Raw genomic sequence first — 115343 nt, forward strand, 5'->3', positions numbered from 1 at the left:
GGAGGCCCGTCACCGCACCCAACAGCCCCGCGCAGCGGACCGGCCCGCCGCAGGCGAAACGGCGGGGGCACCGCGCAAGCGGGCAACAAACGGCGAGCAACAACCACGGCGGGAAAGCCAAAAACGCGGGCCAAAGCCCAGCGCAGCGTCACGCATCGCGCCGCCGAAGCAACACAAACCCACAAACCAACGCAACCCCCGTCCAAGCGATCATGATGCCGAGCCCGCCCCACGGCCCGTACGGCACCTGGTCGTTGGCCCGCGGTACCACCTGCATGATCTTCGAGCCGGCCTGGTCCGGCAGATAGCGGCCGATCTTCCGGGTCGCCGAGACGTTTCCGAGAATGTTCGAGATCAGGAAGAAGAACGGCATCAGGATGCCCAGCGAGAGCATCGGGCTGCGCAGCATCGTGGCCACCGCCATCGAGAACAGCGCGATCAGCGTCATATAGAGCCCGCCGCCGATCACCGCGCGCAGCACGCCCGGATCGCCGAGGTGCGCCCGGAGGTCACCGAGCACCGCCTGCCCCGCGAAGAACGTCACGAAGCTGGTGGCGAGGCCGACGACGAAGACCAGCGCGGTGGCCACCAGCAGTTTGCAGAACAGAAAGGTGCTGCGCTGCGGTACGGCGGCAAGGGAAGCGCGGATCATGCCGGTGCTGTACTCGTTCGAGACCACCAGCACCCCGAAGACGATCATCGCCAGCTGGCCCAGCCCCATCCCGGCGAAGCTGATGTTGGTGGCGTCGAACGCCAGCCGGTCGCGGGCCGGCATCGAGCTGAAGTCGTTGTTGGCCAGGGTGCAGATCAGCACGCCCAGGCCGATGGTGACGACCACGGCGATGCCCAGCGTCCACACCGTGGACCGCACCGACCTGATCTTGGTCCACTCCGACCGAATGACCTGCCCGAGCGCCGCCATCCGTCAGCTCCTCTTCTTCTGCCAGTCCGCGCCCCAGCCGGTCGGCTGCGGCTCACCCGGCCGGGCCTCGGCCGGCTGCGGTTCTCCCGGCGGCCGGGCCCCGGCCTGCGCCGGTACCGGGTCGCCGTCGTGCGCGTGATACTCCACCGACTCCGCGGTCAGCCGCATGAACGCCTCTTCCAGGGACGCCTGCTGCGGACTGAGCTCGTGCAGCACCAGCTGGTGCCGGGCGGCCAGTTCGCCCAGCCGGTCGGCGGGCACTCCGTCGATCTCCAGCGACCCGTTGCCGACGGCCACCGCGTCGATGCCCTCGTCGTGCAGCAGGTCCAGCAGCTTCTCCCGCTGGGGGGACCGCATCCGGACGTACGAGCGGGAGTTCTGGTGAATGAAGTCCTTCATCGAGGTGTCCGCCATCAGCCGGCCCTGCCCGATCACGATCAGATGCTCGGCGGTCAGCGCCATTTCGCTCATCAGATGCGAGGAGACGAAGACGGTGCGGCCCTGGGCGGCGAGGTTCTTCATCAGATTGCGGATCCAGTGGATGCCTTCGGGGTCGAGTCCGTTGACCGGCTCGTCGAAGAGCAGCACCTGGGGGTCGCCGAGCAGCGCCGCGGCGATACCGAGCCGCTGGCTCATGCCGAGCGAGAAGCCCTTCGAGCGCTTCTTGGCGACCGTGCTCAGCCCGACGGTGTCCAGCACCTCGGCGACCCGGCCGCGGGGGATGCCGTTGCTCTGTGCCAGACACAGCAGATGGTTGGCGGCGCTGCGGCCGCCGTGCACCGCCTTCGCCTCCAGCAGCGCGCCGATGTAGGTGAGCGGATCCTTCAGCTGCCGGTAGTGCTTGCCGTCGATCCGGACCGTCCCCGATGTCGGGTTGTCCAGGTCCAGCATCATCCGCATGGTCGTCGACTTGCCGGCGCCGTTCGGGCCGAGGAAGCCGGTGACCATCCCGGGCCGCACCGTGAACGTGAGGTCGTCCACGGCGACCTTGTCGCCGTAATGCTTGGTCAGCCCCTCGAGCTCGATCATGTACGGCACGCTAGGCGTCCCCGGGGGCCGCTGCCACCGGGGCGGGGCCGCCCGGTGGACCCCCGTACGCACGACGCCCCCGCACCACCACGGAGGCGGTACGGGGGCGTGCGACAGCCGGCCGAAAGCGAACCTGCGACAGGTCAGCGGCTCTGCTGGGCGGGGACGCCGCGGGAGACGGTCTCGTCCTCGCCGGGGGCGCCTGCCGCGGCCACGGCGGCACCGGTCAGCGTCGCCAGCATCTCGCGGACGTTGGTCAGCTGCGCGTTGATGGAGTCGCGGCGGTTCGTCAGCGCCGCCAGCTCGCGCTCGGATTCGCTGCGGATCCGGTCCGCCTTGGCGTTGGCGTCCGCCACGATGTCCTCGGCCTGGCGCTGCGCGGTCTCCACCGTCTGACGGGCCCGGCGCTCGGCGTCCGTACGCAGCTTCTCGGCCTCCAGGCGGAGCTGCTCGGCGCGGTGCTCGATCTCCGCGAGCCGCTTCTCGGCCTTGGCCTGACGCGAGGCCAGGTCGCGCTCGGACTGCTCACGGCGCTTGGCGAGGTTGGTCTCGAAGTCCGCGGCGGCCTGCGCGGCCTTGGCGCGGGTCTCCTCGAAGAGGGAGTCCGCTTCCTCCCGCTTGGACTGCGCGTCCTTCTGCGCCTCGGCGCGCAGGGTGGCCGCCTCACCCTTGGCCTTCTCGACGATCCGGGCGCCCTCGTCCTCGGCCTTCGCCTTGCGCTCCGAGGCGAACGACTCGGCGTCGTTACGGACCTGCTGGGCGGCCGACTCGGCCAGCTCACGGTGCTGCTCGGCGGCCCGGCGGGCCTCCTCGCGCAGATCCTTCGCCTCCTCCTCGGCGAGCCGGAGGATCTTCTCCACGCGCGCGCCGAGGCCCGCGTAGGACGGTTCGGCGTCATTGACCTGCGCCTGGGCGTTCTGCGTTTCGAGGTGCAGCTCCTCGATCCGCTTTTCCAGCGACGTGATGCGGGCCAGCGCGCTGTCGCGGTCGGCGACGAGCTTCGTAATGCGGTCATCCACCTGACCGCGGTCGTACCCACGCCGCACGAGCTCGAAGCCGAAGGGGGAGGAAGTGTCGCTCATGGGGTTCCTGTCGAAGAGACCGGTGAGGTGATAAGGAGAATCCTAGGGGCCACAACGGCGTGTCATCGAGTCATTGCCGGTTTGATCTGGAGAATGACCCCTCATTTGAGTGGCTACCCTTCAGACTGCTTGCCACTCGAACGAGTTGCACCCGCTCCTGCGGCTGCCTTCACACCGCCCCCCTTGCCGTCCCCGCCCCCGCCGGGTGCCTCGAACGATTCCAGCGCTTCCAGAACGTCCTGAACGCGGGAGATTTCGGCGTTGATGTCCTCCCGGCGGCGCACCAGCACCTCCAGCTCCCGCTTGCCCTCGTCCACGATCCGGGTGGCCTCCGCCTCGGCCTCGCTGCGCATCCGCTCCGCGTCGCGCACCGCCGTGGCCTTCTTGTTCTCGGCCTCCTTGATCAGGCCCTCGGCCTTCTTCACCGCCGAGATCCGGACCTTGCTCGCCTCGCTGTTCGCGTCCGCCACCATCCGGTCGGCCTTCTCCTCGGCCTCGACCTGCTGGGCGGTGGCCTGCGCGATGAGCTTGTCGACCCGCTCGCCGGCGTTCTTCATCGTCTCCGCCGACTCCCGGCGGGCCCGCTCGTGCAGCTCCTCGACCTCGGACTCGATCCGCTGGCGCAGCTCCTCGGCGCGGTCCCGGATGCCGGTGGCGTCCCGGCGGGCCTCCTCCAGCATCGTGTTCGCGTCCGTACGGGCCTTCTCCACCCGCGCATTGCCGTCCGAGGTCGCCTCCGCGACCAGCCGGTCGGCCTCCTTGCGGGCCGCCCCGACCATGGTGTCGGCCTGCTCCTCGGCGGCGGTGGCCGCGCTGAGCGCCTCCTCCTGGGCCTTGGTGACGAGCTGGTCCGCCTGCTCGGCCGCGTCCGCGCGGCGCTTGGCGGCGTCCTTGCGCGCCTCGTCGAGCAGCCGGTCCGTCTCCTGCTGGGCCTTTGTCCGGGTCTGCTCGGCGGCCGCCTCGGCGTCCTCCTTGAGCTTCGCGGACTCGTTACGGGTGCGGTTGGCGTGCTCCTGCGCGGCGGTGACCGTCTCGGCCGCCTCCGCCCGCAGCCGGTCCGCCTCCGCGGTGGCTGTCGCGAGCATCCGGTCCGCCTGCTCCCGGGCGTCGGCCCGGGTACGGTCCGCGTCCCGCTCGGCGTCCGCGGTCGTCTCCGCCGCCTCCGTACGCAGCCGCTCGGCCTCGGTCGCGGCCTCCGACATCAGCTCGTCGGCCTGCTCCGCGGCGTCCGAACGCGTCTTGTTGGCCGCCTTGCGCGCCTCGTCGCCGGTGTGGTCCGCGTCCCGGCGGGCCTCCTCCAGCACCTCGGCCGCCTCGGCCCGCAGCCGCTCCGCCTTCTCGGTCGCCTCCGCCACCAGACGGTGCGCCTGCTGCTCGCCCTCGGCCCGCAGCTGATCGGCGGCCTGCTGGGCCTCCTGGACCGTACGGTCCGCGTCGTCCTGCGCCGAAGACGTCAGCTCGGTGGCCTCGGTGACAATCCGTTCGGCCTCCGTGCGCGCCTCGGTGATCAGCCGGTCCGCCTGCTCCGCGGCGTCCGAGCGCATCCGGTTCGCGTCGTCCCGCGCCTCCGCACGGGCCCGCGCCGCGTCCTGCTCGCCGGCCGCCAGCGCGTCCGAGGCGTCGGTACGCAGCTGCTGCGCCTTCGCCGTGGCGTCCGCCACCAGCTTCTGGGCCTGGGCGGTCGCCTCCGACACCAGCCGGTCGGCCTGCTCGGCGGCCTCGGTCCGCGCCGTGTTGGCGTCCCGGCGTGCCTCGTCCAGCACTCCGGCCGCCTCGGCGCGCAGCCCGTCGGCCTCCTCGATGGCCTCGGAAACCGCCCGCTCCGCGAGGGACTTCGCGGCCTCCGTCGCCTCCTGCGCCTCCGCACGGGCCCGCGCCGCGTCCTCCGAGGCGCGCTCCCGCTCCTCGTAGGCGTCCTTACGGATCCGGTCCGCCTCGTCCTGCGCCTCGGACCTGGTGCGCTCCGCGGCGTGCTCGGCCGCCGAACGCAGCCCGGAGATCTCCTCACCGGCCTGCTCGTGCAGCCCCGCGACCGAGTCCCGCACCTGCTGCGCGGTCTGCTCGGCCGCGGCCACCAGCTCGCCCGAGCGCCGGTCCGCCTCCTCGACCAGCCGCTGGGCCTCCTCCTGCGCCTCGCCCACCCGCGTACGGGCCGACGCCAGCAGCTCCTCGCTCTGCTCGCGCGCCGCGGTGCGCTCCTGGTGGGCCTCCTCGCGGGCCCCGCTCAGCAGCTGCTCGGCCTCCCGGCGCCGCCGCGCGGCCTCCTCCTGGGCCGCGGCCAGCGCCTGCGCCGCCTCCGCGCCCGTACGCTCGGCGGCCGTCGCCGCCTCGGCACGGACCCGGTCCGCGGTCTCCTGGGCCTCCGTCTTGAGCCGCTCCGCCTCGGCCGACGCCTCGGTGCGCAGCCGTGCCGCCACCGACTCGGCCTCGGAGCGGGCCGACGAGGCATCCGAAGCGGCCTCGTCGCGCAGCCGCTCGGCCTCCTCCTCGGCCTGCTGCGTCAGCGTCCGGCGCCGCTCGGCCGACTCCGCCTTGAGTCGGGCCGCCTCCTCCTGTGTCTCCCGGCGCAGCCGCTCCGCCTCCGCGCGGGCGTCGCGCAGCGACCGCTCGGCGGCGGTGATCTTCTCCTCCGCCTCGCGGTGCAGCCGGTCCAGCTCGTCCTGCGCCTCGGCGCGCCGCTCCTCGGCGGCCTGCTCGGCCTCCTCGCGCAGCCGGGCGGCGGACGCCTCCGCCTCGGTGGTCACCATCTCCGCGGCCTGGGCGCCCTCGGTGAGCAGCTCCTCGGCCTCCGAACGGGACCGCTCCAGCGCCTCCTCGGCCTGCCGGCGCAGCGCCGAGGCCCGCTCGATGGCCTCCGTCCGCACCCGCTCGCTCTCCGCGACGGCTCCCGAACGGGTCTCCTCGGCGTCGGACTTGGCCTTCGCCAGCAGCTCCTCGGCGGTCCCGGCCGCCTCCTCGATCTGCCCGACCGCCTCCCGGCGGGCCTCGCCCCGGATCCGCTCGCCCTCGGCGACCGCGTCCGCGCGCAGCTGCTCGGCCTCCCCGCGCAGCCGCCGTGCCTCCTCCTGGAGTTCGACGGTCTTGGCGCGGTACTCCTTGGTGTCGTCCTTGGCCGCGCCCTTGAGCTGCGCCACGGTGTCGTGGGCCTCTTCGCGCAGCCGGTCCGCCTCGGACTCGGCCTCCTTGCGCAGCCGTTCGGCCTCCTCGGCGGCGGCCTTGGTGGTGGCCTTGGCGTCCTCCGACGCCTTGGTCAGCACCTCCTCGGCGCTGCGCGCGGCCTTCGCCAGCTGCGCCGCGGCGTCCTCCGACGCCTGCGACCGGGCGGACTCCTGCGCCTCGGCGACCAGTCGCTCGGCCTCCGCGCGGGCGTCCGACCGCAGTTGCTCGGCCTCGGCCTTGAGCGCCTCGGCCTCCTTGGTGGCCTCACCGACCAGCCGGGCGATCTCCGCCTTGGCCGTACGGGTGCGCTGCTCGTTGTCCGACTCGGCGGCCGTCAGCCGCTTGGTGGCGCTCTGCTGCGCCTCGTCGACCAGCTTCTCCGCCTCGGCGCGGGCCTCGCGCAGCGCCTTGTCCGCCTCCTGGACACGGGCCTCGGCGGTACGGGTCAGCTCCGCGGCCTGTCGGCGGGCCTCCTCCGACTCGGTGCCGACGCTGGTCCGCAGCTGCTCGGCCTGGTCGGTGGCCTCCTGGGCCTGGCTGGAGGCGGCGTTCAGCAGCCGCTCGGCGTCCGTACGCGCCCGGCGCAGGATGCCTTCCGCTTCGGTGCGGGCCTCCGCGGCCTCGCTGCCGAGCCGCTCCCGGGCCTGTTCGGCCAGCCGCTGGGCCTCGGTCCGCGCGGCGGCCAGCGCCTGCTCGGCCTCCCGGCGGGACTCCTCCATGAGCCGACGGGCCTGCGACTCGGTGCGGGCCCGCAGTTGTTCGGCCCAGGCGACGTTCTCGTTGACATGCGATTCGACGGTCTGCCGGCGCTCGTTGAGCTCCTCGTCGAGCCGCTGCCGGCGGGTGACCGCCTCGGCGTGCAGCTCGGCCTCCAGCCGGGACTGCCGTTCGGCCTGCTCCTGGAGCAGCCGCTGGGTCTGTGCCCGTGCCTCGCGCAGCTCACGCTCGGCATCGGTACGCAGCTGGTCCGCCTGGATCTGCGCGTTGCGCAGCAGCTGTTCGGCCTGATGACTGACGTTGTCGTAGGCAGGGCGGGTCGCGAGGTTGCGGCGCGCCTCATGGAGCTTGGCGCGCAGCACCTCGACCTGATAGCCGAGGTCGTCGGCGTGCTGAACGGCCTTGTCCCGCTCCGTCTTCAGCCGCTCCATCTCGGCCTCGAACTGCGAGAGGTGGTCGTCAGCCTCGTAGCGGTCGTTGCCCCGCACTGCGCGGTCCCATCCGTCCCCTGGTCATGGTGGCGGCCTTCTCCGGTCCTGCGGCGCTCGTCCCGTACACGTCACGTCGTACCGGACTCGCGCCCATCGGAGCTGACCCTTCCGAAGAAATGGTGTCAGATCATCGGCAGGGTATGGACCGAGCCCCACTCCCTTACCCCGGCCGAAGCTGCACTCTACCGGCCGGGGAAGGTGAAGGTCAGTGGTCCGTCGAGGTGGTGGGCGCCGCGGTGACGAGTTCGGTGAGCACTCCATGACAATCCTTGGGGTGCAGGAAGGTGATCCGGGAGCCCATCGAGCCGGTCCTGGGCTCGTCGTAGAGCACCCGGACACCCTTGCCCCGGATGGCCTCGGAGTCGCCGTCGACATCCGCGGTGCCGAAGGCGATGTGGTGCACCCCCTCGCCGTTCTTGGCAAGCCACTTGCCCACCGCGGAGTCCTCGCGGGTGGGCTCCAGGAGCTGCAAATACGAGGCTCCGCCATCCGACGTTTCATTGATCTTGAGCATGGCTTCCCGGACCCCCTGCTCCTCGTTGACCTCGGTGTGGAACACCTCGAAGCCATACGTGGCACGGTAGAACTCGACAGTCTTGTCGAGGTCGAAACAGGCGATCCCGATGTGGTCGATTCGCGTCAGCATGGCTCCAGTGCACCGCCCGCACGGCTGGTTACGCAACGTGCGCGCGATCACACCCGCTTGCCGGTGACCCGGCGCGTACCGCTCAGTACATTGACGGGAACCCTCGTTAACTTCCCTGCAAAGGAAGGCCGCACCGCATGTCTGCAACGAACGGCACGAACGGCAGCACCTCAGTGATCGTGGCGGGAGCGCGCACCCCCATGGGCCGGCTCCTGGGATCGCTGCGGACCTTCTCCGGCGCCGACCTGGGCGCCGTCGCCATCAAGGCGGCACTCGACCGGGCGGGCATCGGCGGCGACCAGGTGCAGTACGTGATCATGGGCCAGGTGCTCCAGGCCGGGGCAGGGCAGATCCCGGCACGTCAGGCCGCCGTCAAGGCCGGAATCCCCATGAACGTCCCCGCGCTGACCGTCAACAAGGTCTGCCTCTCCGGCCTCGACGCCATCGCGCTGGCGGACCAGCTCATCCGCGCCGGCGAGTTCGATGTGATCGTCGCCGGTGGCCAGGAGTCCATGACCAACGCCCCGCACCTGCTCCCGAAGTCCCGCGAGGGCTTCAAGTACGGCGCGGTCGAGATGCTCGACGCGATGGCGCACGACGGCCTCACGGACGCCTACGAAGGCATCGCGATGGGCGAGTCGACCGAGAAGCACAACACCCGTCTGGGTATCGCCCGACCGGAGCAGGACGAGATCGCCGCGCGCTCCCACCAGCGGGCCGCCGCCGCCCAGAAGAACGGGCTCTTCGAGGCCGAGATCACCCCCGTGGAGATCCCGCAGCGCAAGGGCGACCCGGTCCTGTTCAGCCAGGACGAGGGCATCCGCGGCGAGACCACCACGGAGTCGCTCGGCAAGCTCCGCCCGGCCTTCGCCAAGGACGGCACGATCACCGCCGGCACCTCCTCGCAGATCTCCGACGGCGCCGCCGCGGTCGTCGTGATGAGCAAGGCCAAGGCCCAGGAGCTCGGCCTGGAATGGATCGCGGAGATCGGCGCGCACGGCAATGTCGCGGGCCCGGACAACTCGCTCCAGTCCCAGCCCTCCAACGCCATCAACCACGCCCTGAAGAAGGACGGCCTGGCCGTCGGTGATCTTGACCTGATCGAGATCAACGAGGCGTTCGCGGCCGTCGCCGTGCAGTCCATGAAGGACCTCGGAGTGTCCCCGGAAAAGGTGAATGTCAATGGCGGCGCCATTGCGCTGGGTCACCCGATCGGGATGTCCGGCGCCCGGATCGTGCTGCATCTCGCGCTGGAGCTGCGCCGGCGGGGCGGTGGCGTGGGTGCCGCCGCGCTGTGCGGTGGCGGCGGCCAGGGCGACGCGCTGATCATCCGCGTACCGGGTAAGTAAGCGAGAGCCCGTACGCCGGGTGCGTACGGGCTCGCCGATTCGCGTCACGAGCGAGCCGAAGGAGCCGAGCGGCGATGGTGGACGTCCCCCAGCTGGTGGAACAGGCACGGCAGGGCCGGCCGAGGGCCGTGGCACGGCTGATCTCCCTCGTGGAGGGGGCGTCGCCGGAACTGCGCGAGGTGATGGCGGCGCTGGCACCGCTCACCGGCAACGCGTATGTGGTCGGGCTGACCGGATCGCCCGGCGTGGGCAAGTCCACCACCACCTCCGCGCTGGTGACGGCCTATCGCAAGACCGGCAAACGGGTCGGCGTGCTCGCCGTCGACCCGTCCTCGCCGTTCTCCGGCGGCGCGCTGCTCGGTGACCGGGTCCGGATGAGCGAACACGCCTCCGATCCCGGCGTCTACATCCGCTCCATGGCCACCCGCGGTCATCTGGGCGGCCTGGCCTGGGCCGCGCCCCAGGCCATCCGCGTCCTGGACGCGGCGGGCTGCGACGTGGTCCTCGTCGAGACGGTCGGCGTCGGCCAGTCCGAGGTGGAGATCGCCTCCCAGGCCGATACGAGCGTGGTGCTGCTCGCACCCGGCATGGGCGACGGCATCCAGGCGGCCAAGGCCGGAATCCTGGAGATCGGCGATGTCTACGTCGTCAACAAGGCCGACCGGGACGGGGCCGATGCGACCGCCCGCGAGCTCAACCACATGCTCGGGCTCGGGGAATCCCGTACGCCGGGTGACTGGCGGCCGCCGATCGTCAAGACCGTTGCGGCGCGGGCCGAGGGTGTCGATGAGGTCGTCGAGGCGCTGGAGAAGCACCGGGCCTGGATGGAGGAGCGCGGTGTCCTCGCCCAGCGGCGCCGGTCCCGTGCGGCGCACGAGGTCGAGACGATCGCGGTCACGGCGCTGCGTGAGCGGATCGGGGATCTGCGGGGGGATCGGCGGCTCGATGCGTTGGCTGAGCGCATCGTTGCGGGGGAGATGGATCCGTATCGGGCGGCCGATGAGTTGGTTGATGGTGTGACTAACGGGGGCTGAGGGTTTCCGGCGTTCGGCGGGGTGTGGGTTGGCTGCGGGTGCGGTTGTGGCTGGGCGCGCAGTTCCCCGCGCCCCTGGTTTGTCGCCGTGCGTTGTTTGGTGCGGGGCCGTTGTGGCTGGCGCCGTTGCGGCGTTCGTGGGTGCCGCGGGGGTCGGAGGGGACGCACCGGGACCCGTCCTCGGCGCGGGCCACGCGGCTACGAGCGATTGAGCGCCCCGGTGTTTGCTCCGGTCCTGCGGGCGGGCCCCGGTACATCCCCTCCGACCGTCCCCCGTTGCCGACTGCCGGCCGGTGACACCGCGCCTCACGGCCCAGCTCGGCCCGCGCCCAAGCTGCGGGGCGTGGCCGGACCAGGTGCCTGCCAAGGGGTGCTGCTGCCTTGCCGTAACGGTGATTGGTACGGCGGGTCAGTCGCGTACGGACGGTGGTCGGAGGGGATGTCCGGTGCCCCGCCCGCAGGACTGGAGCGGACGCCGGGGTGCCTTACCTCTGGGACCCGCGTCGCCCGCGCCGAGGACGGGGTACCGGGCGTCCCCTCCGACCCGCCACCCACAAGCAACAGGCGAACGACGCCCAGCCACCGGCAACCCGCAAGGCCCCGCCCACGGCGAGGTGAGCGGGGCCTGGTGAGGGGCGGACGGTCAGTCGTCCGCGCCGTCGTTGTCGTCGTCGGCCTGCGCCGGAACGGCGCTCAGCTTGGCGGACTGCGGGTCGACCACCAGCTTGTGCTCCTTGCCGTCCTTGGCGAGCGTCTCGACCTCCCAGACCGCCTTGCCGCGGTCGTCGTCCAGGTCGACGGAGGTCACGGTGCCGTGCGGGGCGGCGGTACGGGCGGCCGACGCGGCGTCGGTGTGGGCGTTCCGGAGGGCGGCGCGCTCGTCGGCGTCGTCGTCATCGTCGTGGTCGATGCGCTGGTTCAGCACCCGCGCGTTGCCGGCGTCGAGGGTGACCTCGTGCCACTTGCCGTCCTTGCCCAGCACGTCCGCCTCCCAGACCAGGCCGGCCCGGTCCACGTCCAGGTCGAGGCCGGAGACGGTGCCGGGGACGGCCTTCAGGGCGGCGGCCGCGGCGTCCGGCGCGCTGACCTTGGCGGCGCGGGCCTCGCGGCGGTCCTTCTGGCCGTTGGCGTCGTCGTCCTGCATACGGATGCTGGAGCTGCCGTCCTGCACGTGGGCGGTGCCGGAGCCGGCGGGCGCCGTGTCGTGGGCGGCCGAGACCGGGGCGCCGGACCGGGCGCTGCCGGATCCGTCGGCGCTGACCGCGACGGCGGTGACCGTGCCGCCGGCGACGAGGGCGGCCGCGGCGGCGGTGGCGATGATCAGATGGCGCTTCATGTGTTTTCTCCCCTTGCGATCGGCTGTGCCAACACACTGGCCGAACCAAGCTGAAGGGGACCTGAAGGCACCTGAAGGGGGCTTCAGGAAGGGGATGGCATGGTGAGCGCATGCACCCGCCCGTCACGCAGTTCCGCCCGCCCGGCCCCGCCGCACACCGTCCGTACCGGCTCCTGATCGTGGAGGACGAGAAGCGGCTGGCCCTGTCACTGGCCAAGGGGCTGATGGCCGAGGGCTATGCGGTCGATGTGGTGCACGACGGTCTGGCGGGGCTCCACCAGGCGAGCGAGGAGAGCTACGACCTGGTCGTGCTCGACATCATGCTGCCGGGGATGAACGGCTACCGCGTGTGCGGGGCGCTGCGGGCGGCCGGTCACGAGGTGCCGATTCTGATGCTGACTGCCAAGGACGGTGAGTACGACGAGGCCGAGGGGCTGGACACCGGAGCCGACGACTATCTGACCAAGCCGTTCTCGTATGTGGTGCTGGTGGCACGGGTGAAGGCGCTGTTGCGGCGGCGCGGCCGGAGCGCGCCGCCGGTGCTGCGGGTGGGGTCGCTGGCCATCGACCAGGGGGCCCGGCGGGTCGAGCGGGACGGCGCCGAGGTGGCGCTGACGACGAAGGAGTTCGCCGTGCTGGAGCAGCTGGCGGTGCGGGCGGGCGAGGTGGTCTCGAAGGCGGAGATCTTGGAGCACGTCTGGGACTTCGCCTATGAGGGCGATGTCAACATCATCGAGGTGTACGTGAGCGCCTTGCGGCGCAAGCTCGGCGCCGGTCACATCGTGACGGTGCGGGGCGCGGGATACCGGCTGGTGGCCGGTGGGTAGCGTGCTGGGCTCGGTACGGGCCAGGGCGGCGGCCGGGGCGACCGTGGTGGTGGCCCTGGCGCTGATCGCGGCGGGTACGGCGGTGCTGCTGGTGCTGCGCGGCAATCTCCAGAACCAGGCGGGGCTGGAGGCGCAGGTCGCGGCGCGTGAGGTGGCCGCGAAGATCGCGACGGGGACGGCGTACGGCAAGCTGGATCTGCCGGACGGCGATGAGCATCCGGTGGTGGTGGTCGCCGATGACGGGCGGGTGCGGGCGGTCGGTGAGGACGTGCGGACCGTCGACGGGAAGCGGGTGGGCCCCGCGCAGGGTGCGGGGAGCGTCGTCCCGCCGCCGGCGGAGGAGGACGAGGACGGTGAGGACGACGACCGTGCGCTGAAGCCGGGTGAGGTCGATGACGACGTCGCGTACCGGGACGGGACCGCGGATGTCGACGGGACGGTGGCCGACTACCGGTTCGCGGTGGTCGAGGCCAAGGACACCCGAGGTGAGCAGGCGACGGTGTGGGCCGGGTCGGCGCTGGCGCCGGAGCGGGACGCCGTCGGGTCGGTGCGGGACGCCATGCTGCTGGGGCTGCCGCTGCTGCTCGTGGTGGTGGCGGGGGTGACCTGGCTGGTGACCCGGCGGGCGCTGCGGCCGGTGGAGGGGATTCGCGGGGAGATGGCGGCGATCACGGCGAGTACGGATCTGAGCCGGCGGGTGCCGGTGCCGTCGTCGAAGGACGAGATCGGCCGGCTGGCCCGGACGACCAACGAGACGCTGGCGGCGCTGGAGTCGGCCGTGGAGCGCCAGCGGCGGTTCGTCGCGGATGCCTCGCACGAGCTGCGCAGTCCGATCGCGAGCCTGCGGACGCAGCTGGAAGTGGGGGTGGCCCACCCGGAGTTGCTGGATGTGCCGGGCGCGGTGGAGGACACCGTACGGCTCCAGCGGCTGGCGGCGGATCTGCTGCTGCTGGCCCGGCTGGACGCGGGGGAGCGGCCGGGTGAGGCGCGGGTGGATCTGGCGGCGATGGTGCGTGAGGAGAGTTCGCAGCGGGTCGCGGACCGGGTGCCGGTGCGGACCGGGGAGCTGGCGAGCGTGGAAGTGGCGGGATCCCGTGGCCAGTTGGGCCGGGTGCTGGGGAATCTGCTGGACAACGCGCAGCGGCATGCCGTCGCGTCCGTGCGGGTGGCCGTGGTGCGCGAGGGGGAGTGGGCGGTGCTGCGGGTCGAGGACGACGGGCCCGGGGTGCCGGAGAGCGAGCGGGAGCGGATCTTCGAGCGGTTCGTCCGGCTCGATGACGCCCGGGCCCGGGACGACGGCGGGGCCGGGCTGGGGCTGGCCATCGCGCGGGATGTCGCGGTGCGGCACGGGGGTTCGCTGGCCGTGCGCACGGGCTCGGTGTTCGAGCTGCGGCTGCCGGTGGCCTGAAGGCCGGTGTGGCCCCGGAGGCGTCGTGGCCCCGGCGGCGAGGCCCCGGCCCGGTCAGGGGGCCGAGGCCGGCCGGTCAGAGGCCGCCGCGCTCCTTGCGGAGGTGTTCGGCCACCGGAGTGAGCGAGCTGCGCAGCGCCTGGAGGTCCTCGGAGGTGAAGAGGTCGATGAAGTGCTTGCGGACCGAGGCGACATGGTGCGGGGCGACCCGGCGCATGGTGTCCCAGCCTTCGTCCGTGAGGACGGCGTAGAGGCCACGGCGGTCCGACTCGCAACTCTCCCGGCGCACCAGACCGGCGTTCTCCATCCGGGTGATCTGGTGGGAGAGACGGCTCTTGGACTGGAGGGTGCTGGCTGCCAGGTCGCTCATCCGCAGGCGCCGTTCCTCGGCCTCGGAGAGGTTGACCAGGATCTCGTAGTCGTTGTTCGTCAGGCCGAACGGTTGCAGATCCCGCTCGAGTTGGTGCATCAGCAGCCTGCTGACATCGAGGTGGGTGCGCCAGGCACACTGCTCCTGGTCGGTCAGCCAGGGGGTGTCGCTGTCGGTCGTCATGGAGTGAATTCTACCCGTAAAAGTTGAATATCGAATTAATCTGCCGGGGGTGGCGCCTCGCCCGGCCGGGAGCCGGTTGTTGGTCAGACGTTCGAGGTCACCGTCCGCAGAGTACCGCTCACAGCCCGAAGCGGCGCTGGAGGCTCCCGAGGTTGCCGGGGAGCTGGGGCAGTTGTGAGCCACTTTGTGGGACGTGTCCGCCCCCGCCCGGAACGCCCGCTTCGGTGGGAACCGCGCCGGTCTCCCGCTCCGGCATCAGCTGCTCCGTCGACTGGAGCAGGACCGTGCCGGCCCCGACGAACTCGAATTGGTGCTCCTCTCCGGACGCCCCGCCGATACCGGTGTGCGCCCGCAGTCCGCCCAGGAATCCTCGCAGGTACTGATGGTCGTAGTGGTGGCACGGGGAGGGGCAGTCCGCCCAGCCGACGAGCGCCTGCGGGTCCACCCGGATCGGCGGCTCCATGAAGACCACCGGGCCGTTGGACGCGGCCACGAACTTGCCCGTGCCGATGAGGGTGAGAAAGCCCGGGATGATCGACTGCTTCAGCGACAGAGATGGCTGAAATGCGAGCAAGTTGCCCGAGCGAATCGTCAGGTTGCCGTCGTCCAGGTCGAAGGAGTTCACATCGAAGGCACGGTCCGCGAGCAGCATCTTTCCCCGGCCCTCGGCGACGACCCAGTCCGCGGCGTGCAGTGGCGAATGAAAACTTCCGGCGACCAGGCGGTCCAGGCGGCCGTGTCCGATGCCCTGGAAGTCGATCTGCCCGTAGTAGGCGATCATCTTCCCCTTCTGGAGGAACCACTGGCCGTCCAGCTCGACGCTGAAGGCATACGCATGGACGTTGTCGTCGGCGGGGAGCGAATGGACATCGTGAACGACGGGACCGGTCACAGCTTTTCCTCCGACGCCTGTACGTAGACGGTGCCCTGGCCTGACAGCTCCAGCTGGAAGGCCTCGCCCGAGCCGCGGCCGACCATGTCGCGCCAGCCGAGCGCCGTGGACAGTTTGTTGCGGACGTCGCCGCGGTGGGCGACATAGGCCTGCGGGTCGACATGGACCGGGCGCTGGGGCGTGATCGGGAGTTCGATCACCCCGCCGTGCGCCATCACCGCGGCCGAGCCGACGCCCTGGAGGGTCGTGGTGAACAGGCCCTGGCCGGTGACCTGGCCGCGCACCATGCCCATCACCCCGCCCTGCGCGCCCATGAACATCGTGCCCTGCTGGAGCGCGCCGTCGAAGGCCAGCAGCCGGTCGGCCTCGACGTAGAGCGTCTCGCCGGTCAGGTCGACGACATGGACGTGATGGCCGCCGTGGCCGAACATCACGGTGCCGGTGCCTTCCACGGTCATCAGGGGGGTGGCTTCACCGGCGATCCGGCGGCCGATCATCGAGCCGATACCGCCCTGGCCGCCCTGGAGGTTCGGGGTGAAGGAGACCTCGCCGCGGTAGGCGAGCATCGCGCCGCGCTGGCTGAACATCTTCTGGCCCGGACCGATCCTGGCCTCCACCATGCGGGAGTTGAGCGCCGTGAACGGCATCAGACCTCACCGCCCACGGTGTTGCGCTCGCTGGGCTGGACGTACACCAGGCCCTCGCCCTCGAAGCGGATCTGGAAGGCCTCGCCGGAGCCCTCGCCGATGAAGGTGCGGAAGTTCACCCCGGACTGGAGGTGCTGTTTGAGGTCGCCGGTGTGGGCGACATAGGCGCCCGGGTCGACCTGGAGGGGGTACTGCTTGGTGACCCGCAGCACCACCGCGGGGCCGTGGGAGGTGATCGCCGCCTGGCCGCTGCCCTCGACGGTGGTGGTGAACAGGCCGTTGCCCTGGGAGGCGCCGCGCAGGCCGGTGAAGGTCGTGCCCGTACGGAGTGCGGCGTCCGTGCACAGCAGATTGCCGGCCTCCACGAACAGCTTCTCGCCCTGCAACTGCACCAGGTTGATCTCGCTCGCGCGGTCGGCGAAGTAGCAGGTGCCGTGGCCCTTCACCTCCATCACGGCCATCTGCTCACCCGTGAGCCGCCGGGTGACCATGCCGCGCAGGCCCTCGCCGCCGCCGGACATCTTCTTGAACGCCATCTGGCCGTCGTACGCGACCATCGCACCGTTTTTCGCCTTGACGGCGTCGCCGGTCATGTCGACGGCGAGCACCTTGCTCCCCTGGAGCCGAAACTGAGCCACGGATCAGACCGTAGTCGGCCGGGGCCGCGCGGGGCAGGTCCTTTGTCCCTGATATCGCCCTGAATCTCGTGCCGTGTGCCGGTCCGCCGGCCCTTGCCGCCCCCGGGCGCGGTGCTCGCCGGGGCGGCTGTAACAATGGGGCGAAGTTTGTGAACGCTTGCACAAGCCCACCCGTCGCCCGACCTCCACCCCCCGAAGACGGCGCTGCGCGCCGACTGCCCACCCGTCGCCCGACCTCCACCCCCCGAAGACGGCGCTGCGCGCCGACTGCCCACCCGTCGCCCGACCTCCACCCCCCGAAGACGGCGCTGCGCGCCGACTGCCCATCTGCCACCCGAACGAGGTTCCCGTGGACATCAAGACCGCCGCCGCCCTGCACCGACTGCGCCTGGCCTCCATTCCCGAGGCCATCTCCTTCCCGGCGCTGCTGATCTTCGGCACCGGCTTCCGTCTGGCCTTCGACTACGACTCGCTGGTGATGCCGCTCGGCATGATCCACGGCCTGCTCTTCATCACCTACGTGGTGCTGCTGCTGGACGTGTGGAACCGCACCAAGTGGCCGGTCAAGCGCGTCGCCTTCTTCTTCGTGCTGGCGATCCTGCCGTTCGGCGGCCTCTTCGGGGACCGGATCCTCAAGCGCGAGGAGGAGGCCGGAGTGATCGCGGCCCGGGCCCGTAAGGAAGGGGTCGTGAACGCATGATCGTCGCCTTCTCCGTCAGCCCGCTGGGCGTCGGCGAGGACGTCGGTGAGTATGTCGCCGACGCGGTCCGGGTCGTCCGGGAGTCCGGGCTGCCGAACCGTACGGACGCCATGTTCACCTCCATCGAGGGGGAATGGGACGAGGTCATGGACGTCGTCAAGCGCGCGGTCGCGGCCGTCGAGGCGCGCGCCGGGCGGGTCTCGCTGGTGCTGAAGGCGGACATCCGGCACGGCGTCACCGACGGACTGACCTCGAAGGTCGAGACCGTGGAGCGGTATCTCGGCGACGGCGGCGCTCCCCGGACCTGAGCGGTCCCGGACGCGCCCCGGCGGCGGGGCGTCAGCCGCCCGCCGCCAGGGTGATCCCCAGGGGGGTGCGCTCGTAGCGCACCTGATGTCCGTGCCGGCGCGAGACCAGCAGACCGGCGTCGCGCAGCACGGACAGATGCCCCGAGACGGACGACGGCGCCAGGCCGAGGCGGTGGGCCAGCGCCGTCGTGGTCGACGGGGTGTCGAGCGCGGCCAGTACGGCGGCGCGGTTCGCCCCCAGCAGCCGGGCCAGCGCCGGACCCGTCTCCGGTTCGGTCCACAGCCCGCCGATCCCGCGCGCCGGGTAGATCACGGTGGGCTGCCAGGGCGGATCGAACCCGCTGACCACGTCCGGCCACACGAAGACGCTGGGCAGCAGCAGCACCCCGCGGCCGTCCAGATCCTGCATCAGGGCGAGGTCGGCGCGGGTACGGACCGTCAGGGTGTCGCCCGACCAGGACAGCCGCGGATGCAGATCGGCGAACAGCCGCTGGAGCCCGCCGCCCGCCAACTGCCGTGACCGGTAGGCGATCTCGGCCTCCAGCAGCGCCCGCAGCCGCGGCCAGTCCGGTGCGATCAGGGCCCGCCAGGCCCGTTCGGTGACATCGGCCAGCTCCTGGACGGCCCGGACCGGATCGGCCAGCGCCGCCCGGCCGCGCGCCGACTCCGCGGCCGCCGGGATGCTCGCCAGCGACTTGGCCATCTCGGCACGGGCCAGCGCCGGGTCGGTGGCGCGCAGCCGCGCCAGCTCGTCCTCGAAGCCGGCCACCGGGGTGTCCGGCGGGCGGCCCAGGAAGTCGGGCGTGTAGCCCGGGGGGACCGACGGCATGAAGAGCCACAGCGGCGTCAGGTCCAGCCCGGCCAGCGTCTCGCGCATCCGGCGCAGCCATGGCGTGTGATAGCCGTGCCGGTCGGCGCGGCGCAGGGTCCGTACGGCCTCATGGGTCTCGCACAGCGGGGAGATGGCGAACCGGATGCGGAGCAGGTCATCGGCGCCGAAATGCAGGTTCACCGGCACGGCCGCACGCTCCCCCCGACACCAGGATTCGGCTGGAGCCGAAAGAATACGGGGCGGCACCGGGCTCCGGCATGCTGCGGACATGCCCTCGCCTTCCGGGCCCGCGCCGTCGGGCCGCCTTCCCGCCTGCCCTGATGAGGGCGCCGCCGACGCCGTGCCGCCCACGGCTGCGGCCCGCCCGGACGGCTATCGCGCCGTCTTCGCCGTCCCCGAGTTCCGGTACGTCTTCGCCGCGCATCTGCTGTCCTCGCTCGGCGTCGTCGTCTGCGAGATCGCGCTGTCCGTCCTCGTCTTCCGGCTCACTGCGTCGCCGCTGCTCAGCGCCCTGACCCTCGCGCTGGGGCTGCTGCCGTACGTGGTCGGCGGGACGCTGCTGTCGGCCGTCGCCGACCGGTATCCGGCCCGGCGGGTGCTGGTCGGCTGCGATCTGCTGTGCGCGCTGGCGGCGGCGGGGATGGTGGCGCCGGGCACCCCGGTCGGGGTGCTGCTGGTGCTGCGCTGTGTGCTCGCGGCCGTCGCGCCGGTCTTCGCCGGGACCCGGGCCGCGACCCTGGGGGAGATCCTGGGCGAGGGGGAGCTGTTCGTCCTGGGGCGCTCGGTGATCCGCATCGTGAACCAGAGCGCACAGCTCGCCGGGTTCGCCGCGGGGGGCCTGCTGCTGACCGTGGTGTCCCCGGCGGCGGTGCTCGCGCTCACCGCCGGTGCGTTCCTCGGGTCGGCGCTGCTGCTGCGGCTGGGGACCCTGGCGCGTCCGGCGCGGGACGGGGCCCGGGGCGCGGCGCGCGGGGCGCTGCTGGCGGCCTCGCTGGGCGGGGCCCGGCGGCTGCTGGCCGACCGCCGGGTGCGGGCGCTGCTGCTGCTGGCGTGGCTGCCGCCGGCGCTCGTCGTGATCCCCGAGGCGCTGCTGGTCCCCTACGCCGGCCTGCTCGGCACCGGCCCGGCCGGTATGGGACTGCTGATGTGCAGCATGCCCATCGGTGCGGTGCTCGCCGAGAGCCTGGTGGGCACGTTCCTCGGGCCGCGGGCCCGCACCCGGCTGACCTTCCCCATGGGCGTTTTCGCGGTGCTGCCCTCGCTCGGTTTCGCCGCCCGGCCCTCGCTCGGCTGGGCGGTGCTGCTGCTCGCGCTGACCGGCACCGGGATCACCTACAACTTCGGGGTCGACCGCTGGTTCGTCGCCGCGGTCCCCGACGCGCTGCTGGGACAGGCGATGACGGTGATGCAGGCGGGGCGGATGACGGTGATGGGCCTGGCGATGGGACTGGCCGGGGCCGCCGCGGAGTACGCGCCGCTGCGGGTCGTGATGCCGGCCGCGGGGGTGCTGGGGGCGGTCTGCGTACTGGCGGTGATCTTCGAGGTGCGGCGTACGGCGCCGGGGCCGGACGCGACGTTTGCCGGGCCGGACGGGACGTCCCACGGGCCGGACCACGCGTTCCCCGGGCCGGACCGATCGTCCCCCGGCCCGGTGCGCGGACCGGCCGGACCGGTGGCCCGGACCGAAAACTGAGACGCGGCTGACCACCATGTGGCCGCCCGGTAGGGTCGGACGCGTGCCGAAGCCGCTCAGCCTTGCTTTCGATCCCATCGCGCGCGCCGATGAACTGTGGCAACAGCGATGGGGCGCTGTGCCCTCGATGGCCGCGATCACCTCGATCATGCGCGCCCATCAGATCCTGCTGGCCGAGGTGGACGCGGTGGTCAAACCGTACGGGCTGACCTTCGCCCGTTATGAGGCGCTGGTGCTGCTGACCTTCTCCAAGGCCGGCGAGCTGCCGATGTCGAAGATCGGCGAGCGGCTGATGGTGCACCCCACCTCGGTGACCAACACCGTCGACCGGCTGGTGAAGTCCGGGCTCGTCGCCAAGCGGCCGAATCCGAACGACGGGCGGGGCACGCTCGCCACCATCACGGAGAAGGGCCGCGAGGTGTGTGACGCGGCGACCCGCGACCTGATGGCGATGGACTTCGGGCTCGGGGCCTATGACGCCGAGGAGTGCGCGGAGATCTTCGCGCTGCTGCGGCCGCTGCGGGTGGCGGCGGCGGACTTCAAGGACGAATAGGACCGGCGTCCGGAGGGGGGCGGCGAAGATCGCCCCGGAACGGCTGGATACCCTCGGGGCATGAAGCGAAGCGTCCTGACCCGCTACCGGGCGATGGCCTACGTCACCGCGGTGATGCTGCTGGTGCTCTGTACCTGCATGGTTTTCAAGTACGGCTTCGGGATGGGCAAGGACCTCACCCTCGTCGTCTCCCAGATCCACGGCGTGCTCTACATCATCTACCTGGTCTTCGCCTTCGACCTGGGCTCCAAGGCCAAGTGGAAGTTCGGCAAGCTGCTGTGGGTGCTGATCTCGGGCACCATCCCCACCGCGGCGTTCTTCGTGGAGCGCCAGGTGGTGCGGGAGGTCGAGCCGCTGATCGCCGGTGACGCTCCGGAGCCGGTGAAGGCCTGACGGCCGCCCGGCCGCCCCTGGAAATCCCTGCGGAACGCGCCTGTCCCTCTGAGGGGCGGGCGCCTTTGCGTTCCCCACGCCCTTACGGAGAGTGGGCATCGCCACGCACAGGGCGACTCATGAGCCCCTCCCGTCGACAACTACTAGGACGTCCTAGTAAATTCAGGGGTATGGACGCTGACGCGATCGATGAGGGCCGCCGCCGCTGGCAGGCCCGGTACGACTCCGCCCGTAAGCGGGATGCGGACTTCAGCACGCTTTCGGGTGACCCTGTCGAGCCGGCGTACGGGCCCCGGCCCGGCGACTCGGTCGAGGGGTTCGAGCGGATCGGGTGGCCGGGCGAGTTCCCCTTCACGCGAGGGCTGTATCCGACCGGCTACCGGGGGCGGACGTGGACGATCCGCCAGTTCGCGGGCTTCGGCAACGCCGAGCAGACCAACGAGCGCTACAAGATGATCCTCAAGGCGGGCGGCGGCGGCCTCTCCGTCGCCTTCGACATGCCGACGCTCATGGGCCGCGACTCCGACGACCCGCGCTCGCTGGGCGAGGTCGGGCACTGCGGCGTCGCCATCGACTCGGCCGCCGACATGGAGGTGCTGTTCCGGGACATCCCGCTCGGTGATGTCACGACCTCCATGACGATCAGCGGTCCCGCCGTGCCGGTCTTCTGCATGTATCTGGTGGCCGCCGAGCGGCAGGGCATCGACCCGGGTGTCCTGAACGGCACGCTCCAGACGGACATCTTCAAGGAGTACATCGCGCAGAAGGAGTGGCTCTTCCAGCCGGAGCCCCATCTGCGGCTGATCGGCGACCTGATGGAGCACTGCGCCCGCGGCATCCCCGCGTACAAGCCGCTCTCGGTCTCCGGCTACCACATCCGCGAGGCGGGCGCGACGGCCGCGCAGGAGCTGGCGTACACCCTCGCCGACGGCTTCGGCTATGTGGAACTGGGCCTCTCCCGCGGGCTGGACGTCAACACCTTCGCCCCCGGCCTGTCCTTCTTCTTCGATGCGCATCTGGACTTCTTCGAGGAGATCGCCAAGTTCCGCGCCGCGCGCCGTATCTGGGCACGCTGGATGCGCGATGTGTACGGCGCCACGAGCGAGAAGGCGCAGTGGCTGCGCTTCCACACCCAGACCGCCGGTGTCTCGCTGACCGCCCAGCAGCCGTACAACAACGTCGTCCGCACCGCCGTCGAGGCCCTGGCGGCCGTGCTCGGCGGCACGAACTCGCTGCACACCAACGCCCTGGACGAGACCCTGGCGCTGCCCAGTGAGCAGGCCGCGGAGATCGCGCTGCGCACCCAGCAGGTGCTGATGGAGGAGACCGGCGTCGCCAATGTCGCGGACCCGCTGGGCGGTTCGTGGTTCATCGAGTCGCTCACCGACCGGATCGAGGCGGACGCCGAGAAGATCTTCGACCAGATCAAGGAGCGCGGCCGGCGCGCGGTGCCGAACGGTGCGCACCCGATCGGCCCGATGACCTCCGGCATCCTGCGCGGCATCGAGGACGGCTGGTTCACCGGCGAGATCGCCGAGTCCGCCTTCCAGTACCAGCAGGCGCTGGAGAAGGGCGACAAGAAGGTCGTCGGCGTCAACTGCCACCACGGCTCGGTCACCGGCGACCTGGAGATCCTGCGGGTCAGCCACGAGGTCGAGCGGGAGCAGGTGCGGGTGCTCGCGGACCGCAAGGCGGCGCGGGACGATGCCACGGTGCGGGCCGCGATCAAGACGATGCTGGACGCCGCACGGGCCGGCAGCAACATGATCGAGCCGATGCTGGAGGCCGTACGGGCCGAGGCGACGCTCGGCGAGATCTGCGGCGCGCTGCGCGACGAGTGGGGCATCTACACCGAGCCCGCCGGGTTCTGACGCCCGGCCGGTGCGCGGACGGAGCGGGGCGGCGGGTGACTCACCTGCCGCCCCGCCCTCATACCCAGGCCCCGGCGCCGCACCGGTCGCACCCCGGCCCGCCGCCCGCCGGCCGCGCTACGGCAGCGGAAACCGCAGCCGGAAGAGCGCCCCGCCCCCCGGTGCCTGCTCGGCGCTGAGCTCGGCCCCGTGGGCGCGGGCGATCTGCCGGGCCATCGCCAGGCCCAGCCCGGAGCCGGGCAGGGCGCGGGCCGCCTTCGCACGGTAGAAGCGGTCGAAGACATGGGGCAGATCGCCGGCCCCGATGCCGGGGCCGTGGTCGCGGACGGTCAGCTCCAGCGCGCCCGGCACCCCGGAGAGCGCGGTCTCGACCGGGCCGCCCGGCGGGGAGAACTTCGCGGCGTTGTCGAGCAGATTGGACAGCAGCCGGGCCAGCCGGGCCGGCACTCCGGGGACCGTGGTGTCCGCCGCGGCCGGGTCGAGGGCGGCGGTGAAGGTGAGCTCCGGCCAGTGCTCGCGGGCCGCGCCCACGGCGTGCTCCAGGAGGGCGGCCGGGCGTACCTGCTCGACCAGCGGCTGGGGTTCCTCGTCACGGGCGAGCTCGATCAGATCGTTGACGAGCGTGGTGACCTCGCGCAGCTGGCGGCCCAGGGCGGCCGCGGCACGGTCGCGCTGGGCGTCGGTCAACCGGTCGGCGCGGGCCAGGAGTTCGGCGTTGGTGCGGAGCGCGGTCAGCGGGGTGCGCAGCTCGTGGGAGGCGTCGGCGACCAGTCGGCGCTGGGCGGTGACGGACTGCTCCAGTTCGCCGAGCATGGTGTTGAAGCTGGTGGCGAGCCGGGTGATCTCGTCCTCCCGGGCGGGCGGCCCCGCGGGGAGTGCGATGCGGTGGCGGGCGTCGCGGGTGGCGGCGATGCGCTCCGCGGTGGCGGTGAGCCGGGCGACCGGGGCCAGGCCCGTACGGGACACCCAGTAGCCCAGTGCGGCGGCCAGCAGGACGCCGGCGCCGCCGACCGTGGCCAGTGCCCAGGCGGCCTGTTCCACGCCCCGGTCGACGGTGTCGGAGCGCTGGGCGACCTGGACCGCCTCGTCCTTGTCTCCCATGCGGGTGGTGAGCATCAGGACCGGCCGGCCGGCCACTTCCCGCTTCTCGTAGAACGCCGCGCGCCGGCCCTCGGCGACCTGCCGGGTGGCGTCGGAGACACGCAGCACATACGGCTCGCGCGGGTCCTTCGCGGGGTCGGACGGCACGATCTGGACGCAGGACGAGGCCGGGTACCGGCAGAGGGTGTCACTGGGCGTCGGGCCCCAGTCGTGGCGGTCCCGGATCATCTGGGTGGCCGTCTGCGTCAGGGTCAGCTTCAGCTGACGGGTCATCTGGTAGTCGATGATGGTGAAGGCCGCGGCGCAGACACCGACCGCCACCAGCGCCACCGCGGCGGAGGCCGCCAGGGCCAGCCGGGCGCGCAGCGGACGGCGCCGCCGCCACCGGGCCCCCAGCCCGCGGGTGCCGGTCATGTGCCCTCCGCGGTGCCCAGGCGGTAGCCGATCCCGTGCACGGTGTGGACGAGCCGCGGCTCGCCGCCCGCCTCCAGCTTGCGGCGCAGATAACCGATGTACACGGCCAGCGAGTTGGAGTCGGGTCCGAAGTCGCGGCCCCAGACGCGCTCCAGGATCACCTCGCGCGGCAGCACCTGCCCGGGGTGCAGCAGCAGCAGTTCCAGCAGCGCCCATTCGGTGCGGCTGAACTCCAGGGGGCGGCCCGCCCGGTGGCCGGAGCGGGTCACGGGGTCGACGACCAGATCGCCGAAGGTGAGCCGGCTGTCCTCCACCGCCGTGGTGGACGCCCGGCGCAGCAGCGCCCGGATACGGGCCACCAGCTCGTCCAGCGCGAACGGTTTGACGAGGTAGTCGTCGGCGCCGGCGTCCAGCCCGTCGACCCGTTCGCTGACCGAGTCCAGCGCGGTCAGCACGAGGATCGGGGTGCGGTCGTCCAGGGCGCGCAGCCGGCGGCAGACGGCCAGACCGTCCAGCACGGGCATCAGCACGTCCAGGACGAGGGCGTCCGGCTGCCAGGCGGCGACCTCGGAGAGGGCGGCCAGGCCGTCGGCGGCGCCGCGTACCGCATAGCCCTCCACGGCGAGGCCGTCCTCGACGGCGGCACGTACCTCGGGTTCGTCGTCGACGACGAGGATCTTGGGGGCGGGGGTGTTCCCGGGCGTGGGCGGCATGGACACAGGCTGCCAAACACCTCTCTTAGAAGCTTCTTAGGGCACGTCGCGAGCGTGGCGGCCATGCGCACACCACTCTCTGTCGTGATCGGTGCGGGCGGCACCGGCGGCCATATCTATCCCGGACTCGCGCTCGCCGACGCACTCCGCCGGGCCGTGCCCGAGGCGGTGATCTCCTTCGTCGGGACCGAACGCGGACTGGAGACGCGGCTGATCCCGCAGGCCGGATACCGGCTGCACACCGTTGACATGATCCCCTTCGATCCCGCACTCGGCGCCCGACGCTATCTGCTGCCGGCCGCGCTGCTGCGCTCGGGCGGCCAGTGCCGGAGCATCCTCAAGGAACAGCACGCCCAGGTCGCGGTCGGTATGGGCGGCTATCCGAGCGCCCCGGTGATCGTCGGGGCGCGGCTGGCCGGGCTGCCGAGTGTGATCCATGAGTCCAACGCGGTGCCCGGCCGGGCCAATAAGTTCGCGGCCCGGCTCACCCCGCATCTGGCCCTCGCCTTCGACCGCAGCCGGGAGCATCTGGCCGGCGGCGCGCGGGCCGAGACGGTGGGGATGCCGCTGGTCGGCCCGCTGGCCGACCTGGACCGCGGGCGGCTGCGGCCCGCCGCCCGCCGGGAGTTCGGCGTTCCGGACGGCGCGCGGCTGCTGCTGGTCAACGGCGGCAGCCTGGGCGCCGCCCGTCTTACCGAGGCGGCGGTGGGGCTGGCCGGCCGCTACCGGTCGCGCAGCGATCTCCGGCTGCTGATCAAGACCGGGCCGGCGGCCCTGGAGGAGACCCGGGCGCTGCTGGCGGCCAACGGCGGGGCGGCGGTCGCCGAGGCCGTGCCGTACCTCGACCGGATGGATCTGGCCTATGCCGCCGCCGATCTCGTGGTGTGCCGGGCCGGTTCGGCGACCGTGGCGGAGCTGGCCACGATCGGGATGCCGGCCGTCCTCGTCCCGTATCCGTATGCGCCGGGCGACCACCAGACCCATAACGCGCGGGTGCTCTCCGACGCCGGGGCGGCGCTGCTGCTGTCCGACGCGGAGACCTCGGCCGAGCGGCTGGACGCACTGGTCACCCCGCTTCTCGACGATCCCGGCCGGCTCGCCGCGATGGGCGCGGCGGCCGACCCCGGCACCCATGCGCGCGCCGCCGATCTGCTGGCCGCCAAGGTGCTGGCGCTGGCCGGCCGCCCGTACCCCGCACACCCCACGATGAAGGAGTCAGCATGAGCAGCAACACGCAGCAGTGGACGGGCCGCAGGGTCCTGGTCACCGGGGCCGAGGGGTTCATCGGCTCGACCCTGGTCGACCTGCTGGTGGAGGCCGGCGCCGAGGTGCGGGCGTTCGTCCATTACAAGCCGTACGCAGAAAAGGGAAATCTGGCGCACTGTTTCGTGCCGGGCGGCCCGGTCGAGATGATCTCCGGCGATGTCCGGGACGCGGGCCGGGTGATGGACGCGGTCGAGGGCTGCGACACGGTCTTCCATCTGGCCGCGCTGATCGGGATTCCGTACAGCTATGACGCGCCGGGCGCCTATGTGCAGACGAATGTGGTGGGTACCGAGAACGTGGCGGAGGCCTGCCGGCGCCATGCGGTGCGCCGGCTGGTGCACACCTCCACCAGCGAGGTCTACGGGACGGCGCTGACCGCGCCGATCAGCGAGGACCACCCGCTCCAGCCGCAGTCGCCGTACTCCGCCTCGAAGATCGGCGCGGACATGATGGCGCTGTCGCACCGGCACGCCTTCGAGCTGCCGGTGACCGTCGTGCGGCCGTTCAACACCTACGGGCCGCGGCAGTCGGCGCGGGCCGTGATCCCCACGATCCTGGCCCAACTCCACGCCGGCGCCCGGCAGATCAAGCTCGGCTCGCTCACCCCGACCCGCGACTTCACCTATGTCACGGACACCGCGGCCGGCTTCATGGCGCTGGCCGACTGCGACCGGGCGCTGGGCGAGGTCGTCAACCTCGGCACCGGCCGGGAGATTTCGATCGGCGCGCTCGCCGAGGCACTGATAGCGGCGTCCGGCCGGGAGGCCGAGGTGGTGGTGGACGCCGCGCGGCTGCGGCCGGCCGGCAGCGAGGTCGAGCGGCTGCTGTCGGACAACTCCCGGGCGCGCGAGTGGGCTTCGTGGCGGCCGGAGGTCTCGCTGGAGCAGGGCCTGAAGTGGACGTCGGAGTGGGTGGCGGAGCACCTGCACCTCTTCGCGGCGGACCGCTACCAGGTCTGACCGGCGACCGGGGCCGGGTGTTCGCCGCCGCACCGCGGCGGGGCGCCCGGCCTCAGCCGTGGTCGCCCAGGCCGCCCAGACCGGTCAGGAAGAGGGCGGTGAAGTCCCGCCCCCACGCGGCGTCCACCGGCTCGCCGCTGACCAGGGTGCGGTGCACGATCGCCCCGGCGATCACATCGAAGATCAGGTCCATGTTGCGGGTGGCCGCCCGTTCGCCCTCCTCACCCGGGGTGTCCGCAGGCAGCTCGCCACGGGTCTGGGCGCGCGAGCGGCCGAGCAGCACCAGCCGCTTCTGGCGGTCGACGATCGCCGAGCGGATCCGCTCGCGCAGCGCCTCGTCGGTGGTGGACTCGGCGACCACGGCCATCAGCGCCGTCTTGGTCTCCGGCCGGGCCAGCAGGGCGCCGAACTGGAGCACCACCCCCTCGATGTCGGAGCGCAAAGAGCCCCGGTCGGGGAGTTCGAGCTCGTCGAAGAGGACCGCCACGGCGTCCACGACGAGCTCGTTCTTGTTGGCCCAGCGGCGGTAGAGCGTCGTCTTGGCCACGCCCGCGCGGGCCGCGACATCGCTCATGGTGAGCCGCCCCCAGCCCAGGTCCACGAGCGCGGCCCGGGTCGCGCAGAGGATCGCCCGGTCGGTCTCGGCGCTGCGGGGGCGGCCCGTGCGGCCCTTCCGGGGGCTGGCGGAGTCGTGCATGCGGGCGACCATACCGGCCGGTCCGGGGCCGGACGGCGGCTCCCGTGAGGGAGATCACTCGGCGCGGGGCCGGAAGTGGTGGTTGCGCAGGGGTGGCGAGGAGTTACGCTACGGGTCGTAGCGTAAGAGCGATAACCACTGGCCGTGGGTGGGGACCCATGGCCGCGCACGACGGTCCTCCTCGGGGCCGCAGAACGGTCCTCCTCGGGACCGGACGGGCAGTGCTCCCGGGCGTACACCGGCATTCCGGCGGGGTGTGCGCACGGGCCGCGGTGCCCGGCGGAACGGCCCGGCCGCGCCGCCGGAACCGCCTTCCGCACCGCCGACCGCAGTACCGGCCGGATCGACGACCGCACCGCTTTCCGGATCGCTTTTCGGAACGGGCCGCCCAGGGGGGAGGATGGACCCATGCAGCCACGCAATATGTCCATGAGTGGAGTCGTCGACCTCGCAGCGGTGAAGGCGGCCGGGGAAGCGAAGCAGAAGGCGGAGCAGGCACGCGCCGAGGCCGCCCGTACGGGCCGGGCGCCCACGAGCGGTGCCCGCCTGGTGTTCGACGTCGACGAGGCGGGGTTCCAGCAGGACGTCCTGCAACGCTCCACCGAGGTCCCGGTCGTCATCGACTTCTGGGCCGAGTGGTGCGAGCCGTGCAAGCAGCTCGGTCCGCTGCTGGAGCGCCTCGCGGGGGAGTATGCCGGCAAGTTCGTGCTGGCCAAGATCGACGTCGATGCCAACCAGATGCTGTTCCAGCAGTTCGGGGTGCAGGGCATCCCGGCGGTCTTCGCGGTGGTGGCGGGCCAGCCGATCCCGCTGTTCCAGGGCGCGGCCCCCGAGTCGCAGATCCGTGAGGTGCTCGACCAGCTGGTGCAGGCCGCCGAGCAGCAGTTCGGCATCGTGGGCGCGCCGGTCGACCCGCAGGCCGCGGGTGAGCAGCCGGAGGCCGAGGCACCGGCGCCGGCCGGTCCCTATGACGCCCTGCTGGAGGCCGCGAACCAGGCGCTGGACTCCGGCGACCTGGGCGGTGCCATCCAGGCGTACAAGAACGTGCTCTCCGACGACCCGGCCAACCCGGAGGCCAAGCTCGGTCTGGCGCAGGCCGAACTCCTCCACCGGGTGCAGGACCTGGACCCCCAGGCGGTGCGCAAGGAGGCCGCGGAGAACCCGGCCGACGTGCCGGCGCAGATCCGTGCCGCGGACCTCGACCTGGTCGGCGGGCATGTCGAGGATGCCTTCGGGCGGCTGATCGACGCGGTGAAGCGGACCGCGGGCGACGACCGGGAGGCCGCGCGGGTGCGGCTGCTGGAGCTCTTCGAGGTCATCGGCGCGGAAGATCCGCGGGTGACAACGGCCCGTACGGCACTGGCCCGGGTGCTGTTCTGATCCGCTGTCTGCGGAGTCGCCCTCTTCTGACCAGTACGGCCTCCGCGAGTTGACCAAACAAACGGAGCAGCGGCCACGTTTTACCAAAACTTGGTAAACGTGGCCGCTGTTACTTCAAGTAAGTCTCAGCGACCCTCTTGCGGCGCTGTGTCCGTAATTGCCTCATGTCCTCTTGCTGTTAACAGCGACAGTGTGTGTCCAGTTGATCTCGCCGTGTGCAGGCGTGTTTATCGGGCCGTTACCCGCAAGTAACGAGCCCCTTGTGCGGCGGCCGTGAATGGACCACGATCGGCCACGCTCGGTCCATTCCCGCAGCCCGGCATCCGGTCGGTGTCGCGGGGTACTTGGGTCCCCACCGAGTGGTCGGCGGCAGTGGCGCCGACCGTGGACAGGGGGGTCTCTGCCCCACCCGGCAGGGCCTGTCCAGAGGTTGCGCGAGAGCGTGGCCAGTGGTTGTCGCTCGGGGGTGATCGCCGGTATTCGGAACACGATGTGCCTCCGAGGACAGGCGCTCTTCTTCCCGAGGACGTAGCACTTCTCCCATCCCAGGTACCGCTCCCAACTCGGGCGGCCGGTACCGGAGATGTACGTCCGAGAAGGAGGAAAGTCATGGAGTCCCTGGCTCGTGGCGGGACCAGATGGAAGCGGTTCGCCGTCGTCATGGTGCCGAGCGTCGCGGCGACCGCCGCGATCGGCGTCGCCCTCTCGCAGGGTGCGCTCGCGGCATCGTTCAGTGTTTCCGGTCAGCAGTTCAAGGTCGCTACCGACCGGCTGGACGGCACCGGATTTGTTCAGTACGGAGCCATTGACGCCCAGAAGGGCGGCAAGCAGGTCCCGGTGGCGGTCTCGGGGTTCTCGAGCGCCAAGATCAAGAACCTGTGCCAGTCGGTGGTCGTCCCGGTCCCGGTCTTCGGCGATGTGTCGATGAAGCTGTCGGCCGGTGGCGGTGACACGCCCGTCGAGGCGAAGAACCTCTACATCGACCTCGACCAGCTGTCCGCGGACGCGACCTTCAACAACATCGACATCGGTGTTGCTGCGGGCTCGACGACCAAGGGCCCGGGTATGCACAAGGGCGACAAGGCCGACCCCGGCTCGTTCGCCCAGCAGGCCGACTCGGCCACGCTGACCCACGTCAAGCAGACGGCCTGGGCCACGACGGCCGGCACGTTCAAGCTCAGCGGCCTCAAGATGAGCGTCGCCAAGGGCAAGAGCGAGTGCTACTGACGCACTGAGCGTGCGGGCGCGGGGGGAGCTGTACGGCGGACGCCGTTCCCCGTGCCCGTACGTGGGTAGCGCTCAGAAGGACACTCAGCACAGAACCACCGATTTGCCAGTCCCGAGGAGCTGTACGACATGAGCGCCGAAACGCGACCACGGCTGATCGAGTCCATCGGCCGGAAGCGGACTTCGTTCCGGGAGTGGCGCGGACACCGCCCGTTCTGGGGCGGCATGCTGACTCTGCTGGCCGGCATCCCGATCATGTACATCCCTTACGCGAATCTCACGATCGGTTCCCTGACCGTCCGCATGGCGACCACCGCCGGCGCCGGCTCGCTGATCATCGGCGTACTGCTGGTCGTGCTCGGTCTGACCATGTGGTTCCAGCCCGCCTCGCGTGTCTTCGCAGGTGTGGCGGCGATTCTGCTGTCCCTGGTCTCCCTGGTCGTCTCGAACTTCGGCGCCTTCCTGATCGGCTTCCTTCTGGGGCTGATCGGCGGTGCGCTCGGTGTCTCCTGGGCTCCGGGCAAGGCCACTCAGGGCGGGGACGACTCCGAGGAGCCGGGCCGCACCACGGTCGCCGGACCGGTGCTCGCCACGCACCCGGCGCCTGCCGCCGGTCCGGGGTCGGGCAATGGACTGGACGACCTGTCAGGAATGAGCCCGACCAACGGAGAGAACGGGAGGCGCCGTGCCGGGTGACGAGCTGCCGGAGGAGAGCGCAGCCACCGGGGCGAGAACGGGGCCGAGACATGCGGCGCCGAGGAAGCCGCTGCTGACTCGGCTCCATGTGCCCGCAGGTAAGGCGATAGCCATCGCCGCCATGCCGTCCGCCGTACTCATGGGGATGGGGCTGACGCCCCAGATGGCGATAGCCAAGCCTGCGCCCAAGAGCCCCTTCAAGGACGGCCCGTGCGTCACTGCTCCGGACAAGGTGGAGCAGAAGGACGGCACGTCCAAGGACGGCGCGAAGGACACCAAGGACGACACCAAGCCGTCCGCGGAGCCCTCCGCCTCGCCCTCCCCCTCGGCCGGCAAGGACACGGACAAGACGCCCGCGCCCGAGCCGTCCGGCTCCGCGAAGACCGACGAGCCCTCGGGCTCCGCGACCCCGTCGCCGTCGGCCTCCGAGGAGGAGAAGGACGACGGAGGTGTGCTGGGCGGCATCGGCGATGCGCTCGGCGGTCTCCTGGGCGGGGACGACAAGGACGAGGAGCCGGCCGCCTCGGCGAGCCCCTCCGCGTCCGAGTCGGCATCCCCGAGCCCCTCGCCGTCCGCGTCGGACGCCGGATCGGCCGCTGACAAGGTCACCAAGCCGGTCACGGACACCGTCGACGGCCTCAAGGACGGCGCCGACAAGGCCGGTGACGCCGTCAAGAACGGGTCGAAGACGGTCAACGACACCGTCCACGGCGCCGTCGGCGCGGCGGACAACGCCCTGCCCGGCGGCGGTGTCGACGGCAAGGACGCCGACGGCAAGAAGGCGTTCCCCTGCGTCGTCGAGAACAAGCAGAAGGGCGAGGACGAGCAGACGCCCGTCACCCTGCCCGACGACCCCTGGCACCTGGAGTCCAGCGCGCTCACCCTGCGCGGTCTGAACTACGAGGGCGTCGTCAACGTCAAGACTCAGAACGGCCACACCAAGCAGGCCCTGAAGTTCACCGCCGACAGCGTCGACATCGGTGATCTGCATCAGACCGTCGACGACCGGGCGTCCGGCAAGAAGTACCACGTACAGGCGTCCCAGGGGTCCACGTCCACGATCCGTGGCGGCAAGGTGACGATGTACACCGAGCGGCTCCAGGGCAACCTCTTCGGGTTGATCCCGATCGTCTTCGACCCCGAGCACCCGCCGCCGCTCAATGTCCCGTTCGCCTACTTCACCAAGGTGAAGATCGAGCAGGCGGGCCAGTTCGGCGGCAACCTCCACGTCCCGGGTCTGCACCAGTTCATGTCCGGCTGAGCACGCCCCGGGCCACCGACCCGTTCGGGAGCCGCACAGAAAACGGCGGTGGGCCGCCCCCTCCCCCAGGGGGCGGCCCACCGCCGTTTCGTGCGCCGGTGCGTCAGACCTGCTCGCCGCCGAGGTGGTGCACCCGGACCATGTTGGTGGTGCCGGGGACGCCGGGGGGCGAACCGGCGGTGATCAGCATGGTGTCGCCCTTGCTGTAGCGCTTGAGCTTGAGCAGCTCGGCGTCCACCAGGTCGACCATGGCGTCGGTGTTGTCGACGTGCGGCACGACGAAGGCGTCGACGCCCCAGCTCAGCGTGAGCTGGTTGCGGGTGGACGCCTCGGTGGTGAAGGCCAGGATCGGCTGGGCCGCGCGGTAGCGGGAGAGCCGGCGGGCGGTGTCACCGGACTTGGTGAAGGCGATCAGCGCCTTGCCGTCCAGGAAGTCCGCCATCTCGCAGGCCGCGCGGGCTACCGAACCGCCCTGTGTACGCGGCTTCTTGCCGGGCACCAGCGGCTGGAGGCCCTTGGAGAGCAGCTCCTCCTCGGCCGCCTCGACGATCTTCGACATCGTCTTGACGGTCTCGATCGGGTACTGGCCCACCGAGGACTCGGCGGAGAGCATGACCGCGTCGGCGCCGTCGAGGATGGCGTTGGCGACATCGGACGCCTCGGCGCGAGTCGGGCGGGAGTTGGTGATCATCGACTCCATCATCTGGGTCGCCACGATCACCGGCTTGGCGTTCCTGCGGCACAGCTCCACCAGGCGCTTCTGCACCATCGGGACCTTCTCCAGCGGGTACTCCACCGCCAGGTCACCACGGGCGACCATGACGGCGTCGAAGGCCATCACGACCTCCTGCATGTTGGCGACCGCCTGCGGCTTCTCCACCTTGGCGATGACCGGGACCCGGCGGCCCACCTCGTCCATGACGCGGTGTACGTCCTGGACGTCCTTGGCGTCCCGTACGAAGGACAGCGCGACCATGTCGCAGCCCATCCGCAGGGCGAACTTGAGGTCCTCGATGTCCTTCTCGGACAGCGCGGGGACGTTCACCGCGGCGCCGGGCAGGTTGATGCCCTTGTGGTCGGAGATGACCCCGCCCTCGATGACGATGGTCCGCACCCGCGGGCCGTCGACCTCGACGACCTGGAGCGCGACATTGCCGTCGTTGATCAGGACCGGGTCGCCCTTGGAGACGTCGCCGGGCAGGCCCTTGTAGGTCGTCCCGCAGATGGTCCGGTCACCGGGGACGTCCTCGGTGGTGATGACGAACTCGTCGCCCCGCACCAGCTCCACGGGGCCGTCGGCGAAGGTCTCCAGGCGGATCTTGGGTCCCTGGAGGTCGGCCAGGACGCCCACGGCGCGGCCGGTCTCCTCGGAGGCCTTGCGGAGGCGGTGGTACCGCTCCTCGTGCTCCGGCTGGGTCCCGTGGCTCATGTTGAAACGGGCCACGTTCATGCCGGCCTCGATCAGCGTCTTCAGCTGGTCGTAGGAGTCGACGGCGGGGCCCAGGGTGCAGACGATTTTGGAACGGCGCATGGGCAGAATCCTATCGGTTTGTTTAGCTGCGGAATATTTCGGTAGGTGGAAACACCGAGTCCTAGGCGCTGACCAGGGCGTATGTCTGCTGGGCGATCTCCAGTTCCTCATCGGTCGGGACGACGGCGGCCGCGACCCGGGCGTGCTCGGGGGAGATCAGCCGGGGCTCGCCGGACCGTACGGCGTTGAGATCGTCGTCCACGGCCAGGCCCATCTCCTCCAGGCCGGCGAGGGCGGCCGCGCGCACCGGGGCGGCGTTCTCCCCGACGCCCGCGGTGAACGCCACCGCGTCGACCCGGCCGAGCACCGCGGTGTAGGCCCCGATGTACTTCTTCAGCCGGTGGATGTAGATGTCGAAGGCCAGCGCGGCGCGCTCGTCGCCCTCGTCGATCCGCCGCCGGATCTCCCGCATGTCGTTGTCACCGCACAGCCCGACCAGCCCGCTCTTCTTGTTGAGCAGCACATCGACGTCGTCCTCGGACATCCCCGCGACCCGCTTGAGGTGGAAGGTCACCGCGGGGTCGATGTCACCGGAGCGGGTGCCCATGACCAGGCCCTCCAGCGGGGTCAGGCCCATGGACGTGTCCACGCACCGCCCGCCCTGGACGGCCGAGGCGGAGGCGCCGTTGCCCAGGTGGAGCACGATGACATTGACCTCGGAGGGGTCCTTGCCCAGCAGCTCGGCGGTCTTGCGGGAGACATAGGCGTGCGAGGTGCCGTGGAAGCCGTAGCGGCGGATGCGGTGGGCGTCGGCGGTCGCCACGTCGATGGCGTAGCGGGCCGCGTACTCCGGCATCGTGGTGTGGAACGCGGTGTCGAAGACCGCCACCTGCGGCAGGTCGGGGCGCAGCGCCTGGGCGGTGCGGATGCCGGTGATGTTCGCCGGGTTGTGCAGCGGGGCGACCGGCACCAGCCGCTCGATCTCCTGGAGCACCGCGTCGTCGATCACGGTCGGGGCGGTGAACTTCAGCCCGCCGTGCACCACCCGGTGCCCGATCGCGGCCAGCTGCGGGGAGTCGAGACCGAGACCGTCGGCGGACAGCTCCGCGGCGACGGCCTTCAGCGCGGCCTCGTGGTCGGCTATCGGGCCCTCGGTCTCCCGCTTGTCACCCCCGGTCGCCAGCGGGGTGTGGGCCAGGCGCGAGGTCTCCTCGCCGATCCGCTCGACCAGTCCGACGGCGAGACGGGTGCCCGCGGCGGGGCCGCCGCCGGCGTCCGGGGCCATGTCGAGCAGCTGGTACTTCACCGAAGAGGAGCCGGAGTTGAGGACGAGGACGCGGGTGGCGGTGGCAGTCATGTAGCGCTTTCCGTGGGAGGGGAGACGGGTGGGGCCCGGGGTCAGCCGGTGTGGGCGGCGCCGGGCTGGGCGCCCTGGGCCTGGATGGCGGTGATGGCCACGGTGTTGACGATGTCCTGCACCAGGGCGCCGCGCGAGAGGTCGTTGACCGGTTTGCGCAGCCCCTGGAGGACCGGGCCGACGGCGACCGCACCGGCCGAGCGCTGCACGGCCTTGTAGGTGTTGTTGCCGGTGTTCAGGTCCGGGAAGATCAGCACGGTGGCCTTGCCCGCGACATCGGACTCCGGGAGCTTGGTCTGCGCGACCGCCGAGTCCACCGCCGCGTCGTACTGGATCGGGCCCTCGACCAGCAGATCGGGCCGCAGCTCGCGGACGATCTCGGTGGCCTTGCGGACCTTGTCGACGTCCGCGCCGGAGCCGGAGGTACCGGTGGAGTACGACAGCATCGCGATCCGCGGCTCGACACCGAACTGGGCGGCGGTGGTGGCCGACTGGATGGCGATGTCCGCCAGCTGCTCGGCGTCCGGGTCCGGGTTGACCGCGCAGTCGCCGTAGACCAGCACCCGGTCGGCCAGGCACATGAAGAAGACCGACGAGACGATCTGGGCGTTCGGCCGGGTCTTGATGATCTCGAAGGCGGGCCGGATGGTGGCGGCGGTGGAGTGCACCGCGCCGGAGACCATGCCGTCCGCCAGCCCTTCCTGGACCATCAGCGTGCCGAAGTAGGAGACGTCCGCGACCACGTCGTAGGCCAGCTCGACGCTGACGCCCTTGTGGGCGCGCAGCTGGGCGTAGCGCTCGGCGAACCGCTCGCGCAGCTCGGAGGTCTGCGGGTCGATGATCTGGGCGCCGGCCAGGTCGATGGCCAGGTCGGCGGCGCGCTTGCGGATCGCCTCCTCCTCGCCCAGCAGCGTCAGATCGCAGACATCGCGGCGCAGCAGCACATCGGCGGCGCGCAGCACCCGCTCCTCGCCGCCCTCGGGGAGGACGACCCGGCGGCGGCCGGACCGGGAGCGCTCGATCAGCTCGTGCTCGAACATCATCGGGGTGACCCGGCCGGAGCGGGCGACGGAGATCCGGTTCGTCAGCTCCACGGTGTCCACATGCCGCTCGAAGAGGCCGAGCGCGGTCTCCGCCTTGCGCGGGGAGGCGGCGTTGAGCTTGCCCTCGATCGCGAACAGTTCGCCCGCGGTGGGGAAGGAGCCGCCCGGTACGGAGACGACCGGGGTGCCGGGCGCGAGCCGGCCGGCCAGCGCCATGATGTCCGGGCCGGGCCGCTCGTCGAGGGTGAGCAGCACGCCCGCGATCGGCGGGGCACCGGCGCTGTGCGCGGCGAGCGAGCCGATGACCAGGTCGGCCCGGTCCCCGGGGGTGACCACCAGACAGCCGGGGGTGAGCGCCTTGAGGAAGGTCGGCAGCATGGCGCCGCCGAAGACGAAGTCCCGGGCGTCCCGGGCCAGCCCCGAGTCGTCGCCGAGCAGCACCTCGGCGCCGAGGGTGTGCACGATCTGGCCGACGGTCGGCGCGGAGAGCGAGCCGTCCTCGGGGAGCGCGTAGCACGGCACCGGGAGCCGGGCGGAGAGCCGGTCGACGACGGCCTCGCGGTGCGCCGGGTCCACCCGGTTGACGACCATGGCGACGACATCGCAGCCCAGCGAGTGGTACGCCTGATAGGCGTTGCGGGCCTCGGCGCGGACGGACTCCGCCTCCTGGCCCTGGCCGCCGACGACGGCGAGCACCGCGGCGCCGAATTCATTGGCGAGCCGGGCGTTGAGGGCCAGCTCGGCCGGCAGGCTGGTGTCCGCGTAGTCCGAGCCGAGGACCAGGACGTACTCATAGTCCCTGGCCACGGCGTGAAAGCGGTCGACGAGCCGGGAAACCAGCTCGTCGGTGCCACGCTCGGCCTGGAGGGTGGCGGCCTCGTCGTAGGTGAGGCCGTATACCGTTTCGGCGGCCTGGGTGAGCCGGTAGCGGGCCCGCAGCAGATCGAAGAGCCGGTCGGGTCCGTCGTTGTGCATCAGCGGGCGGAAGACTCCGACCCGGTCGACATGGCGGGTGAGGAGCTCCATGACTCCCAGCTCGATGACCTGGCGGCCGTCGCCGCGGTCGATCCCGGTCACGTACACGCTGCGCGTCACGCGTGCTCTCCGATCCATTCCGTTGGTAGCAAGGTCAAAATCAGCCGTTATTGTGGGCTTGCCCCTCTTGACAATACCTGCGGCAGTGGATAAGCCGCTCTCCCAGTTTCCCTTGTGGAGCCGGTGCGGGGACAGTAGGGGTGAGGTCTGTGTGCGGGGAGGGCCGGGCTGCCCGTGAAACAATCGGACCGGCTCACACGAACCAACAGCGAGCACAGGAGACACAGCACGATGCGTATCGGAGTCCTCACCGCAGGCGGCGACTGCCCTGGTCTGAACGCTGTGATCCGATCTGTTGTCCACCGTGCCCTCACCGGACACGGTGACGAGGTCATAGGTTTTGAGGACGGCTTCAAGGGGCTGCTCGAAGGCCGCTACCGCAAGCTCGACCTGGAGGCGGTCAGCGGCATCCTGGCCCGCGGTGGCACCATCCTCGGCTCGTCCCGGCTGGAGCGCAACCGGCTCCGTGAGGCCTGTGAGAAGTCCAAGGACATGTCCAAGGACTACGGCATCGATGTCCTGATCCCGATCGGCGGCGAGGGCACCCTCACGGCCGCGCGGATGCTGGCGGACGCCGGCATGCCGGTCGTCGGTGTCCCCAAGACCATCGACAACGACATCTCCTCCACCGACCGCACCTTCGGCTTCGACACCGCCGTCGGCGTCGCGACGGAGGCCATCGACCGCCTCAAGACCACCGCGGAGTCGCACCAGCGGGTCATGGTCGTCGAGGTGATGGGACGGCACGCGGGCTGGATCGCGCTGGAGTCCGGGATGGCCGGCGGCGCCCACGGCATCTGTCTGCCCGAGCGCCCCTTCGACGTCGACGACCTGGTCACGATGGTCGAGGAGCGGTTCGCCCGGGGCAAGAAGTTCGCGGTCGTCTGTGTCGCGGAGGGGGCGCACCCCGCCGAGGAGACCATGGACTACAAGAAGGGCGCGATCGACCAGTTCGGGCACGAGCGGTTCTCCGGTATCGGCAACCACCTGGCCACCGAACTGGAGAAGCGCCTCGGCAAGGAAGCCCGGCCGGTCATTCTCGGCCATGTGCAGCGCGGCGGTACCCCCACCGCGTACGACCGGGTACTCGCCACCCGCTTCGGCTGGCACGCCGTCGAGGCCGCCCACCGCGGCGACTTCGGCAAGATGACCGCGCTGCGCGGCACCGACATCACGATGGTGCCGCTGCACGAGGCGGTCACCGAGCTCAAGAGGGTGCCCGAGTGGCGGATGGACGAGGCCGAGTCGGTCTTCTGAGCCCCGCTGCTCGCCGGACATACCAACGGCGGCGCGCCTGACCTCGGTTGAGGGCAGGCGCGCCGCTTTTGTGGGGGGTGGCGGTCAAGCGGTCACTGTGCGCCGATGGCTTCCAGCATGTTCAGCCGGGCCGCCCGGCGGGCCGGCCACAGCGCGGCCAGCACGCCCACGACCAGCGCGATCAGCAGGAACAGCGCCAGCCGGCCCCAGGGCAGCAGCAGTTCGTACGTCGGGAGCCCCTGGCTGACCAGGTTGCCGGCGGCCCAGGAGAGGAAGACGCCCACGCCGATCCCCAGCACCGCGCCGAACAGCGAGATGACCACCGACTCCAGCCGGACCATCTCCTTGATACCGGCGCGGGCCAGTCCGATCGCCCGCAGCATCCCGATCTCGCGGGTCCGCTCGAAGACCGACATCGCAAGGGTGTTGACGACGCCGACCACCGCGATGATGACGGCCATGCCCAGCAGCCCGTACACGATGTAGAGCAGGGTCTCGATCTTTCCGGCGTTCTCCTTGCGCAGGTCGGCGTGGTCCTGGACCTTCAGCAGCGGGCTCTCGCCGAGGGTGTGCCGGATCTGCTTCTCCAGCTCCTCGCTCGCCCCGCCCCGGGCCTTCACCAGCAGCTTGTCGTTCTTCACCTGCGTCATGTGCGGGTCCACCAGAGAGGTGGAGCCGAAAGCACTGGTGAGCTCCTGGTTGTCCTCGTAGATACCGGTGATCTTCAGCTTCGCCGTCTTCTTGTCGTCGAACCTCGCGTCCACCGTCTGGCCGGTGTGCCAGCCCCTCTCCTTGGCCGCGGTCCGGGAGATCGCGATCTCGTCGGCTCCGCGGGCCGGCGCACCGCTCGTGAAGTCCAGCTGGAGGACCTTGCCGACCGCCGCGAGGTCGGTGCCGGTGAGGTCCGTATAGCGCCCATCGGCCTGGAAGCCGACGCTGCGCAGCGGGGCCATCGCCTCGACGCCCGGGAGGTCCGCCACCTTCTTCGACGGTCCGGCGTCCAGGTCGGTGAAGTTGGTGTTCTGGACCTTGTAGTCGGCCTTCAGCCCGTTGGCCGTCATCTTGTCCATGGCCTCCTGTGCCGAGTTCCCGACGACCGTCATGCCGGTGATCAGGGTGAGGCCGATCATCAGCGCCGAAGCGGTCGCCGCCGTACGGCGCGGGTTGCGCAGCGCGTTCTGCTTGGCCAGCTTGCCGCCGATGCCGAAGAGCCGGGTGGTCACCACGCCCGCCAGTGAGACCAGGGGCCGCGACAGCAGCGGCGCGAGGATGATGACGCCGGTCAGTGTCAGCATCGAGCCCGCCATCGCGATCGGCAGGTCATCGGAGGACTTCAGCGTGGAGACGTAGAACATGACCGCGACACCGAGGCCGGTGATGATCGCGCCGAGCACATTGCGGATCACCAGGCTGCGCAGGGCCGGCGGCGCCTCGACGGTGCTGAGCGCCTCGACCGGGGCGATCTTCGCGGCCTTGCGGGACGGCAGCCAGGCGGCCAGCACGGTCACCACGACACCCACCGCGAGCGAGGAGAGCACCGCGGTCGGGCTGACGATGACCGGCCCGTCCGGGAAGCCCGCGCCATTGGCGTTGAGCACCGCTCGCAGGCTCACCGCGATCCCGGCGCCCAGCGCGAAGCCGACGACCGAGGAGATCAGGCCCAGCAGCCCCGCCTCGGCCAGCACCGAGCGGACGACCTGCCGGCGCGAGGCACCGACCGCGCGCAGCAGCGCGATCTCGCGGCTGCGCTGGGAGATCAGCATGGTGAAGGTGTTGGCGATGATGAACACCCCGACGAACAGGGCGATCCCGGCGAACACCAGCAGGGTCGAGCTCAGCGCCTTGTTCTGCTCGGCGACCCGCCGGGCCTGCTCGGCGGCGAGCTCGTCACCGCTGGTCGCCGCGGCGCGCTCCTTGGGCAGGACCTTGAGGACCTTCGCGGTCAGGGCCTGCTGATCGGTGCCGGGCTCGGCGGCCACCACCAGCTCGTCGAACTGCCCGGGGTGCAGGTAGAGCTTCTGCGCGGTGGCGGTGTCGAAGAGTGCGAGGCTGCCGCCCGCGGTCACCTGCGGGTCGTCGGTGGAGACGATGCCGACCAGCTTCTTCGTCAGCACCGGACCGTCGGTGGCGAACCGCACGGTGTCGCCCAGCTTGTGCCCGGCCGCCTTCGCGGTCGCCTCGTCCAGCGCGATCTCGTTGGCGGCGGCCGGTCCGCGGCCCTTCAGCAGCGGGTAGCGGGGGTCGTGACCGTCCTTGTCCGGCTGGAAGTTGGTGCCGATGTTCTGCCAGTCGTTGCCGATCGGCATGCCGTCCGGGCCGGCGAGGGTCGCCTGCCCGTTGACATTGCGCCGTAGAGACTGCACGCCGGGCAGCGCGCGGACCTTGTCCGCCAGCTTGCCGTCGAGGGCGGTGGTGCGCTTGCCGTCCTTGTCGGTGAGGGGGGCGTCCGGGTCGGGGAGGGCCTGGACGGAGACGGCCACCCCCGCGAGGTTCTTGGTGGAGGCCCTCTTGAGGGCCTCGCCGACGGTGTCGCTGAAGATCAGGGTGCCGGCGACGAAGGCGACGCCGAGCAGGACCGCGAGCGCGGTCATCATCAATCGGGCTTTGTGCGCAAGCACGTTGCGCAGGGCAGTTCGCAGCATGGTGGTGGTGTCAGTCCTGGTCCGGTGCGGGAGAGGGAGGGTGGCGGTGCCGGGTGGTGTCCGGCGTCAGCTCGTACGGCCCTTGGCGTCGAAGAGCCGCATCCGGTCCAGGACGGCGTCCGCGGTCGGCTCGTGGAGCTCCTCGACGATCCGGCCGTCCGCGAGGAAGACCACCCGGTCCGCGTAGCCCGCGGCGACCGGGTCATGAGTGACCATCACCACCGTCTGGCCCATGGCCCGCACCGACTCCCGCAGGAAGCCCAGCACTTCGGCGCCGGAGCGGGAGTCGAGGTTGCCGGTCGGCTCGTCCGCGAAGATGATCTCCGGCTGGGCGGCCAGCGCCCGGGCGACCGCGACCCGCTGCTGCTGGCCGCCGGAGAGCTGGGCCGGCCGGTGGGACAGGCGCCCGGACAGGCCGACCGTCTCGACCACCCTGCTGACCCACTCCCGGTCCGGCTTGCGGCCCGCGATGTCCATCGGCAGCGTGATGTTCTCCAGCGCGGACAGCGTCGGCAGCAGATTGAACGCCTGGAAGATGAAGCCGATCTTGTCCCGGCGCAGCCGCGTCAGCTGCTTGTCGTTCAGCGACCCCAGCTCCACGTCGCCGATCCGGGCCGAGCCGGACGAGATGGTGTCCAGTCCGGCCATGCAGTGCATCAGCGTCGACTTGCCGGAGCCGGAGGGGCCCATGATGGCGGTGAACCGGGCCTTGCCGAACTCGACCGAGACGGAGTCCAGCGCGACCACACGGGTCTCGCCCTGGCCATAGACCTTGTTCAGGTCCGTGGCGCGGGCGGCGACGGCGGCGTGGGGGGAGGTGGAGGAACCGGGGAAGCCCGGGATGGCAGCCGCGTGGGACACGGGGACTCCTGGAGAAGGAACGGAAGTTTTCGACGTTCCTATTCTTCGAGCGCAGGTCAGCGCGGTCTTCACCCGCAGGGACCGAAAGCCGGACCGGCCGGAAGTGCCATCACCGGCCCCGGCGTCATTCTCTGGACGGATGCCCGTCCGCCCCGCGGCCGACGGGCAGGGTCAGGGTTGCCGCCCGCGCTCAGCGTTCCCGGCCACCGGCCCGGGCCCAGAATTCCGCCACGATGTCATCGAGAAAGGCGCGCCCCGCCCGGCCGGACTCCTCGGGGCTGCCCCCGTCGCCCCAGTGGAGCGTGGCGGCCATGGTCGTCTGATACTCGTCGTGCAGGTTCTGCAGTACGTCCTGGAGCTGCTGTTTCGGCAGCTGCACGAGCTTGCCGACCGGCCGGACATAGGCCTGCCAGCGGGTGGTGGCGGCGCTGGTCAGCAGCTCGGCCAGCTTCCCGTCCCGGCCGGTGAAGCGGAGCAGTGCGGGCAGCGGCAGCCGCAGCACCTCGGCGAGCGCCGCGGACTGCCGGTCGTTGCCGCGCCAGACCCCGCCGGCCTCCAGCCGCTCGTACGCGCCTGGGTCCATGCCGATACGCAGCGCGAGGTCCACCGGGGCGAGGCCGAGCGCCAGCCGGTATTCGCGCAGGGTGCCCGGCGCGCCGAGCAGCTCGCCCGGTGCGCACCACAGGGCACCGGCCAGCGCGGTCAGTTCGGCCTCCGTGGGGGAGTCCTCCGCCCGTTCCCAGGACGCCACCGTTTCGGGCGTGATCCGCATACCGAAGGCGGCCGCTATGCCATAGGCGACATGCGCGGGGGTCATGCCGAGGGCCTCACGGAGGCGGCGGGCGGCCGCGGCGTCGAAAGGGGGACGGTCGGTCTCCCCGGCGTGCGTGTTCACCGGCACACGGTAAGTGACGGGGTCCGGCCGCACCTATCGTGCGGATGCCCAAGCCGGAAAGTCGTAGGAAGCTCCTAACCGGCCGGTTTCCCGTTCCGGCCTCGGGAGTCTTCCCGTGCACCGGCGCCTCAGCCCTTCACGGCACCGCCGAGCGCGAAGCCGCCGCCGAGCCGTCCGGAGATCAGGATGTACAGCACGACGACCGGTGTCGAGTACAGGATCGAGAAGGCCGCCAGTTCGCCGAAGGCAATGGCGCCGTAGTTGCCGAAGAACGTGAAAATGCTGACCGAGGCGGGCAGTTGCTCGGGGGAGAGCAGCAGCATGAAGGGGACGAAGAAATTCCCCCACATCATGATGAAGGTGTAGATCGCCACGACGGCGACGCCGGGGCCCATCAGCGGCAGGATCACCCGCAGCAGGGTCTGCGGCCAGGAGGCCCCGTCCGTCCACGCCGCCTCCTCCAGGACCTTCGGCACCCCGTCCATGAAGTTCTTCATCAGCCAGATGGCGAACGGGAGTTGGGCGGCGGCCAGGAACAGCGCGGTGCCGTACCGGGTGTCGATCAGATCGACCTGCACGAACAGCCCGTAGACCGGGACCATCACCGCGGTGACCGGCAGACAGGTGGAGAACAGGACGGTGAGCAGGTACGGGCGGGCGAGACGGGAGCGGAAGCGGGACAGCGGATAGGCGGCAAGCGCCGCGCAGACCACCGTCAGCAGAGTCGCGCCGCCGCAGATCAGCAGGCTGTTGAGCATCGGGGTGAAGGTGATCTCGTCGGTCAGCACCGCCGAGAAGTTGTGCAGCGTCGGGGCCGCGGGCAGCCGCACCCGCAGCGTCGCCTCCGCGTCCAGCGACGCCGGCACCAGCCAGACCAGCGGCACCGCGAACGCCACCGCGACGGCCAGCAGCCCGGCGTCGGCGGCCAGCCGGTGGCGGCGCCCCCTGCCCGGAGCATGCCGGAGAGCCCGGGGGAGGTGACGGCGGGGGAGCGGCACAATCAGACCTCCTCGCGCAGCAGCCGCAGATAGACGACCGAGAACAGCGCCCCCACCAGCAGCAACAGCAGTGCCACCGCGGTGCCGTAGCCGATCAGGGACTTCAGGAACGCCTGGTCGTACATGAACACCGGCAGCGTCTGGCTGCGGTTGCCCGGACCGCCCCGGGTCATCGCCCAGGTCAGCCCGAAGACGGAGAGCGTCTGAAGGGTGTTGAGCATCAGATTGGTGCCGATGGAGCGGCGGATCATCGGGAGCGTGATGTGCCACAGCCGCCGCAGCCCGTCGGCCCCGTCGACCTCTGCGGACTCGCTGACCTCCTGGGGGATCCCGGCCAGCGCCGCGGAGTAGATCAGCATCGAGAAGGCCGTACCGCGCCAGACGTTGGCGAACGACACGGCCACGATGGGCAGCGTGAACAGCCAGTTCTGGGCGGGTAGGTGGAGCCAGTCCAGCAGGGCGTTGAGGGTGCCGCGGCGCTCGAAGAAGGTGTAGAGCAAAAAGCCCGCGACGATCTCCGGGAGCACCCAGGCGGTGATCACCATCGCGCCGGTCAGGGCCCGTACGGGCCGTGAGGCGCGGCGCATCAGACCGGCCAGTGCCAGCCCCAGGGTGTTCTGCCCGACGAGCGAGGAGAGCACGGTGAACACCAGGGTCAGCGCGACGGCGTTGCGGAAGGCCGGATCGCCCACGGCCCGGCGGAAGTTGGCCAGTCCGACGAAGGACGCCGACTCCTGGCCGGTCAGCTGGGTGTCGGTGAAGGCGATGAGGACGCAGTAGCCGATCGGGCCGACGAGGAAGAGCAGCAGCAGGACGGTGGCCGGGACGAGCGGGGACCAGCGCAGCAGCCGGGTCCGCGGGCCGCCGGCCGGCGGGGCACCGGGCCGCCGGGCGCGGGCCGCGGCCCGGGCGACGGCGCCGGTCACGGCTTGGCGACGGTGCGGCCGCCGACCAGGGACTTCAGCGTGGTGTCATAGTCCGCGGCCGCCTTGTCCGGCGAGGCGTCATCGGCGGTGACCGCCTCCATCGCCTCGCCGATCGCCGCGGCCACCCTGGGGTACTCGGGCAGCGCGGGCCGGTACCGGCTGACCCCGACCAGACCGGTGAAGAAGCCGATGCCGGGCGCCGACGTCCGGTAGCGGGGATCGGCCGCGACGTCCTTGCGCACCGCGATCTGGGCGCCGCGGACGCACCACTCCAGGGCGTTCGGCCTCGACTGGAAGGTCTCGATCAACTTCCAGGCCAGAGCGGGCTGCTGGGCCTTCCGCGGCACCGACCACGTCCAGCCGCCGGCCAGGCTGACCTTGCCGGGCGGCGCGCCGTGCTGGGTGGGGAACGGGGTCTGCCCGAGCGTGCTGGACCACTCGGGCCAGGGGTTGCCGCCGCCCGTCTTCTGCCACTGCTGGCCCAGCCAGGAGCCGTCGAGATCGATCGCGAGCTTCTCCTCGGGCAGCAGCTCGGCGGCCACATTGGTCTGGATGTTGGGGCTGAGCGCATCGGAGACCTCGGGCCCGAGGTGCTCCTTGTAGACCGTGTCGAGGAAGGTCAGGCTGTCCCGGAAGCCCCGGGTGCCGGTCACCCACTTCTTCGCGCCCGGGTCGTAGAGCTGGTGCTCGCCGGTGCCGTAGAGCAGCATCTCGAAGCCCTGCATCACGGCGGCCTCGCCGGCGCCCTTGCCGGTGAAGACGTTCAGCGGGATGACGCCGGGGACCCTGCGCTTGATCGTCCGGGCCGCGTCCAGCACCTCGTCCCAGGTCCGGGGCCGCCAGTCGGCGGGCAGTCCGGCCTTCTTGAAGATCTTCTTGTTGAACCACAGCCCGCGGGTGTCCGTACCGTCCGGAACGCCGTAGGTCCGGCCGTCCTGCCCCCTGGCCGCGGCCTTCGCGGCCGGCTCGAACTGCCGCCAGTCGTCCCAGGTGCGCAGATGGCTGTCCAGCGGCCGTAACAGCCCCGCGGTGATATCGGAGTTGACCAGGAAGGTGTCCTCGTAGACCACATCCGGTGCGGTCCGCGGGGAGCGCATCATCTGCTGGATCTTGGTGTAGTAGTCGTTCTCGGACGCCTGGATCGGGATCAGCCGGACCTTCTTGCCGGGGTGGTCCTTCTCGAACTGCCGTGCCACCAGCCGGACATAGTCATCCCGGACGGTGACCTTGCTGTTGGTGTCCTTGATGAAGGCGACCTTGACGGTGTCGGTGTCGCTGCCGGACCCGCCGCCGCAGGCGGTGAGCGTGCCGGCGGCCACGACGGTGGCGGCGAGAAACCTCAGCGGGGCGGTGGGGCGCACGGCACGACCTCCAACTAACCACGGTGTCCTGCCCGCTGAAAGTAAGTCACCGGTCACAGTGGGTCAATGGCCCGACCAGCGATAGCGCAATTCGGGGCGGCCCACCTGGCCGTACTGCGGGGCGCGGGCGGCCCGGCCGCTCTCCACGAGATGTTCGAGATAACGGCGGGCGGTGATCCGCGAGATGCCCACGTCGGCGGCCGCCTCGGTCGCCGTCAGCCCGCTTCCGGCGGCCCGCAGCACCGTGGTCACCGCCTGGAGGGTGGCCGCCGTCAGCCCCTTGGGCAGCGCGGCCGGACGCGGTGCGCGCAGCGCGCCGATCGCCCGGTCCACCTCGTCCTGCCCGCTGGCCTCGCCGGTGGCGGCCCGGAACTCCGCATAGCGGGTGAGCCGGTCGCGCAGGGTGGCGAAGGTGAACGGCTTGAGGACGTACTGCACCACGCCCAGCGAGACGCCCTCGCGCACCATCGTCAGATCCCGGGCGGAGGTGACCGCGATGATGTCGGCGGTGTGCCCGGCCGCGCGCAGCGTCCGCACCAGCTGGAGCCCGTGGCCGTCGGGCAGGTTGAGGTCGAGCAGCAGCAGATCGACGGCGTGCTGTTCGAGGTGGCGGCGGGCGTCGGCGCCGGAGTGCACGGTGCCGGAGACGGTGAAGCCCGGCACCCGCCCGACGTACAGGGCATGGGCGTCGGCCGCGACCGGATCGTCCTCGACGACGAGGACCCGGATGTCGGAGGGGGTCACCGCATCCATCCTCTCGCCGCCGGGCGGTCCGCGCAGGGCGGCTGCCCGCTCATCTCGCGGCCCCCGCCCGCAGCGGCAGCCGTACGGTGAACCGCGCGCCGCCCTCCGCCGCCCGGTCCAGCGTGACGGTGCCGCCGTTGCGCCGGACCGCCTGCTGGACCAGGGCCAGGCCCAGCCCGCGGCCCCGGGCGGGGGTCGCCGGACCCGTCTTGGTGCTCCAGCCCCGGCGGAAGATCTCCTCGGCGGCCTCCGCGGCCACCCCCGGCCCGGTGTCCGCCACCCGCAGCAGCAGCTCGCCCCCGGCCGCCCGTGCGGTGACCCGCACCCGGGGCGGCTCGGTGGCGGTGTGCTCCTGGGTCGGCGCGGCGGCGTCGATGGCGTTGTCCAGGAGGTTGCCCAGCACGGTGACCAGATCGCGGGCCGGCAGACCGGGCGGCAGCAGCCCGTCGTCGATCCGGCTGTCGGGCGTCAGCGTCAGTTCCACCCCGCGCTCGTTGGCCTGGGCCGCCTTGCCGAGCAGCAGCGCCGCGAGCACCGGCTCGGCGACCGCGCCGACGACCTGATCGGTCAGCGCCTGCGCCAGTTCCAGCTCCGCGGTGGCGAACTCCACGGCCTCCTCGGCCCGCCCCAGTTCGATCAGCGAGACCACGGCGTGCAGCCGGTTGGCGGCCTCATGGGCCTGCGAGCGCAGCGCCTCGGTGAACCCGCGTACCGAGTCCAACTCCCCGGAGAGCGCCTGGAGTTCGGTGTGATCGCGCAGGGTCACGACACTGCCCCGCCGTTCCCCGCCGGAGACCGGCGAGGAGTTGACGACCAGCACCCGCTCACGGGTCAGCTGAAGCTCGTCGACCCGTGGGCCGGGCTCCAGCAGCGCCTCGGTCAGCGGCTCCGGCAGCCCCAGCTCGGTGACCCGGCGGCCCACCGCGTCCTCGGACAGCCCCAGCAGCTCCCGCCCGCCGTCGTTGATCAGGGCGACCCTGCGCTGCCCGTCGAGCATCAGCAGCCCCTCGCGTACGGCGTGCAGCGCGGCCTGGTGGTAGTCGTGCATCCGGCTGAGCTCCCCGGCGTTCATCCCGTGGGTGTGCCGCCGCAGCCGGGCGTTGATCACATACGTCCCCAGGCCGCCGAGCGCCAGCGCCGCGGCGGCCACGCCCACCAGCGCCAGCACCTGGTCGCGCAGCTGCGCGCTGATCGTCTCGATGGTGATCCCGGAACTGACCAGCGCCGTGATCCGGCCGCCGCGCTGCGGGTCCCGGACCGGTGCGACGACCCGTACGGACGGCCCGAGCACCCCCAGGTGCGTCTCGGGGAAGATCTCGCCGCGCAGCGCCGGGCCGATGTGCCCGAAGTACTTCTTGCCGATCGCGGACGGCTCGGGGTGCGTCCAGCGGATCCCCTGCGGCGACATGACCACCACGAAGTCCACCCCGGCGTCCCGCCGCAGCCGTTCGCTGTACGGCTGGAGCGTGGCCGTCGGGTCCTTGGTACGGGCCGCCGCCACGACCGCCGGGGAGTCGGCGACGGCGGTGGCCGCCGCGGTCGCCTGCCGCCGCGCGGTCTCCTCCGCCTGCCGCCCGGCGCTGACGTACGCGAAGAGCGCGCAGCCCATGACGACCACCGCCACCAGCACCACCTGCATGGCGAACAGCTGCCCGGCGAGGCTGCGCGGGCCGCGCAGCCGTCGGGAAGGGCGGGGTCGGGGGAGTCGCATGCAGAACAGTCTGCACGGTGACCGCGGAACCGTCTGCACGGTCACTTTTACGTGAACGAAATGTACGTAAGGGTGACGGGCGCCACAGCGCCGTGCATAGTCACCGGAACTTGTGGTGTGACAGAGCCGCAGATCAGCAGAGCCGTAGACCGAGGAGGCAGCCGTGGCTGCACAGACCCCGCCGCGTGGGGGCACCACCGAGGAGACCGGGCCCGTGAAGCGGGACCGGACCCATTTCCTCTACATCGCCGTGATCGGGGCGGTGCTGCTCGGCATCGTCGTGGGCTTCGCCGCGCCCGGTGTCGCCGTCCAGCTCAAGCCGCTCGGCACCGGCTTCGTGAACCTGATCAAGATGATGATCTCGCCCGTCATCTTCTGCACCATCGTGCTGGGGGTCGGCTCGGTGCGGAAGGCCGCCAAGGTCGGCGCGGTCGGCGGCCTGGCCCTCGGCTACTTCATGGTGATGTCCACCGTCGCGCTCGCCATCGGCCTGGTCGTCGGCAATCTGCTGGACCCCGGCTCCGGCCTCCATCTGACCGAGACCGTCAAGCACGCCGGGCACGCCCAGACCGAGGGCGGCGGCGAGTCGCTGCCCGAGTTCCTGCTCGGCATGATCCCCACCACGCTGGTCTCCGCCTTCACCCAGGGCGAGGTGCTCCAGACGCTGCTGGTGGCGCTGCTGGTCGGCTTCGGCCTCCAGTCGCTGGGCTCGGCGGGCGAGCCGGTGCTGCGCGGTGTCGGGCACCTCCAGAAGCTGGTCTTCCGGGTCCTGGCCATGATCATGTGGGCGGCGCCGGTGGGTGCCTTCGGCGCCATCGCGGCGGTGGTCGGCGAGACCGGCCTGGACGCGCTGAAGTCCCTCGCCGTCATCATGGTCGGCTTCTACCTCACCTGTCTGCTGTTCGTGATCGTGGTGCTCGGCACGCTGCTCCGGCTGGTCGCCGGCATCAACATCTTCCGGCTGCTGAAGTACCTCGGCCGGGAATTCCTGCTGATCCTGTCCACCTCCTCCTCGGAGTCGGCGCTGCCCCGGCTGATCGCGAAGATGGAGCACCTGGGCGTCAGCAAGCCGGTGGTCGGCATCACCGTCCCCACCGGCTACAGCTTCAACCTCGACGGCACCGCCATCTACCTGACGATGTCCTCGCTGTTCGTGGCCGAGGCGATGGGCAAGCCGCTCCCGCTCGGCCAGCAGATCTCGCTGCTGGTGTTCATGGTCATCGCGTCGAAGGGAGCGGCCGGGGTCACCGGCGCCGGACTGGCGACGCTGGCCGGCGGTCTCCAGTCGCACCGCCCCGAACTGGTCGACGGCGTCGGCCTGATCGTCGGCATCGACCGCTTCATGAGCGAGGCACGCGCCCTGACCAACTTCGCCGGCAACGCGGTCGCCACCGTGCTGATCGGCACCTGGACCAAGGAGATCGACAAGGGCCGGGTGACCGAAGTGCTCGCCGGACAGGTGCCGTTCGACGAGAAGACGCTGGTCGACGACGCGCCCGCGCAGCCGGCCGGCGCGGCGGTCGTCGCGCCGCGGGACGGCGGCGCGGAGAAGGCGTCCGCCAAGGTCTGACCCCGGGCCTCAAAGAGGGGAGAAGGGGCGGGTGCCGGACGGCGGTTTCTAGCGGTCGTCGCAACACGTGGTCGGTTTGATCAGGCCGCGAGCAGTTTATGCAGGCGCTCGGCTGGGGTTTCCCAGTCGAGCGTTTTGCGTGGCCGGCTGTTGAGTTCGGCGGCGACGGCGGCCAGGTGCTCTGGGGCGTGGGCCCTGAGATCGGTGCCTTTGGGGAAGTACTGCCGCAGCAGGCCGTTGGTGTTCTGGTTTGCGCCAGGCGCGTCCCTGGCGGAGGGCTTTGGTCAGCTCACGGCGAAGCTCACCGCGGCCCTGGACGTAGAGGGCCTGGTAGACCGTCTCGTGGACCACGTGCATCTCCGGCCGCTGGGGAAACTGGTTCCGTAGAGCCTGGCAGATCTGCTCCGGACTCCACTTTCGGCCGAGGTGGTCCTGGATGAAGTCCCGCAGCTCGGAGTTCTGGCCGATCTTGCCGGGCTTGGGGCGCGGTCGGCGGGCGTCCGCGCGGGCCTGAGCTGCATGCGGGCGGTAAGCCCCGCTGCCGGGGTGGCAGTTGCGCTTGATCTCCCGGCTGATGTGGACGGGCTGCGGCCCAGCTCGGCAGCGATCGTCCGCAGGGCCGCCTTCTCCCGCAGCCGGTCGGCGATGTGGATGCGATCAGCCTCGCGCAGGTACCGCGACGGACCGGAAGGCTCTGCTGCCGCGCGAAGCGGCAGCAGAGCCTTCCTCTGCGACCCGGTGGGTCTGCGCCCATTACGCCACTTCTGGCCGGTCCGCTCATCGATCCCGACGATCCGGCACGCCTCTCGGTTGCTGAAGCCCTGCTGCATGAGCCGGGAGTATGCCTCCCGCTCCCGGGTCAGCTTCCGAGGGCCCTGTGGCGCCCGGTCCTTACGGACCTCGAAGTCCATTGCATCCCCTGAACTGGGGTGTTGCAACGACTCCTAGAACCCAAGGACACACGGCACCCGCCCCTTCGGCGCGCCTGCCGCCCGCGCTCTCGCCATGACTCTCGACTACCGCTCCGACCTGCACCTTTACTCCTCGCGGAGGGATTGTCAGTGCCCCCTGACACCATGCAAGTGACAGGGAAACGCGGTCGGCCGGCGCCGGCCGCGCGGGGGGACGAACAAGGAGGAACGGGCCATAGCGACGTGGGGGACGGATCTGTTCGGCGGGGGAGTAGAAGCAGCACAAGCAGGGTCCGACAACCATCAGCCGTGAGGGATCAGGACGGCCTCAGCCAGAGGGTGGCCAGTGGGGGAAGCACCAGGGCGAGGGAGGCGGCGCGGCCGTTCCAGGGGGTCGGTTCGGCCGTGAGGACGCCGGGGTTGCCGACGCCGCTGCCGCCGTAGCGCGGGTCATCGGTGTTGAGGACCTCGCGCCAGGCGGGGAGACGGTCGGGGACACCGAGCCGGTAGGTCCGGCGGACGACGGGGGAGAAGTTGGTGACCGAGATCAGCGGGGAGTTGTCGGCGGCGAAGCGCAGGAAGGGGAAGACATTGTCCTCGCTCGCCTCGCCGTCGATCCAGGAGAAGCCGGCCGGGTCGGTGTCGCGCTCCCACAGCGCGGGCGTGGCGGCGTAATGACGGTTCAGCTCGCGCACGAGATCGCGGACGCCCCGGTGGTCCGGCTCCGCCTCGTACGAGGAATCGAGCAGCCACCAGTCCGGTCCATGACTCTCCGCCCACTCCGCGCCCTGAGCGAACTCCTGCCCCATGAAGAGGAGTTGCTTACCGGGGTGGGCCCACATGAAGCCGAGATAGGCCCGGTGGCCGGCGCGCTGCTGCCACCAGTCACCGGGCATCTTCGACACCAGCGCGCGCTTGCCGTGCACCACCTCGTCATGGGAGATCGGCAGCACATAGTTCTCGGAGTAGGCGTAGATCATGGAGAAGGTCATCTCGCCGTGGTGGTACTTCCGGTGCACCGGATCCTTGGAGACATAGCCGAGGGAGTCATGCATCCAGCCCATGTTCCACTTCAGGCCGAAGCCCAGCCCGCCGAAGCCGCCGGGCCCGGCATGATGCGTGGCGCGGGTGACGCCGTCCCAGGCCGTGGACTCCTCGGCGATGGTGACGACGCCGGGGCAGCGGCGGTAGACCGTCGCGTTCATCTCCTGGAGGAAGGCGACCGCATCGAGGTTCTCCCGGCCGCCGTGCACGTTCGGTGTCCAGCCGCCGTCCTCGCGGGAGTAGTCGAGGTAGAGCATCGAGGCGACGGCGTCCACCCGGAGGCCGTCGATATGGAACTCCTCGCACCAGTAGACGGCGTTGGCGACCAGGAAGTTACGGACCTCGGTACGGCCGTAGTCGAACTCCAGGGTGCCCCAGTCCGGGTGCGCGGCCCGGGCCGGATCCTGCGGCTCGTAGAGCGGGCGGCCGTCGAACTCCGCCAGCGCCCAGTCATCGCGCGGGAAGTGCGCCGGCACCCAGTCCATCAGCACCCCGATGCCGGCCCGGTGCAGCGCGTCGATCAGGAACCGGAAGTCGTCCGGGGTGCCCATCCTCGCGGTGGGCGCGTAGAAACCGGTCACCTGATAGCCCCAGGAGCCACCGAAGGGATGCTCGGAGACCGGCATGAACTCGACGTGGGTGAAGCCCAGGTCCTTGACGTAGCCGGGGAGCTGCCCGGCCAACTGACGATAGGTCAGGCCGGGGCGCCAGGAGGGGAGATGCACCTCGTAGACGGAGAACGGGGCCTCGTGCACCGGGCGCCTGCCGCGCCGGGCCATCCAGTCGGCGTCGTTCCAGTGGTAGTGCGAGGCCTCCACGATCGAGGCGGTGGCCGGCGGACACTCGGTCCGGCGGGCCATCGGGTCGGCCCGCACCGTCCTGGAGCCGTCCGGCCGGGTGATCTCGAACTTGTACAGCTCGCCCTCGCCGAGGCCCGGGAGGAAGAGCTCCCAGACACCGGACGAGCCCAGCGAGCGCATCGGGAAGCCGGTGCCGTCCCAGTAGTTGAAGTCGCCGACGACCCGGACGCCCTGGGCGTTGGGGGCCCAGACCGTGCAGCGGGTGCCGGTCACGCCCTGGTGCGCCATGATCCGCGCGCCGAGCGCCTGCCACAGCTGCTCGTGCCGGCCCTCACCGAACAGATGCAGATCCAGCTCGCCGAGCGCGGGCAGAAAGCGATAGGGGTCCTGCACGGTCACGGTGTGGTCGCCGTAGTCGACCAGCAGCTCGTAGTCCGGGACGGTGCGCAGCGGTAGCACCCCGGCGAACAGCCCGTCCCCCTCGGACGGCAGATCGGCCCGCAGCCCCTTCGCCAGGACGGTGACGCCCTTCGCATACGGCCGCAGGACCCGCAGCAGCAGCCCGCCGCGTACGGGATGGGCGCCGAGCAGCCCGTGCGGATCGTGATGCGCACCGCCCAGCAGCCGGCCGCGGTCCTCATCGGACAGCGGTGCGGCGGCCCGCACCCCGTGGCTGCCCTGCGGCCGCTCCGTCCGTGGCGGGCCCGCGGCCCCGCCGGTCCGGTGGGGCGCCGCGGCCGGGCCCCGGACGCCGGACGGCCGGGCCGCGAAGGTGGGACCGGCGGTGTTCCCGCCGGTCGTCGCGGCGCCGGTGGCTGGTGACGGAGAGCCGGAGGGGAATCCGGCTGAGTGGGTGGCGGGGTACGGGCGGGCGGTCACGAGAGGGCCTCCTCGGGGTGGGGCAGCGGTCGGGTCTCGGGGGCGGACGGGCGGGGGTCCGGCGGTTCGGGTGCGGCCTCTCACCCCCGGCCGTCGGGCCCGGCGGCCCGGGACGGGCCGGTCCCGTCCATCCCCACGGCCCGCTCCCCGCCCGCCGCCAGGCGCCGGACGGCGGCCATCGGGACGGCCAGCCAGTCGGGCCGGTGCCGGGCCTCGTAGAGCACTTCGTAGACGGCCTTGTCGGTCTCATAGGCGCGCATCAGTTCGGGTGCGGAGCGCGGATCGAGCCCGCCGGCCTCGGCATATCCGAGGCAGAAAGCGTCCCGGGTGCGCCGCGCCCACTCCAGCGACCAGGGGTCGCCGCCCGCCGGTCCGCTGCGCGCGGCATAGTCGAACGAGCGCAGCATCGCCGCGACATCACGCACCGCGGGCTGCGGCCGGCGCCGCTCGGCGAGCGGGCGGGCCGGTTCGCCCTCGAAGTCGATCAGCGACCAGCGGCCCTCGTCGGCGGAGCGCAGCGTCTGGCCCAGGTGCAGATCGCCGTGGATGCGCTGGGCGGCCCAGCTGCGGCCGTCGTGGCCGATCGCGGCCAGCGCGTCGAAGGCGGTACGCAGCCGGGCCCGGTAGGGCTGGAGCACGGGCACGGCGCGGGCGGTGGCCGTCAGCCGCTCGGTCATCTGGGCGGCGATCACCTCCAGCTGCGGGCGGCGCAGTTCGGTGGTCGGCAGCGTCTCGGCGAGCGCGGTGTGCACCTCGGCGGTGGCATGGCCGAGCGCCCGCGCCGAGCCGGTGAAGTCGGCGCGTACGGCCAGCGCGTTCAGCGCCAGCTGCCAGCCGTCCGCCGAGCCCGGCAGGAAGGGCTGGAGCACACCCAGCGTGGTCGGCTCGCCGCCCTCGTCGGGGGCCGCCGACTCGAACCACGCCGCGGGCGCGGGCACCCGTGCGCACTTGGCGTCCGCGAGGGCCCGCGGCAGCTCCAGATCCGGGTTGATGCCCGGCTCGATCCGCCGGAAGACCTTCAGGATGAAGGAATCGCCGTAGACGATCGAGGAGTTGGACTGCTCGACGGCGATCGGCCGGCCCGGCAGCCCGGAGGGGATGACGGCATCGGGCTCCCGGCAGAAGCGCAGCGCGCCGAGCCGGCCCGGGACCCGCAGCCGCTCCAGCAGCAGCCCGCAGAGCCGGCTGTCGAGCAGCGCGTCATAGACGGTGCGGCCGCGCAGCGGTCCGCCGCCGGGGCGCCCGATCACGGCGGGCGCCAGCTGGGGCGGCGGCGCGGGGTGCACTCCCAGCAGCAGCTGGTAGCGGTCGCCGCCGGCCGGGGTACGGCTCGGGGGTGCGCTCTGCTGGGCGCGGACGAGCAGTTGCAGCAGGCCCGGTGCGGTGCCGTCGCCGGTGCACGGCAGCAGCTCGGTCGCCGAGAGCAGGGTGAAGCCGGTGACCAGCCGCCCCTTCCCGGCGAACCAGCGCTGGCGTGGCACCCAGTCGGCGAGCAGGGGGACCAGCGAGGACAGCAGATCGGGGGCGGCGACGAGCGGGCGGCGATCAGGGGTGTTGCGGGTGGCACGGGTCGAGGCGGTGTCCGACATGGCGTCGCGTCCTTTCCCCGGGCACACGACATATAGGACGAAGTGTCCCGGAATGCGGCCTTGACTGTGCGGCGGCGCGGTGGGGGTACCCCCAGACGGAGTCCGGGGCTCGGTCGGGTCCGCGAGGTCCCGTCCGGCGCGCGGCGGACGACGGGACCTCGCGGACCCGACCGAGCGGGCGGGAGCGTCCGTACGGCAGCGGTCTTCCGGCGTGCGCTTTCCGCTGCGCGGCGGGCCCCTCCCGAGCCGGGGGGACCGACGATGGCTCACCCGGCCCGTGCGGTAGTAGGGAGACTGCCCGAGCGAAAGGTCAAAAAACGCCCGTACGTGCCAGATGGCCGCGTACGGGCGTCCTTCCGGCGCCCGCGCCCGGTCAGGGCACCGGCTGACCTGCGTTCCTGCGCAGCCGGAACCAGTAGAACCCGTGGCCCGCGAGGGTCAGCAGATACGGCAGCTCCCCGATGGCCGGGAAGCGGACCCCGCCGATGAGTTCCACCGGATGGCGGCCGCTGAACGACCGCAGATCCAGCTCCGTGGGCTGGGCGAAGCGCGAGAAGTTGTGCACGCACAGCACCAGGTCGTCGTCCGCGCCGCCGGTGCCCGGTGCCTCCCGGAGGAAGGCCAGCACCGCCGGGTTCGTGGAGGACAGCTCGGTGTAGCTGCCGAGCCCGAACGCCGGATTCTGCTTACGGATCTCGATCATCCGCCGGGTCCAGTGCAGCAGCGAGGAGGGCGAACTCATCGCGGCCTCGACATTGGTGACCTGGTAGCCGTAGACGGGGTCCATGATGGTCGGCAGGAAGAGCCGGCCCGGGTCGCAGGAGGAGAAACCGGCGTTGCGGTCCGGCGTCCACTGCATCGGGGTGCGCACCGCGTCCCGGTCGCCGAGCCAGATGTTGTCGCCCATGCCGATCTCGTCGCCGTAATAGAGGATCGGCGAACCCGGCAGGGACAGCAGCAGGGCGGTGAAGAGCTCGATCTGATTGCGGTCGTTGTCGAGCAGCGGGGCCAGTCGCCGGCGAATGCCGATGTTGGCCCGCATACGCGGGTCCTTGGCGTACTCCGCGTACATGTAGTCGCGCTCTTCGTCCGTGACCATTTCGAGGGTCAGCTCGTCGTGGTTGCGCAGGAAGATGCCCCACTGGCAGCCGGACGGGATCGCCGGGGTCTTGGCGAGGATTTCCGAGACCGGATAGCGCGATTCGCGGCGGACCGCCATGAAGATGCGCGGCATGACCGGGAAGTGGAAGGCCATATGGCATTCGTCGCCGCCGACGCCGTAATCGCCGAAGTAGTCGACGACATCCTCCGGCCATTGATTGGCCTCGGCCAGCAGCACGGTGTCCGGGTAGTGTGCGTCGATTTCCGCGCGGACCCGCTTGAGGAAGGCATGCGAGGCCGGCAGGTTCTCGCAGTTGGTGCCCTCCTCGGCGTAGAGATACGGCACCGCGTCCAGCCGGAAGCCGTCGATCCCCAGGTCCAGCCAGAAGCGCAGGGCGGAGATCATCTCTTCCTGCACCGCCGGGTTCTCATAGTTGAGATCCGGCTGGTGGGAGAAGAAGCGGTGCCAGTAGTACTGCTTGCGGACCGGGTCGAAGGTCCAGTTGGAGGCCTCGGTGTCGACGAAGATGATGCGGGCGTCGGCGTACTGCTTGTCGTCGTCGGCCCAGACGTAATAGTCGCCGTACGGCCCCTCGGGGTCGGTGCGCGATTCCTGGAACCACGGGTGCTGATCGCTGGTGTGGTTCATCACCATGTCGATGATGACCCGCATACCGCGATGGTGTGCGGCGTCCACGAATTCCACGAAATCGGCCAGGTCGCCGAATTCGGGGAGCACCGCGGTGTAGTCGGCGACATCGTAACCGCCGTCCCGCAGCGGGGATTTGAAGAACGGCGGCAGCCAGAGGCAGTCCACCCCCAGCCATTGCAGATAGTCGAGCTTGGCCGTGATGCCCTTGAGGTCGCCGATGCCGTCGCCGTTGCTGTCCTGGAAGGAGCGCACCAGGACTTCGTAGAAAACGGCCCGTTTGAACCAGTCGGGATCGCGGTCCTTCGCCGGGGTGTCCTCGAATGTGTCGGGGACAGGCTCATTGACGATCAATTGGGTGACCCTCCGATCGGTGAGGACGGTCGCAGCGACAGCACATGGGCGGGCGCGAGTGAGCGGCCCGGCTCCAGGCGCACATAGTTGTCCCTGCCCCAGTGGTAGGTGTCGCCGGTGAGCTCGTCGCGCACCGGAAAGGACTCGTGCCGGCCGAGGCCGAGTTCCGGCATGTCCAACGACACCGTCGCCTCGTGGGTGTGGTGCGGGTCGAGGTTGACCACCGTGAGCACCGTGTCGGCCCGGTCGCCGTGCCCCTCGCGCTTGGAGTAGGCGAGGACGGCCTCGTTGTCGACGTGGTGGAAGTGCAGATTGCGCAGCTGCTGAAGGGCAGGGTGCCGGCGGCGGATGCGGTTGAGCGTGGTGATCAGGGGGGCGAGGGTGCGTCCCTCCCTGGCCGCCGCATCCCAGTCGCGCGGCCTGAGTTGGTACTTCTCCGAGTCCAGGTACTCCTCGCTGCCGCGGCGTACCGGCGTCGACTCGCAGAGCTCATATCCGGCGTAGACGCCCCAGGTGGGGGACAGGGTGGCGGCCAGTACGGCGCGTACCTCGAAGGCGGGGCGGCCGCCCTCCTGGAGGTAGGCGTGCAGGATGTCCGGGGTGTTCACAAAGAAATTCGGCCGCAGGTAGGAGGCGCTCTCGCCGGTCAGTTCGGTGAGGTAGTCGGTCAGCTCCTGTTTGGTGTTGCGCCAGGTGAAGTAGGTGTACGACTGGTGGAAGCCGATCTCGGCGAGGGTGTGCAGCATGGCCGGGCGGGTGAACGCCTCGGCGAGGAAGAGCACGTCCGGATCGGTGCGGTTGATGTCGCCGATCACCTTCTCCCAGAAGGCCACCGGCTTGGTGTGGGGATTGTCCACCCGGAAGATCCGTACGCCCTTGGCCATCCAGAAGCGCAGCACGCGTTCGGTCTCGCGGATCAGCCCGCGGAAGTCGGTGTCGAAGGCGAGCGGGTAGATGTCCTGGTACTTCTTCGGCGGGTTCTCGGCGTAGGCGATCGAGCCGTCCGCGCGGTGGTGGAACCACTGGGGGTGCAGGGTGACCCAGGGGTGGTCCGGGGAGCACTGGAGCGCGAAGTCCAGGGCCACCTCCATCCGCAGGTCACGGGCGGTGCGGACGAAGTGTGCGAAGTCGTCGAAGGTGCCCAGGTCCGGGTGGAGGGCGTCATGGCCGCCGGCCGGTGAGCCGATGGCCCAGGGGGAGCCGACATCGTCCGGGCCGGCCGTGAGCGCATTGTTGGGGCCCTTGCGGAAGGCGGTGCCGATGGGGTGGACGGGCGGGAGATAGACCACGTCGAAGCCCATGGCGGCGACGGCCGGCAGCCGGTCGGCGGCGGTGCGCAGGGTGCCGCTGACGGCCGTGCCGTCCGGGGTGACAGTGGCGCCCTCGGAGCGCGGGAAGAGTTCGTACCACGAGCCGAACAGGGCCCGCCGGCGCTCGACGACCAGCGGCATCGGACGCGAGACGGTGAGCAGTTCGCGCAGCGGATGGCGGGCCAGCGCCGCGGTGACCTGGGGGGCGAGCGCCGCGGCCAGCCGGGTCGCGGCGGACAGCCCGGCGTCCCGCAGCGCGTCCACGGCGGCGAGCACCGCCTCGCGCCCGTCGCTCTTGGGGACCTCGGCCGCCGCCCGCTCATGGAGTTCGGCACCCTCGGCGAGCATCAGCTCGGTGTCGATCCCCGCCGGAATCTTGATGGCGGCATGCCGCCGCCAGGTGGTGACCGGATCGGACCAGCCCTCGACGGTGAACGTCCAGCGGCCCTCGATGCCGGGGGTGACCTCGGCGCTCCACCGGTCGGAGCCGGGTGCCTGCTCGTGCATCGGCGTCCAGGGGCCGCAGCGCCCGGCCGGATTGCGCAGCACCACATTCGCCGCGACGGCGTCATGCCCTTCACGGAAGACGGTGGCCGAGACCTCGAAGGTCTCACCCACCACGGCCTTCGCCGGGCGGCGGCCGCAATCGATCTGCGGGCGGATGTCCAGAACAGGAATACGACCGATCATGGGCTCACCTGGGCTTGTGGTGCTTTTGCTGGGTTTTGTCCTTTGTATCCGCTTTACGGCAGGCGGACCGGCTGCGGGCATGGGGGCTCCTGTCCGCTTTCACTCGGCTGGCGGATGGCACGGCGGGGCGGGTCGGTGCTCTCCCGGTCCCCGGTCGGTGGTTCCCCGACGGATCCTGCGCGGGTGGGTCATACGGGTGCCGGGTGGGCCCGGGGAACCCTGCCCTGGGCGACGACCGGGACGTCCGGTTGGACGGGGCCGCACCGGCCGGTCCCCGCGCGCCCGCCATGACCCGGCGGACACCTTCCGGCTCGCGCGCGGGCGACTGCGGCACTGCGCTGACACGGTCGGCGTTCGCCTCCTCAACTCGGTCTGATCACAGCGGAGTTGCGGTGTGCGGATGTCCGGTGCCGCGCCGGGGCCCATCGGCGCCACACCGCAGCCTCTCTCCAGGAGGGAGTCCGTACAAGAGCGCATGAGGGGGTGGAATCAGCCATATCGGCGGACGGGGCGGTAAGAGGCGCCGGAGCGGAGTCCGGGCGGGGGAAGGCACCTGCGGCGGGGGCGAGTTGAGGGCGCCGGTCTGCGGGTTCGGCTCCGGCGGGACCGGTCCGGCGGGGCCGGTCGGTGGCCGTACGGGCATGGCGCCAGCGCGACCCGCCCTAACGGTCCCGGCGGTGCACCACACTCTTCTTGACCAGCCGCTCGTCGTCGGTGAAACAGAGCTCGTAGGCGGAGTCGGAGCCGGGGCGGACGCTGTAGTAGACGCAGGTCCAGTCGTGCGGGGGCGGCGGGGTGCCGTCCGGTGGGGCGTCCAGGGCGAAGAACGGCAGCAGGGTCTCCACCCGGGAGCGGTCGGCGCCGAGGTGCAGCGCCGTGTAGCGCTCCCGCTCCAGCACCGTCCAGGACGGGCTGACCAGGTGGTAGATGGTGCTCAGCACCACCAGGGCCGCCAGCAGCGCCACCGGGGCCGCCACCATCTGCCGGAGCCGGCGCCGCACCTGCCGCTGGGCGTGCGCCAACTCCCGCTGGGCCGCGGTGGGTTCGGGACGGGCCAGGGATTCCGGGCGGGCGCCGGCGGCGGTCGGCAGCCGGGCCGAGACCGTGAAGCCGCCCTCCGGGGCGGGGCCGGCCCGCAGCGCGCCGCCCGCCAGCCGTACCCGCTCGTCCAGCCCCACCAGCCCGCTGCCGCCGGACACCGGCCCGGCCCCCGGACCGGCCGTTCCCGCGGAGTTGGCCACCGTGACCTGCACCTGCCCGGCGGCCCGTCCGATCCGCACCCGGACGGCCGCGCCGGGGGCGTGTTTGGCTGCATTGGTCAGCGACTCCTGGACGACGCGGTGCAGGGCGTGTCCGGTCATGGCCGGAAGCGTGCCGGTCCCGGTGTCGTCCGCCTGCTCCAGGGTCACCGTCATCCCGGACGCCCGCGCCCGGTCCACCAGCCGCGCCACGCTCTCGTCCGCCGGTGCCCGGGGCGCGCTCTCGTCATCGGTGCGCAGCACGCCGATGATCTCCCGCAGCCGTTCGGTCGCCGTCCCGGCCGCGGCCCGCAGCTCACCGGCCGCCGCCTGCCGGTCCGCGTCCAGCCGCGGATCGACTTCCAGCGCCCCGGCCCGCAGGGCGATCAGGGCCAGGTCATGGCCGAGGGAGTCATGCATGTCGCCGGCGATCCGGGCGCGTTCGCGCAGCCGGGTGCGGTCGGCGACGGCCTGCTGTTCGCGCTCCATCCGCTCGGCGAGCTGCCAGCCGGTACGGGCGAGTTCGGAGTACTGCCGGCGGTAGCGGCCCAGCAGCCACGGCAGCACCCCATTGAGCAGCAGCGTCAACAGCAGCGAGAACCACGGCCACACCGTGCGGCCCACCACCGCGGCCAACGGCAACCCGCCGGCCGCCACGGCGGAGAAGAACCACAACGCCGGACGGGCCCGGGGCAGCCGGACCCCGGCCAGATAGCCGAACGCCGCCAGCGCGGCGCAGTAGCCGGTGGTGAACAGATCCAGCGAGATCACCAGGCTCGGCGCGACCGGCAGCGCCAGCGCCGTCAGCGGACTGCGCCGGCGCACCAGCACACAGACGCCGAGCAGCGGGAAGGCGGCCGCGGTGGCCCACCGCTGGGCGCCGTCGAGGGAGCCGACGACGAGCGCCGCCGGACCGCACAGCGCGAGCCACAGTCCCAGCCCGGGGGCGTGGGCGCGCAGCCACCGGGCGTCCGGGCGCTGCCACGGCGTCATGACGCCGGGACCAGACCCGCCTCGTACGCGAGGATCGCCGCCTGGACACGGTTCCGGAAACCCAGCCGGGCGAGGATCGCGCTGACATGCGCCTTGACCGTGCCCTCGACCAGGAACAGCCGCTGGGCGATCTCCGCGTTGGACAGCCCGGCGCCGACCAGCCCGAGCACCTCGCGCTCCCGCCCGGTCAGCTCGGCGACCCGGGCGCGGGCGGCCGCACCGCGGCCCAACTGCCCGCCTCCCAGATGCGAGATGACGCGCCGGGCGACGGACGGCGAGAGACAGGAGCCGCCCTCGGCGACGGCCCGGACCCCGGCGATCAGCTCCCGCGGATCGCCGGACTTGAGCAGAAAGCCGGCCGCGCCCGAGCCGAGGGCGCCGGCGATGTACTCGTCCTCGGAGAACGTCGTCAGCATCACCACGGCGGTGGCGGGCAGCGCCCTGGCCAGCTCCGCGGCGACGCCGAGGCCGTCCAGCCGCGGCATCCGGATGTCCAGCAGACAGACATCGGGCCGGTGCCGCAGCGCCTGGTCGATCGTCTCGCGGCCGTCGGCGGCCTCCGCGACGACCTCGATATCGGGCGCCGTGCCGAGGATCGCGCGCACCCCGGCCCGCATCAAGGGCTCGTCGTCGGCGAGCAGGACCCTGGTACGGCTGACGGGCGGGCCGCCGCGGGACTCAGTCATCGTGTTTCCTTCGTGGATACGCCCGGCTTCAGCTGGGTGAGGAAATGAAGCTCCCGCGTGAGCGGGGCAGAGAAAGCCGATTCGCCGTCAGGGCGGGGGGGGTGTCCATCCGCAACGGTGGCGAGGCGGCGAACATGGGTCAGGAGCTCTCAACTGTCAGTCCCCCTGGGTAGGTTGCTGTTCATGGCGGCGGAAGCGAAGGCAGCGGGTGGCGGGCATGCCCGGTTTGCCTACCGGCTTCGTGTGTCGTCCACGGCCCGGGCTGCACTGGAAGCGGAGTGGGACCGGTGCCGGTGGTTGTGGAATGAGTGTGTGGCCAAGTCCAGGCAGGTGGGTGCTTGGAACAGGACCCGTCCTGTCGGGGCGGAGAAGCGGACGTGCGGGCCAGTGGAGCTCGCCGCGATGCTGACCGAGGCCCGCGCCCGTACTGAGTGGCTGCGTGAAGGCGCATGCGTTCCGCAGCAGCAGTTGGTCCGCGACTTCGGCAAGTCCCGCGCCAAAGCGCTCAAGGACATCAGGGCCCGGTTGCCGATGCGGCAGCGGGCGGGGATGCCGAAGTACAAGAGGAAGCGTGACGCGCTTCCCACCCTCGAATACACCAGGCGGGGCTTCCGTCTCAAGGATGGCCGCCTGCACCTCGCGGGCGGCACCGTGGTGCGGGTGGTGTGGTCGCGGGACCTGCCCGAGCCGCCGTCCTCGGTGCGTGTGTACCGCGACAGTACCGGCGCCTGGTACGCCTCCTTCGTCGTCCCCACCGTGCCCGAGGATCTGCCCGTCACTGGGCGGGTGATCGGGATCGACTGGGGCGTTACGGAGACCGCGGCCACCACCAGCGACGACCACGACCTTCCCCATCCGCAGTACGGGAAGAGCGCCGCCCAGCGCCTTGCGAAGTATCAGCGGATGATGGCCCGCCGCAAACCCGCAAAGGGACAGGCTGCGTCGAAGGGGTACCGCGAAGCGAAGCGGCAGACCGCGAAGCTCCACAAGAAGGTGGCCCGGCAGCGTCAGGACACTGCCCGTAAGTGGGCCAAGCGCGTTGTCCGTGACCATGATGCGTTGGCGGTGGAGGACTTCAGGCCGAAGTTCCTTGCCAAGTCCTCGATGGCCCGTAAGGCCGCTGATGCCGCGATCGGCGCCACCAAGACCGCGTTGGCCGAGATGGCCCGCAAGCACGGGCGGGCCGTGCATCTGGTACATCCCGCGCACACCACGATGGACTGTGCGCAGTGCGGAGCGAGAACCAAGCACGCGCTGCCTCTCTCAGAAAGAACGTATACGTGCACCGCGTGCGGAGTGGTCTCGCCCAGAGACAAGAACTCCGCCCGTGTGATGCTCGTCCGGGCTGGTCTTCACCCCGGCTGGTGCTGATCGTGTAAGACCTGTCGGCCCGCCGGGCCGCAGGCGACGTGAGCCAGGAATCCCCCTGCTTTAGCTGGGGGAGGAGTCAAACCGTCAGACTAAGCGGCGGCAACGGCCCACCGGCCTGCCCGGCCGTGCTGCCGCGGGGTGCGTTCTCCCCCAACCGGGCGGGCTCCCGGGCCCGTCCGGCACGGTGCCGGGGCCGACGGTGCGGGGTGCCGGATGCTGAGGCCCTCCGACCCGCAGGAGAGGCCCATGAACCAGCCCAGCCCGCACGGCACCCGGGAACCGGCACGCCCCGGCGCCGGCCAGGCCACCGGCGGTGAAGCCGGGGTCATCGGCATCGCCCTCGCCGCCGTGCTGACGGCCGCGCTCGCGCAGGGCTCCTGGCAGTGGTTCGCCACCTACGTCGGGGTGACACTGCTCGCGGTGGTCTGCTCCTTCTACGCACTGCCGGCCTGGACGCCCGGCCTGCGCACCGCGTATCTGCGGAAACTGGTCGCGTTCGCGCTGACCGTCGGACTGTGCATCGCGATCACCCTGGCGCCGATGCTCCAGCGCTGGGCGTGGCTGTTCCCGATGGAGGGGACCCGCAGCGGGTGCGGTGAACTGGGCAGATACGAGAGCCTCCGGACGGCGGCGGAGCTGGCGCAGCTGAGCGGGCGCGACCGGCCCGCGCTGACCCGCGCGCAGCAGGACCGCAGTCATGTGGCCGTCGCCGACTGCCTGTCGGCCACGACGACCCTCTGGCTGCCGCTGTACGGGGCCGGGGCGGCGGTGCTGGTGGGCGCGGGCGTATGGAGCTACAGCCGGGCCCGGGCGCGGAAGGAGAACGGGCCGGGCGGCTGAACTCCCGCCCCCGACGCGCGCGAAGGCGGTGCCCGGAGGATCTCCGGACACCGCCCGCGCCGGGGTCACTTCACCCCGGGACGATCAGCACGTTCCCGCACGTTGCGTCACTTGACGGCGACACCGGTCCAAGCGGCCTCGACGCCCTTGACCTCGGCGCTGCCGGCCTTGTACAGGTCGGTGGCGGCCTTGACGGTCGCCTCACGGGCGGCCTTGTAGTCGGTGTTCGAGGTCATGTACTCGGTCAGGGCCTTGAACCAGATCTTCTCGGCCTTGTCCCGGCCGATGCCCTCGACCTTCTTGCCGTCCGCCGTCGGGCTGTCGTACTTGACGCCACCGATCTCCTTCGGGCCGCTGCCCTCGGACAGCAGGTAGAAGAAGTGGTTGGCGACACCCGAGGAGTAGTGCGGGTCCAGGTCACCGGTCTTGGAGTCCCAGTTGTCCTGCGACTGACCGTCCTTGGACGGCTTGTCCATGTAGCGCAGCGGGGTACCGTCACCGTTGATGTCGATCTTCTCGCCGATGAGGTAGTCGCCCGGGTCCTTCTCGCTCTTGGCGAAGAACTCGGCCGAGGTCCCGAAGATGTCCGAGGTGCCCTCGTTGAGGCCGCCGGACTCACCGCTGTAGGTGAGGTTGGCGGTGGCGGAGGTGACACCGTGCGACATCTCGTGCGCCGCGACGTCCAGCGCGGTCAGCGGGGCCTTGTCGCCCTCGCCGTCGCCGTACGTCATGCAGAAGCAGCTGTCGTCCCAGAAGGCGTTGACGTAGCTCTTGCCGTAGTGCACGCGGGACGAGGCACCCTTGCCGTCACCCTTGATGCCGCTGCGGCCGTGCACCTGCTTGTAGTAGTCCCAGGTCACGCCCGCGCCGTAGTGGGCGTCGACGGCGGCGGTCTGCGGGTTGTCCGGCTTGCCGGTGCCCCACTTGTCGTCCTCGTCCGTGAACGCCTTGCCGTCACCGGACTCGCTGTTCTCGAGGTTGGTGGTCTTGTGACCACCGCGCTCCTTGTCGGTCAGCGTGAAGCCGTTGCCCTCCTTGGAGGTGCCCAGCTCGACGCTGCCGCTGTACTCGCTCTCGCCCTTGCCGGTACGGATCTCGTCGTACTGGAAGAGCTTCTTGCCGCTGTTGGCGTCGGTGATGACGTGCATCCGGCTCGGGGTGCCGTCCTTCTTCACGCCCTTGACGACGGTGTCGTAGGCGAGAGTCGGGGTGCCGGAGGCGGCCCAGACGACCTTCTTGGGCGCCTGCGCGTCGGCCTTCTTCGCGCTGAGCGACTTCACCGCGGTGCCCTGGGCCGACGTCGCGGCGGCGGTCGGGGCGATCTTCGCCGTGGTGGAGGCCACCTTGACCGACTTCTCGGTCGACTTGGTGGTGCTCTTGACCGCGCCGCCCTTGGCGGTGTGCACGATCAGGTCGCCGCCCAGCACCGGCAGGCCGGCGTAGGTGCGGTCGTAGCGGGTGTGCGTGGTGCCGTCAGCGTCCTTGATGACGTCCTTGACGACCAGCTTCTCCTGCGCGCCCAGGCCCAGTTCCTTGGCGGTCTGCGCCTTGGTCGCGCTCGCGTCGCGCAGCAGTTCCGCGCGGTGCGAGGCGGTGAGCTTGAGGGGCGAACCGTCCGCGGTGGGGGTCTGGGCGGGGGAGGCGCCGGCGGTACCAGCGGTGATGCCGGCGGCCACGAGGGCGGCAACGGCGATCGAGGTACCGACAACACGGGTCTTACGGGATATGCGGGGGGTCACGCGTGCTCCTTCAACTTTGCCAAGTGGTGGGGGTGCAAAGCGATGCGGGTGTGACGTGCGTTCGGGAAGACTGCCATTCGAACGCGTGCATGTCAGGAGGGTGTTCGGGGATTGGCTGAAAATTGTCCGTAGAGAGGGACGCGCCGTTCGCATAACGGAGCTGGGCGCCGCCCCCGGATATCAGGGGACGACGCCCAACGCGCGTGCCGTGTGTGTCAGTTGTGCGGTGGCGAGATCTGTGACCCGCCTATGTCACACCTGAGTGACCGCTGAGTGACGGCTCCCTGTCAGAAGGTCATCTTCCAGCCGTTGATGTAACCCGTGTCCTGGGAGTAGACGTCCTGGACCCGCAGCTTCCAGGTGCCGCTGGCCTTCTCCGAGGAGGCGTTGACGGTGTACGTGGTCTTCACGTTGGCCGCCGAGTCGAACGCGCTGGCGTTCTTCAGCCGGTAGGCCGTGCCGTCCGGGGCGACCAGGTCCACGACCAGGTCACCGCGGTAGGTGTGCACGATGTCCACCGCGACCTTCAGCGTGCTCGGCGCGTTGCCGCTGCGGCCGACGTTGATCGGCGAGGTGACCGCCGAGCCCGCGTCCGGGATCTGCACATCGTCGGCGTTCTCGAAGACATTGCCGCCGCCGGCCGCGTTGACCGTCCAGGTGAAGGCGGTGGTGCCGGTCTTCTTCGCGGCGTCGGTGACCGTGACCGTCACATTGCTGGTCGCGGCCGTGGTCGGCGTACCGGAGATCAGACCCGTGGTCGCGTTGAGCGACAGCCCGGCGGGCAGCCCGGTCGCCGCGTACGACAGTGCGCCCGCGGTGCCGCTGCTCGCCTTGATCTGGAGGCTCGCCGCCTGGCCCACGGTGCTGGTCTGGTTGCCCGGGTTGGTGACGGTGACGCCGCCGCCGTCGGGGACGCGGGCGCCGACGTTGACCGCCGCCCAGGTGTTGGCGACCGTGTTGTACGAGGCGCTGCCCTCACCGAACAGGTCGGCGGCGGCCTTGAGGGTGGCGGTGCGGGCGGCCGCGTAGTTGGTGTTGGCGCTCATGTACTGGCTGAGTGCCTTGAACCAGACCTTCTCGGCGTTGGCCCGGCCGATGCCCGGGACCGGCAGATTGTCGAAGGTCGGGCTGTCGTAGTGGACGCCGCCGATGTCCTTCGGGCCGCTGCCCTCGGACAGCAGGTAGAAGAAGTGGTTGGCGACACCGGACGAGTAGTGCACGTCCTTGTTGCCGACGTTGCTCGACCAGTAGTCGGCCGACGCACCGTCCTTGGACGGCTTGTCCATGTAGCGCAGCGGGGTGCCGTCGCCATTGATGTCGATCTTCTCGCCGATGAGGTAGTCACCGGGGTCGGAGGTGTTGTTGGCGTAGAACTCCACCGCCGTACCGAAGATGTCGGAGGTCGCCTCGTTGAGGCCGCCGGACTCACCGCTGTAGGTGAGGTCGGCGGTGGCCGCGGTGACACCGTGCGACATCTCGTGGCCGGCCACGTCGATGGCGGTCAGCGGGGAGTTGTTGCCACTGCCGTCGCCGTACGTCATGCAGAAGCAGCCGTCGTCCCAGAAGGCGTTGACGTAGCTGTTGCCGTAGTGGACCCGGGAGTAGGCGCCGACGCCGTCGCCCTTGATGCCGCTGCGGCCGTGCACGTTCTTGTAGTAGTCCCAGGTCTCCTGGGCGCCGTAGGCCGCGTCCACACCGGCCGTCTGGGCGTTCTGCGGGGTGCCGTCGCCCCAGGTGTCGTCGGCGTCGGTGAACAGCGAACCGGTGCCGGACGAGCCGTGCTTGAGGTCATACGTCTTGTGGCCGCCGCGGGTGGCGTCGGTCATCGAGAAGTTGGGCGCCGAGCCCGAGGTCCCGATGGTGACCTTGCCGCTGTACTCGCTGTTGCCGGTGCCGGTCCTGATCCCCTGGTACTCGAAGATCTTGGCGCCGGTCGTGGCGTCCGTGATGACGTGCAGCTGGTTGGGGGTGCCGTCTTCCTGGAGCCCGCCGACCACCGTCTCGTACGCCAGCAGCGGCTTGCCGTCGGCGACCCAGACCACCTTGCGCGGGGCCTTCGCGGCCTCGGTCTTCTCCGAACCGCGGGCCTGCGCCGCCTTGACGGCCTTCGCCGCGGCCGTGGCCGGCTTCACCTTCGCGGTGGTGCTCGCGACCTTCAGCTGGGAGCGCACGGCCTTGGTGACACCCTTGAGCGTGCCGCCCTTGCTCTCGTGCACCACGAGGTCACCGCCGAGGACGGGCAGTCCGTCGTAGGTGCGCTCGTAGCGGGTGTGAACGGTGCCGTCGACATCCTTCGAGACGTCCTTGACGACCAGCTTCTCCTTCGCGCCGAGCTTCAGCTGCCGCGCGGTCTCGGCGGTGGTGGCGCCGGCTGCCCGTATCAGCTCCGCACGCTGGGACGGGGACAGCTTGGCCGGCAGGGCGCCGGGATCGGGGGTGGCATGCGTGGTGCCCGGCCGCGGGGCGGCCGCCGTGCCGGTACCGGCCTGAACGCCGACGGCCAGCATCGCCGTGACGGCGACGAGTGCGCCGGTCGCGACGGCGCGTCCATGGGGGGTGCGTCTCACACTGACTCCTTCTGCGGTGGCCGCCACATGACGATGCGGCCGAGGGGGACCGGGCGGCGAACGGCCGTCCGGGCAGAGCGAGGCAGAACTCTTGGAGCGTGTGGGGGGAGACGTACGTGAGGTGCTGGGTGTTCGGGTGGAACGGATGGCGCGAGTGGTGCGGGTGGAACTTCCCGGCCGCGGGGTGTGGTGCTGTGGGGACCCGTGCGGCGGTTGCCGGGAAGAGTCCCACCGTCGGCGGCTTGTTGTCAGGCTCCGTTCAACTAATTGGCCGGAAACCGTCCGTTGCCCGAAATTGGCGTCCGGAAGTCGGACGGAGGGCTGAACGTCCGTACGAGGCGGGACTGGCCGCGCCCGCCCGTACGGAGCGTCCGCTGCGGGGCACAGCCCCTAGCTGTGCCACGAGCGCCACAGGCCGGCGTAGGCCCCGTTCGCCGCCACCAGGGCGTCATGCGTGCCGAGTTCGGTCAGCCGGCCGTTCTCCATGACGGCCACCCGGTCCGCGTCATGGGCGGTGTGCAGACGGTGGGCGATGGCGATGACCGTACGGCCCGTCAGGACGGCGGCCAGGGCGCGTTCGGTGTGCCGCGCCGTCCGCGGATCGAGCAGCGCGGTCGCCTCGTCCAGGATCACCGTGTGCGGATCCGCCAGCACCACACGGGCCAGGGCCAGTTGCTGCGACTGGGAGCCGTCGGGGCGATGGCCGCCGGCGCCCAGCTCGGTGTCCAGGCCGGCCGGCAGCTCCGTGGTCCACTCGGCGCCCACGGCGGCCAGTGCGGCACACAGCGCGGCGTCATCGGCGCCGGGCGCGGCGATCTGGAGGTTGTCCCGGAGGGTGCCCAGGAACACATGGTGCTCCTGGGTGACGAGGACGACCTGGCGGCGCAGCGCGGCCGGATCCAGCGCGGCGACCGGCACCCCGCCGACCGTCACCGAGCCGTGCCGCGGCGCGTCGATCCCGGCCAGCAGCCGCCCCAGGGTGGACTTTCCGGCGCCCGAGGGGCCGACCACGGCGAGGCGTTCACCGGGGCGGACGGTCAGGTCCACACCGTGCAGCACATCGCGGTCCGCGGCGGGGCCCGGGCTCCCGCCCCCGTAGGTGTAGTGGACGGCGGTGACCTCGATGCGGTCGTCGGCGGGGAGGGCGGGGGAGGACTCCGCGGCAGGGTGCGGGAGGGCGGCCGCGGAGGCCGTCCGCGTTTGCGGGGCCTGGCCCAGCCCCTCGACACGGGCGAACGCGGCGCCGCTGCTCTGGAGTTGCTCGGCCCAGAACAGGACCGTCGCCAACGGGTCGGACAGCTGCCGCAGATACAGCGCCGCGGTGATGACCACACCCAGGCTGATCCCGCCCCGCCCGTGCAGCACTCCGCCGGCCAGCAGGACGGCGACCACCGGGACGACATAGGCGACATCCACGGCCGGCAGCAGCACACTGCGCAGGAACAGCGTGCGGGTGCGGGTGCGGCGGCAGCGCTCGACGGCCTGCTCGCTCGCCGCCGTCCGGCGCTCCTGGAGCCCCAGCGCCTCGACGGTCCGGGCGCCCGCGGCGGTGGCCGCCAGCAGCTCGGCGAGCGCCGAGGTCGCCGCGCCCTCCGCCAGATACGCGCCGTGCGCCCGGCGCAGATACCAGCGGACCGCGAACACCCCGCTGAACACCCCCAGCCCGCACAGGCCGAGCAGCGGATCGAGCACCACCACCGCACCCAGCAGGAGCAGCGCCTGTGCCGCGGCGACGCACACCTCCGGCACGGCGTCCCGCAGCGCCCGGGCGACCGAGGTGACATCGGCCGTCCCACGGGCCGTCAGATCGCCGGTACCGGCCCGCTCCACGACGGCGGCCGGCAGCGCCAGCGCCCGCTCCACGTACTGCTCGCGGACCCGCGCCACGGTCCGCTCGCCGAAGCGGTGCCCGACGTACCGGGCGTAGCGCGCCAGCAGCAGCTGCACCAGCCCGCACGCCAGGATGACCAGCGCCAGCCGGTCCACCGTGCGCACGCCGCCGCCGGACCGCACCGTGTCCACGATCCGGCCGAGCAGCAAGGGGCCGGCCAGTCCGGCAACGGCCGCCAGGGCGTTCAGCGCGAGCATCAGGGCGACGGCCCGGCCGTCCCGCCGGACCAGCCGGAGCGCCGCCCGCCGGGTCGTGGCCGGATCGGCCACCGGCAGCGCCGCACCGCCCGGCAGCGCGTCCCCGGACCGTGCGGGCCGGGTGGCGGTCGCCGTCATCACGCGTCCTCCTTGGGCATGGGGGGCATGGGGGTCACGGGGGGCTTGGGGGCGTTGGGGCGGGGGGCTGTGGCGTTGTCCGTGCCGGTCAGGTCTTCGCCGCTCCCGTCCGTGCCGGTCAGGTCCTCGCCGCTCCCGTCCATACCGGCCCCGCCCGTACCGGCCTCGTCCGTACCGTCCCCATCCGTACCGTCCCCGCCCGTGTCGTCCTCGTCCTCGCCGCGGGCCACCAGGCGGCGGTATCCGGGCTTTTCGGCCAGGAGTTGACGATGGCTGCCGGCGGCGGCGACCCGGCCGCCGACGAGGAAGTACACCTGGTCGGCCCGGTCCAGCAGCAGGGGCGAGGTGCTGGTGACGACGGTCGTACGGCCCGCCCGCGCGCGGTGCAGCCGGGCCGCGATACCGGCCTCGGTGTGCGCGTCGACCGCGGAGGTCGGCTCCACCGCGAGCAGCACCTCGGGGTCGGCCAGCAGCGCCCGCACCAGCCGCAGCCGCTGCCGCTGCCCACCGGAGAGATTGCGGCCCTGCGCCTCGACCGCCGAGTCGAGCCCGTCCGGCAGCCCGCGGACGATGTCCTCGGCCAGCGCCGTCCGGACCGCCTGGTCGATCGCCTCCTCGGTCCGGTCCCGGCGCCCGCCGACCACCTCGCGCAGCGTCCCCGCGAACAGGTCGGCTTCGTTGTCGGCGACCAGGATCCGGTCGCGGACCCGCGGCAGCGGGAGCGCGTCGAGACGGACCGCGCCCCAGGTGGCGGCCGAATCCGCGAACCGGCCCAGACGATCGACCACCGCCGCCGACTCGCCCGGCCGGGCGGCAGCCAGCGCGGTCAGCAGACCGGGCACCACCTCGACGCCGGACGCCGGATCGCGCAGCACGGCCGCGGCCTCGGGGGCGTCCCCGGCCACGTTCCCGGTCTCGGGGGCGTCCCCCGCCGCCCTCCCGGTCACGCTCCCGGCCGCGTCCCCGGAGCCCTCCGCGGCATCCGGCTCCAGCCGCAGAAACCGGACCACCCGCCGGGCGGCGACCAGCCCGCGGGTGAGGTCGTAGCCGCCCTCGATGAAGAACGAGACCGGCACCACCAGCGCCGCCGCGTAGCCGTAGACCGCCACCAACTCGCCGACGGTGATGGTCCCCTGTGCCGCCATCCTGGCCGAGAGCCAGGTCACCGCGGCCAGGAACAGCGTCGGCAGGCCGACCCCGAGGGCCTGCACCCAGCTCGTCACCGCACCGACCCGGTAGCCCTCGTCCCGCAGCTCCCGCGCCTCGCGCCGGTGACGGTCGGCGAACACGTCCTTGCCGCCCAGGCCGTTGAGCACCCGCAGCCCGCCGACCAGGTCCGTCAACCGGGCCGCCAGCCCGCTCTGCCGCTCGCGGTACCGCGACTCGGCGCCCTGTAACCGCCCCAGCAACGGCCCGACCAGCAGAGCGAGCAGCGGGACACCCAGCAGCACCACCCCGGCCAGCAGCGGCGAGACGGTCAGCAGCAGCACGGCGACGACCCCATAGGCCAGCACCCCGCCGACACCGGGCCCGGTCATCGTCAGCGTCTGACTGATCACCCCGACATCGCCGATCCCGATCGTGACGACCTCCCCGGCCGTCACCTTGTGGGGCAGCGCGGCCCCCAGCCGCAGGGTGTGCGCCACCAGGACCCGGACCGTACGGAAGGTGGCGTCCATGCGGATCCTGGTCATGGTGCGATGCCGCATGACCGCCAGCCAGGCATTGGCCACCCCGACCCCGAACAGCACCGCCACCCAGCCGAGCAGCACCGGCATCCGGCCCGGCACCAGCCCCTCGTCGATGGCCCGGGACAGCACATAGGGCGGCAGCATCAGCCCGACCATCCACAGGCTCCCGTAGGTGGCGCCCGCCGCCACCCGCCCCCGCTGGCTGACCACCAGCCACCACACATAGCGTCCGGCACTGCGGTGGTCGGGGATTCCCGGCCCCCGTGCGGTCTCGGTCCCGTTCCTCATCGCGCCCCCTCGCGTCGTTGTTGCCGCCCTACCCCACGCTGTCCCGCCACGCCTGGTGCAGCTGCGCGAACCGGCCCCGCGCGGCGATGAGTTCGTCCGGCGGGCCGTCCTCGACGATCCGGCCGTCGGCCATGACCAGGACCCGGTCGGCGATGTCGACGGTCGAGAGGCGGTGGGCGATCACCAGGGCCGTACGGCCCTCCAGAACAGTGTCCATCGCGCGCTGCACCGCGCGTTCGCCGGGTATGTCCAGGGAACTGGTGGCCTCGTCGAGGATGAGCACGGCCGGGTCGGCGAGCAATGCCCGTGCGAAGCCCACCAGTTGGCGCTGGCCTGCGGAGATGCGGCCGCCGCGCTTGCGGACATCGGTGTCGTAGCCGTCCGGCAGCGCGGTGATGAAGTCATGGGCGCCCAGGGCCTTCGCGGCGCGTTCGATCTCCTCGCGGGTGGCGTCCGGGCGGCCGAGGGCGATGTTGTCGGCCACCGTCCCGGAGAACAGGAACGCTTCCTGGGTGACCATGACGACGCCCCGGCGCAGCGCGGCCGTGGACAGCTCGCGCAGATCGACGCCGTCGAGCAGCACCTGGCCCTCGGTGGGGTCGTAGAAGCGGGCCAGCAGCTTGGCGAGGGTCGACTTGCCGGCGCCGGTGGCGCCCACCACAGCCACGGTGGACCCGGCCGCGAGGGTCAGATCGAAGCGGGGCAGCACCTCGCCTCCGGTGCGGTAGGCGAAGCGGACCTCGCAGAAGGTGACCTCGCGGCCCGGCCGGCCGGCCACGACGGGCGGCAGCGTGGCCGATGCGGCCGGTTCCGGGACGCCGGGCCGCCGGGCGAGCAGTCCGGCGATCTTCTGGAGCGAAGCGGCCGCGGACTCATAGGAGTTGAGGAACATCCCGAGCCGGTCGATGGGGTCGTACAGCCGGCGCAGATAGAGCACCGCGGCGGCGAGGACGCCGAGCGCCAGGCCGCCCGTGGCCACGCGGTAGGCGCCCCACAGGACGATCGCGGCGACCGCGATATTGGCCACCACCCGGGAGGCGACGACATAGCGCGCCATCTCCAGGAGCGTGTCGCCGTTGAGCCGGGCGTGCTGGTGGTTCAGCCGGGCGAAGGCGGCGTCGTTCGGGCGCTCGCGGCGGAACGCCTGCACCGGCCGGATGCCGTTGAGGGTCTCGGTGAACTTCACGATGACGGCCGCCATCGCCGTGGACTTCGCGCCATAGGCCCGGTGCGAACGGTGCCGGAAGGAGCGGACGAGGAGGGCGAGCGGCCCGGCGGAGGCGAGGGCGGCGGCACCCAGGCCGCCGTCCAGCCAGAGCAGCATCACGGTGATGTAGGCCGACGAGAGGATGACCGTGATCAGCTCTTGCAGCCCCTCGTCGAGGAGTTCGCGCAGTGCCTCCACATCGGTGGTGGCGCGGGAGATCAGCCGGCCGGACGTATAGCGCTCGTGGAAGTCCAGGCTCAGCGCCTGGCCGTGCCGGAAGATCCGGCCGCGCAGATCGAGCAGCACATCCTGGCTGACCCGCGCGCTGAGCTCGATGAAGCCGAACTGGAGCCCACCGGACACCGCCGCGCACAGCACCGCCGCCACCGCCACGGCGAACAGCGGCCCGTGGTCGCCGGCCCGCAGCGCCGGCACCACCCGGTCGAGCGCGTAGGCGACCAGCAGCGGACCGGCCTGTACGGCGGCCTGCTGGAGCAGCAGCACGACGGCCACCAGCCCGACGCGGCGCCGGTGCGGGGCCAGCAGGGAGGCGAGGAGGGTGCGCGCGGCCCCCTTGGGGGCGGGCAGGGCGTCGTGGGCGAGCGCGTCGGGGGCGAGGTCCGCGGGCTCCGGGGGCTCCGGGGTGGGCCGTGGCCGGGGGCCGGGGCGGTCCTCGGGGTTGTCGGACGGGCGGCCGGTCGTGGTGGTGGTCATCGGGCGCCCTCTCCGTCGCCGGACATCAGCGTGGCGTACTCGGGGTGGTCCCGGAGCAGTGTGTGGTGGGTGCCGACGGCGGTGATCCGGCCGCCGGACAGCAGGGCCACCCGGTCGGCGAGCAGGACCGTGGACGGCCGGTGGGCGACGACCAGGGCGGTGGTGGACGCCAGGACCTGCCGCAGCGCCGCCTCCACCAGGGCCTCGGTGTGCACATCGAGGGCGGACAGCGGATCGTCGAGGATCAGGAAGCGCGGCCGGCCGACCACGGCACGGGCCAGGGCGAGCCGCTGCCGCTGCCCGCCGGACAGACTCAGGCCCTGCTCACCGACCTGGGTGGCCGCGCCCTCGGGAAGGGCGTCGACGAAGCCATCGGCCTGCGCCACCTCCAACGCCCGCCGGAGGTCGCTCTCCTGGGCGCCCTCGCCGCCCATCAGGACGTTCTCCGCGGCGGTCGCCGAGAAGAGCGTCGGCTCCTCGAAGGCCATCGCGACCAGCGCACGGACCTCGTCCCGGCCGAGGGACGCCAGATCGCGCCCGTCGAGGCTGATCCGGCCCGCGGTGGGGTCGTACAGCCGCGGCACCAGCGCCGTGAGCGTGGTCTTGCCGCTGCCGGTCGCCCCGACCAGTGCCATCGTCTCGCCGGGGTGGATGTGCAGGGTGATGTCCTTGAGCAGCGGCGGGGAGTCGGCCGGCGCGTCCGGGTAGCGGAACTGCACGCCGGAGAAGACCAGGCCGCCGGGGGCGGGGGACGCCGGGGTGTGCCGTATTGGGGCGTTCCGTATCGGTGGGTCCGCCGCCCGTGCGTCCGCGGCCGGTGCGTCCCGTGCCTCCGCGTCCCGTGCCTCCGCGTCCCGTGCCGCCGCACCGCGGGCCGCCCCATCCCGCGCCGCTGCGTCCCCCGCCACTCCATCCACCGCCGGGACGTCCAGCACCTCGAAGTACCGGTCGGTGGCTGCCGCCGCCTCGTTGCTCATGGCCAGCAGGAAGCCGATCGACTCCACCGGCCAGCGCAGCGCCAGGGCGGTGGACAGGAAGGCGACCAGGGTGCCCGCGGACAGCGCGCCGTCGGCCACCTGGAGGGTGCCGAGCACCAGCGCGCCGCCGAGCGCGAGCTCCGGCAGGGTGGTGTTGCACCCCCAGATCCACGCCAGCAAGCGCGCCTTGCGGAGCTCGGACGTACGGAGCGCGCGGGTCAGCCTCCGGAAGGACTCGGCCTGGCTGCGATGGCGTCCGAAGCCCTTGATGATGCGGATGCCGAGCACCGACTCCTCGACCACCGTCGTCAGATCGCCGAGCTGGTCCTGGGTCCGGCGCGCCGCGCGCCCGTACTTCGCCTCGAAGACGGAGCACAGCACCATCAGCGGCAGCACCGGCGCCAGCAGCACCAGCCCCAGCGACCACCGCTGGGCCAGCAGCAGCACCGCGCCCACCAGGATGGTGACGCCGTTGACCAGCAGAAAGGTCAGCGGGAAGGCGAGGAACAACCGCAGCGTCTGGAGATCGGTCGTGCCGCGCGACAACAACTGGCCCGAGGACCAGCGGTCGTGGAAGGCGACCGGAAGGCGCTGGAGATGGCGGTAGAGCGCCTCGCGCATCGCCGCCTCCACCCCGGCCAGCGGGCGCGCCACCAGCCAGCGCCGCAGCCCGAACAGCAGCGCCTCCGCGAGCCCGAGCAGCAGCAGATACCCGCCGCCGAGCCACGCCCCGCCGGGATCGCGCTCCGCCACGGGCCCGTCCACCAGCCACTTGAGCACCAGCGGAATGACCAGGCTGACGCAGGAGGCGAGCACCGCCACGAAGGCGGCCGTGAACAGCCGTGCCCGCACGGGCCGGGCGAACGGCCACAGCCGCACGAGCGAGCGCACGGCGGAGCGCCGGGGTAAGTCGGTCGGATCGGTCCGGTTCGTCGTCTGCGCGGTGTCAGCCATCACTCGCGAGCGTAAGGCGCGGCACTGACAACGCTCACCCGGATTTCGGCCGACGGTCCGTCCCGCGCCGCCGCGCCGTATGCCTCAGTCCGGCACCGCCCGGAACAACAGCACCGACCGCCCGTCGAGCGTGATCGGCGCGCCCGCCGCGTACGGCGCCTCCGCTGCCCCCGGCTGGTCCTCCAGCGCGGTGTCGACGAGGAGTTCGTAGCCGCCGGCCCAGGGCGGACCGGGGAGGGTGAACGGGCGCGGCCGGTCGCCGGCGTGGAGCACGGCGAGGAAGCTGTCGTCGACGATCCGCAGGCCCCGGGCGTCGCGCTGGGAGATGTCGTTCCCGGAGAGGTACATGCCGAGCGTGGCGCCCGGGGTGTACCAGTCCTGTTCGGTCATCTCCGTCCCGTCCGCGGTGAACCAGGCGAGGTCGCGCAGACCGCCCCGCTGATGCGGCCGGCCGGAGAAGAACGCCCGGCGGCGCAGGACGGGATGGGCGCGCCGCAGGGCGATGAGCCGGGCGACGAGACCGGCCAGCGGGCGCCACTCCGGGTCCTCCAGGAGCGACCAGTCGAGCCAACTGGTCGCGTTGTCCTGGCAGTAGGCGTTGTTGTTGCCGTGCTGGGTGCGGCCCATCTCGTCACCGGCGACCAGCATCGGCACGCCGGTCGACAGCAGCAGGGTGGTCAGGAGGTTGCGCAGCTGGCGCCGGCGCAGCGCGCGGACGGTCCGGTCGTCGGTCTCGCCCTCGGCGCCGCAGTTCCAGGACCGGTTGTCGTGGGTGCCGTCGCGGTTGCCCTCGCCGTTGTCCGCGTTCCGCTTGTGCTCGTAGCTGACCAGGTCGCGCAGGGTGAAGCCGTCGTGTGCGGTGATGAAGTTGACCGAGGCGTACGGGCGGCGGCCGCCCCAGGCGTAGAGGTCGCTCGATCCGGAGAGCCGGTACCCCAGATCGCGGACATCGTGCTGGGCGCCGCGCCAGAAGTCCCGGACGGTGTCGCGGTAGCGGTCGTTCCACTCTGTCCACAACGGCGGGAAGGCGCCGACCTGGTAGCCGCCGTTGCCCACGTCCCAGGGCTCGGCGATCAGCTTGACCCGGCGCAGTACCGGGTCCTGGGCGATCACGGCGAGGAACGGGGAGAGCATGTCGACGTCGTGCATGGAACGGGCCAGCGCGGCCGCCAGGTCGAAGCGGAAGCCGTCCACACCCATTTCGGTGACCCAGTAGCGCAGCGAATCGGTGATCAGCCGCAGTACCTGGGGCTGGACGACATGCAGGGTGTTGCCGCAGCCGGTGTAGTCGGCATAACGCCGGGCGTCGCCCGCCAGACGGTAGTAGCCGCGGTTGTCGATGCCCCGGAGGGAAAGCGTCGGCCCCAGTTCACCGGCCTCCGCGGTGTGGTTGTAGACGACGTCGAGGATCACCTCGATACCGGCGTCGTGCAGCGCCCGCACCATCCGCTTGAACTCGCCGACCTGCTGCCCGCGGGTACCGGTGGCGGCGTATCCGGCGTGTGGCGCGAAGTAGCCGATGGAGTTGTAGCCCCAGTAGTTGCGCAGCCCCCGGCGCACCAGGTGGTCCTCGTGCGCGAACTGGTGCACCGGCAGCAGTTCGACGGCGGTGACCCCGAGCCGGACGAGGTGCTCCAGCGCCGCGGGGTGCGCCAGCCCGGCGTACGTGCCGCGTAGCCGCTCCGGGATGCCGGGGTGACGCATCGTGAAACCCCGTACATGCAGCTCGTAGAGCACCGAATCCGGCCAGGGCGTCTTGGGCCGGCGGTCGTCCCGCCATTCGTCGGCACCGCCCTCGCCCCCGGTGTCGTCGCCGACCACGACGCCCTTGGGGACGTACGGCGCCGAGTCCCGGTCGTCGCGCACGGTGTCGGCGACCTGCTGCTGCGGCCAGTCGCGGACGTGCCCGTACAGCTGGGCGGGCAGCGCGGCCCCCGTGCCGGACCCCTCCGTACGGGTGCCGAAGTCGCCGTCCACGGCTCGGGCGTACGGGTCGAGCAGCAGCTTCGCCGGATTCCAGCGGGCGCCGGACCAGGGGTCCCAGCGGCCGTGCACCCGGTAGCCGTAGCGCTGTCCGGGGCGGACACCGGGCAGGAAGCCGTGCCAGATCTCATGGGTGAGCTCGGTCAGCGCATGGCGCGTCTCGCGCTCCGCGTCGTCGAAGAGACACAGCTCGACCGCCTCGGCGCCGCCCGCCCACAGGGCGAAGTTGGTGCCGGCGGTGCCATCGGGGCCGGTGCGGTACCGGGCCCCCAGGGGAGTGGGGCTGCCGGGACGGATGTCCGCGGGTGGGGCGAGTGGTTCGTCCGCCACTGCCTCCTGCTCGGGTGCGCTCGACACGTGCCCGCCTCCTGCGGCTCATGGCTCGGTCGGGCGGTGGGTCCCGGCATGGCGGTGTCCACCAGCGTGCGCTGGGGAATCCGGCCGTGCAGGTGTCCGCCCTCCCCGTTGTTCTTCCCGCAACCGGGCGTTGCCGCACGCTTCCCGTGGGAGGCTCCTCGCACCGCTCCGTTCCGTCGATGACATCCCGTTACGCGGCATACATCCGTACTCAGGCATCATCCAGCACAATGCGGTATATGACCGCCCATCAGCAGGACCGAGCAGGGGACCGAGCGAAGCGCCGCGGCGGCGCCCGGGTGCGGGGCCGGCTGCCGGACCGGTCGGGGCGCCCCGCGGCCCGTGGCGCGGCGGCGCGGGCGGCCCGCCGCACCCGTCTCGCCCTCGTCGTCCTGGCCGGGCTCACCGGGGCGGCGGCACTGGCCGGCTGCGCGGACCCGGAGGTCTTCACCGGCGGCAAACCGCCCACCCCGGAAGGCACGATCACGGTCGTCCCGCACAACGGCGCGCGCGGCGTACGGGCTGACGGGCGGTTCGAGGTCCGGGTGCCGGCGGGGCGGCTGGAGCGGGTGGCGGTCAGCCGGACCGGTGACGCCGCCCGGCGGCCCGTCGCCGGGCGGATCTCGCCGGACGGCCTGACCTGGCGGCCCGCCCCCGGGCGTCTCCGGCTCGGCGCGAAGTACACCGTCGACGCGGTGGCGCTGGACGGTGCGGGCCGCCGCTTCGCCCGCCACACCACCTTCACCACGGCCGCCCCGGCCCGCCACGTCGTCGGCCACTTCTCGCCCCAGCGCGATGCCACCGTGGGCACCGGCCTGATCTTCTCGATGGTCTTCAGCCGGCCGATCGCCGACCGCGCGGCCGTCGAACGCGCCGTCCGGGTCAGCGCCCGGCCCGGCGTCGAGATCGCCGCCCACTGGTTCGGCCGCCGGCGGCTGGACTTCCGGCCCCGCGACCGCTGGCGGCCGGGCACCGAGATCACCGTGCAGCTGCGGCTGCGCGGGGTGAAGGCCGCCCCGGGCGCCTACGGGACCCAGCGCCGCACCGTCCGCTACCGGGTGGGCCGGGACCAGGTCAGCACCATCGACGCCGCCCGGCACACCATGACCGTGCGGCAGAACGGCCGGGTCGTGGCGGTGCTGCCGGTCACCGCGGGCGACGACGAGAACCCCACGTACAACGGGCGGATGGTGATCCTGGAGCGCCATTCGATGACGCGAATGGACGGCGACACCGTCGGCTTCGGCGGCGAGTACGACATCCCGGACGTGCCGCACGCCATGCGCCTCACCAGGTCGGGGACCTTCCTGCACGGCAACTACTGGGCGCCGCCCGAGGTCTTCGGCGGCGTCAACACCAGCCATGGCTGCGTCGGACTGAAGGACATCAAGGGCGGCGGCCCGAACACCCCCGCCGGCTGGTTCTTCGGCCACTCGATCGTCGGCGACACCGTGGTGGTGCACAACTCCCCGGAGCGCACGGTCGCCCCGGACAACGGCCTCGGTGGCTGGAACATGCCGTGGGGGTTGTGGCGCGCCGGGTCCGCGCTGCGCTGACCCGCGCGCGGCCGTCCGCGGCAAGTGCCCCGCACCACCCCCGCACTTGGGACTAAACAGTGACATTCACGGGGAGTTCACTGTCACCGCGGTGTGGTTATCTAACGGCAAGCGCGCGGCTGTCCGCATCCGCGCGCGGGGGACCGCGGGCCGTGCGAGGGGAAAAGGGGCCAGTCGTGAACGTCCAGCCGAATTCGGGGGTGCCGGCTCACCGGCGTCGGTGGCCAGACAGGAGCGGGGGCCCGCTCGCCGTGGTGCTCGCCGCCGTGCTGCTGCTGGTGGCGGGGTGCGGTGGCGATGACGGTGACGGCAAGAAGGCCGGCAAGGCGGGCGGGGACAAGGACGCCGCCTCGCAGGCCGCCGTGACGATAGCGCCCAAGGACGGCGCGGACGAGGTCGCCACGAGCGGCGCGCTGAAGGTGACCGCCCAGAAGGGCCGGCTCAAGTCCGTCAAGGTCAAGGACGGCAAGGGCAATGAGGTCGACGGGAAGATATCGGGCGGCGGCGCCGTGTGGAAGCCGAGCGGCCATCTGGGCGCCTCGACGAAGTACACCGTCGACGCGATAGCGGTGGACGGCCAGGGCCGCGAGGCCGCCGAGCACTCCGGCTTCACCACCCTCGTCCCCAAGAACACCTTCATCGGCCAGTACAGCCCCGAGAACGGCCAGCGGGTCGGCGTCGGGATGCCGGTCTCGATCCGCTTCACCCGCGGCATCACGCACCCCGCGGCCGTCGAGGACGCTATCAAGGTGAGCGCCAAGCCGTCGGTCCCGATCGAGGGCCACTGGTTCGGCAACGACCGGCTCGACTTCCGCCCCGAGAAGTACTGGGCTCCCGGCACCAAGGTCACCCTCAAGCTCGACCTCAACGGCGTCGAGGGCCGGCCCGGTGTCTACGGCACCCAGGCCAAGGAGGTCTCGTTCACCGTCGGCCGCAGCCAGGTCAGCACGGTCGACGCCAAGTCGAAGAAGATGACCGTGGTCCGCGACGGGAAGACGATAAAGACCATCCCGATCACCGCGGGCGCGCCGGGCACCGAGACGTACAACGGCAAGATGGTGATCAGCGAGAAGCACCTCGTGACGCGGATGAACGGGGACACCGTCGGCTTCGGCGGGGAGTACGACATCAAGGACGTGCCGCATGCGATGCGGCTGAGCACGTCCGGCACCTTCATCCACGGCAACTACTGGTCGGGACGCGCGGCGTTCGGCACCCGCAACGCCAGCCACGGCTGTGTGGGCCTCTTCGACCAGCGCGGCGGCGGCGACGGCTCCACCCCGGCGGCGTGGTTCTTCCGCAACTCCCTCATCGGCGATGTGGTCGTCGTCAAGAACTCCCACGATGAAACGATCCAGCCGGACAACGGCTTCAGTGACTGGAACATGTCCTGGGAGAAGTGGAAGGCCGCTCAGTAGGACGGCCGGAAGGCGACCGGGCCCGCTGCACTGTGACCGAGTGCACCGGGCCCGGCGTCGTTAACGCGTACTAACCTTCCGGCATGACTGTGAATCTCGAGGTCGCCGACGGCGTCGGCACCATCCGCCTGGACCGTCCGCCGATGAACGCACTGGACATCGCCACCCAGGACCGGCTGCGCGAGCTGGCCGAGGAGGCCACCCGCCGCGATGACGTCCGCGCGGTCGTCATCTGGGGCGGGGAGAAGGTGTTCGCGGCCGGCGCGGACATCAAGGAAATGCAGGTCATGGATCACGCGGCGATGGTCGTGCGCTCCAAGGCGCTCCAGGACGCGTTCACCGCCGTGGCCCGGATCCCCAAGCCGGTGGTCGCCGCGATCACCGGCTATGCGCTGGGCGGCGGCTGCGAACTGGCGCTCTGTGCCGACTTCCGGATCGCGGCCGACAACGCCAAGCTCGGCCAGCCGGAGATCCTGCTGGGGCTCATCCCGGGCGCCGGCGGCACCCAGCGGCTGGCGCGGCTGGTGGGCCCGTCCAAGGCCAAGGACCTGATCTTCACCGGCCGTCAGGTGAAGGCCGACGAGGCGCTCACCCTCGGTCTGGTCGACCGGGTGGTGCCGGCCGCCGAGGTCTACGAGCAGGCGCACGCCTGGGCCGCGCGGCTGGCGGCCGGCCCCGCGCTGGCGCTGCGGGCCGCGAAGGAATCCGTCGACGGGGGTCTGGAGACCGACATCGACACCGGCCTCACCATTGAACGCAACTGGTTCGCGGGGCTGTTCGCGACCGAGGACCGGGAGACCGGCATGCGCAGCTTCGTCGAGGAAGGTCCCGGCAAGGCCAAGTTCCGCTGAAACAACTGGTGTTGACGGGGCATCTGAGGTTTGGCCGGGACGTGATGCCCCTTGTGGGGGAATGATGCACAGCTTAATTGCGCCTTAAGCCAACCTTGTTGAGGCTTTCCGCCCGCCCTCTGGATGCCGAGCGTCGTCGCAGGTCAGCAGGTGCGACCCGGAACCTTAACTGCCTTTGGCATATGTCTCGGCGCGGGGAGGGAACCGGCGATTCCGGACAGCGGATTCCGTCGGTTCCACCCCCGTGACCGTCAAGTAACGGCCATGATGGGGGGCATGGCGGGCCTCGAAGGAATGGAGCAGCCGCGGCCGCGGAGCGAACCGGCCGCCGCAGGACGGGGCATCCCGGGCGCGGACCGGGACCGGGCCCCGGCTCGCCGCAGACCGGTGTCCGCGGCAGCCGAACCGGCCGGCGATCCGGCCCTCGGTGAGGTCCGGCTCCCCTCCCGCCCCCAGTCCGCCGGTATCGCCCGCCGGCTCACCGCCGCCGTCCTCCTCAAGCAGTGGTCCCTGACGCCCCAGCTCGCCGAGCACGCGGTGCTGCTCGTCTCCGAGCTCGTCGGCAACGCCGTACGGCACACCGGCGCCCGCACCTTCGGGCTGCGGATGCTGCGCCGCCGTGGCTGGATCCGCATCGAGGTGCGCGACCCGTCCCGCGGACTCCCGTGTCTCATGCCGGTCCAGGAGATGGACCTCAGCGGCCGCGGTCTCTTCCTCGTCGACACGCTCTCCGAACGCTGGGGCGTGGATCTGCTGCCCCGCGGCAAGAGCACCTGGTTCGAGATGCGGATCGCCGACCGCTGAACACCGGGCCCCGGCCCGGCCTGCCGGCCCGCGACAGGCGCCGGGGTCCGGCGGTGCTCCGCTCGCGCTGCGGCGATCCGTAGGATGGGTTGTTCATGCTCGCGCGAGGTACGGAGAGGGAGGGACATGCACCCTGTGCGCCGGTCGGCCGCGCTGACGCTGCTGCTCCTCCTCGCCGTCACCTTCGGGCCGCTGCTGTGCCGGATCGGCGGCGACCAGGCGTGGCTGGCGGGCCGGGCGGCGACGGCCGCGGCGGACTGGCGCGCGGGTGACGCGACGCCCGTGGTTGCCCCGGATACCAGGGGCCCGGCGGACGGGACCGCCACCGCGCGCCCGGCCACCGCCCCTCCGAACACCGCCCGCCCGGCCGCCGCCCAGCACGGCCCGTGGCTCGACCCCGCCGCCCCGCTCGCCGTCGCCAAAGCACCCAAGAGGTGCTCGGACCGGCATGCGCCGGGGCCCGACGAGACCGTCCCGCTGCCCGCACCGCACCGCGGTGAACCCCTCGCCCCCGCCACCATCGGCCCGGGGCCGCTCGCCGCGGATCTGCCCGCGCAGTGCGCGCTCGCCCGGCCACCGACGGACAGCGCGTCCGTCATCGACCACACCGCGCTCCTCCCCGTACTGCGGATATAGGCCGCTGCCCCGACGCACACGGCCCGAAATCCCCCTCCGTACGTCTGGAGCTTCCGCATGCCCGTTTCCGCCTCTCCCACCCGCAAACTGGCCGCCGTCGGCGCGGTCATCGCCCTCGTCGTCGCCCTGATCGCCATCGCCGTCGCCGTCGGCTCGTCCGTCGAGGGCGACCGCGACACCGGCGGCACCGACGCACCCGAGGCCGCCGCCTCCACCGACCCCCAGGTGGACCCCGCCCAGCAGAAGATGTTCGACGACCTCGCCAAGCGGACCAGCCGGCGCGCGGACGGCGACCCGCTGGCCATCGGCAAGAAGGACGCCCCGGTGGTCCTCGTCGAATACGCCGACTACCAGTGCTCGTTCTGCGGCCGCTTCACCCGGGAGACCCAGCCCGGCCTGACCAAGAAGTTCGTCGACCAGGGCACCCTGCGCATCGAATTCCGCAACTTCACCGTCTTCGGCGCGCACTCCGAGCGGGCCGCCCGCGCCTCCTGGGCCGCGGGGCAGCAGGGCAAGTTCTGGCAGCTGCACGACGAGCTCTACGCCAAGACCCGCAAGGGCGCGGCGCTCGCCGAGGACAAGCTCGTCGAGATGGCCCGCAAGAGCGGCGTGGACGACCTCGACAAGTTCCGTACCGACATGAACAGCGCGGACGCCGAGCGGGCGCTGAAGAAGGATCAGGACGAGGGCTACCAGCTCGGGGTCCAGTCCACCCCGTCCTTCCTGGTCAATGGCCGTCCGGTGGCCGGGGCCCAGCCCCAGGAGGTCTTCGCCCGGGCCATCGAGGAGGCGGCGGCACGGGCGAAGCACGGCACGGCGGACAAGGGAGCCGGCAAATGACCGACATCGGCTATCTCGCGGCGTTCCTGGGCGGCGCGCTCGCGATGCTCAGCCCGTGCAGCGCACTGCTGCTGCCGGCGTTCTTCGCGTACTCCCTGTCCACGCCCGGCCGGCTGGTCGCCCGTACCGGCGTGTTCTATCTGGGACTGGCCACCACGCTGGTGCCGCTCGGCGCGGCCAGTACGGCGGCCAGCCGGCTGTTCAACGGCCACCGCGATCTGCTGATCGCCGTCGGCGGCTGGGTCGTCATCGCGATGGGCCTCGCCCAGATCCTCGGCCTGGGCTTCGCCTCCCGGCGCGCCCAGGCCGCCGCCGCGCGGATCACCCCGCGATCGGCCGTCTCGACGTTCCTGCTCGGCTGTGTCTACGGCCTGGCCGGGTTCTGCGCGGGGCCGATCCTCGGCGCGGTGCTGACGGTGACGGCGGTCAGCGGCTCGCCGGTGTACGGCGCTTCGATGCTCGCCGTCTACGCGCTGGGCATGGCGCTGCCGCTGTTCGTACTGGCGCTGCTGTGGGACCGCTGCAAGCTCGGCACCCGGGGCTGGCTGCGGGGCCGTGAATTCACCCTCGGCAGGCTGCGGTTGCACACCACCTCGCTGCTGTCCGGGGTGTTCTTCATCGGCATCGGCGTGCTGTTCCTGCGCTTCAACGGGACCAGCGCGCTGCCCGGCATCCTCGACGCGGACAGCGAATTCCGGGCCGAGGAGTGGGCCACGCGGCTCGGCAACGGCGTCCCCGAGGCCGTACTGATCGCGATCGCCGCCCTGGTCGTCGCCGGGGTGCTCGGCCGGCTCGCGCTACGGCCGGAGAAGAAGCGGGACGGGGGAGATTAGGCGGGGTGGGGCGGGGCGTCGGGGGACGGGTCGGCGGGCGGGAGGCTTGGGCAACGTGCGGCCCGTCCTTCCGCCCCGACCGCCCCGTCCTCCCGCCCCGTCCTCCGGCCCCGTCGTTCCCGGGCCCTCGGCCGGTTCACCGGCCGCCTGCTGCGGTACCGGCTCCGGCCTCAAAGCCACACGTTGTCGTTGACCGAGCCCAGGCCCGTGCCGGACAGCCGCCGGTGGAGGGCCAGCGCCTGATCCTCGGTCAGCGAGGCGACATGGTCCGCGGCGGCCCGCAGGCGGTCGCCGTGCAGGGCCAGCTCCTCGGCGCGGTCCGGCGGCAGCAGCTCGGGCGCGTCATGGCTCCAGCGCAGCAGCTCGCTCACCACCCGCCGCTTGCCGTGCTGCTGGGTGGCCAGCGCCGGCCGGTCGATGACATAGCACCACACCAGCTCCTTGAGCAGATCACAGGCGGCCCGCCGGTCCGCCGGGATCACCAGCTGCGCCCCGTAGCGGATCGCCGCCGCGCCGCCCACCTCCAGCGCGATGCCCCGGGTGAAGTACGAGATCAGATCCGCGGTGCGGCGATTGACCGCCACCGCGTCCTCATGGCTGCCGCTGTACGGGGCGGGCACCGCCAGCCGCTTGCCGATGTCCTCCATCATCACCAGCGCGGCCGCCCGGTCGAACGCCTCGCCCGCCCGCGCCCGCTTGGCCTGCACATAGTCCAGGAAGCGGCGGGTCTCCCGCTCGGTGTCACTGCCCGCGGCGCCGTCCGGCGGGAACAGCGCGGCCAGCGGGATCAGGCCCGTGCGATAGAAGTCCTCGACGTCATGGCAGGCGTAGGTGACATCGTCCGCCCAGTCCATGACCTGTTCCTCGACCGGTACGGCGGTGTCCGTACAGCCGGCCCGCACCCAGGAGAACGCCTCCCGGTCGGCGACGTACACGCCCCACTTCACATGCCGCGCCGGGTCCTGGTCGACGGGCGCCCGCTCCCACGGGTACTTCGTGGCGGCATCCAGACAGGCGCGGGTCAGATGCAGCCCGCGGTGGCCCGGGTATTTGTGGGCGGCGAGGAAGGTCAGCACTCGCAGGGTCTGCGCATTGCCCTCGAAGCTGTCGAGCACACCGTCCGCGAAGTGCAGTTCGTCCATCGTGGCGCGCAGCGCCAGCTCACCCGCGTGTCCGAAGGGCGGGTGGCCGATGTCGTGCGCCATGCACGCCGCCTCGACGAGCGCCGGATTCGGCCCGCCGTACTGCCGCTCCAGCCGCTCCGCCATCCGCCGGCCGAGCTGTGCCACCTTCATCGAGTGCGTCAGCCGGGTGTGGTACGCGCCCAGCTCGGCGCTCGCCACCACCTGGCTCTTGCCGGCCAGCGCCCGCCACTGTGTCGAGTACAGGATCCGGTCGACGTCATGCTCGAACCCGGACCGCTGCCCGTCGTCGGGCACCCGTCGCTGGAGGGAGTGCTGCTCTAGATCCTCATCGCTGTATGTGGCAGGTCGCATGCGCGGATGGTAGTCCTGCCCCGTTCACGGGGCCCCTCCCGGCCCACAGCACCCACCGGCGCTAGGCACTGAGGCGTCTCCGCCAGCGCGGATGCGGCCGGGCGTGCGGGCGGGTGTGCGGAGGGTGGGCGTCCGCCCGGCGGCGGCGGTCGTTGCAGAGCAGGCACTTCCCGTAACCCGGCGGAAGGGGATCTTCCGGGTCGCCGTACAACGGGTCGACCGCACCGTGCGGATGCAGGGCGCAGCCGGTCGGGCCGGTCTCCGCGCCCAGCGAGCTGGCGGCGGTCAGTGCTTGGCGGAGGACGTCGACGAGCTGGTCCGCGTCGCGCCGGGTGGGCGCGGACTGCAGCGTCGAGGCAAGGTCGGAGGCGGTGGTCAGCGCGGTCTGGAGTTCGCGCAGGTTTGCGTAACCCATGTCCCGGAGCGTAGGCGGCCCCACTGACAGTTGATCTTCCGATCGCACTTCGCGGCTTCCCATGGCCGGATGCATGCCCGCTCACACCCACGATTTAGCACCGGGATGGTGACGGTCCCCTTGCCGGGTCATGACATGACGGGGCGGCGATGCGGGGCGGGGCGCGCTGCGGGGCGGGTGCTGTGGGGTGGGCCCGGCGCTGCGGGTGCGGGGCGGGCGCTGAGGTGCCGCTGCTGCGGCTCTGCTCCCCCCCCCACCCCCGAACCCACCCCCCGCCCCCTCCCCCGAAGGGGGAGAGGGGGAGGGGGCGGGGGAGAAGCAATTCGCGCGATCAAGGCGCGATCGGCAGCGCCCGCTTGTGCTCCGTGAGGTGGTAGCGGCGGGCGATCGCCTGGGCGGCCGCGTCGTCGACCGGCTTGCCCTCCAGGAAGTCGTCGATCTGGTCGTAGCTCACGCCGAGCGCGTCCTCGTCCGGCTTGCCCGGGTCGAGCGTCTCCAGGTCGGCGGTGGGCACCTTCTGGACGAGTTCCTTCGGGGCGCCCAGTGCCGCCGAGACGGCGCGCACCCGGCGCTTGGTGAGTCCGGTGAGCGGGACGACATCGGCCGCGCCGTCGCCGAACTTGGTGAAGAAGCCGGAGACCGCCTCGGCCGCGTGGTCGGTGCCGACGACCAGGCCGTCGTGCGCACCGGCGACCGCGTACTGCGCGATCATGCGCTGCCGGGCCTTGATGTTGCCCTGGACGAAGTCCTGGTGGTGGGCGTCGCGGAAGGTGAGCCCGCCGTCCAGCGCGGCCTGGAGCGCCGCATCGCTCGCCGGGCGGATGTCGACGGTCAGCTCCCGGTCGGCGCGGATGAACTCCAGCGCCCGCTGGGCGTCCTTCTCGTCCGCCTGGACGCCGTACGGCAGCCGCATCGCGTAGAACGTCGCCTCGTGCCCGGCGGCGCGGGCCCGCTCCACGGCGAGCTGGCAGAGCCGGCCCGTGGTGGTGGAGTCGACGCCGCCGCTGATGCCCAGGACCAGCGAGCGCAGGCCCGTGGAGGTCAGCCGCTCCGTGAGGAAGGTCACCCGGCGCTCGATTTCCTGCTCGGCGTCGAAGGACGCGGTCACCTGGAGATCCCGGGCGATCTCCTGTTGCAGGGCCTTGGACGCCGGGTCGGTCACGGATGCTCCTCTTGTCTCGTGCTGCGTCGCGCGGTGGTCGTGACGCGCTGTTCCTGTGCCCCGTACGCAGCGTTTCCGCCGCCCGCGTGCGGGGCCCGGCGACGCGAATCAGCGTGCCGGTAGGAAACCTTATGCCGGGTGCGCCCACTTCTTGAGGGCGGCCTTGGAGGAGAAGTCCGCGACGTTCTTGTCCAGCGGGGAGTCGGTGTACTGATGGATGCGCCACTTCGCCTTGATCCGCGGGTGCCCGGCGGTGACGTAGTCGGCGATCCACAGGCCGTCGGCCGCGTAGGACGTGGTGTCGTGGTGGAGCCAGAAGTCGCGGTTGCAGTAGAGCATCACCCGGTGCGTGGGGCGCAGCCTTTTCACCTCGCGCAGGAACTGGTCCTTCTGCGCATTGCTCGCATAGGTCCCCTCGCCGGTGCGCTCCCAGTCGCAGGCCAGAATGTCGCCCTGGACCGAGGCGCACTTCTCGACGAAGTATTTCGCCTGGGCGGCGATATTTCCCGGCCACAGAAAGTGGTAGAAACCGACCACGCAGCCCGCTTTACGGGCCTTTGACGCCTGCGCCGACTGGTGCGGGTTGATGTAGGAGCGGCCTTCTGTGGCCTTGACGAAAACGAAGTCCAGCCCCGCGGTGGAATACGAGGTGTTGTAGGAGCTGACATCGACACCATGCAGCATGAGCGGCCTCCTGTCCTCGGACCTGCGGATTCGAAGCGTCAACTGCGCGAAGCGCCCACTGCGTTGCCGTGTTCCGGGCGTCCGGTGATCGGCAATTCCGTGATCCGGTGGTGCTCCGGTGGTGATCCCGTGCGGTGATCCAGCGATTCCGCGTTCCGTGCGATTCCGTTTCGCTTCCAGCAGTTCAGCATGTTCGCTACCGGGGACGCCAGAGAAGGGACGGGAAGTTCCTTGTACCGCGGTCAAGTTGAGGCGGGGCCGGTCCCGCCGACCGGACCGGCCCCGCCGCCCGGGGCGGTCGGGCTCGGGCCTTACGCCTGCGCCCACTCCTTGAGGGCGGTCTTGCTCGTGAAGTCCGCGACGTTCTTGTCCAGCGGGGAGTCGGTGTACTGATGGATGCGCCACTTCGCTTCGATCCGCGGTTCGCCGGCGGTGACGTAGTCGGCGATCCACAGGCCGTCGCCCGCTTCCGACGTGGTGTCGTGGTGGAGCCAGAAGTCGCGGTTGCAGTAGAGCAGTACGCGGTGGGAGGGGCGCAGCCTCTTCACCTCGGCCAGGAACTGGTCCTTCTCCGCATTGCTGGCATACGTGTCGTCCCCGGTGCTTTCCCAGTCGCAGGCCAGGAGATCGCCCTCGACCGAGGCGCACTTCTCGACGAAGTATTCCGCCTGAGTGGCGATATTTCCCGGCCACAGGAAGTGGTAGAAACCGACCACGCAGCCTGCCTCACGGGCCTTTGATGCCTGCGTGGACTGGTGCGGGTTGATGTAGGTGTGGCCTTCGGTGGCCTTGACGAAGACGAAGTCCAGCCCCGCGGTGGAATACGAGGTGTTGTAGGAGCTGACGTCGACACCGTGCAGCATGAATGACTCCCGCTGATAGGACCTGCTGATCTGGAACGTCAACTGCTCGAAGCGGCAACCGTGTTGTGAGGTGGCGTGGCGTTCCTGTCGTGGTGGTGCGCCGTTGTGCCCCTGCGCATAGTGTCCCGGTGTTCCGACCCGCTGCCGCCGTGATCCAGAGCTGCTGCGATCCAGAACTCCTGCGACCCAGAGCGACTGTGATCCCGAACTGCCGCGTGCTCGCAATGCGGTGCCACCGGGGACCGGTATTTCCGTGTTTCATGCGATTCGGTTTCGTTCCGGCAGTTTCCGGCAGTTGAGCATGCCGATACCGGAAAGCGCCAGATCGTGGTCCACAAATGCATTACGCGCCGGCGGATGTGACGGCGCGTCCGGCGCCCGTACGGACCGGGCCGCCGTCCGGCCGCCCGCCTCAGCGCCGCAGGGCCCGTCGCAGCAGCCGTCGTGCGCGGGCGCGGATCCGCGCCATGGCGCGCTGCCGGGCCCGCCGTCCGCGCGTCGACCGCAGTTCCCCGAAGAGGCGCTCATACCGCTCGGCGATCGGCTCCGGGTCGTAGCGGTGCGAGCTCTCCCGCGCGGCCGCGGCCATCTCGCGGCGGCGCTGCGGGGCCTCGATGAGCTCCAGCAGGGCGTCGGTCAGCGCCGGGCCGTCCCCGCGCGGCACCAGCAGCCCGTTCTCCCCATTGTGGATGATCTCGGCCGGGCCCAGCGGGCAGTCGGTGCTGACGACGGGTACCCCGCAGCGCATCGCCTCGACGAGGGTCATGCCGAACGACTCGGCGTCCGAGGCCGAGGCGACGATCGACGCCTTGGCGAACTCCGCCTCGATCGGTGAGCGCGGCCCGGTCAGCTCGGCCTGCCCGCCCAGCCCGAGCCCGTCGATCAGCTCCTGGAGGTGGGGCCGCTCGGCGCCGCCGCCGTGTATCCGCAGCCGCCAGTCGGGGTGCTTGGCGGCGACCCCGGAGAACGCCTCTATCAGCAGGTCGAAGCGCTTGCCGCGGACCAGCCGGCCGGCCGCCGCGATCACCTTCGAGGTGCCCTCGGACGGCGGGCCGGCCGGCGCGGGCACGATGTTGGGCACCGCCAGCACCCGTACGCCGGGCAGCGGCATCCGCGCCCGGTAGACGGCGGCATCGGCCTCGGTGGTGGTGACCACCGCATCCAGCGTCCGGTAGTGGCGGGCGAGTTCGGCGCGCAGCCGCTTGCTGTGCGCGTCGTGCCGGAGGTGCTCCTGGGCGATCCGCAGCGCCCGGCGGGGGCCGAACCGGGCCAGGTAGACATTGATGCCGGGCCGGGTGCCGATCAGTACATCCGCGTCGGTGGTGCGCAGCAGCTCCGCGGCGCGGACGTCGACCAGTCGGCTGTACTGGTGGTGCCGCTTCTCGGTGAGCGGGAAGTCCCGCGAGGGCTCACCGAAGAGCGGGTCGGCCATGTCCTCACTGCCGACCCGGGTGTCCACCAGCGGGATCAGCCGCACCCGGGGGTCCACGGTGAACCGCGGGACCTCGCGGTGCCGCAGCATCGAGACGATCTCGACGTCGTGCCGGTCGGCGAGCGCGGCGGCGAGGTTGAGGGTGGTGCGGACCGTGCCGCCGATGGCATAGGCGTTGTGCAGCAGGAGGGTGATCTTCATGCGGTGTGGTGTCTTCCCCGAGGTGTGCCGAATCATTCCGACCGGCCGGTACCTGCGCGGCCGGCCGCCGCGACCGGCCCGTCCGGCACGGGGCCACCGTGTCGCCACGGGGTAAGCCGAGGGCGTGGCCCGGGTGAGAGCCCGGTAAGAACCAGGGGTGAGAGCCGGGTAAGAAAGCCGCTTCCCCACCGGCCGCCGGTCCGCGCACCGCCGGGCCCTTGGCAGACTTGCCGGGTGACCCATTCCGTACTGCTCGCCGAGGACGACCGCCCCATCCGGACCGCGCTGGAGCGTGCGCTGACCCTGGAGGGCTACCAGGTCACCGCCGTCGCCGACGGCATCCAGGCGCTGGCCGCCGCGCACCGCGAGCGGCCGGATGTGATCCTGCTGGACGTGATGATGCCGGGGATAGACGGGCTCCAGGTGTGCCAGGTGCTGCGGGCCGAGCAGGACCGCACCCCGATCCTGATGCTGACCGCCCGGGTCGAGACCGCGGACCGGATCGCCGGCCTGGACGCCGGGGCGGACGACTATGTGGTCAAGCCGTTCGAGGTCGAGGAGGTCTTCGCCCGGCTGCGGGCGCTGCTGCGGCGGACGACGGCCGACACGGCCGGGGCGGAGGACGGCGCGGGCCCGGGGCCCGGCCCGGTCGCTGCCGAGGAGCCCGGCGAGGCGGGCGGGGCCGTGGAGGCGGGCGGGGCGTACGAGGCCCGGGTGGCGGACAGCGGTGTCGTCGAGGCCGCGGATCTGCGGATCGACGGCCCCTCGCGCCGTGCCTGGCGCGGCGAGCGCGAGCTGGAGCTGACCCGGACCGAGTTCGAGCTGCTGGAGCTGCTGGCCCGCAACGCCGGGATCGTGCTGGACCATTCGACGATCTACGACCGGATCTGGGGCTACGACTTCGGGCCGGGCTCGAAGAACCTCGCGGTGTACGTGGGCTATCTGCGGCGCAAGGTCGATGTCCCGGGCAGCCGCCCGCTGATCCACACGGTGCGTGGCGTCGGTTACGTGCTGCGGGAGGACTGAGATGCCCGGGCCCCGCGACCGCGGCGAGAGCGGTACCCGCGCCGGGAGCGGCACCCGCGCCGGCCGCCGCCGGCTGTGGGCCCGGCTGTGCGCCCGGCTGCGCTCCTGGCGGCGCGGCGGGTCGGCGGCCTGGGTGCGCACCCGCAGGCCGGCCAGTCTGCGCACCGCCTTCGCGGTGGCGTTCGCCGCCGGCGCCGCGGCGGTGACCGTCCTCGTCGGCTTCCTCAGCTACGACGCGGCGGCCCGTCTCGTACGGGTCGATGAGAAGTCGGTGTTCTCCCAGGTCGTACGGGATCTGCGGACCCAGGTCCAGGAGAAGCCGTTCTGGCCCGCCGACTACGCGACCGCCGACCCCGACCACGACGGGCCGCGCGACGACCTCACCCGGCCCAGCCGTACCGAGGTGCAGATCCTGGGCGCCGGCGGCCAGATCGTGGAGCGGGGGCGCCCGGCGCTCCCGGCCGGCGCCGCGGAACGCCGGATCGCCGACGACGACCGGGCCGGCCTGCACACGGAGCGGGAGGCGGACATCGGCGACGAGGAGTACCACGTCGCGACCGTCGCCCTCGGCGGCGGCCGCGGGGCGGTCCAGGTCGCCCAGAAGTTCAGCGAGACCGAGGATCTGCTCTCCGCGCTCCAGCAGCGCACCGCCCTGCTGGCCGCCGTGGTCATCGCGCTGGCCGGTGCGGGCGGCTGGTGGCTGGCGCGGCGGATCACCGGCCGGCTGGTGCGGCTGACCGCGGTCGCCGAGAGCGTGGCGGAGCACGGGCGGCTGGACGTCCCGGTGCCGGTGGCCGGGCGCGACGAGGTCGCCCGGCTCGGCCGGGCCTTCGACGACATGCTCGGCCGGCTGGCCAGCGCCGTCCAGGACCAGCAGCGCCTCGTCCAGGACGCCGGCCATGAGCTGCGCACCCCGCTGACCTCGCTCCGTACCAACATCTCGCTGCTGAAGCGGTTCGAGGAACTGCCGCCGGACGCCCGCGAGGAGCTGCTGGCCGATCTGGCGGGCGAGGCCCGGGAACTCAGCGATCTGGTCAATGAGCTGGTGGATCTGGCTGCCGGACAGCGGGACGACGACCCGCTCGCCGAGGTGGGTCTGGCCGAGGTCGCGGAGAAGGCGGCCGCCTCGGCCCGCCGCCGCACCGGCCGCGAGATCACCGTACGGACCGTGCGCCCGGCGGTGGTCGAGGGCCGGCCCGCCGCGCTGCACCGTGCGCTCACCAACCTGTTGGAGAATGCCGCCAAGTTCGACGCGGGCGGCACGGCGCCGATCGAGGTCGTGGTCACGGGCGCCCGCATCGAGGTCCTCGACCGCGGCCCCGGGATCGAGGAGGCCGACCTCACCCGGGTCTTCGACCGCTTCTACCGCGCCGCGGCCGCCCGCGGCCTGCCCGGCTCCGGCCTCGGCCTCGCCATCGTCCGCGAGATCGCCACCGCCCACGGCGGCCATGCCTTCGCCACCCACCGCCCGGGAGGGGGCGCCACCTTGGGCTTCACGGTCGGGACCGGGACGGGCGCGGGGGCGGGGAGCGGCACCGGTTCCGGCGGCGGAGCGCATGCGGAGACCGGGCCGGGGTCCTAGTGGGTGTTGTCCAAGTCCCGGTTCTCCAGGTTGAAGCGCGTCTTCCCTCGGGTGGGGCCTGAGGGGTCGTGGGCGGCACGTTGGGCCCCCGTGACGTGTACGCGCCGCCCGGACACCATAGTCCCAACTCGCCACAGATAAAGCTGAGTTGATGGAGTGTCGACATTGCGGTCGGCCCCTTCAGGCGGTGGCCGCCGCTTCCTTGCGCCTTAGATGAAGTACAGGCCCTCCATCGAGCAGATGGACAGATCGCTGTGTTGTACGCGGAAGGCGGTGGTCTGCATCTCCTCCCATCCCCACGGGGCGGAGTGCCCCAGTGCCAGGCCGGCCAGGGAGGCCCATTCGATCTCGTGGAGGGGCTGGTCCATGTCGATGTCGGCGGCGGTGAGCATCCAACTCCTCAGGCCGAGGGAGGCGATGACGGCGTGGGGGTCGCCCAGGACGACGAACGGTTCGTCGTCGGGCCAGCCGGCGGCGTGGAACATGGCGCCGTCGGGGAGCATCACGACGGTTTCGGTGTGCTCCATTCCGCCGTAGTAGGTGACGTGGCCGACGATCCGCGCTGCGGGGAAGCGCTCCCGCATCCGTTCGGCTTCGGCCAACAGCGGGTTTCCGTTGCCGTCGTCGGCGAAGACAGGGGTGGAGATGGCCTGCATGCCGCCCCACGCGGCGGCATGAACGATGTCCAGATCGGACCGCACCGACGAGGGCAGCGGCGTCTGCACGGAGCGTGGCCCGAGATCCTCCAGGACTTCTTCGATGCCGTCGAACGACTCGACGAACAGGCGGGCCTGATCGCAGTCGTTGGCCGGGAGGCCGCGGGCGTCGATGTGGAACGGCGGCTGAGCCACGGTGAGATGACACAGGCCCATAGAGCCGCGAACTATCCGGTCCGGGGCGGAAGTCCAGTACTTGGTATCGATCATGCGGGCACCGTAGCGGCCGGCGGTGACAACCCTCCCCCGGGACCGCACGCATCAGTTGCGGAAAGCCGGCGCATGATCGAGCGCCCCTCGCCGCACTCCAGAGAGCCCCGCGCCGTGCGGCACCCCCTACCGGCCCGGATCAGGAAGCGTCGCCCCCGGCGCCGGTCTGCGGCCCCCGCGGTACGCCGTCCCCCGCCCCGCGGAGCAGATCCCGCAGCAACTTCTCATCCTCGCTGGTCAGTTGGGAGACGAAGCGGGCGAGCGCGGTGCCGCGGTCGTGCTGCTTGTCGAGCTCATGGCGCATCCGCCGGGCGGTGAGCCCCGCGGAGTCCTCTATGGGCGAGTACACGAAGCCCCGGCCGGCCCGGGAGCGGGACACCGCCCCCTTGTCGTGCAGCCGGGTGAGGATCGTGGTGACGGTGGTGCGCGCGAGCCGTCCGCCCAGGGCGCTCTGCACCTCGGCGGGGCTCAGCGGCCCCCCGGCCGCCCACAGCGCCGCGAGCACGCTCGCCTCCAGCTCGCCGGACGGGCGCCGCCGCGCAGGTGATGTCTCCGCCATGGCACGCCCTCCACCTGTTCGTCGTCTACAGTGCCGTAGACCGTTACAGTGCCGTAGACCGTCTCTGTGACGGTAGTCGGTCGGGCCGGTCGTACGGCAGGCCCGCAACCCATTATCAAAGGGGCCGCCGACATGGCCGTAGCCGCCGCCTTTCCGCAGGTGAGACGGGTTGCCCAGGCCGTGAACGAGTGCGCCGTCGACTCCCTGCCCCCGCAGTCCGGAGTGCTCGGCACCGCCGCCGCACCGTGTACCCGGACCGGTCCCCGGGCCACCCGCATGCGCCCTCCGGCGGCCGTACGGTGACCGCCTCGGGACCGGAGCCGCGGCCGCAACCGGGACCGGCCGAGCCACGGCCCGCCCTGGTCCCGCACCGCGATACCGCCGCCCTCCTCATCGTCGCCGGGGCCTGCGCGGCGCTCTTCGCCGCCACGGCCGTGGCCGTATCCGTACGGCACGGCGTCCCGCTCGCCGCCGAACAGGCCGCCGTCCGCTGGTCCGCCGCGCACCGCGGGGAGCCGGCGCACTCCCTGGCCGGGGCGCTGACCGCCACCGGCAGCGGCCCGGTCCCGTATCTGATGGCGGTGCTCGCCGGTCTGCTGGCCGGCCGGCGGGTGCGCGGGCGGCTGCGCGCGGTGTGCTGTGCCGTCGTGGTCCTCGCCGCCGGCCAGGCGATCCGCTACGGCCTGATGGAGCTGCTCGCCCGCCCCCGCCCGCCGGTCGCCGACTGGACCGGTCCCGCCTCCGGCTACGCGTTCCCCTCCGGCCACGCCACCACCTCGGCGCTGGCGGCCGGAATCCTGGCCTGGGGCATCGCCCGCCGTGCCCGGCCCGCCGTGGCCCGTACTTGGTGCGTGGTGCTCGCCCTCTGGGCCGTCGGCGTCGGTCTCACCCGTGTCTACCTGGGCGTCCACTGGCCCGGCGATGTCCTCGGCGGCTGGTTCCTGGCGGCCGGACTGCTCGCCCTCGCGCTGCTCCTGGAGCCGTTCGCCCTCCGGCGGCCGGACCGCGCCTGACCGGGCCGGTCCACGCCCCCGCGCCTACGGGGCCCGGCGCCCGGCCGCCCCCCGCGGCACCCATTCCCATGAATAGCTGACGATCGGACCAGGTCTTCCCCAAGGCGGCATGGACCTGTCCCGCGCCGAGCAGCACTGTCCTGGGCGCCGGGACGGCGAAGCGATCCCGCCACGGCGCCGCTCACGGCACGTACCACCGCATCACCAGGGGGAACGCACCGATGAACCAGCCACTCGACACCCCGCCGCCGTGGCGCACCGCCGGCGCGCACGCCGCGTCGCACGGGCGCTGTCCGGCCGCCGCCGCCAAGGACCCCACACCGTGCGAGGGACCACGGGACGCGGCCACCATCGTCGACCGCCACGGCCGGGAGTCCGCCGGCTGTGTCCACCACTGCGCCCGCCTGCTGGCCGGCCTCGAAGGCGCCCGGGTCCACCCCTTCGTCCCCGCACCCCAGGCCCTGGATGTCTACTCCCGGGCCCGCGAACTCCCGCCCTTCGCCTGGGAGATCGGCAGATAGCCCCGGGGATGAGGTCTTGGCCGTCTCCGGCCCCGGCACCCCGGCGTCGCAGCCTCGTGGCAAGGTCCCGGCCAGGCTCGGCCTGTCGTACTCCTTGGTGTGGAGGAGGCGCAGGCCCGCGTCGACCGCCCGTTGCAGGACCTGTTCGACGACGTCCGCTACCGGCTTCCGGCCGACACGATGCTCCTTCTCGTCCGGACGCGTCCCTTCCCTGACGACTGGGTCGCCGCCTGGCACATCGAGTGCGATCCCACCGCTGTCGCCCTCGCACGCCGGCACGTGCGCGCCCAGCTCGCCCGCTGGAAAGTCGGTGAAGAAACAGTGTTCAGCACCGAGTTGATCGTCAGCGAACTGGTCACCAATGCCGTCCGTCACGGAGGCCCACCCCTGGAACTTCGCCTGGTCAAGGACCGCACACTGACCTGCGAAGTCACCGACGGCAGCCCGGCCGCACCACACCTGCGTCATGCCCGGACGGTCGACGAAGGCGGGCGCGGCCTCTTCATTGCCGCTCAGCTCTCCCAGGACTGGGGCACCCGATACCGAGTGCAGGGCAAGACCGTCTGGGCCGAACAGGCCCTGCCGCTGCTGCCCGAGGGGCAGGCAGGGGGTCTGTGAAGCTGGGACGAACCCGGCGGCACCCATGACCACGTCCCACCCGGCCCGGTGCCGCCACCCGTCCCGACCGCTCCGGCCGGGCAGCTCGGGCGAACGCGCTGGTCAGGGCCTGTTACCTCAGCACTCGATGATGTTGACGGCCAGGCCGCCGCGCGCCGTCTCCTTGTACTTGACGCTCATGTCGGCGCCGGTGTCCTTCATGGTCTTGATGACCTTGTCGAGGGACACGTGGTGGCGGCCGTCGCCGCGCAGCGCCATCCGGGCGGCGGTGACGGCCTTGACGGCGGCCATGCCGTTGCGCTCGATGCACGGGATCTGGACCAGGCCGCCGACGGGGTCGCAGGTCAGGCCGAGGTTGTGCTCCATGCCGATCTCGGCGGCGTTCTCGACCTGCTCGGGGGAGCCGCCGAGGACCTCGGCGAGGCCGCCGGCGGCCATGGAGCAGGCCGAGCCGACCTCGCCCTGGCAGCCGACCTCGGCGCCGGAGATGGAGGCGTTCTCCTTGAAGAGCATGCCGATGGCGCCGGCCGCGAGCAGGAAGCGGACGACACCGTCCTCGTCCGCGCCGGGCACGAAGTTGATGTAGTAGTGCAGGACGGCGGGGATGATGCCGGCCGCGCCGTTGGTGGGGGCGGTCACCACCCGGCCGCCGGCCGCATTCTCCTCGTTCACGGCCATCGCGTAGAGCGTGGTCCACTCCATCGCGCGGGCGGTGGCGTCGCCCTCGGAGCGCAGCTGGCGGGCGGAGTGGGCGGCGCGGCGGCGGACCTTCAGCCCGCCGGGCAGGATGCCCTCGCGGCTCGTCCCTCGGGTCACACACGCCTGCATGACCTGCCAGATCTCCAGCAGCCCGGTGCGGATCTCGTCCTCGGTGCGCCAGGCCTTCTCGTTCTCCAGCATCAGCGCGGAGATCGACAGGCCGGTGTCCCGGGCCAGCCGCAGCAGCTCGTCGCCGGTGCGGAAGGGGTGGGTCAGGACGGTGTCGTCCGGCACGATCGGGTTCTCGCCGGCGACGGCGTCCTCGTCGACGACGAAGCCGCCGCCCACCGAGTAGTACGTCTTCTCCAGCAGGGGGGCGTCCGCGGCGTCGTAGGCGAAGAGCGTCATGCCGTTCGCGTGGTAGGGCAGCGCGCGGCGGCGGTGCAGGATCAGCTCGGCCGACTCATCGAAGTCGATCTCGTGGGCGCTGCCTATTTCGGCACCCAGCAGCCGCAGCCGCTTGGTGCTGCGGATGCGCTCGACCTCGTCGTCGGCGGATTCGACATCGACGGTGCGGGGCGAGTGGCCTTCGAGGCCGAGGAGGACGGCCTTGGGGGTGCCGTGGCCGTGGCCGGTGGCGCCGAGTGAGCCGAAGAGCTCGGCGCGGACGCGGACCGTCTGGGAGAGCAGGCCGTCCTTCTTGAGGCGTCCGGCGAACATCCGGGCGGCGCGCATCGGGCCGACGGTGTGGGAGCTGGAGGGGCCGATGCCGATGGAGAAGAGGTCGAAGACGGAGATGGCCACGGGGGCGGACTCCCTTGTCTGCTCGTGGTGGACGGTGGAGCTGTGGGGCAGGAGGGGGGTGTTTCTGCGCCGTTTGTCGAGCGTAACGCGGACGCGGCGCAGCGCCGTCGGACGGAAACCCTCGGGTGCCCGTCGTCAGGGGTAACAGTTGGTGTCGGGGTGGATACGGAGCCGGCGGCCGGTCATGTGGGGGCCGGGCCGTCGGGGGCCCGGTGACCGCGCGGGCGGGGGCCCGGCGTCCGGATCCGGGTGGGGGCCGGGGTCCGGTGGACCGGTCCGGTGGCGGGGCTGTCGCCGTCCGCCGTGCCGGCGCCGTGTGCCGCAGGTCTCACCGGGAGCCGCCGGGACCTGCGGGAGGGGGAGGAGGGCCGGCGGCCGTGAGCCCGGGGCGGTCGGCCCCGGGCTCACGCTCCGTGGCCCGTCGCCCGCCGGATGGCGGCGGGCGGGGGTTCAGCGGAGGTGACGCGTCACAGCGACGGGTAGAGCGGGAACTTGTCCGCGAGCGCGGTGACCCGGGCCTTGAGGGCGTCGGCGTCGTAGCTGGGCTTGAGGGCCTCGGCGATGACGTCGGCGACCTCGCGGAAGTCCTCGGCCTGGAAGCCACGGGTGGCCAGGGCCGGGGTGCCGATGCGCAGGCCGGAGGTGACCATCGGCGGGCGGGGGTCGTTCGGGATGGCGTTGCGGTTGACCGTGATGCCGACCTCGTGGAGGCGGTCCTCGGCCTGCTGGCCGTCCAGCTCGGAGTCGCGCAGGTCGACCAGGACGAGGTGGACATCGGTGCCGCCGGACAGGACCGAGACGCCGTGCTGCTTGACGTCGTCCTGCACCAGACGCTCGGCCAGGATGCGGGCGCCGTCCAGGGTGCGCTGCTGGCGCTCCTTGAAGTCGTCGGAGGCGGCGACCTTGAAGGAGACGGCCTTGGCGGCGATGACGTGCTCCAGCGGACCGCCCTGCTGGCCGGGGAAGACCGCGGAGTTGATCTTCTTGGCGAGCTCCTGGGTGGAGAGGATCACACCGCCGCGGGGGCCGCCGAGGGTCTTGTGGGTGGTGGTGGTGACCACGTGGGCGTGCGGCACGGGGGAGGGGTGCAGGCCCGCCGCCACCAGACCGGCGAAGTGCGCCATGTCGACCATGAGGTAGGCGCCGACCTCGTCCGCGATCCGGCGGAAGGCGGCGAAGTCGAGCTGACGCGGGTAGGCGGACCAGCCGGCGACGATCAGCTTGGGGCGGTGCTCCTTGGCGAGGCGCTCGACCTCCTCCATGTCGACCAGGTTGGTCTTCTCGTCGACGTGGTAGGGCACCACGTTGTAGAGCTTGCCGCTGAAGTTGATCTTCATGCCGTGGGTCAGGTGCCCGCCGTGGGCGAGGTTCAGACCCAGGATGGTGTCGCCCGGCTTGATCAGCGCGAACATGGCCGCGGCGTTGGCCTGGGCGCCGGAGTGCGGCTGGACGTTGGCGGCCTCGGCGCCGAAGAGCGCCTTGATGCGGTCGATGGCGATCTGCTCGACCACGTCGACGTGCTCACAGCCGCCGTAGTAGCGGCGGCCGGGGTAGCCCTCGGCGTACTTGTTGGTGAGGACGGAGCCCTGGGCCTCCATGACGGCGACGGGGGCGAAGTTCTCCGACGCGATCATTTCGAGGGTGGACTGCTGGCGGTGGAGTTCGGCGTCGACGGCGGCGGCGACGTCGGGGTCGAGCTCATGGAGGGAGCTGTTGAGAAGCGACATGAGAGTTCCTGGGGAGTCAGGGGCGCGAGGCGGCCTCTCCGGACGGCGTCCGGGGGAGCTTCCGCGCGGGCGGTGGCGGTCGGGGCTCCCGTCCGGGCGGGCCCGGGAGCGGGGGAGAGCCGGGGCTCAGCTCTGGATGAAGGCGGCGTACTCGTCGGCCGAGAGCAGGTCGCCCGGCTCGCCGCTGATCTTCACCTTGAACAGCCAACCACCCTCGAACGGGGCGGAGTTCACCAGCGAGGGGTCGTTGACGACATCCTCGTTGATCTCGGCGATCTCACCGTCGACGGGCGAGTAGAGGTCGCTGACCGACTTCGTCGACTCCAGCTCACCGCAGGTCTCGCCCGCCGCGACCGTGGAGCCGACCTCAGGGAGCTGTACGTAGACGACATCGCCGAGCGCGTTGGCCGCGTGCTCGGTGATGCCGACCGTCGAGACGCCGTCCTCGGCGCCCGACAGCCACTCGTGCTCCTTGCTGTAGCGCAGCTGCTGGGGGTTGCTCATGGCTCGATTCTCCTGTACGCGAGGGTGTGATCGTGAAGGGGGGCACTCCCATAGCCGCTGGGGGACCCCCACCCGGACGAAGTCCGGGGGAACGTCTTGCGCAGTGAGACGCGCGGGCGCGCGCCGCCGCCTGCCGTCGGTGAACGGTTACTTCTGCCGCTTGTAGAACGGCAGCGCGGTGACCTCGTACGGCTCATGGCTTCCACGGATGTCCACGCAGACACCCTCCGTGCCCGCGGTGGCGTAGGCCGCGTCGACATAGGCGATGGCGATCGGCTTGCCGAGCGTGGGGGACGGGGCCCCGGAGGTGACCTCGCCGATGACCGTGCCGTCGGCCGTGACGACCGGGTATCCGGCCCGCGGCACCCGGCGGCCCTGGGCGATCAGCCCGACCAGCTTGCGCGGCGGCCGGGCCTCGGCGCGCTCGGCGGCCTCGGCCAGCGCCGCGCGGCCCACGAAGTCCCCGTTGTTGGTGGTCTTCTCGAACTTCACGACCCGGCCCAGGCCCGCGTCGAAGGGCGTGGTCGCGGTGGTCAGCTCGTGCCCGTACAGCGGCATGCCCGCCTCCAGGCGCAGGGTGTCCCGGCAGGACAGCCCGCAGGGCACCAGCCCGGCGTCCTTGCCCGCCTCGGTCAGCGCCTCCCAGAGGGCGACCGCGTCGGCCGGCCGGACGAACAGCTCGAAGCCGTCCTCACCGGTGTAGCCGGTACGGGCGATCAGCGCCTGCACCCCGGCGACCGTGCCGGGCAGCCCGGCGTAGTACTTCAGACCGTCCAGATCGGCGTCCGTCAGCTTCTTGAGGATGCCGGGGGACTCCGGGCCCTGGACCGCGAGCAGCGCGTAGGCGTCCCGGTCGTCGCGGATCGCGGCGTCGAAGCCGCCCGCCCGTGCGGTCAGCGCGTCCAGCACCACCTGGGCGTTGGAGGCGTTGGCGACGACCATGTACTCCTGGTCGGCCAGGCGGTAGACGATCAGGTCGTCGAGGATGCCGCCCTTGTCCTCACAGATCATGGTGTAGCGGGCGCGGCCCGTCTTGACCCCGCCGATGTTGCCGACCAGCGCGTAGTCGAGCAGGTCGGCGGCCCGCGGGCCGGTGACGGTGATCTCACCCATGTGGGAGAGGTCGAAGAGGCCGGCGCGGGTACGGACGGCGACATGCTCGTCGCGCTCGCTGGCGTAGCGCAGCGGCATGTCCCAGCCGGCGAAGTCGGTCATGGTCGCGCCGAGCGCGCGATGGGTGGCATCCAGCGCGGTATGGCGGGGGGCATCAGTCATGGTTCCGGGCTCCCAGGCAGGGGTGACAAGACGTTCTCCCCATCTGTCATCGGAACCTGAGAGGTTCACCGGTATCCCGCGAACGGACCCGGTTTGCACCTTGGGTGGAGCCGCCCCGTCAGCCGGGCAGCGGCTCGCTTTTCAGATCTGCCTCGCCCGTGCGGTATAGGGGCCTGAGAGATTCAAGGGAGGACTTGCTCCTTCGGCGCCCCGCCGTGGCGGCCGGGGACTCTCCCGCGCGGGTTCAAGCGGCCGGTATGCAGTTGGCGGTGCACAGGTGAGCTGTGATGTGCACGTGGCGGCCACATCATTGCACGGGATCGCCGGATAAAGGAGCCCCCTCCGCCGCCCCGCCCATCACGTGGGCAGATCGGACAATCGCCTTGATGGGCATTACCTTTTCTTGACACTCTGCGGGTAGGGGACGGACGCGAACCGGACCAGAACGGGCGGGGAGGGCGATCACGGTGCACAGCGAAGCGGCATTCGGGGCGACTTCAGGGGTCGTGCCCCCGGACGTCGCGCCGACGGCGCCGTCCGCCGCCATGTCCCGGACCGGCCGTGCGCGGCGGGCCGTCATACGGCCCGGACGCCGCACCGCGGTCGTGGACCTGCGGGGCGAGCGGCGCCCGCCCGGCGCCACCGAGCTGCGGTTCCCGGCCGGCGACCTGGTGGTGGTCTCCGGGCTGCCGGGCAGCGGCAAGAGCACCCTGATGCACCGGATCGTGCCGTCGCTGGACGGGCACGGCGCCGTCGTGCACCGCATCGATTCGCAGGACGTCCGTGAGCGCTGGGAGCACGGCAGGCTGCGCCGGCTGCCGTACGGCCTCTACCGCCCGCTGGTCCGGGCCGCCCACTATCTGGCCCTGGGCCGTGCGCTGCGCTCCGGCGACAGCGTGGTGGTGCACGACTGCGGGACGCTGGCGTGGGTGCGCCGCTGGATCGCGCGCGCGGCGCGGCGGGGCGGCCGCGGGGCGCATCTGGTGCTGCTCGATGTGGCGCCCGAGGTGGCGCTCTCCGGCCAGGAGTCACGGGGCCGCGGGGTGTCGGGGTACGCCTTCGCCCGGCACCGCGGGGCGGTGGGGCGGCTGGTCGGCGCCGCGGAGTCGGACCGGCTGCCGGAGGGCTTCGGCTCCGCCGTCCTCCTCGACCGGCGGGCGGCGAGCGCCCTGGAGACCCTCGCCTTCCACTGATGCACCCGGGCACGCCCCCGCACACCACATCGCGCGCCTTCTCGTCTAGGGTCTTTGGCCAGATGGCGCGGTTTGGAACGGGTGGGACGAATGACATTTCCGGAGCAGGGGATACCGCAGCTGGCATGGCCGGCGAACGAGCTCGAAGAGGTGCTGTCCGCGTCCGTCGGACACCCGGGCGCCGGCGGCCGGATCGTCGAGGTCCTCGGCCGTAGCCGGCTGTGGGTGCCGCTGCCCGAAGGCGGCGGCCCGGAGAGCGCGGGCCCCGGCGCCCGGGGCCTCGATCTGCCCACCGTCGAGCTCGACGGTGCGCACTACGTCCCGGTCTACAGCTCCGAGCAGGAATTCCTGCGGGTGATCGGCCCGCACATGTCCTTCACCGTCGCCCCGGCCCGGGAGTTCGCCCGCGGGCTGCCGCCGCAGATCGGCATCGCGGTCAACCCCGACGGCACGGTCGGCGTCCCGCTGCCGCCGCCCGCGGTGGCCGAACTGTGCCGGGAGCGGCGCCTGGGGCAGCCGGAGTTCGACGGGCTGCCGAGCGGCGGCCGGGTGCGGCTCTTCGAACCGGACTGGCAGGACGAGCCGGTGGACTTCCTGGCCTCGGCCGGGCTGGAGTTCTCCGGCGCCGGAATTGTCCTGAGTGCCCGGCGTGCCCTGGCAAGTGTCGAGGGCGACACGCCCGCGCTGTTCGTCGGTGTTCAGGTCGCGGCGGATGCCACCGCGCTGCACGACGGCACCGCCCGCGAGACGGTACTGTCAGCCCTCGGACGTGCGCTCGGCGCGGTACCGCTGCCCTGGCCCGTACAACTCGTCATGCTCGACCTCGCCCAGGGTGACCCGGTGGCCGACTGGATGCTGGAGCGGGTACGCCCCTTCTACTCCCGGGACCACCCGTAGGGCACGCCCTAAGCTGGTTGGATGACAGGCGGGCGCACCCCACGTGCCCTGCTGAGAGAAGGGACGGACCACGTGAGCGCGGGTGCGCATCAGGGGCCGGCGGCGGCCGGGCAGCTGGAGCAGCTGCTTCAGCAGGTCTCGCCCGGCCGTTACGACGCCTATGAGGCGCTGCTGCACGCGCTCGCCGCGGGCCAGGTCTGGATGCTGCTCTGGCAGGGCCGGGCCGGTATGCCCGATGCGCAGTACGGAAACATGGAGGTCGAGGGCCTCGGCTATGCGCCGTGTGTGACCTCGGCGCCCGAACTCGCCGCCTCCGGCTGGAATCGCGACCACGAGGTGGTCACCGGTACCGAAATCGCCGCCGCGCTCTTCCCCGACCGCTGGGGCCTGTGGCTGAATCCGCATGCTCCCGGCGGTGGCGTCGGCATCCCCTGGCTGGATCTGCGCCGTATCGCCGGCGGTCTCGACCGGCTGCCCGCCGGGCCGCTGCGGATCTCGGAGCCGGTGATCGACATCCCGCAGTTCTACGCGCTCCTCGCCCAGAACGCCCACCGGACGCCCGCCGTCCGGTCGCTGCGCCGGGCCTGGGTGCAGCCCGCGCTGGGTGCCCCGTATCTGGCGATCGGTCTGGATCTGTACGACACCGGTCAACAAGCGGTGGATTCGGTGCGGTTGATGATCCAGCAGTCGATCGGCGCGGTTCCGGACGGTCTGCCCGTCTCGACGGTCGCGATGAACGACGAGTACGACCCGGTCGGCATGTGGATGCGGGCCTCCACGCGCCCCTTCTTCGACCGTGACGGCTATGTCCAGCCGCAGGCCCCCGCGCCCTCTTACGGCTACGGATACCCGCGTCCGTACTGACGCCCGGCGCCGCCGCCCGGCGCCCGGCTTGGGGTGAATTCGCCCCATGCGCCCCGCCGTTGAACCCCTTTCTCACGGGTATACACACCGCTCAGCCCGAACTTTTGTCCGTATAACGGAATGCCGCGGATCACATCACAGTTACGCATCCTTTCCCCTTCAGGGCTGGTGACTGATCGCGAATCGGATGAAGACTCCCGGCAAGCAAAGGCCATCAGCTCTTTGTACGAGCGTCATCCGAGAACGGCGTCGCACCTTTTGAATTTCCATAAAACGCGAACTTCCGCGATGCCTGCATGACTTGCACCAGTGATGTGAACAAGGCCGCTACCGCGGCGGGCATGGGCCGGCCACCGTCGGCCGAGAGGGGTCAAAGGCACCGTGACCGCACCGATCGAGACCACCGGAGCAGCTGCTGAGGCGCAGCCGGAAGCGGTGCTGAAAGGCGTGGAAGGAAAGCGGATCGAGGGGCGTTCGCTCGGTCAGATCGCCTGGCTGCGCTTCCGGCGGGACAAGGTCGCGGTGGCCGGTGCCATCGTTGTCATCCTGCTCATCGCCGTCGCCGCGCTCTCCCGCCCGATCCAGGCGCTGCTGGGGCTGGACCCCAACAATCCCAACCAGTCGCTGATCGACCCCAACACCACGCTCCCCAAGGGCGACTTCGGCGGCATGAGCGGGGACCACCCCCTGGGTGTGGACCCGAAGTTCGGCCGCGATCTGCTCGCCCGGATCCTGGAGGGCTCCTGGGTGTCGCTGATCGTGGCGTTCGGCGCGACCCTGCTGTCGGTCGCCATCGGCACCGTCCTCGGTGTGGTCGCCGGCTTCTACCGCGGGCGGGTGGACGCCTTCATCAGCCGGATGATGGACGTCTTCCTGGCCTTTCCGCTGCTGCTGTTCGCCATCGCGATCTCCGCCTCGCTCCAGGGCGGCGCCTTCGGCCTGGAGGGCCTGCCGCTGCACATCTCGGTGCTGATCTTCGTGATCGGCTTCTTCAACTGGCCGTACATGGGGCGGATCGTGCGCGCGCAGACGCTGTCGCTGCGCGAGCGGGAATTCGTGGACGCCGCCCGCGGCATGGGGGCACGCGGTCCGTTCATCCTCTTCCGGGAGCTGCTGCCCAACCTGGTGGGTCCGATCATCGTCTACTCGACGCTGCTGATCCCCTCCAACATCCTCTTCGAGGCCGCGCTGAGCTTCCTGGGCGTCGGCATCCAGCCGCCCCAGGCGTCCTGGGGCGGCATGCTCAACCAGGCGGTCAAGTACTACGAGGTCGACCCTCAGTACATGATCGTCCCCGGCCTCGCGATCTTCGTCACCGTGCTGGCGTTCAACCTGCTCGGTGACGGTCTGAGGGACGCGCTGGATCCGCGCAGCCGCTGATGGCCGTGCCTGGCACCCGCTCAGAAGTCTCACCAGCGTTTTTCGCAGTTCTGTAGCTCTGACATACCGAGGTACCGACGTACCGACGTATCGACGTTTCTCGACGAACGAAGGGGACACCGACCCATGCGAAGGTCAGTTCCGGTCGCGGCTGTCGCGGCCATCACCAGTGCGGGCCTTTTGCTGGCCGGCTGTAGCGGGGGCAAGGGCTCCTCGGAAGGCTCCGGCGAGGCGAACGCCGCCACCAAGGGCGTCGTCAACGCCTCGGACGCGAAGGGCGGCACGGTCAGCTACGCGATCAGTGACGCCCCCGAGTCGTTCGACCCGGGCAACACGTACTACGCCTTCATCTACAACTTCAGCCGGCTCTATGCGCGCCCGCTCACCACGTTCAAGCCGGGCCCCGGCCCCAAGGGCAACGAGCTGGTCCCGGACCTCGCCGAGTCGATGGGCAAGCCCAGCGACGGCGGCAAGACCTGGACGTACAAGATCCGCAAGGGCGTCAAGTACGACGACGGTTCCGAGGTGACCTCGCAGGACGTCAAGTACGCCGTCGAGCGCAGCAACTTCGCGCGCGACACCCTCTCGCTGGGCCCGAACTACTTCCAGCAGTTCCTCAAGGACAACGACGGCGGCTACAAGGGTCCCTACAAGGACAAGAGCAAGGCCGGTCTGAAGTCCATCGAGACCCCGGACGAGCAGACGATCGTCTTCCACCTGAAGAAGCCGTTCGCCGAGTTCGACTACCTCGTCAGCGCCCCGCAGACCGCTCCGGTCCCGCAGGCCAAGGACAAGGGCGCCGACTACACCAAGTCCGTGCTGTCCACCGGCTCGTACAAGTTCGAGAGCTACGAAGAGGGCAAGAAGCTCACCCTGGTCCGCAACCCGCAGTGGTCCGCGAAGACCGACCCGCTGCGCAAGCAGCTGCCGGACAAGATCGTCCTGAACCTGAAGGTCGCCCAGTCGACGATCGACAAGGACCTCAAGTCCGGTAACACCCTGGTGGACCTGGCCGGCCGTGGTGTCGACGGGCAGACGCAGGCCCAGCTCCTGACCGACCCCAAGGAGAAGGCCAACACCGACAACACGCTCGGTCAGCGGCTGGTCTACACGGCGCTCAACACCAAGGTGAAGCCGTTCGACAACATCGAGTGCCGCAAGGCCGTCCAGTACGCCATCGACAAGAAGGCCGTACAGACCTCGCTCGGCGGTCCGATACGCGGTGAGCTGGCCTCCACGGTCCTGCCGACCGACATCGACGGCTACCAGAAGTACGACCTGTACCCGCAGAAGTACGACGGCGACAAGCTGGATCTGACCGAGGCCAAGAAGCACTGGGACAAGTGCGGCGCCGGCAAGACCACGACCACGATCCTGGCCCGCAACGACCGCCAGGACGAGGTCGACGCGGCCACCACGGTCATCGACTCGCTCAAGAAGATCGGCGTCACCGCCAAGATCCAGTCCTACCCGACCAGCAAGTACTTCTCGGACTACGCCGGTGTGCCGAAGTTCAACAAGAAGAACAACGTCGGCCTGATCATGATGCAGTGGGGCTCGGACTTCCCGACCGGCTACGGCTACCTCCAGCAGATCCTCAACGGCAAGGCGATCAGCCAGTCCGGTAACACCAACCTGTCGGAGCTGGACGACCCGGAGATCAACAAGCTGCTCGACAGCGCCATCGCCAACACCGACAAGGCGGCCCGCGAGAAGGCGTACGCCGAGATCGACAAGAAGACGATGGAGCAGGCGGCGATCGTTCCGCTCACCTACTTCAAGGTCCTGATGTACCGCTCGCCCAAGGCCACCAACCTGGTGTCCACCTCGGCCTTCAGCGGTCAGTACGACTACCTCAACATCGGCGTCAAGAAGTAGCAGCCCTGGAAGGCAGGTGAAGGCATTGGTGTCCGCGGGCCGGCTTCGGCCGGCCCGCGGCGCCGAGGCCGCATCCCCGTGTTCTCGTACATCATCCGCAGGTTGATCAGCGCAGTGGTGCTGCTGCTGATCGTCAGCGCGGTCACCTTCGGCATCTTCTTCCTGCTGCCGAAGCTGGCCGGGCAGAGCACCGACCAGCTTGCCCAGCAGTACATCGGAAAGGCCCCCACGCCCGCGGACATCGCCGCGGTGAAGAAGAATCTCGGCCTGGACAAGCCCGTGTACGAGCAGTACTGGGACTTCCTCAAGGGCATTTTCGTCGGCGTCGACTACAAATTCGGTCCGGAAGCGGCCAAGTGCCATGTGCCGTGCTTCGGTTACTCCTTCAAAACGCATATCGAGGTCTGGCCGGAGATCCAGTCCCGGCTTCCGGTGACCCTCTCGCTGGCCGGCGGCGCCGCCGTGCTGTGGGTCGTCTCCGGTGTCGCCACCGGTGTGCTCTCCGCGCTGCGCCCCGGCTCGCTCTTCGACCGGATGGCGATGGGCGTGGCGCTGGCCGGCGTCTCCCTCCCGATGTTCTTCACCGGCGCGCTGGCACTGGCCCTGTTCACCTACCAGTGGCCGATCTTCAAACGCAGCGACTACGTACCGCTGCTGGAGGATCCGTTCCTGTGGGCCCGGACCCTGGTCCTGCCCTGGGTCACCCTGGCCTTCCTCTACTCCGCGCTCTACGCCCGGCTCACCCGGGCCGGCATGCTGGAGACGCTGAGCGAGGACTACATCCGAACGGCCCGCGCCAAGGGCCTGCGGGAGCGCAAGGTGGTCGTCCGGCACGGTCTGCGGGCCGCGCTCACCCCGATCATCACGGTCTTCGGCATGGACCTGGGCCTGCTGCTCGGCGGTGCGCTGATCACCGAGCAGGTCTTCTCGCTCAAGGGCGTCGGCGCCTTCGCCGTCGAGGCGATCAACGCCAACGACCTGCCGAACATTCTCGGCGTCACCTTGCTCGCCGCGTTCTTCATCGTCATGTGCAATCTGGTGGTGGACGTTCTGTACGCCGCCGTCGACCCGCGGGTGAGGCTCTCGTGACCGACTCCTCCGAGGACAAGACCGAGACCGCGGCGGCCGGGTCCGCCGCGGCCACCACCACCGAGCAGGCGCCGTCGCCGTTCCTCCAGGTGCGGGACCTCAGGGTGCACTTCCGCACCGACGACGGGCTGGTGAAGTCCGTCGACGGCCTGAACTTCAGCCTGGAGAAGGGCAAGACGCTCGGCATCGTCGGCGAGTCCGGCTCCGGCAAGTCCGTCACCTCGCTCGCCGTGATGGGCCTGCACCGTGCCTCGCGCCAGCAGCGCAGCAAGGTGGCGATGTCCGGCGAGATCTGGCTGGACGGCAAGGAGCTGGTCTCCGCCGATCCGGACGAGGTGCGCCGGCTGCGCGGCCGCGAGATGGCGATGATCTTCCAGGATCCGCTGTCCGCGCTGCACCCCTTCTACTCGGTCGGCAACCAGATCATGGAGGCTTACCGGGTCCACCACGACGTGGACAAGAAGACCGCGCGCAAGCGGGCGATCGAGATGCTCGACCGGGTCGGCATCCCGCAGCCCGACAAGCGGGTCGACGACCATCCGCACCAGTTCTCCGGCGGGATGCGCCAGCGCGCCATGATCGCGATGGCGCTGGTGAACAACCCCGAGCTGCTGATCGCGGACGAGCCGACCACCGCCCTGGACGTCACCGTCCAGGCGCAGATCCTGGACCTGATCCGCGATCTCCAGAAGGAGTTCGGCTCGGCGGTCATCATCATCACCCACGACCTCGGCGTGGTCGCCGAGCTCGCCGACGATCTGCTGGTGATGTACGGCGGACGGTGCGTCGAGCGCGGCCCGGCCGAGAAGGTCTTCTACGAGCCCCAGCACCCCTACACCTGGGGCCTGCTCGGTTCCATGCCGCGCATCGACCGTGCGCAGACCGACCGGCTGATCCCGGTCAAGGGCTCCCCGCCCAGCCTGATCAACGTCCCGTCCGGCTGTGCCTTCAACCCCCGCTGCCCGTATGCGGACGTGCCGAAGGACAACCTCACCCGTACGGTCCGCCCCGAGCTGCGCGAGGCCGGCAGTGGGGGCACCCCCGCCAATGGGGGCGTAGCCGACGGGGGCGGGCACTCCTCCGCCTGCCATATGTCGCAGGAGGAGCGGGAGCGTATCTGGACCGAAGAGATTGCGCCGAAGCTGTGACCGAGACGACTGACTACCAGAACAAGAAGATCCCGCTCCAGAAGGGGACCTCCACGGAGGCTCCCGCCGACGCCGCGCCGCTGCTGAAGGTCCGCGGTCTGGTCCGGCACTTCCCGATCACCAAGGGCCTGCTCAAGCGGCAGGTCGGCGCGGTGCAGGCGGTCGACGGCATCGACTTCGATGTACGGCCCGGGGAGACCCTCGGCGTGGTCGGCGAGTCCGGCTGCGGCAAGTCGACGATGGGCCGGCTGATCACCCGGCTCGACGAACCGACCGGCGGCTCCATCGAGTTCCAGGGCCAGGACATCACGCATCTGTCCCAGGGCCGGCTGCGGCCGATGCGCCGGGACGTGCAGATGATCTTCCAGGACCCGTACGGTTCGCTGAACCCGCGGCACACCATCGGCGGGATCGTCTCCACCCCCTTCCGCCTCCAGGGTGTCGAGCCCGAGGGCGGGGTGAAGAAGGAGGTGCAGCGGCTGCTGGAGCTGGTGGGCCTGAGCCCGGAGCACTACAACCGCTATCCGCACGAGTTCTCCGGCGGTCAGCGGCAGCGCATCGGGATCGCCCGGGCGCTGGCGCTCAAGCCCAAGCTGGTGGTCGCCGACGAGCCGGTCTCCGCGCTGGACGTGTCGATCCAGGCCCAGGTCGTCAACCTCATGGACGACCTCCAGGAGGAGCTGGGCCTGACGTACGTCATCATCGCCCACGACCTCTCGGTCATCCGGCATGTGTCGGACCGGATCGCGGTGATGTACCTCGGCAAGATCGTGGAACTGGCCGACCGCAAGGCGCTCTACGAGGCGCCGATGCACCCGTACACCAAGGCGCTGCTGTCCGCCGTCCCGGTGCCCGATCCCAAGCGGCGCACCCAGCGCGACCGGATCCTGCTGAAGGGCGATGTGCCGTCGCCGATCAACCCGCCGTCCGGCTGCCGGTTCCGTACCCGCTGCTGGAAGGCGACCGAGGTGTGCGCCACCACCGAGCCGCCGCTGGTCGCGCTGCGGACCGGGCACCAGGTGGCCTGCCACCACCCCGAGAACGCGCCCGACCCGGCGCCGGCCGGGACGTCCGGCGGGGCCGGCCAGGAGCCAACCGGTAAGTAACTCCGAGGAATTGGCAAAGTCCCGGGCAAAGCGGCACGGGAGGGTGCAGAGTCGGCGCGATTGTTCTTCCTTCGCCCGTGTGTCCGAAAGGACGGCTCATGGCACTCTCCCGTTCTGCGCGTCGCACCTCCCGCTGGCTCGCCCTGGCCACCGCCGTGGCCTCGGCCGCCTCCATCGCCGCCGCTCCCGGCGCGTCCCCCGGCGCCCCCGGCGTCGGTGACCCGTACTTCCCCCGCCTGGGCAACGGCGGCTTCGACGCCCTGCATTACGACCTCGGGGTCAGCTATCAGCCCGGCAGCGGCCGGCTCGACGGCCGCACGAAGCTCACCGCCCGCGCCACCAAGAACCTCTCCGCCTTCGACCTCGATCTCCAGAAGCTGACGGTCGACAGCGTCCGGGTGAACGGCCGCCGGGCGCACTTCGGCAGATCCGGCGACGAGATAACCGTCCGCCCCGACTTCCCGCTGCGCCGCGGCGCGAAGTTCACCGTCACCGTCGCCTACCACGGTGTCCCCAAGCCGCTGAGCGGCCCGATCGTCTTCGGCTCCGACTACGGCTGGATGAAGACCAAGGACGGGGTCTTCGTCGCCTGCGAGCCGAACGCCGCCTCGACATGGTTCCCCTCCAGCGACCACCCGGGCGACAAGGCCACCTACGACATCCGTATCGACGCCCCCAAGGGGCTGACCGGCGTCTCCAACGGGCGGCTGGTCGGCACCCGGGAGGCGCACGGCCGCTCGTACGCCCACTGGCGCGAGAGCCGTCCGATGGCCACCTACCTCGCCACCGCCACCATCGGGAAGTTCGATGTCCGTACGGGCACCACGCCCGGCGGCACGCCCATCTACGTCGCCACCGACCCCACCCTTCCCACCGGCAAGGTCGACGTCTACGGCATCACCGCGGGGGCCACCGACTACTGGTCGAAGGTCTTCGGGCCGTACCCCTTCGAGGAGACCGGCGCGATCGTCGACGACATGCCGCAGGCCGGCTTCTCGCTGGAGGTGCAGTCCAAGCCGGTCTACTCGGCGGTGCGCAGCGAGTCGACCATCGTCCATGAGCTGGCGCACCAGTGGTTCGGCGACTCGGTCTCCGTGAAGCGGTGGCAGAACATCTGGCTCAACGAGGGCTTCGCCACGTATGCGCAGTGGCTGTGGAGCGAGCACCGCGGCACCCGCAGCGCCCATGACACGCTCCGTGCGCAGTACGCCGACATCCCGGCCGACAGCGCCTTCTGGAAGGTGAAGGTCGCCGATCCGCAGCGGGACACCATGTTCGCCGGCGCGGTCTACGCCCGGGGCGCGATGACGCTCCAGGTGCTGCGGGAGCGGATCGGCGACCAGGCGTTCTTCGAGCTGCTGCCGGCCTGGACCGCCCGCCACCGCTACGGCAACGCGGAGACCTCCCAGTTCATCGCGCTCGCCGAGAAGATCTCCGGGCAGCAGCTGGACGACCTCTTCG

90 protein-coding genes, 3 pseudogenes and 2 riboswitches (1 of these 95 running past the window's edge) are annotated in these 115343 nt (G+C 71.4%); of the genes and pseudogenes, 41 read left to right on the top strand and 52 right to left on the bottom strand.

From position 1 onward, the window contains the following. Nucleotides 1-148: 148 nt before the first annotated feature. From AC3EUV_RS17880 to mce, 5 genes are all read right to left on the bottom strand, one after another. The gene (locus AC3EUV_RS17880; protein WP_432145916.1) at nucleotides 149-922 is read right to left on the bottom strand and encodes an ABC transporter permease; all 774 of its coding nucleotides are present in this window, start codon (nucleotides 920-922) and stop codon (nucleotides 149-151) included. 3 nt (nucleotides 923-925) lie between these two features. Continuing rightward, a complete protein-coding gene (locus tag AC3EUV_RS17885; RefSeq protein WP_432145915.1) occupies nucleotides 926-1951 on the bottom strand; it encodes an ABC transporter ATP-binding protein in 1026 nt (341 codons plus the stop codon). 143 nt (nucleotides 1952-2094) lie between these two features. After that, nucleotides 2095-3033: a coiled-coil domain-containing protein gene (locus AC3EUV_RS17890; RefSeq protein ID WP_432145914.1), complete on the bottom strand. Its 939-nt coding sequence runs from the start codon at nucleotides 3031-3033 to the stop codon at nucleotides 2095-2097. 113 nt (nucleotides 3034-3146) lie between these two features. Continuing rightward, nucleotides 3147-7397 (bottom strand): polarized growth protein Scy, encoded by a 4251-nt coding sequence (gene scy / locus AC3EUV_RS17895; RefSeq protein WP_435603328.1) that lies wholly within the window; start codon nucleotides 7395-7397, stop codon nucleotides 3147-3149. Nucleotides 7398-7605: 208 nt separating this feature from the next. Then, complete coding sequence (gene mce, locus AC3EUV_RS17900; RefSeq protein WP_190142113.1) at nucleotides 7606-8046, bottom strand: methylmalonyl-CoA epimerase; 441 nt, start codon at nucleotides 8044-8046, stop codon at nucleotides 7606-7608. Between the two features lie 173 nt (nucleotides 8047-8219). On the opposite strand from mce, the gene AC3EUV_RS17905 reads away from it, so the two are divergent. Then, nucleotides 8220-9395 carry an acetyl-CoA C-acetyltransferase gene (locus AC3EUV_RS17905; protein ID WP_432145927.1) on the top strand — a complete coding sequence of 392 codons (1176 nt, stop codon included), beginning with the start codon at nucleotides 8220-8222 and terminating at the stop codon, nucleotides 9393-9395. A gap of 74 nt (nucleotides 9396-9469) precedes the next feature. After that, complete coding sequence (gene meaB / locus AC3EUV_RS17910; RefSeq protein WP_432145912.1) at nucleotides 9470-10429, top strand: methylmalonyl Co-A mutase-associated GTPase MeaB; 960 nt, start codon at nucleotides 9470-9472, stop codon at nucleotides 10427-10429. 642 nt (nucleotides 10430-11071) lie between these two features. Here the strand turns inward: meaB and AC3EUV_RS17915 are convergent. Next, nucleotides 11072-11764, bottom strand: coding sequence for a PepSY domain-containing protein (locus tag AC3EUV_RS17915; RefSeq protein WP_435603329.1), 693 nt, complete (start codon nucleotides 11762-11764; stop codon nucleotides 11072-11074). Nucleotides 11765-11874: 110 nt separating this feature from the next. On the opposite strand from AC3EUV_RS17915, the gene AC3EUV_RS17920 reads away from it, so the two are divergent. Continuing rightward, on the top strand, nucleotides 11875-12591 hold the full coding sequence (locus AC3EUV_RS17920) for a response regulator transcription factor (RefSeq protein ID WP_432145910.1): 717 nt from the start codon (nucleotides 11875-11877) through the stop codon (nucleotides 12589-12591). A gap of 4 nt (nucleotides 12592-12595) precedes the next feature. After that, nucleotides 12596-13999 carry a sensor histidine kinase gene (locus AC3EUV_RS17925; RefSeq protein ID WP_435603397.1) on the top strand — a complete coding sequence of 468 codons (1404 nt, stop codon included), beginning with the start codon at nucleotides 12596-12598 and terminating at the stop codon, nucleotides 13997-13999. 76 nt (nucleotides 14000-14075) lie between these two features. Here the strand turns inward: AC3EUV_RS17925 and AC3EUV_RS17930 are convergent, their stop codons facing one another. From AC3EUV_RS17930 to AC3EUV_RS17945, 4 genes are all read right to left on the bottom strand, one after another. Further along, the gene (locus AC3EUV_RS17930) at nucleotides 14076-14552 is read right to left on the bottom strand and encodes a MarR family winged helix-turn-helix transcriptional regulator (RefSeq protein WP_432145908.1); all 477 of its coding nucleotides are present in this window, start codon (nucleotides 14550-14552) and stop codon (nucleotides 14076-14078) included. 118 nt (nucleotides 14553-14670) lie between these two features. Further along, entirely contained in the window at nucleotides 14671-15444 is a 774-nt protein-coding gene (locus tag AC3EUV_RS17935; RefSeq protein WP_432145907.1) for an AIM24 family protein, read from the bottom strand. Next, nucleotides 15441-16091 carry an AIM24 family protein gene (locus AC3EUV_RS17940; protein WP_435603330.1) on the bottom strand — a complete coding sequence of 217 codons (651 nt, stop codon included), beginning with the start codon at nucleotides 16089-16091 and terminating at the stop codon, nucleotides 15441-15443. Before AC3EUV_RS17940 ends, AC3EUV_RS17935 begins: the two co-directional genes overlap by 4 nt. Then, nucleotides 16091-16729: an AIM24 family protein gene (locus tag AC3EUV_RS17945; RefSeq protein WP_432145905.1), complete on the bottom strand. Its 639-nt coding sequence runs from the start codon at nucleotides 16727-16729 to the stop codon at nucleotides 16091-16093. The genes AC3EUV_RS17940 and AC3EUV_RS17945 overlap by 1 nt, the downstream gene beginning before the upstream one ends. A 349-nt stretch (nucleotides 16730-17078) precedes the next feature. On the opposite strand from AC3EUV_RS17945, the gene AC3EUV_RS17950 reads away from it, so the two are divergent. Together AC3EUV_RS17950 and AC3EUV_RS17955 are read left to right on the top strand one after the other, a co-directional pair. Further along, nucleotides 17079-17429: a DUF3817 domain-containing protein gene (locus AC3EUV_RS17950; protein ID WP_386691561.1), complete on the top strand. Its 351-nt coding sequence runs from the start codon at nucleotides 17079-17081 to the stop codon at nucleotides 17427-17429. Then, entirely contained in the window at nucleotides 17426-17737 is a 312-nt protein-coding gene (locus AC3EUV_RS17955) for an MTH1187 family thiamine-binding protein (protein ID WP_386691563.1), read from the top strand. The genes AC3EUV_RS17950 and AC3EUV_RS17955 overlap by 4 nt, the downstream gene beginning before the upstream one ends. 31 nt (nucleotides 17738-17768) lie before the next feature. On the opposite strand, the gene AC3EUV_RS17960 is transcribed toward AC3EUV_RS17955, so the two are convergent. Next, nucleotides 17769-18755 carry an ArsR/SmtB family transcription factor gene (locus tag AC3EUV_RS17960; RefSeq protein WP_432145904.1) on the bottom strand — a complete coding sequence of 329 codons (987 nt, stop codon included), beginning with the start codon at nucleotides 18753-18755 and terminating at the stop codon, nucleotides 17769-17771. Between the two features lie 82 nt (nucleotides 18756-18837). On the opposite strand from AC3EUV_RS17960, the gene AC3EUV_RS17965 reads away from it, so the two are divergent. The 4 genes from AC3EUV_RS17965 (at nucleotide 18838) to icmA (ending at nucleotide 23079) form a co-directional block, all read left to right on the top strand. Then, a complete protein-coding gene (locus AC3EUV_RS17965) occupies nucleotides 18838-20262 on the top strand; it encodes an MFS transporter (RefSeq protein ID WP_435603331.1) in 1425 nt (474 codons plus the stop codon). Nucleotides 20263-20305: 43 nt separating this feature from the next. After that, a complete protein-coding gene (locus tag AC3EUV_RS17970) occupies nucleotides 20306-20815 on the top strand; it encodes a MarR family winged helix-turn-helix transcriptional regulator (RefSeq protein ID WP_042148859.1) in 510 nt (169 codons plus the stop codon). Nucleotides 20816-20875: 60 nt separating this feature from the next. Beyond that, on the top strand, nucleotides 20876-21208 hold the full coding sequence (locus AC3EUV_RS17975) for a DUF3817 domain-containing protein (protein WP_127153063.1): 333 nt from the start codon (nucleotides 20876-20878) through the stop codon (nucleotides 21206-21208). Nucleotides 21209-21378: 170 nt separating this feature from the next. Then, a complete protein-coding gene (gene icmA / locus AC3EUV_RS17980; RefSeq protein WP_432145902.1) occupies nucleotides 21379-23079 on the top strand; it encodes a coenzyme B12-dependent isobutyryl-CoA mutase large subunit in 1701 nt (566 codons plus the stop codon). Nucleotides 23080-23196: 117 nt separating this feature from the next. On the opposite strand, the gene AC3EUV_RS17985 is transcribed toward icmA, so the two are convergent. Beyond that, a complete protein-coding gene (locus AC3EUV_RS17985) occupies nucleotides 23197-24594 on the bottom strand; it encodes a sensor histidine kinase (protein ID WP_432145901.1) in 1398 nt (465 codons plus the stop codon). After that, nucleotides 24591-25307, bottom strand: coding sequence for a response regulator transcription factor (locus tag AC3EUV_RS17990; protein WP_435603332.1), 717 nt, complete (start codon nucleotides 25305-25307; stop codon nucleotides 24591-24593). Before AC3EUV_RS17990 ends, AC3EUV_RS17985 begins: the two co-directional genes overlap by 4 nt. A 63-nt stretch (nucleotides 25308-25370) precedes the next feature. Between AC3EUV_RS17990 and AC3EUV_RS17995 the strand changes: the two genes are divergently transcribed. Together AC3EUV_RS17995 and AC3EUV_RS18000 are read left to right on the top strand one after the other, a co-directional pair. After that, complete coding sequence (locus tag AC3EUV_RS17995) at nucleotides 25371-26531, top strand: UDP-N-acetylglucosamine--N-acetylmuramyl-(pentapeptide) pyrophosphoryl-undecaprenol N-acetylglucosamine transferase (protein WP_432145899.1); 1161 nt, start codon at nucleotides 25371-25373, stop codon at nucleotides 26529-26531. Next, nucleotides 26528-27532, top strand: coding sequence for an SDR family NAD(P)-dependent oxidoreductase (locus AC3EUV_RS18000; RefSeq protein WP_432145898.1), 1005 nt, complete (start codon nucleotides 26528-26530; stop codon nucleotides 27530-27532). Before AC3EUV_RS17995 ends, AC3EUV_RS18000 begins: the two co-directional genes overlap by 4 nt. Nucleotides 27533-27584: 52 nt before the next feature. On the opposite strand, the gene AC3EUV_RS18005 is transcribed toward AC3EUV_RS18000, so the two are convergent. Continuing rightward, nucleotides 27585-28229 (bottom strand): TetR/AcrR family transcriptional regulator, encoded by a 645-nt coding sequence (locus AC3EUV_RS18005; RefSeq protein ID WP_432145897.1) that lies wholly within the window; start codon nucleotides 28227-28229, stop codon nucleotides 27585-27587. A 408-nt stretch (nucleotides 28230-28637) separates the two neighbouring features. On the opposite strand from AC3EUV_RS18005, the gene AC3EUV_RS18010 reads away from it, so the two are divergent. The 4 genes from AC3EUV_RS18010 to AC3EUV_RS18025 all read left to right on the top strand — a co-directional run bounded on the left by AC3EUV_RS18010 (nucleotide 28638) and on the right by AC3EUV_RS18025 (nucleotide 32793). Further along, nucleotides 28638-29609 carry a tetratricopeptide repeat protein gene (locus AC3EUV_RS18010; protein ID WP_432145896.1) on the top strand — a complete coding sequence of 324 codons (972 nt, stop codon included), beginning with the start codon at nucleotides 28638-28640 and terminating at the stop codon, nucleotides 29607-29609. A 609-nt stretch (nucleotides 29610-30218) separates the two neighbouring features. Further along, the gene (locus AC3EUV_RS18015; RefSeq protein WP_432145895.1) at nucleotides 30219-30836 is read left to right on the top strand and encodes a DUF6230 family protein; all 618 of its coding nucleotides are present in this window, start codon (nucleotides 30219-30221) and stop codon (nucleotides 30834-30836) included. A 129-nt stretch (nucleotides 30837-30965) separates the two neighbouring features. Next, nucleotides 30966-31532 carry a DUF6114 domain-containing protein gene (locus AC3EUV_RS18020; protein ID WP_432145894.1) on the top strand — a complete coding sequence of 189 codons (567 nt, stop codon included), beginning with the start codon at nucleotides 30966-30968 and terminating at the stop codon, nucleotides 31530-31532. 88 nt (nucleotides 31533-31620) lie between these two features. Further along, a complete protein-coding gene (locus AC3EUV_RS18025; protein ID WP_435603333.1) occupies nucleotides 31621-32793 on the top strand; it encodes a hypothetical protein in 1173 nt (390 codons plus the stop codon). A gap of 103 nt (nucleotides 32794-32896) precedes the next feature. On the opposite strand, the gene pyk is transcribed toward AC3EUV_RS18025, so the two are convergent. The 3 genes from pyk to pta all read right to left on the bottom strand — a co-directional run bounded on the left by pyk (nucleotide 32897) and on the right by pta (nucleotide 37759). Further along, nucleotides 32897-34324, bottom strand: a complete 1428-nt coding sequence (gene pyk / locus AC3EUV_RS18030; protein ID WP_432145892.1) for a pyruvate kinase — start codon at nucleotides 34322-34324, stop codon at nucleotides 32897-32899. A gap of 61 nt (nucleotides 34325-34385) precedes the next feature. After that, nucleotides 34386-35621, bottom strand: a complete 1236-nt coding sequence (locus AC3EUV_RS18035) for an acetate kinase (RefSeq protein ID WP_432145891.1) — start codon at nucleotides 35619-35621, stop codon at nucleotides 34386-34388. A gap of 41 nt (nucleotides 35622-35662) precedes the next feature. Next, on the bottom strand, nucleotides 35663-37759 hold the full coding sequence (gene pta, locus AC3EUV_RS18040; RefSeq protein WP_435603334.1) for a phosphate acetyltransferase: 2097 nt from the start codon (nucleotides 37757-37759) through the stop codon (nucleotides 35663-35665). 231 nt (nucleotides 37760-37990) lie between these two features. Between pta and AC3EUV_RS18045 the strand changes: the two genes are divergently transcribed. Further along, nucleotides 37991-39016, top strand: coding sequence for an ATP-dependent 6-phosphofructokinase (locus tag AC3EUV_RS18045; protein WP_432145889.1), 1026 nt, complete (start codon nucleotides 37991-37993; stop codon nucleotides 39014-39016). Between the two features lie 92 nt (nucleotides 39017-39108). On the opposite strand, the gene AC3EUV_RS18050 is transcribed toward AC3EUV_RS18045, so the two are convergent. The 8 genes from AC3EUV_RS18050 to AC3EUV_RS18085 all read right to left on the bottom strand — a co-directional run bounded on the left by AC3EUV_RS18050 (nucleotide 39109) and on the right by AC3EUV_RS18085 (nucleotide 49154). After that, on the bottom strand, nucleotides 39109-41658 hold the full coding sequence (locus tag AC3EUV_RS18050; protein ID WP_435603335.1) for an ABC transporter permease: 2550 nt from the start codon (nucleotides 41656-41658) through the stop codon (nucleotides 39109-39111). A gap of 66 nt (nucleotides 41659-41724) precedes the next feature. Then, entirely contained in the window at nucleotides 41725-42519 is a 795-nt protein-coding gene (locus AC3EUV_RS18055) for an ABC transporter ATP-binding protein (RefSeq protein ID WP_435603336.1), read from the bottom strand. 190 nt (nucleotides 42520-42709) lie between these two features. Beyond that, nucleotides 42710-43420 carry a helix-turn-helix domain-containing protein gene (locus AC3EUV_RS18060; RefSeq protein WP_432145886.1) on the bottom strand — a complete coding sequence of 237 codons (711 nt, stop codon included), beginning with the start codon at nucleotides 43418-43420 and terminating at the stop codon, nucleotides 42710-42712. A gap of 122 nt (nucleotides 43421-43542) precedes the next feature. Next, nucleotides 43543-44412 (bottom strand): carbohydrate ABC transporter permease, encoded by an 870-nt coding sequence (locus tag AC3EUV_RS18065; RefSeq protein ID WP_432145885.1) that lies wholly within the window; start codon nucleotides 44410-44412, stop codon nucleotides 43543-43545. A 2-nt stretch (nucleotides 44413-44414) separates the two neighbouring features. Further along, nucleotides 44415-45338 carry a carbohydrate ABC transporter permease gene (locus AC3EUV_RS18070; RefSeq protein WP_435603337.1) on the bottom strand — a complete coding sequence of 308 codons (924 nt, stop codon included), beginning with the start codon at nucleotides 45336-45338 and terminating at the stop codon, nucleotides 44415-44417. Next, on the bottom strand, nucleotides 45335-46699 hold the full coding sequence (locus tag AC3EUV_RS18075; protein ID WP_432145883.1) for an extracellular solute-binding protein: 1365 nt from the start codon (nucleotides 46697-46699) through the stop codon (nucleotides 45335-45337). Before AC3EUV_RS18075 ends, AC3EUV_RS18070 begins: the two co-directional genes overlap by 4 nt. Nucleotides 46700-46762: 63 nt before the next feature. After that, the gene (locus tag AC3EUV_RS18080) at nucleotides 46763-47443 is read right to left on the bottom strand and encodes a response regulator (protein WP_435603338.1); all 681 of its coding nucleotides are present in this window, start codon (nucleotides 47441-47443) and stop codon (nucleotides 46763-46765) included. Between the two features lie 49 nt (nucleotides 47444-47492). Beyond that, nucleotides 47493-49154, bottom strand: a complete 1662-nt coding sequence (locus tag AC3EUV_RS18085) for a sensor histidine kinase (protein WP_432145881.1) — start codon at nucleotides 49152-49154, stop codon at nucleotides 47493-47495. Nucleotides 49155-49317: 163 nt separating this feature from the next. Here AC3EUV_RS18085 and AC3EUV_RS18090 point away from each other — a divergent pair, with 163 nt between their 5' ends. Then, nucleotides 49318-50724, top strand: a complete 1407-nt coding sequence (locus tag AC3EUV_RS18090; RefSeq protein WP_435603339.1) for a cation:dicarboxylate symporter family transporter — start codon at nucleotides 49318-49320, stop codon at nucleotides 50722-50724. An 80-nt stretch (nucleotides 50725-50804) separates the two neighbouring features. Here the strand turns inward: AC3EUV_RS18090 and AC3EUV_RS18095 are convergent. From AC3EUV_RS18095 to AC3EUV_RS18130, 8 genes and pseudogenes are all read right to left on the bottom strand, one after another. Next, a pseudogene (locus AC3EUV_RS18095) lies at nucleotides 50805-50981 on the bottom strand (transposase); the annotation flags it as partial. After that, nucleotides 50962-51635: pseudogene (locus AC3EUV_RS18100) on the bottom strand (transposase); the annotation flags it as partial. The pseudogenes AC3EUV_RS18100 and AC3EUV_RS18095, both read right to left, overlap by 20 nt. Before the next feature lie 317 nt (nucleotides 51636-51952). After that, the gene (glgB, locus tag AC3EUV_RS18105; protein ID WP_435603398.1) at nucleotides 51953-54145 is read right to left on the bottom strand and encodes a 1,4-alpha-glucan branching enzyme; all 2193 of its coding nucleotides are present in this window, start codon (nucleotides 54143-54145) and stop codon (nucleotides 51953-51955) included. A gap of 293 nt (nucleotides 54146-54438) precedes the next feature. Then, nucleotides 54439-55947: a maltokinase N-terminal cap-like domain-containing protein gene (locus AC3EUV_RS18110; RefSeq protein ID WP_435603340.1), complete on the bottom strand. Its 1509-nt coding sequence runs from the start codon at nucleotides 55945-55947 to the stop codon at nucleotides 54439-54441. Between the two features lie 373 nt (nucleotides 55948-56320). Beyond that, entirely contained in the window at nucleotides 56321-58051 is a 1731-nt protein-coding gene (gene treS, locus AC3EUV_RS18115) for a maltose alpha-D-glucosyltransferase (protein WP_432141961.1), read from the bottom strand. Beyond that, nucleotides 58048-60051 carry an alpha-1,4-glucan--maltose-1-phosphate maltosyltransferase gene (locus AC3EUV_RS18120; RefSeq protein ID WP_432141962.1) on the bottom strand — a complete coding sequence of 668 codons (2004 nt, stop codon included), beginning with the start codon at nucleotides 60049-60051 and terminating at the stop codon, nucleotides 58048-58050. Before AC3EUV_RS18120 ends, treS begins: the two co-directional genes overlap by 4 nt. Nucleotides 60052-60713: 662 nt before the next feature. Next, nucleotides 60714-62282 (bottom strand): sensor histidine kinase, encoded by a 1569-nt coding sequence (locus AC3EUV_RS18125; RefSeq protein WP_435603341.1) that lies wholly within the window; start codon nucleotides 62280-62282, stop codon nucleotides 60714-60716. Beyond that, the gene (locus AC3EUV_RS18130; protein ID WP_432141964.1) at nucleotides 62279-62968 is read right to left on the bottom strand and encodes a response regulator; all 690 of its coding nucleotides are present in this window, start codon (nucleotides 62966-62968) and stop codon (nucleotides 62279-62281) included. Before AC3EUV_RS18130 ends, AC3EUV_RS18125 begins: the two co-directional genes overlap by 4 nt. Nucleotides 62969-63151: 183 nt before the next feature. Between AC3EUV_RS18130 and AC3EUV_RS18135 the strand changes: the two are divergent. Continuing rightward, nucleotides 63152-64403, top strand: a pseudogene (locus AC3EUV_RS18135) (RNA-guided endonuclease InsQ/TnpB family protein). Nucleotides 64404-64585: 182 nt separating this feature from the next. Further along, complete coding sequence (locus AC3EUV_RS18140) at nucleotides 64586-65179, top strand: hypothetical protein (RefSeq protein WP_435603342.1); 594 nt, start codon at nucleotides 64586-64588, stop codon at nucleotides 65177-65179. A gap of 107 nt (nucleotides 65180-65286) precedes the next feature. Here AC3EUV_RS18140 and AC3EUV_RS18145 read toward each other — a convergent pair whose 3' ends face one another. The 7 genes from AC3EUV_RS18145 to glgX form a co-directional block, all read right to left on the bottom strand. After that, nucleotides 65287-66918, bottom strand: coding sequence for a M4 family metallopeptidase (locus tag AC3EUV_RS18145; RefSeq protein WP_432141966.1), 1632 nt, complete (start codon nucleotides 66916-66918; stop codon nucleotides 65287-65289). A gap of 287 nt (nucleotides 66919-67205) precedes the next feature. Beyond that, complete coding sequence (locus tag AC3EUV_RS18150; RefSeq protein ID WP_432141967.1) at nucleotides 67206-69485, bottom strand: M4 family metallopeptidase; 2280 nt, start codon at nucleotides 69483-69485, stop codon at nucleotides 67206-67208. A 390-nt stretch (nucleotides 69486-69875) separates the two neighbouring features. Further along, the gene (locus AC3EUV_RS18155; protein ID WP_432141968.1) at nucleotides 69876-71711 is read right to left on the bottom strand and encodes an ABC transporter ATP-binding protein; all 1836 of its coding nucleotides are present in this window, start codon (nucleotides 71709-71711) and stop codon (nucleotides 69876-69878) included. After that, entirely contained in the window at nucleotides 71711-73690 is a 1980-nt protein-coding gene (locus tag AC3EUV_RS18160; protein ID WP_435603343.1) for an ABC transporter ATP-binding protein, read from the bottom strand. Before AC3EUV_RS18160 ends, AC3EUV_RS18155 begins: the two co-directional genes overlap by 1 nt. A 28-nt stretch (nucleotides 73691-73718) precedes the next feature. Continuing rightward, on the bottom strand, nucleotides 73719-75611 hold the full coding sequence (locus tag AC3EUV_RS18165; RefSeq protein WP_435603344.1) for an ABC transporter ATP-binding protein: 1893 nt from the start codon (nucleotides 75609-75611) through the stop codon (nucleotides 73719-73721). Next, complete coding sequence (locus tag AC3EUV_RS18170; RefSeq protein ID WP_432141971.1) at nucleotides 75608-77542, bottom strand: ABC transporter ATP-binding protein; 1935 nt, start codon at nucleotides 77540-77542, stop codon at nucleotides 75608-75610. The genes AC3EUV_RS18165 and AC3EUV_RS18170 overlap by 4 nt, the downstream gene beginning before the upstream one ends. Before the next feature lie 84 nt (nucleotides 77543-77626). Beyond that, nucleotides 77627-79882, bottom strand: coding sequence for a glycogen debranching protein GlgX (gene glgX, locus AC3EUV_RS18175; RefSeq protein ID WP_435603345.1), 2256 nt, complete (start codon nucleotides 79880-79882; stop codon nucleotides 77627-77629). Between the two features lie 239 nt (nucleotides 79883-80121). Between glgX and AC3EUV_RS18180 the strand changes: the two genes are divergently transcribed. The 7 genes from AC3EUV_RS18180 (at nucleotide 80122) to AC3EUV_RS18210 (ending at nucleotide 86820) form a co-directional block, all read left to right on the top strand. Then, nucleotides 80122-81438, top strand: coding sequence for a L,D-transpeptidase (locus tag AC3EUV_RS18180; RefSeq protein ID WP_432141973.1), 1317 nt, complete (start codon nucleotides 80122-80124; stop codon nucleotides 81436-81438). A gap of 176 nt (nucleotides 81439-81614) precedes the next feature. Next, the gene (locus tag AC3EUV_RS18185; protein WP_435603346.1) at nucleotides 81615-82856 is read left to right on the top strand and encodes a L,D-transpeptidase; all 1242 of its coding nucleotides are present in this window, start codon (nucleotides 81615-81617) and stop codon (nucleotides 82854-82856) included. Nucleotides 82857-82939: 83 nt separating this feature from the next. Continuing rightward, on the top strand, nucleotides 82940-83707 hold the full coding sequence (locus tag AC3EUV_RS18190; RefSeq protein ID WP_435603347.1) for an enoyl-CoA hydratase/isomerase family protein: 768 nt from the start codon (nucleotides 82940-82942) through the stop codon (nucleotides 83705-83707). Nucleotides 83708-83971: 264 nt separating this feature from the next. Further along, entirely contained in the window at nucleotides 83972-84511 is a 540-nt protein-coding gene (locus tag AC3EUV_RS18195; protein ID WP_432141976.1) for an ATP-binding protein, read from the top strand. Nucleotides 84512-84637: 126 nt separating this feature from the next. Continuing rightward, complete coding sequence (locus AC3EUV_RS18200; protein WP_432141977.1) at nucleotides 84638-85147, top strand: hypothetical protein; 510 nt, start codon at nucleotides 84638-84640, stop codon at nucleotides 85145-85147. A gap of 57 nt (nucleotides 85148-85204) precedes the next feature. Beyond that, a complete protein-coding gene (locus tag AC3EUV_RS18205) occupies nucleotides 85205-85987 on the top strand; it encodes a DsbA family protein (RefSeq protein ID WP_435603348.1) in 783 nt (260 codons plus the stop codon). Next, a complete protein-coding gene (locus AC3EUV_RS18210; RefSeq protein ID WP_435603349.1) occupies nucleotides 85984-86820 on the top strand; it encodes a cytochrome c biogenesis CcdA family protein in 837 nt (278 codons plus the stop codon). The genes AC3EUV_RS18205 and AC3EUV_RS18210 overlap by 4 nt, the downstream gene beginning before the upstream one ends. A gap of 170 nt (nucleotides 86821-86990) precedes the next feature. On the opposite strand, the gene dgt is transcribed toward AC3EUV_RS18210, so the two are convergent. The 6 genes from dgt to AC3EUV_RS18240 all read right to left on the bottom strand — a co-directional run bounded on the left by dgt (nucleotide 86991) and on the right by AC3EUV_RS18240 (nucleotide 93073). Further along, nucleotides 86991-88316: a dGTP triphosphohydrolase gene (dgt, locus tag AC3EUV_RS18215; protein ID WP_435603350.1), complete on the bottom strand. Its 1326-nt coding sequence runs from the start codon at nucleotides 88314-88316 to the stop codon at nucleotides 86991-86993. A gap of 61 nt (nucleotides 88317-88377) precedes the next feature. After that, nucleotides 88378-88731 carry a hypothetical protein gene (locus AC3EUV_RS18220; RefSeq protein ID WP_432141981.1) on the bottom strand — a complete coding sequence of 118 codons (354 nt, stop codon included), beginning with the start codon at nucleotides 88729-88731 and terminating at the stop codon, nucleotides 88378-88380. A 331-nt stretch (nucleotides 88732-89062) separates the two neighbouring features. After that, nucleotides 89063-89893, bottom strand: a complete 831-nt coding sequence (gene nadE / locus AC3EUV_RS18225) for an NAD(+) synthase (protein WP_435603351.1) — start codon at nucleotides 89891-89893, stop codon at nucleotides 89063-89065. Between the two features lie 129 nt (nucleotides 89894-90022). Then, on the bottom strand, nucleotides 90023-90577 hold the full coding sequence (locus tag AC3EUV_RS18230) for a GH25 family lysozyme (protein ID WP_432141983.1): 555 nt from the start codon (nucleotides 90575-90577) through the stop codon (nucleotides 90023-90025). 311 nt (nucleotides 90578-90888) lie between these two features. Further along, nucleotides 90889-91440 carry a GH25 family lysozyme gene (locus AC3EUV_RS18235; RefSeq protein ID WP_432141984.1) on the bottom strand — a complete coding sequence of 184 codons (552 nt, stop codon included), beginning with the start codon at nucleotides 91438-91440 and terminating at the stop codon, nucleotides 90889-90891. 412 nt (nucleotides 91441-91852) lie between these two features. Then, nucleotides 91853-93073, bottom strand: coding sequence for a glycosyltransferase family 4 protein (locus tag AC3EUV_RS18240; protein ID WP_435603352.1), 1221 nt, complete (start codon nucleotides 93071-93073; stop codon nucleotides 91853-91855). Nucleotides 93074-93307: 234 nt separating this feature from the next. Between AC3EUV_RS18240 and AC3EUV_RS18245 the strand changes: the two genes are divergently transcribed. Both AC3EUV_RS18245 and AC3EUV_RS18250 read left to right on the top strand, forming a co-directional pair. Next, a complete protein-coding gene (locus AC3EUV_RS18245; protein WP_432141986.1) occupies nucleotides 93308-94099 on the top strand; it encodes a response regulator transcription factor in 792 nt (263 codons plus the stop codon). Between the two features lies 1 nt (nucleotide 94100). Further along, the gene (locus AC3EUV_RS18250; RefSeq protein ID WP_435603353.1) at nucleotides 94101-95681 is read left to right on the top strand and encodes a sensor histidine kinase; all 1581 of its coding nucleotides are present in this window, start codon (nucleotides 94101-94103) and stop codon (nucleotides 95679-95681) included. A 209-nt stretch (nucleotides 95682-95890) separates the two neighbouring features. Here AC3EUV_RS18250 and AC3EUV_RS18255 read toward each other — a convergent pair whose 3' ends face one another. Next, nucleotides 95891-96607 carry a DUF6333 family protein gene (locus AC3EUV_RS18255; protein ID WP_435603354.1) on the bottom strand — a complete coding sequence of 239 codons (717 nt, stop codon included), beginning with the start codon at nucleotides 96605-96607 and terminating at the stop codon, nucleotides 95891-95893. 139 nt (nucleotides 96608-96746) lie between these two features. Continuing rightward, nucleotides 96747-97166, bottom strand: coding sequence for a BlaI/MecI/CopY family transcriptional regulator (locus tag AC3EUV_RS18260; protein ID WP_435603355.1), 420 nt, complete (start codon nucleotides 97164-97166; stop codon nucleotides 96747-96749). Between the two features lie 299 nt (nucleotides 97167-97465). Between AC3EUV_RS18260 and AC3EUV_RS18265 the strand changes: the two genes are divergently transcribed. From AC3EUV_RS18265 to AC3EUV_RS18275, 3 genes are all read left to right on the top strand, one after another. Next, entirely contained in the window at nucleotides 97466-98179 is a 714-nt protein-coding gene (locus AC3EUV_RS18265; protein WP_435603356.1) for a phosphatase PAP2 family protein, read from the top strand. 221 nt (nucleotides 98180-98400) lie between these two features. After that, the gene (locus AC3EUV_RS18270; RefSeq protein ID WP_387237075.1) at nucleotides 98401-98700 is read left to right on the top strand and encodes a hypothetical protein; all 300 of its coding nucleotides are present in this window, start codon (nucleotides 98401-98403) and stop codon (nucleotides 98698-98700) included. Nucleotides 98701-98799: 99 nt separating this feature from the next. Continuing rightward, nucleotides 98800-99318 carry an ATP-binding protein gene (locus AC3EUV_RS18275; RefSeq protein WP_435603357.1) on the top strand — a complete coding sequence of 173 codons (519 nt, stop codon included), beginning with the start codon at nucleotides 98800-98802 and terminating at the stop codon, nucleotides 99316-99318. A gap of 117 nt (nucleotides 99319-99435) precedes the next feature. Here the strand turns inward: AC3EUV_RS18275 and AC3EUV_RS18280 are convergent, their stop codons facing one another. The 4 genes from AC3EUV_RS18280 to gcvT form a co-directional block, all read right to left on the bottom strand. Then, the gene (locus tag AC3EUV_RS18280) at nucleotides 99436-100821 is read right to left on the bottom strand and encodes an L-serine ammonia-lyase (RefSeq protein ID WP_432141992.1); all 1386 of its coding nucleotides are present in this window, start codon (nucleotides 100819-100821) and stop codon (nucleotides 99436-99438) included. A 467-nt stretch (nucleotides 100822-101288) separates the two neighbouring features. Continuing rightward, nucleotides 101289-102548 (bottom strand): serine hydroxymethyltransferase, encoded by a 1260-nt coding sequence (glyA, locus tag AC3EUV_RS18285; RefSeq protein ID WP_432141993.1) that lies wholly within the window; start codon nucleotides 102546-102548, stop codon nucleotides 101289-101291. Between the two features lie 126 nt (nucleotides 102549-102674). Then, nucleotides 102675-103052 (bottom strand): glycine cleavage system protein GcvH, encoded by a 378-nt coding sequence (gene gcvH / locus AC3EUV_RS18290; protein ID WP_042149008.1) that lies wholly within the window; start codon nucleotides 103050-103052, stop codon nucleotides 102675-102677. A 147-nt stretch (nucleotides 103053-103199) separates the two neighbouring features. Continuing rightward, the gene (gcvT, locus tag AC3EUV_RS18295; RefSeq protein ID WP_435603358.1) at nucleotides 103200-104327 is read right to left on the bottom strand and encodes a glycine cleavage system aminomethyltransferase GcvT; all 1128 of its coding nucleotides are present in this window, start codon (nucleotides 104325-104327) and stop codon (nucleotides 103200-103202) included. A 33-nt stretch (nucleotides 104328-104360) separates the two neighbouring features. Then, a riboswitch (glycine riboswitch) is annotated at nucleotides 104361-104478 on the bottom strand. Beyond that, nucleotides 104479-104574: riboswitch (glycine riboswitch) on the bottom strand. Nucleotides 104575-104872: 298 nt separating this feature from the next. Here gcvT and AC3EUV_RS18300 point away from each other — a divergent pair. The 9 genes from AC3EUV_RS18300 to AC3EUV_RS18340 form a co-directional block, all read left to right on the top strand. Then, nucleotides 104873-105520, top strand: coding sequence for an AAA family ATPase (locus AC3EUV_RS18300; RefSeq protein ID WP_432142110.1), 648 nt, complete (start codon nucleotides 104873-104875; stop codon nucleotides 105518-105520). A gap of 90 nt (nucleotides 105521-105610) precedes the next feature. After that, on the top strand, nucleotides 105611-106417 hold the full coding sequence (locus AC3EUV_RS18305) for an enhanced serine sensitivity protein SseB (protein WP_432141995.1): 807 nt from the start codon (nucleotides 105611-105613) through the stop codon (nucleotides 106415-106417). Between the two features lie 72 nt (nucleotides 106418-106489). Continuing rightward, nucleotides 106490-107281: an enhanced serine sensitivity protein SseB C-terminal domain-containing protein gene (locus AC3EUV_RS18310; RefSeq protein ID WP_432142111.1), complete on the top strand. Its 792-nt coding sequence runs from the start codon at nucleotides 106490-106492 to the stop codon at nucleotides 107279-107281. Between the two features lie 381 nt (nucleotides 107282-107662). Continuing rightward, entirely contained in the window at nucleotides 107663-108661 is a 999-nt protein-coding gene (locus AC3EUV_RS18315) for an ABC transporter permease (protein ID WP_387237091.1), read from the top strand. Nucleotides 108662-108787: 126 nt separating this feature from the next. Continuing rightward, entirely contained in the window at nucleotides 108788-110539 is a 1752-nt protein-coding gene (locus tag AC3EUV_RS18320) for an ABC transporter substrate-binding protein (RefSeq protein ID WP_432141996.1), read from the top strand. A gap of 78 nt (nucleotides 110540-110617) precedes the next feature. Further along, complete coding sequence (locus tag AC3EUV_RS18325; RefSeq protein ID WP_435603359.1) at nucleotides 110618-111628, top strand: ABC transporter permease; 1011 nt, start codon at nucleotides 110618-110620, stop codon at nucleotides 111626-111628. Then, on the top strand, nucleotides 111625-112776 hold the full coding sequence (locus AC3EUV_RS18330) for an ABC transporter ATP-binding protein (RefSeq protein WP_432141998.1): 1152 nt from the start codon (nucleotides 111625-111627) through the stop codon (nucleotides 112774-112776). The genes AC3EUV_RS18325 and AC3EUV_RS18330 overlap by 4 nt, the downstream gene beginning before the upstream one ends. 29 nt (nucleotides 112777-112805) lie before the next feature. After that, nucleotides 112806-113882, top strand: coding sequence for an ABC transporter ATP-binding protein (locus tag AC3EUV_RS18335; RefSeq protein ID WP_432142112.1), 1077 nt, complete (start codon nucleotides 112806-112808; stop codon nucleotides 113880-113882). Between the two features lie 98 nt (nucleotides 113883-113980). Next, nucleotides 113981-115343: the 5' portion of a M1 family metallopeptidase gene (locus AC3EUV_RS18340; protein WP_435603360.1), read on the top strand. 44 nt of this gene lie beyond the right edge of the window; 1363 of the gene's 1407 nt are visible here — the first part of the coding sequence; it begins with the start codon at nucleotides 113981-113983; the stop codon falls past the right edge of the window.

Source organism: Streptomyces sp. bgisy130 (assembly GCF_057708345.1).

Excerpts from the sequence above, each read along its gene's own strand:
- AC3EUV_RS18165 (WP_435603344.1), bottom strand. The coding sequence starts at position 75,611 with ATGACCACCACCACGACCGGCCGCCCGTCCGACAACCCCGAGGACCGC.
- AC3EUV_RS18250 (WP_435603353.1), top strand. The coding sequence starts at position 94,101 with ATGCCCGGGCCCCGCGACCGCGGCGAGAGCGGTACCCGCGCCGGGAGC.
- AC3EUV_RS18180 (WP_432141973.1), top strand. The coding sequence starts at position 80,122 with ATGACCGCCCATCAGCAGGACCGAGCAGGGGACCGAGCGAAGCGCCGC.
- AC3EUV_RS18005 (WP_432145897.1), bottom strand. The coding sequence starts at position 28,229 with ATGCACGACTCCGCCAGCCCCCGGAAGGGCCGCACGGGCCGCCCCCGC.
- AC3EUV_RS18270 (WP_387237075.1), top strand. The coding sequence starts at position 98,401 with ATGAACCAGCCACTCGACACCCCGCCGCCGTGGCGCACCGCCGGCGCG.
- AC3EUV_RS17995 (WP_432145899.1), top strand. The coding sequence starts at position 25,371 with ATGCGCACACCACTCTCTGTCGTGATCGGTGCGGGCGGCACCGGCGGC.
- AC3EUV_RS18140 (WP_435603342.1), top strand. The coding sequence starts at position 64,586 with ATGAACCAGCCCAGCCCGCACGGCACCCGGGAACCGGCACGCCCCGGC.
- AC3EUV_RS18000 (WP_432145898.1), top strand. The coding sequence starts at position 26,528 with ATGAGCAGCAACACGCAGCAGTGGACGGGCCGCAGGGTCCTGGTCACC.
- AC3EUV_RS18130 (WP_432141964.1), bottom strand. The coding sequence starts at position 62,968 with ATGACTGAGTCCCGCGGCGGCCCGCCCGTCAGCCGTACCAGGGTCCTG.
- AC3EUV_RS17965 (WP_435603331.1), top strand. The coding sequence starts at position 18,838 with ATGCCCTCGCCTTCCGGGCCCGCGCCGTCGGGCCGCCTTCCCGCCTGC.
- AC3EUV_RS17915 (WP_435603329.1), bottom strand. The coding sequence starts at position 11,764 with ATGAAGCGCCATCTGATCATCGCCACCGCCGCCGCGGCCGCCCTCGTC.
- AC3EUV_RS17890 (WP_432145914.1), bottom strand. The coding sequence starts at position 3,033 with ATGAGCGACACTTCCTCCCCCTTCGGCTTCGAGCTCGTGCGGCGTGGG.
- AC3EUV_RS18200 (WP_432141977.1), top strand. The coding sequence starts at position 84,638 with ATGCACCCTGTGCGCCGGTCGGCCGCGCTGACGCTGCTGCTCCTCCTC.
- dgt (WP_435603350.1), bottom strand. The coding sequence starts at position 88,316 with ATGCGACCTGCCACATACAGCGATGAGGATCTAGAGCAGCACTCCCTC.
- AC3EUV_RS17985 (WP_432145901.1), bottom strand. The coding sequence starts at position 24,594 with ATGACCGGCACCCGCGGGCTGGGGGCCCGGTGGCGGCGGCGCCGTCCG.
- AC3EUV_RS18160 (WP_435603343.1), bottom strand. The coding sequence starts at position 73,690 with ATGAGGAACGGGACCGAGACCGCACGGGGGCCGGGAATCCCCGACCAC.
- AC3EUV_RS18125 (WP_435603341.1), bottom strand. The coding sequence starts at position 62,282 with ATGACGCCGTGGCAGCGCCCGGACGCCCGGTGGCTGCGCGCCCACGCC.
- AC3EUV_RS17940 (WP_435603330.1), bottom strand. The coding sequence starts at position 16,091 with ATGCCGTTCACGGCGCTCAACTCCCGCATGGTGGAGGCCAGGATCGGT.
- AC3EUV_RS18010 (WP_432145896.1), top strand. The coding sequence starts at position 28,638 with ATGCAGCCACGCAATATGTCCATGAGTGGAGTCGTCGACCTCGCAGCG.
- AC3EUV_RS17975 (WP_127153063.1), top strand. The coding sequence starts at position 20,876 with ATGAAGCGAAGCGTCCTGACCCGCTACCGGGCGATGGCCTACGTCACC.
- AC3EUV_RS18120 (WP_432141962.1), bottom strand. The coding sequence starts at position 60,051 with ATGATCGGTCGTATTCCTGTTCTGGACATCCGCCCGCAGATCGATTGC.
- AC3EUV_RS18110 (WP_435603340.1), bottom strand. The coding sequence starts at position 55,947 with ATGTCGGACACCGCCTCGACCCGTGCCACCCGCAACACCCCTGATCGC.
- AC3EUV_RS18320 (WP_432141996.1), top strand. The coding sequence starts at position 108,788 with ATGCGAAGGTCAGTTCCGGTCGCGGCTGTCGCGGCCATCACCAGTGCG.
- AC3EUV_RS18305 (WP_432141995.1), top strand. The coding sequence starts at position 105,611 with ATGACATTTCCGGAGCAGGGGATACCGCAGCTGGCATGGCCGGCGAAC.
- AC3EUV_RS18255 (WP_435603354.1), bottom strand. The coding sequence starts at position 96,607 with ATGATCGATACCAAGTACTGGACTTCCGCCCCGGACCGGATAGTTCGC.
- pyk (WP_432145892.1), bottom strand. The coding sequence starts at position 34,324 with ATGCGCCGTTCCAAAATCGTCTGCACCCTGGGCCCCGCCGTCGACTCC.
- gcvT (WP_435603358.1), bottom strand. The coding sequence starts at position 104,327 with ATGACTGATGCCCCCCGCCATACCGCGCTGGATGCCACCCATCGCGCG.
- meaB (WP_432145912.1), top strand. The coding sequence starts at position 9,470 with ATGGTGGACGTCCCCCAGCTGGTGGAACAGGCACGGCAGGGCCGGCCG.
- AC3EUV_RS18260 (WP_435603355.1), bottom strand. The coding sequence starts at position 97,166 with ATGGCGGAGACATCACCTGCGCGGCGGCGCCCGTCCGGCGAGCTGGAG.
- AC3EUV_RS18035 (WP_432145891.1), bottom strand. The coding sequence starts at position 35,621 with ATGACTGCCACCGCCACCCGCGTCCTCGTCCTCAACTCCGGCTCCTCT.
- AC3EUV_RS18235 (WP_432141984.1), bottom strand. The coding sequence starts at position 91,440 with ATGCTGCACGGTGTCGACGTCAGCTCCTACAACACCTCGTATTCCACC.
- AC3EUV_RS18085 (WP_432145881.1), bottom strand. The coding sequence starts at position 49,154 with ATGCGACTCCCCCGACCCCGCCCTTCCCGACGGCTGCGCGGCCCGCGC.
- AC3EUV_RS18190 (WP_435603347.1), top strand. The coding sequence starts at position 82,940 with ATGACTGTGAATCTCGAGGTCGCCGACGGCGTCGGCACCATCCGCCTG.
- AC3EUV_RS17955 (WP_386691563.1), top strand. The coding sequence starts at position 17,426 with ATGATCGTCGCCTTCTCCGTCAGCCCGCTGGGCGTCGGCGAGGACGTC.
- AC3EUV_RS18015 (WP_432145895.1), top strand. The coding sequence starts at position 30,219 with ATGGAGTCCCTGGCTCGTGGCGGGACCAGATGGAAGCGGTTCGCCGTC.
- AC3EUV_RS18230 (WP_432141983.1), bottom strand. The coding sequence starts at position 90,577 with ATGCTGCATGGTGTCGATGTCAGCTCCTACAACACCTCGTATTCCACC.
- mce (WP_190142113.1), bottom strand. The coding sequence starts at position 8,046 with ATGCTGACGCGAATCGACCACATCGGGATCGCCTGTTTCGACCTCGAC.
- AC3EUV_RS17930 (WP_432145908.1), bottom strand. The coding sequence starts at position 14,552 with ATGACGACCGACAGCGACACCCCCTGGCTGACCGACCAGGAGCAGTGT.
- AC3EUV_RS17990 (WP_435603332.1), bottom strand. The coding sequence starts at position 25,307 with ATGCCGCCCACGCCCGGGAACACCCCCGCCCCCAAGATCCTCGTCGTC.
- AC3EUV_RS18045 (WP_432145889.1), top strand. The coding sequence starts at position 37,991 with ATGCGTATCGGAGTCCTCACCGCAGGCGGCGACTGCCCTGGTCTGAAC.
- gcvH (WP_042149008.1), bottom strand. The coding sequence starts at position 103,052 with ATGAGCAACCCCCAGCAGCTGCGCTACAGCAAGGAGCACGAGTGGCTG.
- AC3EUV_RS17880 (WP_432145916.1), bottom strand. The coding sequence starts at position 922 with ATGGCGGCGCTCGGGCAGGTCATTCGGTCGGAGTGGACCAAGATCAGG.
- AC3EUV_RS18170 (WP_432141971.1), bottom strand. The coding sequence starts at position 77,542 with ATGGCTGACACCGCGCAGACGACGAACCGGACCGATCCGACCGACTTA.
- glyA (WP_432141993.1), bottom strand. The coding sequence starts at position 102,548 with ATGTCGCTTCTCAACAGCTCCCTCCATGAGCTCGACCCCGACGTCGCC.
- AC3EUV_RS18220 (WP_432141981.1), bottom strand. The coding sequence starts at position 88,731 with ATGGGTTACGCAAACCTGCGCGAACTCCAGACCGCGCTGACCACCGCC.
- AC3EUV_RS18195 (WP_432141976.1), top strand. The coding sequence starts at position 83,972 with ATGATGGGGGGCATGGCGGGCCTCGAAGGAATGGAGCAGCCGCGGCCG.
- AC3EUV_RS18155 (WP_432141968.1), bottom strand. The coding sequence starts at position 71,711 with ATGACGGCGACCGCCACCCGGCCCGCACGGTCCGGGGACGCGCTGCCG.
- AC3EUV_RS18205 (WP_435603348.1), top strand. The coding sequence starts at position 85,205 with ATGCCCGTTTCCGCCTCTCCCACCCGCAAACTGGCCGCCGTCGGCGCG.
- AC3EUV_RS17920 (WP_432145910.1), top strand. The coding sequence starts at position 11,875 with ATGCACCCGCCCGTCACGCAGTTCCGCCCGCCCGGCCCCGCCGCACAC.
- AC3EUV_RS18300 (WP_432142110.1), top strand. The coding sequence starts at position 104,873 with ATGTCCCGGACCGGCCGTGCGCGGCGGGCCGTCATACGGCCCGGACGC.
- AC3EUV_RS18050 (WP_435603335.1), bottom strand. The coding sequence starts at position 41,658 with ATGCTGCGAACTGCCCTGCGCAACGTGCTTGCGCACAAAGCCCGATTG.
- AC3EUV_RS18240 (WP_435603352.1), bottom strand. The coding sequence starts at position 93,073 with ATGAAGATCACCCTCCTGCTGCACAACGCCTATGCCATCGGCGGCACG.
- AC3EUV_RS17885 (WP_432145915.1), bottom strand. The coding sequence starts at position 1,951 with ATGATCGAGCTCGAGGGGCTGACCAAGCATTACGGCGACAAGGTCGCC.
- AC3EUV_RS18020 (WP_432145894.1), top strand. The coding sequence starts at position 30,966 with ATGAGCGCCGAAACGCGACCACGGCTGATCGAGTCCATCGGCCGGAAG.
- icmA (WP_432145902.1), top strand. The coding sequence starts at position 21,379 with ATGGACGCTGACGCGATCGATGAGGGCCGCCGCCGCTGGCAGGCCCGG.
- AC3EUV_RS18210 (WP_435603349.1), top strand. The coding sequence starts at position 85,984 with ATGACCGACATCGGCTATCTCGCGGCGTTCCTGGGCGGCGCGCTCGCG.